Source organism: Bradyrhizobium sp. LTSPM299, from assembly GCF_000938235.1.
Classification (GTDB): Bacteria; Pseudomonadota; Alphaproteobacteria; order Rhizobiales; family Xanthobacteraceae; genus Bradyrhizobium.
Genome location: NZ_JYMU01000005.1, coordinates 1 through 115,343 on the forward strand (window position 1 = coordinate 1; position 115,343 = coordinate 115,343).

Genomic DNA, 115,343 nt, shown 5'->3' on the forward strand with positions numbered 1-115,343 from the left:
AGGAGCGTCATATCCTCGCGATCCAGGATACGACGACCCTGCGCGACGATGGTAAGCAGCGCAGTTTGAACCTGCATCCAATGATTGCGGTAGACGCCCACGATGGCGGCTTGCTCGGACTTGTGGATGCGGTGTTCCTCAATCACGTTGGCGGCAAGAAGCACCTCTGTAAGAAGCGGCCTTTCGCTGAAAAGGAGAGCAGCCGTTGGCTCGACGCGACAAATACAGCGGCCAGCTTGGTCACCTCTGGAGCTGCCTGCGTCACCGTCGTGGCCGACCGGGAAGGAGATATCTACGAGGAATTCGCCTGCCGTCCCACTGAGACCGAGCTGCTGATCCGCGCTCATCATGATCGCGTGCTGGAAGGTGGGGGCACGCTCTATAACTGCATGGAAGGTGTCGCTGAACTGGGCCGCGAGACGATTGATCTGCCGGCCAATCCGGGCCGGCCTGCCCGTCAGGCGGTGCTGGCGCTGCGCGCACGTGAGATCATCCTGAAGCGGCCGAAACGCAACCATCCCGCCGAAGCGGCAAAACTGCCGAAGACGGTCACGCTCACTTTGGTCGAAGCGCGTGAAGTTGATCCGCCGGATGGCATAACGCCGGTGCATTGGCGGTTGCTGACAACGCATAAGGTGGCCACGCTCGCGGATGCGCTCCAGATCACGCACTTCTACCGTCAGCGTTGGACCATCGAGCAGGTGTTCCGAGTGATGAAAACCAAGGGCTTCGATATCGAGGCGGTGCGTATCGCTGAGGATGGGCCGTTCGAGAACCTGACCACCGCGACGCTGATCGCCGCCATCCAAGTGCTGCAAATGGTGCGCGAGCGCGATGGTACGGCTGGGCGGCCGTTGCACGATGCGCTCGACCCCGAGGACCAGCCCGCGCTGGAGGCGATTTGCCAAAGCCTCGAAGGCAAGACCGAGAAACAGAAGAACCCTCATCCCAAAGGATCGCTCGCGTATGCCAGTTGGGTGTGCGCGCGACTTGGTGGATGGACCGGTTACTACGGCAAACCAGGACCAATCGTAATGATGCAAGGGCTGCAAGCTCTCAAGGCCATGCTTCGCGGCTGGAAACTCCGAGCAGATGTGTGAATCTCGTAGGGACAAGCCGGGCGACGACACCTGTTTGATGATCGAAACAGACTCTTACCTGCGTCCCCGTCCGCCGCAGGCCTTCGGTCGCGTAAAACCTATGCCGAATCGTGGTGGACGATTCCTTAATCCACGAGTTTCTCGCAGCTGCAACTTTAGTCATTTACGAAGTAAATCCAACTCTTTGCCTCCATCATTCCGAATCTGGTCGGGTGAACGCATACGGAACTCGTGTCGTGCATCTCTCCGATATTTCGTCAACTCTTGACGTGCTAACGCGGATAGCATTGCTTTCGAAAACATTCGCCACGTTGATCCCGACCTGCATCAACTAGGTCCGAATTGCCATGGTTTACCGTCACACCATCAACTCCACCGCTTACCTCTTCGCTGGCCTGCGCGAGCTGCTAGCCAAGGCGACGCCGTCGCGTTCCGGCGACCGCCTGGCCGGCATCGCGGCCGACAGCGCCGAGCGGATGATCGCGGCGCGGCTCGCGCTTGCCGACGTTCCGCTCAGGCAGTTCCTCAATGAGCCGGTGATCCCTTACGAGGACGACGAGATCACCCGCCTGATCCTCGACAGTCACGATGTCTCCGGATTTGTGCCGATGTCGTCGCTCACCGTTGGCGGGTTCCGCGATTGGCTGCTGTCGGATGCCGCCACCGGCGGTACTTTAAGGAAGATCTCGCGCGGCGTGACGCCGGAAATGGTCGCGGCGGTGTCGAAGCTGATGCGCAACCAGGACCTGATCGTGGTTGCAAGGAAGTGCGAGGTAACGACCCGCTTCCGCAACACCATCGGCCTGCCCGGGCGGATCAGCGCACGGCTGCAGCCCGACCGTCCGCTCGACGACGCGCGCGGCATCGTCGCCTCGATCCTCGACGGGCTCGTACTCGGATCTGGCGACGCGTGCATCAGCGTCAACCCCGCGAGCGACGACCCCCAAATGATCGGGCCGCTGTTGCGAACGCTCGACGACGTCATCACGCGGCTGGAGATTCCGACACAGGCTTGCGTGCTCACGCATGTCACGACCACGCTCGGCCTGATCGGGCAGGGGCTGCCGGTCGACCTCGTGTTCCAGTCGATCGCTGGGACCGAGGCGGCGAACCGCAGCCTCGGTGTCGACCTCTCGATCCTGAGGGAAGCGCGCGAGGCCGCGCTGTCGCTCCGCCGCGGCACGGTCGGCGATCAGCTGATGTATTTCGGGACCGGGCAGGGCTCGGCGCTGGCGGCCAATGCCCATCACCAGGTCGATCAGCAGACCTGCGAGGCGCGTGCCTATGCGGTGGCGCGGGCGTTCGATCCACTGCTCGTCAACAGCGTCATCGGTCCCGACTATCTCGCCGACGGCAAGGAGATCATCCGCGCCGGGCTCGAGGATCACTTCTGCGGCAAGGTGCTTGGCCTGCCGCTCGGCGTCGAGGTCTGCACCACTCATGCCGGGGCCGATCGGGATGACATGGACAACCTCGTCACGTTGCTGGCGGCCGCAGGCGTGACCTTCATGACGGGGGTCCCGGGCGCCGACGACGTGATGTCGAACCGCCAGTCGACCTCGCGCGACACACTCTATGCCCGCGACCTGTTCGGCCTGAAGCGGGCACCCGAATTCGACGATTGGCTGACGCGTGCAGGCCTTACCGGGCAGGATTTCCGCCTTGCCGCGAATGCAGGCCTGCTGCCCGAATTTGCGTCCAGGCTGCAGGCCTGAGGCGAGAAGAGAGTTTTTGGGCAACTATCGCGGCACTACGGCGTTAGCCGACGCCACAATGTTGAAGAATTTCTGGTCCAGCGTTCAATGGCGTGGTTAAATTCGGTGTTGCTTCGCTTGAGGGTATTTGATGAGAGCCGAGCGCGTTGAGACGGTACGGCATATTCTCTGCGTCTTCCCGCGCTATACGTCGGCCTTTGGCACCTTTGAGTATGCCTACCCCCTCACCGACGGCGTCAAGGCATTTATGCCCCCGCAGGGGCTGCTGCTGATCGCAGCCTATCTGCCCGAGAACTGGCCGGTCCGCTTCATCGACGAGAACCTGCGTCCGGCGACCGAGAACGATTTCGAGTGGGCGGATGCCGTGTTCGTCAGCGGCATGCACATCCAGCGCCAGCACATGAACGATATCTGCCACCGCGCGCATGACCACGGCCTGCCGGTCGCGATCGGCGGTCCCTCGGTCAGCGCCTGCCCGGATTACTACCCCTCATTCGACTACCTCCATGTCGGCGAACTCGGCGACGCCACCAACGAGCTGATCAAGCGTCTGGCAGAGGATACCGGGCGTCCGGACGAGCAGGTGGTGCTGAAGACCCTCGATCGCCTGCCGATGACCGAGTTCCCGCTGCCGGCCTATGAACTCGCCGAAATCAAGAAGTACTTTCTCGGCAGCATCCAGTTCTCCTCGGGCTGCCCCTACCAGTGCGAGTTCTGCGACATCCCCGGGCTCTATGGCCGCAATCCGCGGCTGAAATCGCCGCAGCAGATCATTGCCGAGCTCGACAAGCTGCGCGAATGCGGCATGACCGACTCGGTCTACTTCGTCGACGATAATTTTATCGGCAACCGCAAGGCGGCCGTCGATTTGCTGCCCCATCTGATCGAGTGGCAGAAACGGACCGGCTATGTGACGCGGCTCGCCTGCGAGGCGACGCTCAACATCGCCAAGCGCACCGAGATCCTGGAGAAGATGCGCGAAGCTTTCTTCGTCACCATCTTCGTCGGCATCGAGACCCCTGATCCCGAAGCGCTGAAGGCGATGCACAAGGACCAGAACATGATGGTCCCGATCCTGGAAGGCGTGCACACCATCAATTCCTACGGGATGGAGGTCGTCTCCGGCATCATCATGGGGCTCGACACCGACAAGCCCGAGACCGGCAAGGCGCTGCTCTCTTTCGTCGACGAGTCCCGCATTCCGCTCCTGACCATCAACCTGCTGCAGGCGTTGCCGAAGACGCCGCTGTGGGATCGCCTCGAAAAGGCAGGACGGCTGGTCGACGACGACGGCCGCGATTCCAACGTCAAGTTCCTGCTGCCCTATGATGACGTGGTCAGTTCCTGGCGCAAATGCATGGAAGTCGCCTACCAGCCGGAGAAGCTGTTTGAGCGCTACCAGTATCAATGCGACTATACCTATGCCAACCGCCTCAAGGTGCCGGTCAGCCCGGAGCTGAAGACCTGGGCCAACATCCGGCGCGGCCTGATCATGCTGCGCAACATCTTCTGGAAGGTCGGCGTGCTCGGCAGTTACAGGCGCGTGTTCTGGAAGTTCGCGCTGGGGCGGATCAAGCGCGGTGACATCGAGGGCCTGATCTCGGCAACGATGGTGGCGCATCATCTGATTACGTTCGCGCGCGCGGCCTCCTCTGGCCGGCAGAACGCGTCGAATTATTCGATCCGGCTGCGCGAGGCGTCCGTCCCCGCCGAATGACCGCATGACATTGGCCGCCTCCCGCGCCACCGAGGTGTGACAAATCAGATACTTACCGATGGCTTTCGTCAGGTCCGCGCTGATTTGGCATGGTGCTCGCGCTTGCGAGCAAGGGGCCGGGCCTGTAAAACCCCGCGTGATTTCAAGGACTAGCGCCGATCAGACGTTCTGACGAGCCTCATTCGCGCCCGGAACCCAAGCTAGCTAGATTGCGCCGTTTCAGAACTGGACAGGGCATGCTCGAAAAGAACTCCGAAAGTCAGGTCCACGTCGAGCAGGTCGAAGAGCCCCGGACGGGGACCAGCATCGCGTTCGGAATCGAGCGCCTCGGCCTGATCCCGATGCGGGCGCCGATCCTGTCCTGCGTCGTCCTCGTCCTGTTGATGATCGGTGCCCTGTTCGGCATCCATCGGATCAAGATCGACGACTCGCTGTCGCAGCTGTTCCGTTCCAATTCCAAGGACTACAAGCAGTACGAGGCGGTCACCAAGCGCTTCCCCGCGACCGAGTTCGACGTCCTGATCGTGGTCGAGGGCAAGACGCTGCTTGCCCGCGAGAATCTCGAGAAGCTGCGCGACATGGTGACCGACGTGCAACTCGTCGAGGGCGTGCGCGGCGTGGTGTCGCTGTTCTCGGCGCGCCAGGCGCCTGAGCCCGGCAAGCTGCCGGCGGCGCTGTTCCCGAACGAACTCCCGACAGGCGCGGCCTACGACAAGTTCGCCGAGACAATCAAAAGCAACGAGATCATCCGCGGCAAGCTGTTGTCGGAAGACGGCACGCTCGCGCTGGTCGTGCTGTCGCTCGAGCCCGAGGTGGTCGCCAGCAACAAGCTCACCAAGGTCGTCGCCGACATGAGGAAGATCATGGCCGACGACCTCGGCGGCAGCGGGCTCAATGCCCAGCTCTCCGGCGTGCCGGTGATGCAGCTCGAGATCCGCAACGCAGTCGAGCGTGACGGGATTACCTACAACGTCCTCGGCATCCTCGCCGGATGCATCATCGCCATCATCTTCTTCCGCAAGGTGTCGTTCATGGTGGCGGCGGCGTTCCCGCCGATGATCGCGATCCTGCTGGCGCTCGGCGTCCTCGGCTGGGCGAATTTCAATCTCAACATGTTCCTCAACGTGATGACCCCGCTCATCATGGTGATCAGCTTCTCCGACTCGATGCAGCTGACGTTTGCGGCGCGCGACCGGCTGATTGCCGGGCAGGACAAGTTCACCGCGTTCAAGAACGCGGTGCTGGTGGTCGGCCCGGCCTGCGTGCTGACCCACGGCACGGCCGGAATTTCGTTCATCGCGCTGCAATTCTCGGATTCCGACCTGATCCGCAAGTTCGGCGAGGCCGGGCTTGCGGCCACCATCATCGCGCTGGTCGCGGTGTTGTCGCTGGTGCCGGTGTTCGGCATTCTGCTGGTGCGCAACGAGAAGATGTTCGCGGTCAAGTTCCAGGGGGCGGATGCCGGCGTGCAGGCGCTGCGCAATTTCTGCTACTGGATCGCGGTGCGGATGGTCGGGCGTCCCGGGCTGTTCAGCCTGATCGCGCTGATCGTCGTCGGCAGCCTCGGCGTCGTCTATGCCAATCTGCAGCCGCGCTACCGGCTTGCCGACCAAGTTCCCGACAAGCGGCAGGCGGTGGCGGCATCGAGCCGGCTCGACGCCAAGCTGACCGGCGCCAACCCGGTCGACGTGCTGATCGAATTCCCCAAGGGCCAATCGCTCTATTCGCCGGAGACCCTGAAGACCATCGCCGACGTCCATGCGATGGTCGAGGACAGTGCCGGCGTCGGCAACGTCTGGTCGCTGGAAACCTTGCGGCGCTGGCTCGCCGAAAAGGCCGGCAGCAACGATGTCGCGACGCTGAAGGAATATGTCAGCGTGATTCCCGAGCATCTGGTGCGCCGCTTCATCTCGGCGGATCAGAATGCGGTCGTGGTGTCGGGTCGGGTGCCGGATCTGGACTCGAGCCAACTGCTTCCGGTGGTGAACAAACTCGATAACTCGCTGGACAAGGTGCGTGCCGAGCATCCCGGTTACGAGATCGCAGTCACCGGCCTGTCGGTGATCGCCGCGCGCAACAGCGCCAACATGATCGAGAAGCTCAACCACGGCCTCACCATCGAATTCCTGCTGGTCGCGGTCTTCATCGGGCTCGCGTTCCGCTCGGTCGTGGTGCTGTTCTCCTGCATCCTGCCCGGCATCTTCCCGGTGGTGCTGTCGGGCACCGTGCTGTACGCGCTCGGAGAGGGGTTGCAATTCGCCAGCGTGGTGGCGCTCACGGTGTCGTTCGGCCTCGGTCTCAGCGCCACCATCCACTTCCTCAACCGGCTACGACTGGAGCGGAAGCCGGGCGTCAGTGCCGATCTCGCCGTGGAGCGCGCCACCGTGCTGGTCGGCCCGGCGCTGATCCTGACCACGGTGGTGCTGGCTTGCGGCCTGATCGTGACGGTGTTCTCGGACCTGCCGTCGCTGCGCCTGTTCGGCTGGCTCAGTGCGTTCTCGATGGTCGCAGCCCTGGTCGCGGACCTATTCATCCTGCGGCCGACCTCGATGTTCCTGATCAACCTGTCGCAGAAGATCCGCGGCACGGCCGGACAACCGCAGCCGACAGAGAAGACTTGACGACAAAGGGCCCGGTTCCGATTAATCGGAACCGGGCCCCTTAAGAAATTCTCGGGCGAAGCGCCGAGCGCCTTTAGCTCTTCGTCATCGTGATCGTGACGCCTCGGATCTCGCCCTTGGAGTCGATCTGCACGACCTGCTTGGAGCCGTTGGTCTGCAGGTTCAGGTTCGCGGCAAAGCCCGACGCCTCGACGAACACGTCGATCCGTCCGCCGCCAGCGGTGCCCTGCAAATTGCCGAAAATGTTGCGGCTCTTCTCGCTCCAGTTGCCGGAGATGCGATCGCCCTGGCTGGTGACGTCGCTGGAGAGGTCGAACTTGTAGCTGTCGCTGGCGCAATTCAGGCTCTGCTTCAGGTTCATGCCCGTTGCGGCGACCTTGTAGCTAGCCTTGCACCTGATGTGCTCGGTGGTGCCGTCGGACAACGAAACCGTGCCAGAGCCGGTCCATGAGCCGTCAAAGCCGGCGAAAGGCCCGCTGGATTGCGCGTGGCCTGCGGAGACCGACAGCAGGAGTGCTGTGCCGACGCCAGCAGCCCTGAGGGCCTGACCGGAAAGGCTGGAACCAAACAGTGTCATTGTGAATATTCCCGTTGAAATCAGTGCTTCTTTTGCAAGAAACGCCGCGCCGCATCGAAGATTTAGTGTCACCGCAGAATGTTAGGTTCAAATGACAGGCATGGCCGCGCATGAGGCCGTCACATCGCCGGACGGAATCAAAACTTCCGGTGCCATGACCTCTCTCCCTGGTGCGGCGTTGTCCGAGATCGCCGCGCGATGGCAAAAGAGGTGTAAGAATAACTAATGAAAATCAATGGTTTATGCAAGGGTTTACAGCGTCGCAAATTTAGCCGCATTTAGCGGTGCTTGTTGTCAATTCGTTGCTGCGTCACGCGGCGTCCTCCCTGCAAATCCGTCCCGGCCATGCCGAAGCGCTTTCGGGGACGGATTTTCTGCTGTCGGAAATGAAGGAATACGATGCGTAAATTTTTCCTGGCTGTTGCCCTTTTGTCGATCCCGCTTTCATCTGCCGCCTTCGCCCAAGAGCCGGTGCGCGGCGGCACGCCGGATGAGCAGAAGGCCTGCACGCGCGACGTGCAGAAGCACTGCCGCGCCGTGATCGATCAGGGCGACTTCACCATTCTTGCCTGCCTGCAGCAGAACCGCACCAAGATCAGCGCCGCCTGCGACGCCGTGCTGAAGACCCACGGTCAGTAAGGCCGCGTTCAGCCCTCAAGAGACCGCCGCGAAGCCTGCGGCTGGCATCCGTGCCGGCCATAGGATGGGTATGCCGACGGTCACAGATAGCATTGGTTTTGGCAGCGTATTCCCCTATATGGGGCTCGCAATCCCCGGCATGCGCTGACCATTCGCGCCTGCCTTGCCATGACCCGTGTAGCCCAAATTTCCAATGACCACCGCGAGCGACCTGCGATCCGGAAAGACCCACCGCGACGAGAATTTCCCGGTCGCGTCGTGGATCATTCATCCACGGCATCGAGCCCTGATCCTGGCCTTCTATAATTTCGTCCGCACTGCCGACGACATTGCCGATCACGCCACGCTGCCCGCCGAGGAGAAGCTGCGCTATCTCGACCTGATGGAGGCCGAGCTTCTCGGCAACGGCGAGACCCAGAAGGAAGCCGTCAATTTGCGCCGCGCCTTCGCCGAGCGCGCCATGCCGCCGCGGCATGCACGCGACGTGCTGGTGGCGTTCCGCCTGGACGTCACCAAGCTGCGCTACGAGACCTGGGACGACGTGATCGACTATTGCCGCTACTCGGCGATGCCGGTCGGCCGCTTCATGCTCGACGTGCACGGCGAGAGCACCTCGACCTGGGCCGCGTCCGACGCGCTCTGTGCCGGCCTGCAGATCAACAACCATTTGCAGGACTGCGCCAAGGACTACAAAAATCTGAACCGCATCTACCTGCCGCGGGACGCGCTGGCCGCATCGGGCGCGACCGTCGAGATGCTCGGCGAGGCGAAGTCGCCACCGCAATTGCTCAAGTGCCTGCAGGCGCTCGCGGTGCGCACCGAGGCGTTGCTCGACGAGAGCAAGTCGCTTGCCGCCGAGGTGAAGGATTTCAGGCTCGGGCTCGAGATCTCGATAATCCAGGCCTTTGCCGACAAGATCGTCAACATGCTGAAGGTGCGCGATCCGCTCAGCGAACGCGTTCATTTGAGCCCGGTCGAGCTGATGCTGCAGAGCCTCGGCGGCATGGCTGGCGAGACCGCCCGCCGCGCCATCGGGCGGCGTTCGGTCTCCAAGACGGCGGCCGGCGCATGAGCGTTGAGGCGGCGGCCAGCGCAAACTACGGCAGCACCGCGTCCGGCAGCTCGTTCTATGCCGCGATGCGCGTCCTGCCGCGCGCGCAGCGCGAGGCCATGTTCCAGATTTACAGCTTCTGCCGGCAGGTCGACGACATCGCCGACTCCGACGGTCCGCGGCCGGAGCGTCTGGCCGCGCTCCAGCAGTGGCGCGAGGACATCGACGCGCTCTATCAGGGCCATCCGCCCGATCGCCTCAAGGACTACGTCGCCTCGGTGAAGGCCTTCGGGCTCAAGCGCGAAGACTTTCTTGCGATCGTCGATGGCATGGAGATGGACGTGCCGCAGGACATCCGCGCGCCGGACCTTGCGACGCTCGATCTCTACTGCGATCGCGTCGCCAGCGCTGTCGGCCGGCTGTCGGTGCGCGTGTTCGGCCTGCCCGAGGACGACGGCGTCGAACTCGCCCATCACCTCGGCCGCGCGCTTCAGCTCACCAACATCCTGCGCGACATCGACGAGGACGCCGGCCTCGGCCGCCTCTATCTGCCGCGCGAATGGCTGTGGCACGCCGGCATCACCAACGACGATCCGGCCCGCGTCACCGCCGACCGCGCGCTGCCGAAGGTGTGCGCGCCGCTCGCCGAGCGCGCCAAGATGCACTTCCAGAAATCCGACGAGATCATGAAACGCAATTCGCGCCGCGCGGTCCGCGCGCCGCGGATCATGTCGAAATACTACCACGCGATCCTCGATCTCCTGATCGCACGTGGCTTTGCCGCCCCGCGCGAGCCGGTGCGTGTGTCCAAGGCGGCCAAGATCGGCATCCTGCTTCGTTACGCGATCATCTGATGCAAAAAACCGTTCATATCATCGGCGCCGGCATTTCCGGCCTTTCAGCGGCCGTGCGGCTCGCCAACGCCAATTACAAGGTGTGCGTCCACGAGGCGACGCAGCAGGCCGGCGGCCGCTGCCGCTCCTATTTCGACGCTGCCACCAATCTCACGATCGACAACGGCAACCATCTCCTGCTGTCGGGCAACCGCCATGCGGTGAGCTACGCGCGTTCGATCGGCACCGAGGCCGGCCTGATGGGGCCGAAGCGCGCGCAGTTTCCGTTCGTCGACCTCAAGAGCGGCCAGCGCTGGCAGCTCGATCTCGGCGACTCCCGCCTGCCGCTCTGGGTGTTCGACGAGGCGCGCCGCGTCCCTGATACGGGCTTGCGCGATTATCTCGCATTGGCGCCGCTGGCCTGGGCCAGCACCGACGCGCTCGTGGGCAAGACGATCCCCTGCGAGGGCACGCTGTACGATCGCCTGGTGCAACCGCTGTTGCTTGCCGCACTCAACGTCGATCCCCCCGAAGGATCGGCCGGGCTTGCCGGCGCCATCGTGCGCGAGACGCTGCTGGCGGGCGGGCAGGCTTGCCGCCCCCTGATCGCGCGTGACGGCCTGAGTTCGGTCCTGATCGAGCCGGCTGTGAAGCAGTTGCAGGACGGCGGCAATAGCGTCCAGTTCGGTCACGAGCTGCGCGCCTTCACGATGTCCGGCGACAGGGTCGCGCAGCTCGATTTCGGCGGCGACGACAAGGTCGCGCTATCGGCCGACGATGCCGTGGTGCTCGCGGTGCCGCCGCGCGCGGCTGCATCGCTGCTGCCGGGATTGAAGACGCCGACCAAGTTCCGCGCCATCGTCAATGCGCATTTCCGCGTCGATCCGCCACGCGACGCTCCACCGATTCTCGGCGTCGTCGGCGGCCTTGTGGAGTGGCTGTTTGCGTTCCCGCAGCGGCTGTCGGTGACCATCAGCAATGGCGACCGACTGGTCGATATGCCGCGCGAGGAGCTGGCGCAGGCGATCTGGCGGGACGTCTGCAAGGCATCAGGCGTTTCGGGCGAATTGCCGCCCTGGCAAGTTGTGCGCGAGCGCCGCGCCACATTCGAGGCCACGCCGGAGCAGAATGCCTTGCGTCCAGGGCCCGCGACTGCGCAAAAAAACCTGTTCCTTGCCGGCGACTGGACTGCTACCGGGTTGCCGGCAACCATCGAGGGATCGGTGCGGTCGGGTGATCGCGCCGCCGATCTGGTTCTGGCCAGACGCTAGATTCGACCTGTTGAAGCGGCCGTGGCTTTCGTCAGCCGGCCAGCGATGAAGAGGATTTCGAGCGAAATGCTTTCGAGCGATCACAGCGTAACAGTCGACCCCGTCGCGCTGGAGACGAGCATCTCAAGGGCGACCGAAGCCCTGATGGGCTATCGCCAGTCCGACGGTCACTGGGTGTTCGAGCTCGAAGCCGACAGTACGATCCCGGCCGAATATGTCCTGCTGCGCCACTATCTCGCCGAGCCGGTTGACGCCGCGCTCGAAGCCAAGATCGCCAATTATCTGCGCCGCGTGCAGGGCGCCCATGGCGGCTGGCCGCTGGTGCATGACGGCCCGTTCGACATGAGCGCCAGCGTGAAGTCCTATTTCGCGCTGAAGATGATCGGCGATTCCGTCGATGCGCCGCATATGGTGCGGGCGCGCGAGGCGATCCGTTCGCGCGGCGGCGCGGCGGGCAGCAACGTCTTCACGCGCTTCATGCTTGCGCTCTACGGCGTCGTGACCTGGCGTGCGGTGCCGGTGTTGCCGATCGAGATCATGCTGCTGCCGATGTGGTCGCCGTTCCACATCAACAAGATCTCCTACTGGGCGCGCACCACCATCGTTCCACTGATGGTGCTGGCCGCGCTGAAGCCGCGCGCGAAAAATCCGAAGGGCGTCGGCATCGACGAATTGTTCCTGCAGGATCCGAAGTCGATCGGCATGACGCCGAAGGCGCCGCATCAGAGCGCGGGCTGGTTCTATCTGTTCCGTTCGCTCGATGCCGTGCTGCGCGTGGTCGAGCCGATGTTTCCGAAGCGCATGCGCCAGCGCGCGATCGACGCCGCGCTTGCCTTCACCGAGGAACGGCTGAACGGCGAAGACGGCATGGGCGCGATCTATCCGCCGATGGCCAACATCGTCATGATGTATGAGGCGCTCGGCAAGGACGAGACCTATCCGCCGCGTGCTGTCACACGGCGCGGTCTCGACAAACTGCTCGTGATCGCCGAGCACGAGGCCTATTGCCAGCCCTGCGTTTCGCCGGTGTGGGACACCGCGTTGACCTGCCACGCGCTGCAGGAAGTGGGCGGCGACGAGACCTTCGCCAGGATGAAGGAGGGGCTCGACTGGCTGAAGCCGCGCCAGGTGCTCGAGCTGAAGGGCGATTGGGCGGTCAAGGCGCCAAACGTCCGTCCGGGCGGCTGGGCGTTCCAGTATAACAACGACCACTATCCCGACCTCGACGACACCGCCGTGGTCGTCATGGCGATGGATCGCGCGCAGCGTCAGACCGGAAGCAAGGAATACGACGTCGCGATCGCGCGTGGCCGCGAATGGATCGAGGGGCTGCAGAGCCGCGACGGCGGCTGGGCTGCCTTCGACGCCAACAACCTCGAATACTACCTCAACAACATCCCGTTCTCGGACCACGGCGCGTTGCTCGACCCGCCGACCGAGGACGTGACCGCGCGCTGCGTTTCGATGCTGGGCCAGCTCGGGGTGACCGCCGCAACCAGCAAGGTGATGGCCGACGGTATCGCGTATCTGCGCCGCACCCAGCTCGCCGAGGGCTCCTGGTACGGCCGCTGGGGCCTGAACTACGTCTACGGCACCTGGTCGGTGCTCTCTGCGCTAAATGTCGCAGGGGTCGATCACACCGACCCGATGATCCGCAAAGCGGTAGAGTGGCTGCTGTCAGTCCAGAATCGGGACGGCGGCTGGGGCGAGGACGCCGTCAGCTACCGGCTGGATTACAGGGGTTATGAGACCGCGCCATCGACCTCTTCGCAAACGGCATGGGCTTTGCTTGGATTGATGGCGGCCGGAGAGGTCGGAAACCCCGCAGTTTCGCGGGGGGTGGAGTACCTAAAGGCAACACAGTCCGAAAAAGGGCTGTGGGACGAGCAGCGATACACCGCTACGGGGTTTCCGCGGGTGTTTTACTTACGATATCATGGCTACTCGAAGTTCTTTCCGCTCTGGGCGCTGGCGCGGTATCGGAATTTGAGCAGCACCAATAGCAGGGTGGTAGGGGTCGGGATGTGATGTTGGGGGCGGGGGCCGCCGAGACCGTGGGCAATGCGATTGACCCTCGGCCGGTGTTGATTGTGACGGGATTGGTGCAGGAGGCCCGCATTGCGGCCGGCCCAGGCATGATCGTCATCTGCAGTTCCAGCGACCCGCAGCAGCTGCGCGCGCTGCTGGCAACGCTCGATCCTACGACATTTCGCGGCGTGATCTCGTTCGGCGTCGCCGGCGGGCTCGATCCCGCGCTCAAATCGGGCGACGTCGTGGTCGCGACCGAGGTGACGGCCGGTGATGCGCGATTCCTGGCTGCGTCCGCGCTGAACGAGGAGATGATCGCCAGCGCCGCGTTGAAGCGCCGCAGGATCGTTCGCGGCGCGCTCGCTGGCGTTGAGGAGGTCGTCGCGGCAAGGGCCTGCAAGGCCGCGCTGCGCTCGATCACCGGTGCGGCTGCGGTCGACATGGAGAGCCATATTGCAGCGGCCTATGCCGACAAGGCGGGCATTCCGTTCGCGGCGCTGCGCGTGATCAGCGATCCCGCCCATCGGGCGCTGCCGGAGCTTGCCAAGTCCGCGCTGAAACCGAATGGCGATATCGACCTGCGCAAGGTGCTGCGCGGCATCGTGCGCAATCCGCGGACGGTACGGGCGCTGGTGTCGACCGGGATCGACTTCAACCGCGCGCTGCGCTCGCTGCGCGGCTGCCGCGGCTTCCTGCTCGGAAGCGACGTTCTGGTGCCGGTGGAGGCCTGAGCCGCCCGTCCAAGCGGGCTCGGCACCAAATCCTGAGTTCGAAGCAAAAGGCCCGATCGCATAGCGATCGGGCCTTTGTTGTTTGGATGTCTGACGGTGCGGCTTTAGGCGGCGGTGGAAGCTTTTGCCTGCTGCTTGGCCGCGGCAGCGGCGGCCTCGTCGCGGCGAATATCCGAGAGGCGCTTCTGCACCTCGGCCGAGAAGATATACTGCGCCGGACGCTGCTTGGTGAGATCGATCTCGGGCGCCATCGGTCCGGTCGTCCTGACGCCGCGCAGCGCCACCCACATCGCCTTCAGCGGATTGGCCAGTGCGGCGGTGGCTGCGGTCGGCTCGTAGCCGCAATGCGCCATGCAGTCCGCGCACTTCTCGTACTTGCCGGTGCCGTAGGTTTCCCAGTCCGTGGTGTCCATCAGCTCCTTGAAGGTCTTGGTGTAGCCTTCACCGAGCAGATAGCAGGGCTTCTGCCAGCCGAAGATGTTGCGGGCCGGCATGCCCCACGGCGTGCACTCATATTCCTGATTGCCGGCGAGGAAGTCGAGGAACAGGCCGGAATGCATGAAGTTCCACTTCTTGCCCTTGCCGAGCGCAAAGACGTCGCGGAACAGCTTCTTGGTCTTGGTGCGGTTGAGGAAGTGCTCCTGGTCGGGCGCACGCTCATAAGCATAACCCGGCGACATCGACACACCGACGCCGAGCTCGGTGGTGAAGTCCAAGAACTTCGCGATCTCCTCGGCCGGGTGGCCGTCGAAGATCGTGGCGTTGACGTTGACGGTGAAGCCGCGAGCCTTCGCCGCCTTGATCGCGGAGACGGCGCGGTCGAACACGCCCTTCTGCGACACGGCCTTGTCGTGATGATCCTTCAGGCCGTCGAGATGCACCGAGAAGAACAGATAGGGCGACGGCTCGAACAGATCGAGCTTCTTCTCGAGCAGCAGCGCGTTGGTGCAGAGCGAGACGAACTTCTTGCGGGCCACGAGGCCGCGCACGATCTCCCCGATCTCCTTGTGGATCAGCGGTTCGCCGCCGGGGATCGCCACCATCGGCGCGCCGCACTCGTCGGCCGCGTCCCAGCATTCCTGCGCGGACATGCGGCGATTGAGGATCGCATCCGGATAGTCGATCTTGCCGCAACCGACGCAGGCCAGGTTGCAACGGAACAGCGGCTCAAGCATCAGCACGAGCGGATAGCGCTTGCGGCCAAGCAGCTTCTGCTTGATCAGATAACCGCCGATACGCATTTCCTTGAAGAACGGTATAGCCATTGAGAGGTTTTCTTTCTGCACTTAAGGTCAGTGAGTTCGGATCAGCCCGCAGTCAGTTCGGCTGGCAGCCGGAATTCGATGTTCTCTTCCCGTCCCGGAAGCACCGAGACCGTAACCGGTCCGATGCGCCGCAAAGCCTCGATCACATCGTCGACCAAAACTTCGGGCGCCGAGGCTCCCGCCGTGATGCCGACGGCCTTCGCATCCTTCAGCCAATCGGGGTTGAGCGCGCTGCCATCGGCAATGAGATAACTCGCGACGCCAACTTCGGTGCCGATTTCGCGAAGCCTGTTTGAGTTGGAACTATTGGCGGCCCCCACCACCAATATGACGTCCACCAGTTTACTCAGGTCCCTTACCGCAGATTGTCGGTTCTGTGTCGCATAGCAGATATCCCGGATGTCCGGGCCTTGAATATCTGTAAATCTGGCCTGAAGGGCTGCGATTATGTCCTTGGTGTCATCCACGGACAACGTTGTCTGGGTGATATAGGCCACCGGGGTGTCGGTCGGAAGGGTGAGTTCCGCCACCTCAGCCACGCTCTGGACCAGCAGGACGGGCCCGGGAACCTGACCCATGGTTCCCTCGACCTCGGGGTGGCCGGCATGCCCGATCAGGATCAGGGCGCGGCCCTTCGAGATGTAGCGCTTGCCCTGGTTGTGGACCTTGGTGACCAGCGGGCAGGTGGCGTTGAGCACCGGCAGGTCCCGGGCGGCGGCCTCTTCCTCGACGCTCCTGGCCACACCATGGGCGCTGAACACGGTGACGGCCCTGGGCGGCACTTCGGAGAGGTCCTCGACGAAGATCGCGCCCTTCTTCTTAAGGCTTTCGACCACGTATTTGTTGTGAACGATCTCGTGGCGGACATAGACCGGCGGGCCGTATTTTTCGAGCGCACGCTCGACGATCTCGATGGCACGCACGACGCCCGCGCAAAAGCCGCGCGGCTGAGCAAGAAAAACTTCCATGGAACGTCCGTTACGCAAATTGCACCCGTCTCATTCAATGCCCCTGCAATGCCCTGCGGCCCATTGGCGCCGAACTCCACCCGGCCGGACATCCGCAGCGTGTGCTGCAATATCCGCACCATGACAGTTCCCGCGTCAGGTCCACATGCCAAGCGCGTGGAAATACAGGGGTTTGTGTCAAAAAGTAAGCGCCTCGATAAGAGGCACCACGTGTGGGGTGGTCGTTTATGGTAATATGGTAAGCATATTAACCCCCTGCGACCGTCTGCCCCCTCACTTGTTCGTCACTTTCTCGCCCCCTGAGGCGGTTTATACCGTCCACTCGCGGGCCGCTCCTGCTGTTCGGTGCCTCTCGTCGTCGCGTCGAGGGAAGTTACCAAAACAACATTAGATCGGCCCCCGGAACTCCGCTAGAGAGCGGGCGTTTCCGGCCATGCTTCCCCGAGATTGGAAAGATACGAAGTGCTGACAAATATTGTCGTCTCCGTTGTTAGGACGTGTACGCGCTTTGCCCTTCCTGTCGTCATTTTTGCTCTGATCCTTTCGGTCGGGGCGGGTTTTTATACGGCCCGCAACTTCTCCATCAACACCGACATCAACAAGCTGATCTCGCCCGATCTGGACTGGCGCAAGCGCGACAACCAGTTTGATGAGGCCTTTGACCGCGAGCGGCTGATTCTGGCGGTGGTCGAGGCTGCGACCCCTGAATTGACCAGTTCGGCGGCGAAGGCGCTGGCCGAGAAGCTGTCGGCCGACAAGACGAATTTCGAGGCGGTGACGCCGCTCGGCTCCGGCGAGTTTTTCGACAAGAACGGCCTGCTGTTCCTGCCGACCGGGGAGGTCGGCAAGGTCACGGGCCAGCTCGAATCCGCCGCGCCCCTGATCGAGATCATGGCGGGCGATCCCTCGATTCGCGGCCTGACCGGCGCGCTCGAAACCGGCCTTGCCGGCGTCAAGCGCGGGCAGGTCAAGCTCGACAATGCCGCGCCCCCCTTCACCCTGATCGCTCGAACGGTCGAGGATATCCTGACCAAGGGCAGCGCCACCTTCTCCTGGCGCGAGCTCACCAGCGATACGCCGCTGACCGATGCCGACAAGCGCGCCTTCATCGAGATCAAGCCGATCATCGACTATTCGGCGCTGGAGCCGGGCAAGGACGCAACCGACGCGATCCGCCAGGCGGCGATCGACCTGAAATTCCCGACCGAGTACCATGCGCGCGTCCGCCTGACCGGACCCGTGCCGATCGCCAATGAGGAATACGCCACCGTCCAGGACGGCGCGATCACGAACGGCATCGGCACCGTGGTGATCGTGCTGGTCATCCTCTGGCTGGCGCTGCACTCCGCCAAGATCATCTTCGCCGTGTTCGTGAACCTGTTCATCGGCCTTACCCTCACGACGGCCGTCGGCCTGATGATGGTCGGATCGCTCAACCTGCTCTCGATCGCCTTTGCGGTGCTGTTCATCGGCCTCGGCGTCGACTTCGGCATCCAGTTCAGCGTCCGCTACCGTTCCGAGCGGTACAAGAACGACAATCTGACGTTGGCGCTCGAGAACGCGGCGCGACGTTCGGCGGTGCCGTTGTCGCTCGCCGCTATGGCCACCGCGGCCGGCTTCCTCTGCTTCCTGCCGACCGACTACCGGGGCATCTCCGAGCTCGGCAAGATCGCCGGCGCCGGCATGCTGATCGCGTTCATCACCAGCATCACGGTGCTGCCGGCCCTGCTCGATCTGCTCAATCCGCCCGGCGAAAAGGAATCGGTCGGTTATGCCTTCCTCGCGCCCGTCGATCACTTCCTTGAAAAGCACCGCATCCCGATCATCGTCGGCACGATTCTGATCGCGGTCGCGGGCCTGCCGTTGCTGCACTGGATGAAGTTCGACTTCAACCCGATCAATCTGCGCAGCGCGAAGGTGGAATCGATCTCGACCTTCCTCGATCTCAGGAAGGATCCGAACACCGGCGCCAACGCCATCAACGTGATGACGACCTCGGAAGCGGACGCCAAGGCAATCGAGGCGAAGCTCGAGAAGCTGCCGGAGGTGTCGCGCGTGATGTCGCTCGACAGTTTCGTGCCCGACGACCAGCCGGCCAAGCTGAAGCTGATTGCGCAGGCGGCCAAGACGCTCAACCCCGCGCTCAGCCCTGATACGGTCGATGCTGCGCCCTCCGATCAGGAGAACGTCGAGTCGCTGAAGAGCTCGGTCGACAGCTTGCGCAAGACCGCAGGCGACGGCCAGGGACCGGGCGCTGTTGCGGCGCGCCGGCTGGCCGACGCCCTGCAGAAGCTCGCCGATTCGAATCAGACGACCCGCGACAAGGCGCAGCAGATCTTTATCGCGCCGATGAAGATCGTGTTCGATCAGCTCAAGAGCACGCTGCAGGCTCAAACTATCACGCTGCAGACCCTGCCGCCGGAATTCGTCGCGGTATGGAAGACGAAGGACGGCCTGATGCGCGTCCAGGCCGAGCCGAAGGGCGATCCGAACGACAACGACAATCTGCGTCGCTTCGCCGACGCCGTGCTCGCCGCCGAGCCGACCGCGATCGGCGGGCCGGTCTCGATCCTGAAATCCGGCGATGTCGTCGTGGACGCGTTCATCCATGCCGGCATCCTGGCGCTGGTCGGGATCAGCGTGCTGTTGTGGCTGGCGCTGCGGAAGGTGACCGACGTGTTGCTGACACTGGTTCCGCTGCTGGTCGCGGGCATCGTGACGCTGGAAATCTGCGTGCTGATCGGCCTGCCGCTCAACTTCGCCAACATCGTCGCGTTGCCGCTGCTGCTCGGCGTCGGCGTCGCCTTCAAGATTTATTATGTCACGGCATGGCGGCAGGGCAGGACGAACCTGCTGCAGTCGAGCCTGACGCGCGCGATCTTCTTCAGCGCGCTGACGACGGCGACCGCGTTCGGCAGCCTGTGGCTGTCAAGTCATCCCGGCACCGCGAGCATGGGCAAGCTGCTTGCGCTGTCGCTCGTCACCACGCTCGCGGCGGTGTTGCTGTTCCAGCCCGCGCTGATGGGCAAGCCGCGCGAAGTCGGCAAGGACGCACAGATCGGCGACGACGTCACCTGACGGGACGGACGTTACCTGACGGGGGTGACGTCACCTGACGCGTTGCCGACCCGCCGCGCTAACGCGTTGGCATCGGATGCGCGATTTCGGGAAGCAGACAGATATCGCCGATGTCGGCTGACGCATTGGCGTTGGCGGCCTGCTTCTGACCCGGTTTGGTGGCAGGCGCCACCGAGCCTGTGGTTCTTGGAGCCGGCGGCGTTGCCGCCGATTTGGGCGCGCCCGGCTTTGGCGGATTGCCGGCAACGCTCAGCGGGATCGGCGGACTGACGCGGGTCCAGGTCTCGCCGCCGCAGAGGAATCCGAGCACGCAGCCCTGGATCTCGAGCTGGTCGGTGCCAACGGGCTTGATGGTCGAGCTGTAGAGCTGGCCGTCCTTGGCGTTGTAGACCTGACCTTCCCACGCATCGACGCCGGGCTTCCTCTTCATCTCGATCAGAATCGCCATGCCGAGCGTCGGCCGGGTTTGCTTTGCCGGATCGGGATTGTTCTTATCTGTACCGCCGGGGGTTTTTTCCCAGGAGACCGCACCCCACATGTTGCCACTACACTGGGCGACTCGGATGGTGGCAACGCCGTCCGCGACCTTCCAGTCGCCGGTCGGATCTGCGGCCAACGCCGGTGTTACTACGGTGGCCAAAAATAAACCTGAAAGGGCTATTGTGCGCGCGAAGCTTCTTGGGCAGTGCAACATGGTCCAAACCTGTGCTTAAGTGGACGATCCGAGCGGGGGCAAAACGCCGCTGTTCGAGCGTTTTAAGTTGACGAGATGGCCATCAACCGACGTATGTAACGAATGGTAAGTTCCAATTTAGACGTTTCCGAGATTTTTGTGGAGCGGGAAGGGCAGCGCGGTGCCATGCACACGCGTCACCTCAACGAGCAGCTCGTTCGCGTTCTCAAGACAATCGGTTACGATGTCGGCTTTCGCAAGGGGCAGGGTCAATACCTGTTCGATCGTCATGGCGACCGCTACCTCGATCTACTGAGCGGATTTGGCGTTTTTGCGATTGGTCGCAATCATCCGGCGCTGCGCACGGCGCTCAAGAGCGTGCTCGACGCCGATCTGCCAAATCTTGTGCAATTGGATGTCTCCACGCTGGCCGGCGTTCTCGCGGAACGGCTGCTGGAACATGTACCATATCTGGACAAGGTGTTCTTCGCCAATTCCGGCGCCGAAACCGTCGAGGCCGCGATCAAATTCGCGCGCGGCGCGACCGGTCGTCCCGGCATCGTCTACTGCACGCATTCGTTCCATGGCCTGTCCTATGGCGCGCTGTCGCTGACCGACGATACGAATTTCCGCGGTGGTTTTGAGCCGCTGCTGCCGGGCTGCACGGCGATTCCCTACAACGATCTCGAAGCGCTCGAAAAAGCTTTGTCGTCGCGACAGGTCGGCGCGTTCATCGTCGAGCCGATCCAGGGCAAGGGCGTCAACATGCCCACCGACGAGTTCCTGCCCGGCGCGCTGGCGCTGTGCCGCAAATACGGCACGCTGTTCATCGCCGACGAGATCCAGACCGGCATCGGCCGCACCGGAAAATTCCTCGCGGTCGAGCATTGGGGCATCGAGCCCGACATGGTGCTGCTGGCCAAGGCGCTGTCCGGCGGACACGTGCCGATCGGCGCGCTGCTGACGCGCAAGAACATCTTCGACAAGATCTTCAACCAGATGGATCGTGCGGTCGTGCACGGCTCGACCTTTGCGAAGAACGATCTGGCGATGGCCGCCGGCATCGCAACGCTCGACGTCATGAAGGCCGAGAGGCTGGTCGAGCAGGCCGCCAAGCGCGGTGCCGAGCTGCGTCTTGCGCTGACGCGCATGGTGCCGGGCTATGAGCTGATGAAGGAAGTCCGCGGCAAGGGCCTGATGATCGGCGTCGAATTCGGTCCGCCGAAATCGCTGCGGCTGAAGGCGTCGTGGAATCTGCTGGAGACCGCCAACAAGGGCCTGTTCTGCCAGCTCATCACCGTGCCGCTGTTCAAGGACCACAAGATCCTGACGCAAGTCGCCGGCCACGGCAGTCACACCATCAAGCTGCTGCCGCCGCTCGTCATCACCGAGGAAGATTGCAGCTGGATCGAGAAGGCGTTCGACGAGGTGATCGCCGGTAGCCACAAGGTCCCCGGCGCGATCTGGTCGCTCGGCAAGACGCTGGTCGACAACGCGGTGCGCAAGTCGGCGTAAGCATTACATTCGTAGGGCGGGTTGACGTCGCGCAATCCGCCATGGCGTGCAGCAGTATGTCGATCTCCCGTACATTGCGCGTCCTGTTCGCCATTGGTGCGATCTCATTGATCGCCACGACGGTTTCCAACGCCGCGCCGCCCGAGGACAGTGGCTTCGCCATTTACTCCGACGTCTGCTATCATCCTGCGGAGGGCGACCTCCTTGGGACACGCGTTGTTCTGCTTCGATTGAAGGACGCAGACTATGTCGTCTACCAAATGGCCGAAGGGGAACTCGGTAAACCCCAGATTGGAACGGCGACCGTCGATCCGAAAAAGGGGGACATCCTCTTCAAGGTTGCGGCTGGAGATTCCAACGAACCAGTCGCGACGTTTAGGGGAAAGATAGCGGCACAAGCGCTGACCGGCAGTTTCGACAACAGCAACTGGACAAACCGGAAGGGAGAGAAGACCTTCCGCCTGCCCAGGATCGTTGGCCGTCAACAGTCATACCCGGTGTGCGACTAGACGAGCTCCGGATGAAGCTCAGCGAAATCCGAAACGGCCTCGCAAGTTTCGAAAACCCCGGATTACGCTGCGCTCCATCCGGGCTACGAGTTGATCTCACCCCTCCTTGTTCGCCTGCATCGCGGTCTCGAACTTGTCGCCGAATTCCGTGAGCTCGTCGGCGCCGATGTCGCTGACGGCCCAGTAGTTCAGGCCGTGGTCGCTCCAGCGGCGGATGTTGAAGCCCTGCAGCGTCGAGATCTTCGCCGCATGGCGTTCGGTGTTCGCGGTCTGCGCCACGAACAAGTTGATGACGTGCTGGCGCCGCCGGTAGACCACGGCGCCGATCGCGCGCGCATCGACGTAATCGAGCCGGCCGCCGATCAGCGTAAAACCCTGCGCGGTGAGGTCGATCACCGGCGGCGAGACGTCGAGCTTGCCGTTGAACCACGGCTTCACGGTGTGCTGGTCGGTCGAGACCACGTCGATGAGGTGGCCGGCCTGCAGCGAGCGCAGATGCGCCGACACCACCTCGGCTTCGATGCGCTGTGCGTCGTCATTGCGCAGCACGATTGCGACGAGGCCGGTCGCGGCCATCGCCGACACCGCGGAGCCCATCGCGAAGCCGCGGAGCACGGAGCGGCGGCTCGGGGCGGCCTGTGGTTGCGGCAACGCCTTCTCGATCCTGCGGCGCAGCTCGAGCGGCGCCTTGTAGCGCAGGTCGGTCGCGGCCATCGCCTGGCTGATCTCGCGATACTCCTGCATCAGCTCAGCGCAATGCGGGCAACCTTCGATATGAGTTTCTACCTCGCGCGCATGGCCGGCATCGAGTTCGCCGTCGATCAGCGCGTGAAGCAGCACTTCAGCTTCCTCGCATGTCATTTCACTTGCTCCTGTTCCGCAAGCCAGGCCGTTCGCAGCATGGCGCGGGCGCGCGCGAGGCGGGACATCACGGTGCCCACAGGCACGGCGGCGACATCGGCGATCTCGCGATATGAAAGATTCTGGATTTCCCTGAGCACGAAAGTCTCGCGGAACGGCTCGGCGAGTGCGGCGATCAGCTTGCGCACGATGTCGCCGTCGAAACGTCTCAGCATCTGCCGTTCGGGGTTGTCAGGGGTTTCGTGCCACATCGGCGCCTGCTCGGCGCTCTCCGGCACCTCCTCGACGGCGGTGGGGGCGGTCTTGCGCCGCGCAAATTCGGCGCGGCAGACATTGCGCAGGATCGCGAACAGCCACGGTTTCATCGCCGGCCCCCGGTAGCTGTCGAAATGCTTGTAGGCGCGCAAGTAACAGTCCTGCACCGCATCCTCGGCGTCGGCTGCATCGCGCAACAGATAGCGCGCCAGTGTATAGGCATCGTCGAGATAGGGCAGCGCGGCCTCGCGGAAGCGCCGCGCCTTTTCGGGATCGTCTTGCGACGTATTGACGACCATCGTGTCCTGCCCGGCATGTCCTGAGACGGCTGGCGCCCGGCCGGCGGCGGAAGGCCACTGGCCGGGCATGGTTGTGATGATATGGCTGGACACGTTACCCAACCTTGACAGTGCCTGTCATGTGCGGATGCAGCGAACAGAAATACTTGTATTCGCCCGGGTCCGTGAAGGTGAACGAGAAGCTGCCGTCGGTATCCATCGTTTTCGACCGGAACTTGCCCGCGCACACCACGGTATGCGGGATGTCGTCGCGGTTGGTCCAGGTCACGGTGGTGCCGACCTTCACATTGAGCTGGGCCGGCTCGAACACGAAGTTGTCGATATGGACTGCAACGCCATCGGCTTTTGCCGCGGTGTCTTCGGCGCGGGCCATCGAGACAGGCAGGAGCATGGTCGCGACCACGGCAATGCCGAAGTCGCGGCGATTGATCGAACTCATGGCTCAGTCGTCCTTCTCTCAGCCCTGCAGCGGCGTGTCGATGATGGCGAGGCGCTCGGTGCCCTGCTTGAAGTTGATGTGGGCGACGCCGAGCATGCTGCGCAGCTTGGCATCCTCGACCTTCATCGGGCCGGGCGAGGGCGCAGCCCCGGGCGCGGGCTGCGGGAAGGCGGTGGAGCGCGCGGTGTGGAAGGTGACGTTGCCCTCGACCTTCTGCATCACCTGGTGGATGTGGCCGTTGAGCACGGTGACGGAGCCAAAACCCTTGACGTATTCCAGCGCGCGGCCGCCGTCCTCGGTGCCCCAGCCCCATTGCGGATACACCGTCCACAGCGGGATGTGGGCGAACAGCACGATCGGCGTCGATTTCGAGCGGCCCTTGAGGTCGTCCTCGAGCCATTCCAGTTGCTCGTTACCGAGATTGCCGAGGCCGCCGCCCTTGAGGTCGACGACGTTGACGAGGCCGACGAAGTGGACGCCGCCGGCATCGAAGGAATAATAGCCGGCGCCCTTGGTCCCCTTGCCATAGCGCTCCTTGTAGAGCTTGACCTCCTCGTCGATGAAGTCGTGCTCGCCGGGCACATAATGTACGTCGAGCTTGCTCTGCGAGATAATGCGGTCGGCATCGTCGAATTCCTTGGCTTTCGACAGATGCGTGATGTCGCCGGTATGGATCATGAAGGACGGCTTGATCGGCATCGCGCGGACCTGGTTGATGGCCTCTTCCAGCGTGCCGTTGGCGTTCGGATTTGCGGGCTTGTCGAAGCCGACATGGCTGTCGCTGATCTGCATGAACGTCATGCCGGCCGGCTCCGCGGCCGCGGCCGAGCCGACAATGCCGAGCGAATGCGGCACGCCGCCGGTGATTGTCCACAGCACGCCGGTGCCGGCCCAGGTCATGCATTCCAGCACCTTGCGCCGGCTGACGCCTTTGTCCTCATCGTGATGGTCGTGATCGTGTCCGCTCATGGCAAAGTCTCCCGTGGGGCCCAGAGATTGGGGTTTCCGGAGACGTTATTGGCGGGCGTGGGGGTTTATTCCCGCCGGCCGCGGGGAGGGCAGCGCGCGCGATGACGATTTCGTGAGGGGCGTTGCCAAATGAGGCACTCGCCGCTCCTGGCACGTCCCGGATTGCCTCCGGGTCCGACGGTGCCCCTCCGATTATGAACGGCTGCAACAAAGCTGTCGTGCAACCGTCAGCACAGTGTCAGCGGCCCGGCGTAAGGATGCCGGACTTTAATCGCCACACCGGGAGAGCGACATGAGCGACCACGCAGGCGTTGATCATCATCATAAGGCGGCCGAACATCACGAGCATGCTGCCAAGCATCACCGCGAAGCCGCCAAGCACCACGAGGCCGGCGATCACGACAAGGCGGCGCACCACGCCCACAGCGCCCACGGTCATGCCAGCCACGCCGAGCATCACCACACCGAGGCCAGCCGGCACCACGCCGAGCACCACGGTCACCATTGATTCGCTTCAGTACTGCGTGAGTGGCGTGCCGCCGTCCCCGCAAGGGGACGGCGTTTTCTTTGGTGTTCAACCGCCTCCGAAGGCGGCGTTAATCCGCCTGCGTGCTGAATGCCCTGAGCGCCTGTAGCAGGAGTTCCGGCGCCTCCTGCGCGACGCAATGTCCGACACCGTCGAATGTCCATCGGCTGGCGTGCGGCATCAGCGCTGCGGCGCGCGCGGCCATCTCCTGGTAGACCGGCGATGATTGCTCGGCGGTGGCGATGCAGACTGGGCAGTCGATGTCGGACAGCCACGCAAAGGGATTGCCGCGGGTGTCGCAAGTGTAGATCTGCTCCATGGCCTGGAAGATCGGCAGTAGCAGTGCGGACTCGATTTCGGGCGTGCAGTGCAGCCGCACGCGGCCATCGCCAAGCCGCTCAAATCCGTGATGCACATAGGCCCACAGCGATGGCTCGGTCCATGGCGCAAACGCAGGTGCGGTGCGTAGCCGCTGGAACAGGACCTCCGCGCTCTCGAATTCCGCCCGGCGGCGCAGCGCGCCCTGCACCGACGCTTCTGACATAGCGCTCAAGCCCTCGCTGCGCGGCGCGTGTGGATCCATCACCGTTGGCTCCATCACGAACAAGCGCGCAAAGCGTCCGGGCAGCAGCTTCGCCGCCAGCAGCAGGTCGGTGGCGCCGGCGCTGTGGCCGATGCCGTAGATGTCATGAAGATCGAGTTGATCGACAACTCTGCAAAGGTCCTCGGCGAAATCCTGGAAGTGAAAGCGGTCGGCTGATGGTTTGTGGCTCAGGCCATGACCGCGGCGGTCCAGTGCGTACACCGTGTAGTCGACGGCCAGTGCCTCCGCCACCTCGGTCCACACCTCGGCGACGAAGCCTGTGCCGTGCAGCAGTAGTACTGGCGGCCTGCCCGAAGCCGGCTCGCCCCACCGCGCCAAGGCGATCGGTGCACTCGCGTCACCAACGAACAGTCGTGTCGGGGGAGCCATCGGCTTGCTACCGCGCGTCCTGCAAGATCATCGCCGCCGCCTTCTCCGCGATCATCGCGGTCGGCGTGTTGGTGTTGCCCGAGGTGATGGTCGGCATCACAGAGGCATCGGCGATGCGCAGGCCGTCGAGGCCGTAGAAGCGCAGGCGCTCGTCGACCACGGCCATCGGATCGCTCGCGATCCCCATCTTCGCGGTGCCGACGGGGTGGAAGATCGTGGTGCCGATGTCGCCGGCGGCCTTCGCCAGCGACGCATCGTCGTCGCCGACGGAGGGACCGGGCAGGAACTCCTCGGGGTGATATTTTTCCAGCGCCGTCTGCTTCATCAGCCGCCGCGTGGTGCGGATCGCGTCGGCTGCGACCTGGCGGTCGTCGTCGGTAGATAGATAATTCGGCGCGATCGACGGCTTGTCGTCGAGTGCCGCCGAGCGGATCCGCACCGTGCCGCGCGAGGTCGGCTGCAGATTGCAGGCGCTCACCGTGATCGCGGGAAAACGATGCAAGGGATCGCCGAACTTGTCGAGCGACAGCGGCTGCACGTGGAACTGGATGTTGGCGCGCGACCGCGTGGAATCCGAGCGCGTGAAGATACCGAGCTGCGACGGCGCCATGGTCAGCGGACCGCGGCGGCGCAGCGCATAATCGAGGCCCATCAGGCCGCGGCGGATCAGATTGTAATAGGTCTCGTTCAGCGTCCGGACGCCTGACACCTTGTAGATCGCGCGCTGCTGCAGATGGTCCTGCAGATTGTGGCCGATGCCCTGGCGGTCGAGCACGATGTCGATGCCGAGCGGCGACAGCCATTCGGACGGGCCGATGCCGGAGCGGTGCAGCACCTGGGTCGATCCGATCGAACCGGCGCAGAGGATCACTTCACCCTTGGCGCGGGCCTCGATCGTCTCGTTGCCCTGCCGGAACTCGACGCCGGTGGCGCGGCCGCTCTCAATCACCAAGCGGTCGACCAGCACATTGGTCTCGAGCCGCAGATTGGCGCGGTTCAGCACCGGCTTGAGGAAGCCGCGCGCCGACGACCAGCGCCGGCCGCGCTTCTGGTTGACGTGGAAATAGCTGGTGCCTTCGTTGTCGCCGGTGTTGAAATCGCCGATGCGCTTGATGCCCATCTCTTCCGCGGCATCGCCGACCGCGTCGAGGATTTTCCACGACAATCGCGGCGCCTCGATGCGCCAGCCGCCACCGGCACCATGATGCTCGCTTTCGCCAAGGAAGTGGTCCTCCAGCCGCTTGAACGCCGGCAGCACGTCGCTGTAGCTCCAGCCGGTGAGGCCGAGCTGGCGCCAGTGATCGTAATCCGCGGGCTGGCCGCGCATCGAGATCATGGCATTGATCGCCGACGAGCCGCCGATCACCTTACCCCGCGGATAGGCGAGCGCGCGGCCGTTGAGGCCGGGCTCGGCCTCGGTCTTGAACATCCAGTCCGAGCGCGGATTGCCGATCGCGAAGAGATAGCCGACCGGGATGTGAAACCAGATCCAGTTGTCGTTGCCGCCGGCTTCGAGAAGCAGCACGCGCTTCTTCGGATCGGCGGACAGGCGGTTGGCCATGATGCAGCCTGCCGTGCCTGCGCCGACGATAATGTAGTCGAAATCACCCTCGAGCCTTCGCGGCATGGTCGTTTCCCGGCAGTCGTCCTTGTTGGGTCCGTATTAGTCAGACGCGGCCCGCCGGGACAAGCCCGGCGCCAGAGGCAGGGCGGTACCGCTTGGGGGCTGTTGGGTGGACCGGCCCTTGCATGCTAGACAGGCTCTAGCAGTCCAACCCCTGAGGCCAGAATTCCCATGCCCATCGTCAACCGCGTCGCCGATCTGCAACCCGACATCCAGGCCTGGCGCCGCGACATCCATGAAAACCCCGAATTGCTCTACGATGTGCACCGCACTGCATCATTCGTGGCCGATCGTCTGCGGGAGTTCGGCTGCGACGAGGTCGTGACCGGGCTCGGCAAGACCGGGGTGGTCGGCGTCATCAAGGGCAAGAAGCCGGCCGGCAGCGGCGACATCAAGGTGATCGGCCTGCGCGCCGACATGGACGCCCTGCCGATCCATGAAGAGACCAACCTGCCTTACGCCTCCAAGACGCCGGGCAAGATGCACGCCTGCGGCCATGACGGCCACACCGCGATGCTGCTCGGCGCCGCGCGCTATCTCGCCGAGACCCGGAACTTCGCCGGTACCACGGTGGTGATCTTCCAGCCGGCCGAAGAGGGCGGGGCAGGTGCGGCCGCCATGATCAAGGACGGCCTGATGGACCGCTTTGGCATCGAGCAGGTCTACGGCATGCACAACGGCCCGGGGATTCCGATCGGCTCGTTCGCGATCCGCTCCGGCCCGATCATGGCTGCGACCGACGAGGTTAACATCAGCATCGAAGGGCTCGGCGGCCACGCCGCGCGTCCGCACAAATGCATCGATTCCGTGATGGTCGGCGCGCAACTCATCACGGCGCTGCAGTCGGTGGTGTCGCGCAGCGTCGATCCGCTCGACTCCGCCGTGATCTCGATCTGCGAATTCCACGCCGGCAACGCCCGCAACGTGATCCCGCAGACCGCGGAATTGCGCGGCACCGTGCGGACGCTGACCCCGGAAGTCCGGCAACTGATCGAGAAGCGCGTCGGCGAAGTGGTCAAGGGCGTAGCCCTGCTGACCGGCGCCAGGATCGATCTCACCTACAAGCGCGGCTATCCCGTCACCGTCAACCACCGCTCGCAGACCGAATTCGCGACCCGCATCGCCAAGGACGTCGCCGGCGAGGCCAATGTGCACGAAATGCCGCCGCTGATGGGCGGCGAGGATTTTTCCTACATGCTGGAAGCGCGGCCCGGCGCCTTCATCTTCTGCGGCAACGGCGACAGCGCCGGCCTGCATCACCCCGCCTACAATTTCAACGACGAGGCGATCGTTTACGGCAGCTCCTACTTCGTCAAGATCGTGGAGAACGCGCTGGCGGCGTGAGGCCGGCACTACGGCCTGACCGCAAGCTGACACGTCTCATCTCGTGATCAGGCCGTTGATCTTCTGTAGCGCAGCCACATTGTCCTCGGAGCAGGGGATGTTTGAATTGGCGCTCAGCGCGTCATGGATGAACTGGCGCGCCATTCCCGAGAGCGCCCAGTCCATCGGGGGCTCGAAGGGCTTGCCGTCCACCTTGCCGTTGCACAGCATGACCGCGATAAATTCGTGGGGGACGTCCGCCGGAAGCGGTGGGGTTTTCTTGAACACCTCCATGATGTGAGCCTCATGTGCCGTTCGGCTGGCGAACAGCCCTTCCAACGGCGCGATCACCTCGTTGAGGAACGGCGCGCCTTGGCTCCTTTGTTTGGGTTGCTCTGGCGTCCGCGCCGATGTGGCTGCCGGCTTTGCCGGCGCGCCCGCGGCTGGAACGCTACCCGTGACGGGTTGCTGGGCCAGCGGACGGGCGTCGGCGGTGGCCTCCTCATAGCCGATGAACACGAAGATGAAGTGGAGCTTGTCGTCCCTGGCGTCCGGCAGCGCCACGATCGCCTGTGCAAGTTCTGAAAGGGTGGCGACACCGGCGGCGTCGAAATAGCCGCCGTCGAGCAGATGTTCCTGGAGCAGATCTTCCTGAGGGACGCTCTTGGCATGCGGCAGCGTGCCGGCCGGGCTGATCCATGGGAATCGGGCTCCATTGCTGATGGCCGTGGACATCTCGATATCGTGCCCGAAGATCGTGTGGAAATCGTCCGCGTCGACGGCCTTTTCGAGATCGACCGTGCTGGTCAGGATGCGCCGGCCGGTCTCTTGGCTCGCGCCGTTGACGATCAGGATCGGACGCCACGGTTGGTCCGCCTGAGGGCGGAGCGTGAGGAACGGCTGCTGCAGCAGATCTTTGCAGTTCGCTGTTTTGGCAGGACAGGAGTTGTTCCATCCGACCTCCCAGGCGCGTTCGAGCGCTTCGGCGCGATCCGGCAGGAACGCGCGCGGCAGGAAGCGTTGCAACAGGTCGGGGAACAACGTGCCGGCGAGTGTCGGGCTCAGCGCGTCCTGGCTGGTGAAGGTGGGCAATGTCTTTGCCAGCGTGGCGGATGTGACGGCCGGCTCGACATGCAGCATCGCCGAGTAGCCGACGGTGCCGACGCTGCCGCCCGACACCGAGCTGATGGCGAACAGGTGGGTTGCGAACTTGCCGTCGCTCTGCGCATGCAGCGCACTCAGCACCTCGGCAGTCCAGTCGCCGGCGCGCGATGCGCCGCCTTCGGATGCGACCAGCACCATCGGGCGCTTGCCGTCTTTCGCAACGGGCTGTCCCGATTTCCAGAGTGCATAGGCGTCCGCGAGGTTAAGACGCTGAGCGACGGCGAGCGGCCCCGGTCCACGCTCGAAGGCGCGCCCGCCGACCTCGTGATTGTCCATCCAGAGGCTGAACAAGGCCGCCGCCAGCAGGAAGCTGCCCACGATCGGCAGACGAAGTCCGGTTCCGCTCTGGATTGCGATGATCATCGGCGGGATGATCAGGCCGAGCCCGACAAAGACGACCGCAGGCGCGCCGAGTGCATGGCCGAACGCCACGGGTGCGAGACTGACGACCGCCATCAGCACCGCCGCAAGGGCCAGGCAGACGATCACCCACCAGCGCGCGAAGCTGATCCGTCCCGCAACGCGCATTTTCTTGGTCCAGTCCTCGCGCTTGATCAGCAGGATCAGGAAGATCGCGGCGACGACGACCAGAATGATCGGCAGGCCTGGCTTGAACTGCGGATTCCGATAGAGCGCGATGAAGATCAGGACGAAGGGAGCAATGCCAAGGACGCGCGGTCCCCATTCCAAAAGCCGCCTTGGACGCCAGGTGCTGCGGTCGGTTCCATAGTTGAAGTCGATCAACAGTCTTGGCCAGAGCCAGGATTGAATGCCGAGGAACAGTAGTCCGAGAACGAACGCGAAGAGCTGGCTTGTCGACGCATCATGAAGCGTATCGTCGCCGACCGAGCGGACCAGGTCGACGCCTTGCGGCAGCAAGGCCAGGATCAGGCAGGCGCCGGGCACGAGGATCGCCAGCGTGCCGACGCCTCGCGTCATGTCGAAGGTGCGATGGATCAGCCGCCAGCGCCCGGTGAGCCCCTTGAACGCATCGGGATCGGCGTCGGCCTGGCTCGGCGCGATGCCGCCGCGGTCGGCGGTGACGCTGACGGAGCCTGAGTTGTTGCCATAGAGATCGTCGCGGTCGTTCGCGAACAGGATGAGGTTGCCGGATGTCGCAAGAGTGTGGGTGCAGCCGCGCCCGATCGCAAACCGTTCGCCGGTGCCCTCGACCTCGCCACACAGGCAGAACCAGTTCTCGTCGGCAAAGCGCGGCCGGATCCGGATGATATCGGCGAAGAAGTTGCGATATCCGTCCGGGCCGCAACTGATCCACCAGTCCTTCCAGCGGCCGGTGGCGCTGAACGAGATCACGTCGCCGGTCTGGACCGGCGTGAGCGGCGTGCTCTTGCTTTCAGCGGGGACATCGATGGTGATGGGCCATCCGGCTGGCGCTGGAGGCTGGGGGGCAAGGGGCTGAATTGGAGCCTGAACGGGGATCGTCATGAAATCATCCCGGCGCAACAATGAACGGCATTTGCAAAATATGACCCTGAAAAAGCCGGCGCTGCCGCGAGACAGGGCCGTGGGTCGGGCCGCATTATAGATCAATGTCGGCGAAAATACAATCTTAGGATGTGTTGCGTCCCCGCCGTCTGCAATGGTCGATCGGCGCGGTTGGCAGGGCGGCGAGGAGCTGCGCTACCCGACAAGTAAAAAAGGCCCGCACCTGACGTGCGGGCCTTTCCGTTTGGTGCTGCGGCGCCGAAAGCGTCAGCGTTAGAACAGGTGGTAGAACACGAAGTACAGCGAGCCCGAGAGGATCATCGCGGCCGGCAGGGTCAGCACCCAGGCCATCGCGATGTTGCGGATCGTCGACCATTGCAGCCCTGAGCCGTTGGCGGCCATGGTGCCGGCGATGCCGGACGAGAGCACGTGCGTGGTCGAGACCGGCATTCCGAAACCGTCGGCCGCCGCAATCGTCGCGGCCGCTGTGATCTCCGCGCAGGCGCCCTGCGCGTAGGTCAGGTGGGTCTTGCCGATCTTCTCGCCGACGGTGACGACGATGCGCTTCCAGCCGACCATGGTGCCGAGGCCGAGCGCAATGGCGACGGCGAACTTCACCCAGCTCGGGATGAACTTCGTCGCAGCATCGAGCGAGCCCTTGTACTCGTTCAGCGTGGTGACGTCGGCGGTGGAGAGCTCGGATTCCTTGTCCTTCATCAGGATGCGGATCGCCTCGGAGGCCAGGTACATGTCGTTGCGGGTGTTGCCGACCGTGTCAGCCGGGAACTTGGCCAGCGAGCCATACTGGGTGACCTGCTGTCCGATGTCGCGAACCAGCACCGCCAGCGACGGATAGGTGCCTTCGTTGATCTGGTGCTGCGAGACATAGTTGGTCACGGCCGGGCGTGGGTTGCCGAGCACGTTGTAGCCGGCGGCCTTGCCTTCAATGACCTTGCTGGCCGAGGTCGAATGCGTGGTGAACGCTGCGATCGCGCTGTCGGGCAGCGCGCGGTTGAGCGCATAGGCGGTCGGTACGGTGCCGATCAGGATCAGCATGATCAGGCCCATGCCCTTCTGGCCGTCATTGGAGCCGTGGAAGAAGCTGACCAGCGTGCAGGTGAGGATCAGGATGCCCCGGATCCACCAAGGCGGCGGCTGGTCGCCGACCGGCTCGCCGAACAGAGCGGGCGTTGCGCGCGCCAGCACGGCCTTGAGGATGTAGAGCAGGCCCGCGGCCAGCACGAAGCCGAACAGCGGCGAGAGCAGCAGCGCCTTGGCGATACCGGCCGCCTGGGTCCAGTCCACGCCGGAGGTGCCGTCACGGCCGCGCAGCAGCGCGTTGGCGATGCCGACACCCATGATCGATCCGATCAGGGTGTGCGAGCTCGAGGCCGGCAGCCCGAGCCACCAGGTGCCGAGGTTCCAGATGATGGCGGCGATCAACAGCGCGAACACCATCGCGAAGCCCGCGCTCGAGCCAACCTGCAGGATCAGTTCGACCGGAAGCAGCGAGACGATGCCGAACGCGACCGCGCCAGAGGAGAGCAGCACGCCGAACAGGTTGAACATGCCCGACCAGACCACGGCGATGTGTGCCGGCAGCGAGCGGGTGTAGATCACGGTGGCGACCGCATTGGCGGTGTCGTGGAAGCCGTTGACGAATTCGAAGCCGAGCGCGATCAGCAGGGCAACGAACAGCATGAGATAGGGCAGCAACGACGTGACGCGCGTGCCGGTGGCATCGACGTCGGCATAAATGCTGTAGGCGACGAACAACAGGGCGGCCGCGACCACTCCCAAATAGATTACGCCGGTCAATGGATGAAAGCCCTTGTCGAGCTCCGGGCCTTTTTTCAAGGCGGGCTCGATCGAGCCGGGTAACGCCATATCGCTCATGGTAAACTCCTGTCCCAATGGCCCCGACTTTGATCGATGCATGTGACAGGCAATTGAAATCCGGCCGGTAAAAGCGATCCGTCCCCAGTTTGCGACCCGTTTTTGTGCAGTGCAGCTGAATGGCCGGCCCTTGGAGGCTCCGGACGGCAATCGTCAGCAACGAACGCTGCCGATCTCTGGGAATTTGAGTTGGAGGGCCGCCAGGTCGAGGTCGCGCGCCGCACGATTGGGGCTAGTCGAATCGTGCAGCGCGCCGACCTCAGGGAACGTCATGGCGTGAACATGACGCCCAATGCCTGCGGAACACGTGACCGTACCACAGATCAATTCAAGGTTGTAGGTGTTTATCAACTGTTTCAATGCATTTCACATCAACGTGTTGCTGGAATTCCAGTGACGTGTTGCCGTAGTCCCACAGGCTTGCGGGAACTCAGGCGGCGTGTGCCGAGCGGCGCAACAAGGAGCCTGCGATTTTCAGGTCGTCGACAAATCGCTGGTATTCCCGTGCCTTGGCATCTTCGTCCGGCAACCGCAGCAGATAGGATGGATGCACGGTGACCAGCACCTTGGTGCCGTCGTGATCGATCAGGCGGCCACGGTTCTTGTTCACCGGTGTGATCTTGCCGAACACGCTTTGGGCGGCGGTGGCGCCGAGCGCCACCACGAGTTCCGGCTGGATCGCGGCAAGTTCACGCTCGTACCATTGCCGGCAGGCGCGGATTTCGGGTGTGTTCGGCTTCTGGTGCAGCCGGATCTTGCCGCGCGGCACGAATTTGAAATGCTTCACCGCGTTGGTGACGTAGACCTTGGCCCGCGCGATCCCGGCGTCCGCCAGCGCGCGATCGAGCATCTCGCCGGCCGGGCCGACGAACGGCCTGCCGGCCAAATCTTCCTTGTCGCCGGGCTGCTCGCCGACCAGCATGACCGAGGCGGTTTGCGGACCTTCGCCGAACACGGTCCGGGTGGCGTCCTTCCAGAGCGGGCAGGCGCGGCAGCCGGCGGCCTGTTCGCGCAACGCCGCGATCGTGTCGTGAGCATCTCCGCGGACCATCGGCGTGTCCTGCTGTCGCTCGGGTGTGTGCGGTTCGCTCGCCACGTTCTTGATGAAGCCACCCGTCATCCGCATTGCGTCTTCGAGTAAAGGCCTAATGATCGAGTCCTCGGGCAGGTTCCTCCAATAGGAGTGCTGTGCCTCCATCACCTTCAGCCGCGCCGGATTGAAGATGCCGGTGTAATGACGTCGCCACGTTTCCTCGAGCCGGTCCTCCGCCGGCACCTCGGATTTGTCGATGCCTGACGTGATCGAGATCGCGTGGCCATCCCAATGCGCTGACACGTCGGGGGTCAGGATCGACCACGGCATGTCGGCGAAGCGGCTGGCGAAGAAGGGCGCGGCGGCCTCGACGATGCGATGCTCGGGCTCGAACCAGGCGACGTAACGCGCCTTCTGCTCGCGGCCGATTTCACGGAAGCGGAGATGCGCGTGCATCCGGTCGATGTCGCGATAGACCGCGCGCGCCATCGCATTGACCTCGGCGACATCAAGGTCGGTCGTGGTGCCGAGCAGATCGTGATGGCTGCGCAGCCGCCATAACAGGCGATAAAGCAGGGCGAAACGGTCGCCATTGCGATGCAGGATCGCGGTCCTTGCCAGCTTGACGAATGTGGCTGACACGTTGAAGGCCGCATGCGGCGCATCGGGCAGGTCGTTCGCGCTGAATCCGTTCACGCTGGATGCCGCGAATAGTTCGGCCGCATTGCGCACCGTCCACGTGACATCAGCCGGCTTCACGTCATTCAATGCCAATCGCCGCGCGGCTTTGCGCCAGCCGTCGAAATCGGTGTCGTTGTCGAGCATCATGATGTGCATGCGATTTGCTCCGTTTCCGTCATGCCGCCGCTATTTCAGGGTTCACGCGCCTGGTGAGGCGTGGAAGCGGCGGGCGGGGCAGCGCCCCGTTCCTGACCGTTCCTGAATCCCCTTGATTCCACTGATGAATCGGAGAGCCCACCAATCCGATTGACTCTGCCGGTTCTGTTAGCTTTATATTAGAACATATCATGAACAAATGAGCCAGCGTGGTTCTCTGTTCAGAACCAGTGACGGCTTCAAATTTTGGTTGGGAAGGAGCGGCGCATATGAACGGCGCACGCACGGGTACGCTTGCGTCCTTGCGCGGCAGCATCGCGCGCATCGAGGCGCCATCGGATGCGACGATGCCGAACCGCGTCGCGCTCGGACACACGAGCGTGGATGCGATGCTGCGCGGCGGGCTTGCGTCAGCCGTGCTGCATGAGGTGTTCGCAAGCGGCCATCAAAGCGGTGCCGCGACCGGCTTCGTTGCAGGGCTTGCCGGACGGCTGTCGCCGCGCAAACCGCTGGTCTGGATGCGGCAGGATTTTTCCGACCGCGAAAGTGGCGCGCTGTCGATGAGCGGGCTCGCCGAACTCGGCCTCGATCCGCGGCTGCTGGTCACGGTGCGCGCCGCCGATGTCGACAGCGGCTTGCGCACCGCCGCCGACGCGCTGGCCTGCGACGCGCTGGGCGCGGTGGTGCTGGAGGTCTGGGGCGATGCGCGCCAGCTCGATCTCGTCGCCAGCCGCAAATTGACATTGGCCGCGCAAGCCTCCGGCGTCACCGCGCTGGTGCTGCGGATTGCGGCGACGCCAATTCCCTCGACCGCGGAGACGCGCTGGATCGTGCGCGCGGCGCATTCACCGCCGGGCTCGGCCGCGAGTGCCTCAATGCCTGCGGCGCCCTGGGGCGCGCCGCGGTTCGATGCCGAGCTGGTGCGCAATCGTCATGGCCCGGTCGGGCGATGGATCATGGAATGGAAATGTGATGAGTGCCAATTCAGTGAACCGTCGGCGCATCCTCAGCCTATGGCTGCCACGCCTGCCCATCGACCGCATCACGCGCAGGTTGGCGCAGAGCAGCGTCTCGCGAGCTGATGCGCGGGAGGTGTTAGGGCTCCCTCTCCCGCTTGCGGGGGAGGGTTGGGGTGGGGGTTTCTCCACGAGTCACACTCTTCGTGAGGAGAGAGCCCCCACCCGGATCGCATCTGGCGATGCGATCCGGCCTCCCCCGCAAGCGGGAGAGGCGAAACAAGAAATCCCCAGCGTCGTCGTCGCAAAGGACCACAACGCCATCCTGCTGCAGTCTATCGACGAGGCCGCGGTGCGTGCGGGGCTCTCGATCGGGCTGCCGCTCGCCAATGCGCGCGCGATCTGTCCGGAGCTGACGGTTTACGACGCCGATCCCGCCGCCGATGCGAAGACGCTGAACGACATCGCCGACTGGTGCGACCGCTTCACGCCGCTGGTGGCGCTGGATCCCCCTTATGGGTTGTTCCTCGACATTACCGGCTGCGCGCATCTGTTCGGCGGCGAGCGCGCGCTGCTGCAGATCGCGACGAACGCGCTGAGCCAGCGCGGTTTTGCGGTCAGCGCCGCAATCGCTGGCACCTCGATCGCGGCGCGCACGCTGACGCGGCACACCTCGGGCAAGATCGTCACCGCCGGCGAGGAAGCCCACGCCATCGGCCCGCTGCTGGTCGCAGCGCTCGGCGCCGGCGAGGCTGTTACCACCGGGCTTCGCCGCGCCGGGTTGAAAACCATCGGCGATGTCGCCGCGCGCGCGCCGCACGAGATCTCGGCGCGGTTCGGCGCAGCCTTCACGACGCTGCTCAGCCACGCGCTCGGGCAGGGCGATGCCCCGATCAGTCCGCGCAAGCCGCTGCCCGATTACATCGTGGAGAAACGTTTCGCCGAGCCCGTCACCACCGACAGCGTGATCACGCTGACGCTGCAAAACCTCGCCCGCACGCTGGTGACGGCGATGGACAGACAGGGCAAGGGCGCGCGGCAACTGGAGGCGAGCTTCTTCCGCACCGACGGCGCGGTACGCAGCATCGCGGTCGAGGCCGGGCGTCCGGTCACCAGGCCCGAGATGATCGACCGCCTGTTCCGCGAACGGCTCGAAAGCTTAAACGATCCCCTCGATCCCGGCTTCGGCTTCGATCTTATTCGCCTCGCCGCAGGGCGTACCGAGATCGTGGTGCAGCAGCAGCGCGATCTCGACGCGTCAGTGCATGACAATGACGAGATATCCGCGCTGATCGACCGCATCGCCGCCCGCATCGGCGGAAAACGCGTGGTCGTGCATCTGCCGCTGCAGAGCCACATCCCCGAACGATCAGCGCTCGCCGTCCCGGCGCAGCATCATCTTGCCGCCGCCGCGCAAGCCGCCTGGCCGGAGCGGATCGCGGGCGAGCCGCCGCTGCGTCCCTTGCGGCTGTTCGACCGGCCGGAGCTGATCAATGTGCCATTCGCGACCGTACCCGACGGTCCGCCGCATCAATTCACCTGGCGGCGCGCGCAGCATGAGGTTGTCAGGGTCGAAGGCCCCGAGCGCATCGCGATGGAATGGTGGAAGCAGGACGGTCAATCGCTGACACGGGATTATTTCCGCGTCGAGGACGCCGCGGGCCAGCGCTTCTGGATCTTTCGCGATGGCCTTTATGAGAGCGAGCTGAGAGACGAGGCGGGCAAGCCCGTTCCGGCCAAATGGTATGTGCACGGGTTGTTCGCATGAGCATGCCAGGAATTCAGCTGATGCCCGACTATGCCGAGATCGGCATCACCAGCAATTTCTCCTTCCTGCGCGGCGGCTCCGATCCGCGCGCCTATGTGCATGAGGCGAGCCGGCTTCGTATTCCCGTGATCGGGATCGCCGATCACAACACGCTGGCCGGTGTGGTGCGCGCCTGGAAGGAGCTCGACAATTCCGAGGTCGAGCATCCGCCAAAACTCCTGATCGGTACCCGCATCGTCTTCATCGACGATACGCCCGACATCCTGGTCTATCCGCGCGACCGCGCCGCTTACGGCCGGCTGTGCCAGTTGCTCACCCGCGGCAAGCGCGGTGATGACATCACGCGCATCGAGAAGGGCGACTGCCGTCTCGCACTGTCCGATCTCATCGACCACGCCGAGGGCCAGCTTCTCGTGCTGACGCTGCCGCATCGCTTTGATGCGGCTGTTGCGCTCGATGTTCTTACGCACCTGAAGGAGAGCTCTGCCTGTGGCGTCTGGCTTGCCGCAAGCCTGCTCTATCGCGGCGACGACAAGCGCCGCCTCGCGCGGCTGCATGCACTCGCCGCCAAGGCCAGTGTGCCGCTGCTCGCGACCAACGAGGTGCTCTATCACCATCCGGCGCGGCGTCCACTGCAGGATGTGCTGACCTGTATTCGCGAAAAGACCACGATCGAGGCGGTCGGCCGCAGGCTCGAGGCCAATGCCGAACGCCATCTCAAGCCCGCCCATGAAATGATCAGGCTGTTCCGCGACTGGCCCGCGGCTGTTACCGAGACCATGCGCTTTGCCGGCCGCATCAATTTCTCGCTGGACCAACTCAAATACCAGTATCCCGACGAACCGGTGCCGCCGGGCAAGACCGCGCAGCAGCATCTGGAGGACCTGACCTGGGCCGGCGTCGACACATATTTCGATGGCGAGATCGACGACAAGCTCCGCACCACCCTCAACAAGGAGCTCGCGCTGATCGCCGAGCTGAAATACGCGCATTACTTCCTCACCGTGCACGACATCGTGCATTACGCGCGCAGCCAGAACATTTTGTGCCAGGGGCGGGGATCGGCGGCGAACTCGGCCGTCTGCTACGTGCTCGGCATCACCTCGGTCGATCCGACCAAGGTCGACCTGCTGTTCGAGCGCTTCATCTCCAAGGAGCGGCTGGAGCCGCCCGACATCGACGTCGATTTCGAGCATTCGCGACGCGAGGAGGTGATGCAATATGTCTACCGCCGCTACGGCCGCCATCGCGCGGCGATCATTGCCACCATCATCCATTATCGCCCGCGCAGCGCGATCCGCGACGTCGGTAAGGCGCTCGGTCTGACGGAGGACGTCACCGCGGCGCTCGCCGATACCGTGTGGGGAAGCTGGGGCAAGGGCCTCAACGACATGCAGGTGCGGCAGGCCGGGCTCGACCCGAAAAACGCGATGATCAATCTTGCGGTCGAGCTCGCCACCGAGCTGATCGAGTTTCCACGTCATCTGTCGCAGCATGTCGGCGGCTACGTGCTGACCCAGGACCGGCTCGACACCTATGTGCCGATCGGCAACGCCGCGATGGACGACCGCACCTTCATCGAATGGGACAAGGACGACGTCGACGCGCTCAACATGATGAAGGTCGATGTGCTGGCGCTGGGCATGCTGACCTGCATCCGCAAATGTTTTGATTTGATCGACGACCACAAGAACCAGCGCTGGGCGCTCGCCACCGTCCCGCAGGACGACGAGCGCGTCTACGACATGCTGTGCCGTGGGGAATCGCTCGGCGTGTTTCAGGTCGAGAGCCGCGCCCAGATGAACATGCTGCCGCGGCTGAAGCCGCGCGAGTTCTACGATCTCGTCATCGAGGTCGCGATCGTGCGTCCCGGGCCTATTCAGGGCGACATGGTGCATCCCTATCTGCGGCGGCGGAACGGCCAGGAAAAGGTCAGCTATCCCGCACCGTCACCCGAGCATGGTGACAAGGATGAGCTCTACAATGTCCTGCACAAAACGCTCGGCGTGCCTCTGTTCCAGGAGCAGGCGATGCGGATCGCGATCGAGGCAGCGCATTTCACGTCCGAGGAAGCCAACGGCCTGCGCCGCTCGATGGCCACCTTCCGCAATGTCGGTACCATCGGCCAGTATGAGGCAAAGCTGGTCGGTAACATGGTCGCGCGCGGCTACTCACCCGAATTCGCCGCAAGCTGTTTTGACCAGATCAAGGGCTTTGGCAGTTACGGCTTCCCGGAAAGCCATGCCGCCAGCTTCGCCCAGCTCGTCTACATCTCCTCATGGCTGAAGCATTATCATCCCGACGCCTTCTGCTGCGGCCTGCTCAACTCGCAGCCGATGGGCTTCTATGCCCCGGCGCAGATCGTCGGTGACGCCCGCACCAACGGCGTCACGGTGCGCGAGATCGATGTCTCCCACAGCTTTGCGCAGAACACGCTGGAGGAAAGGGGTGGAAACTATTGCGCGGTGCGCCTCGGTTTTCGTCAGATCGATGGCTTTCACTGGCTGGATGAGGACGAGGAGAGGTTGAAGGAAGTTCAGTCGTCATTCCGGGGCGCGCGTAGCGTGAACCCGGAATCCATTCCTCAACATGGATGCGGCCCAATGGATTCCGGGCTCTCGCTACGCGAGCCCCGGAATGACGGGGAGAGAAACGCGACCAACCTCGAAGGGACTGCGCTCCCTCTCCCGCTTGCGGGGGAGGGTTGGGGTGGGGGTGTCTCCACGCGCGACACTCTTCGTGAGGAGAGAGCCCCCACCCGGATCGCATCCGACGATGCGATCCGACCTCCCCCGCAAGCGGGAGAGGTGCAGCGAACCAGGGGACAAGTTGTTGCAGAACCCAAAGACTGGGCCGACCGCATCGTCGCCGCACGCAACCGGAGACCCTTCACCTCGCTGGAAGATTTCGCCCGCGACACCGCCTTGCCGAAACGCGCGCTGATCCTGCTCGCTGATGCCGATGCGTTCCGCTCGCTCGGGCTCGACCGCCGCGAGGCGCTGTGGGCGGTGCGGCGGCTGCCTGACGACGTGCCGCTGCCGCTGTTCGAGGCGGTAGTCGCCCGTGAGCAGCCGGATGAAAACGCAAAACCGCTGCCGGAGATGCCGCGCCCCGAGCAGGTGGTCGCCGACTATCAGACCATTCGCCTGTCGCTGAAGGGCCATCCGATGGAGTTCTTGCGCGAGATGTTCACGAAAGAGCGCGTCGTCGCCTGCACGGAGATCAACAAGGGCAACGATCGCCGCCGCGTGCGCTGCGCCGGCGTGGTGCTGGTGCGGCAGCGGCCGGGCAGCGCCAAGGGCGTCGTGTTCATGACGCTGGAGGACGAAACCGGCATCGCCAACATCGTGGTGTGGCCGAAGGTGATGGAGCAGTACCGCAAGGAGGTGATGGGCGCGCACCTGATCCTGGTCGAGGGATATATCCAGAGCAGCCCCGAGGGCGTGACGCATCTGGTGGCGCAGCGCATGATCGACCGCTCCCACGACCTGATCGGCCTCGCCAACGATTCCCTCACCCGCAAGCCCCCGGTGCCGGCGGGACCTGCACTGATCGAGCCGCTCAACGACGATCGCCGCGATCACGCCGATGCGCCGGCGCAGAAAATCCGCCACCCGCGCAACGTCCGCATCCTGCCGCCGTCACGGGATTTTCATTGAAATGCAAAGCTCAGACAATTCATGTCGCAAGAATGCGTGGGTATGACCCACCAGCGGCGCCAAACATTCGGTGTCTTCCCGGCGCAGGCCGGGACCCATAACCACCGAAGGTCATTGTCGCGCGAGGTCGGAACGACGAGTCCCCTTACAACAGCCGCTGCGGCGTATGGGCTTTCGCCGGGACGACGGATGAATAAGCGGCCACATATTATTCACTCCACCGATGCCCCGACCGGCGGGCCACCTGGAGGCCGGTGCAAAAACGTGATCGATGCGTAGGCACCGACCCACGAGCCCGCGGCGGCGAAGGCGACGTAGATCCAGTTCTCGGTATAGCTGATCACGGCGTAGGACGAGAGCAGATACCAGATGCTGCTCCAGCTCGCCGCCGGCACGCGCTTGCGGGCGACGACCGCCGAGGTGAACATGACATAGACCGCGTCGGTGGCCGCGGTCGCGACGAAAACGCCGCCGGCGGTAAGGGGATCGATGGCAGCCATGGTAACTCCTGTTTCAACCGGGCAGAGCCTTGAGCATGATCCGGGACCTAAGCATGACGGACAAAACCGGGCACCGCTTTTCTGTCATCATGCTCGGGCATAGAATCATCCGGTCGAGGAATCTCCATGCAGGACATCAGTGAAATCCTTGCCGATATCTGGATCGCGGCCGGCGGCGCGCCGTCCGCGCTCGATGCGGTCAGGCTGACCGGCAGCGAACCGCAACTGCCGTCGTCATTTCGCGTCGCCGCGGCGGCGCAGGCCTCGATCGCAGCCGCCGGCCTCGCGGCCGCAGAGATCTGGACAGCACGCAGCGGCGAGAGGCAGGACGTCGCGGTCGACATGCGCCACGCGGTGGTCGAATGCCGCAGCGAGCGATACTTGCGCGTCGACGATAAGCCGCCGCCGCCGGCCTGGGACAAGATCGCCGGCGTCTACCGCGTCCGCGACGGGCGCTCTGTCCGCCTCCACACCAATTTCCCGCATCATCGCGACGCGGTCTGCAAGGTGCTGGACTGCCCGGCGGAGCGCGACGACGTGCAGGCCGCGCTGCTGCAATGGGACGGCGAGGCGTTCGAGACCGCGGCCTATGCGGCCGGCGGTGTCGTCGCGCTGATGCGCTCGCATGATGAATGGTCGGCGACCCCGCATGCGAAAGCGCTCGCGACATTGCCGCTGATCGAAATCGAGAAGATCGGCGACGCCGCGCCAAAGCCGTGGCCCGCGGGTGACCGGCCGCTGGCCGGCATCCGTGTCCTCGATCTGTCGCGCGTCATCGCGGGCCCCGTCGCCGGCCGCACGCTCGCCGCCCATGGCGCCGACGTGCTGCTGATTTCCGGTCCCGATCTGCCTGTCATCCCGTGGCTGACCATCGACACCGGCCGCGGCAAGCTCACGAGCTTCGTCGAGCTGACGAGTGATGAGGGGCGGGCCGTGATGCGCCGCCTGGTGGCGCAGGCCGATATTTTTTCGCAGGGCTATCGCCCGCAGGCGATCGCGCGCCTCGGCTTCTCGGCGGAGGAGGCGGCGCGCATCAATCCGGGCATCGTCTATGTGACGCTGTCGGCCTATGGCCATGCCGGTCCCTGGGCGGAGCGCCGCGGCTTCGATTCGCTGGTGCAGACCACGACCGGCTTCAATCACGCCGAGGGGCAGGCGGCCGGGGTCGACGGGCCGAAGGAGCTGCCGGCGCAGATGCTCGACCATGCCACCGGATACTTCATGGCGTTCGGCGCCATGATGGCGAAGGCGCGCCAGGCGCGCGAGGGCGGCAGCTGGCACGTCCGGGTGTCGCTCGCGCAGACCGGGCGCTGGTTATGGAATCTCGGCCGCGTCGCCGGCGGGCTGGCAACCGCGGATCTCAAGGCCGACGCGGTGACGCCCTTCATCGAGCAGCTTCCGTCCGGCTTTGGCACCTTGAGCTCGGTCAGGCACGCCGCGGTGCCGTCCAAAACCCCGGCCTATTGGGCCTGTCCGGCGATGCCGCTCGGCAGCCATACCCCGGAGTTTCCCGCCCCGGAGTTTCCCGGATAATGCATTCAGTCGCCGTTCAGGCTAGCCAATCTTTAACCCCAGTCGCTGCCGAACCACGATTTTTAGGTTGTTTGCAACACCAAATCGGCACTATTAGCGCACCGCTGGGGCCGTCCCGCCGGAAGCTGAAACGATCGACCTCCGGACCGCATGTTTAGAGACCTTACCCAACGAATGCAGAAGCTTAGCCGCCCGCGCCTGATGGCGGCCGTGGCGTTGCTGGCGGTCGCCATTGCCGGCGCCTACGGCTATACGCGGTTCAGCACGGCAAAGCAGACCTCCTCGGATGTCTCGAGCCAATCCCGCAAGGGGGCTTCGCGTTACACGCCGACGGCGGCCGAATGGGCCAGTCTCACGTTCCAGCCCGTCACCGAGCATACGTTCCGCTCCGAGCTCGTCACCGAAGGCAAGATCGGCATCGACGAGGATCGTTCCACGCCGGTGTACTCGCCCTATACCGGCCGCGTCACCCGCCTGCTGGTGCGGCCGGGCGAGACCGTGACCAAGGGACAGGCGCTGTTCGTGATCGAAGCTGCCGACACGGTGCAGGCCCAGAACGACTATGTCGCGGCGATGACCGGCCTGAACAAGGCGCAGTCGGCGCTCGATCTCGCGCAAATCCAGGAGACGCGCGCCAAGGATTTGTCCGATGGCAAGGCGATTCCGCTGAAGGACTATCAGCAGGCCCAGGCGACGCTGGTGCAGGCGCAGAACGATGCCCGCTCGGCACAGACCCTGCTGGAGGCCGCGCAGAACAAGCTGCACATCCTCGGCTTCGGCGACGAGGCCATCACGACGCTGCAGCAGAGGGGCCGCCTCAATCCGGAGACGACGGTGTTCGCGCCGATCGCCGGCACCATCGTGCAGCGCAAGGCCGGCCCTGGCCAGTATGTCTCGACCGGCGCCAGCGATCCGGTCTACGTGATCGGCGATCTCACCACCGTCTGGCTGATCGCCTTCGTGCGGGAATCCGATGCCGACAATGTCGCGGTCGGGCAGGACGTCAGCTTCAGCGTGATGGCACTGCCGGGCAAGGTGCTGACCGCCCGGATCAACTATGTGGCGGCCGCGATCGATCCGACGTCGCGCCGCCTTCTTGTTCGCGCCACGATCGACAACAAGGACAACCGGCTGAAGCCGGAGATGTTCGCCAATGTGACGCTGTTTTCGGCCGGCGATCACCCGGGGGTCGGCGTGCCGAAGCAGGCGCTGATCTACGAGGGCGACCAGGTGCGGGTCTGGGTCGCCCGTGCCGACGACAAGACGATCGAGCTGCGCCAGATCAAGCCCGGCCTGATCAATGGCGACCTCGTCGAGGTTGCCGGCAATCTGAAGCCGGGCGAGCAGATCGTGACCAAGGGCAGCCTGTTCATCGACCGCGCCGCGTCCGGCACGTAAAGCATGATCCGGAAAAGTGGAAAGCGGCTTTCGCTTGCGACCAACGCGGACCGCGTTGGCGCGGAGATCATGCTCAATCAAAGTTCTTCCAGCCTGAAAGCTTCGATCTGAATGGATCGTCTTGTCGCCCTTGCCGTCAACCGCCGCTACTTGATGGTGGCCTTGTTCGCCGTCGTTTTCATCGGCGGTCTGCTCGCGTTCCAGCAGCTCAACATCGAGGCCTATCCCGATCCGACTCCGCCGATGGTCGACATCGTGACGCAGAGCCCGGGCCTCTCGGCCGAAGAGATCGAGCGCTATATCACGATCCCGATCGAGACCCAGGTCGCCGGCATCAAGAACCTCAAGACCATCCGCACCATCTCGCTGTACGGCCTGTCCGACGTCAAGCTGCAGTTCTCCTTCGACTACACCTATGACGAGGCGCTGCAGCAGGTCTTGAACCGCCTGTCGCAGCTTGCACCGTTGCCGGGCAATGTGCAGCCCGGCATCTCGCCGGTCAGCCCGATCGGTGAAATCTTCCGTTATCGGCTCAAGGGCCCGCCGAACTACAGCGTGCTGGATCTGAAGACGCTGCAGGACTGGATTCTGCAGCGCCGCTTCCGGTCGGTGCCCGGCGTGATCGACGTCACCGGCTGGGGTGGCAAGACCAAGACTTATGAGATTCAGGTCGACTTCAACAAGCTGGTCGCCAACGGCCTGACATTGCCGCAGGTGCTGCAAGCCATTTCCAACGCCAACATCAATGTCGGCGGCAACACCGTGAACATCGGCTCGCAATCGGCCGTGGTGCGCGGCGTCGGCCTGATCCGTTCGATCGATGATCTCGCCAACACCATGGTCTCGCAGTCTGGCGGCAATCCGGTGCTGGTCAGGGATGTCGGCACTGTGACCATCGGCGAGAAGCCGCGGCTCGGCATCGCCGGCATCGACAATGACGACGACATCGTGCAGGGCATCGTGCTGATGCGCCGTGGCGAGCAAAGCTCGCCGACGATCTCCCGCGTCGAGCAGCTCGTCAACCAGATCAACAATTCCACGATCCTGCCGCCGGGCGTCAAGATCGAACGCATCTACGACCGCAAGGACCTGATCGAGCTCACCACCCACACCGTGTTGCACAACATGGTGGTCGGCATCCTCCTGATCGTGCTGTTGCAGTGGATCTTCCTCGGCGACCTCAGAAGCGCGCTGATCGTCGGCGCGACGATACCGTTCGCGCTGTTCTTCGCCGTGATCATCCTGGTGCTACGCGGCGAATCCGCCAATTTACTGTCGGTCGGCGCGATCGATTTCGGACTGATCGTCGACGCCACCGTGATCATGGTGGAAGCGATCTTCCGCCGGCTGTCGCAGACCACGGCGCTGTCGGAAGATGAGCGGAGCCACATCTCCCAGGAAACCGTGATGGGGATGAAGAGCCATGCGATCCTGTCGGCGGCGGCGGACGTCTCGCGCTCGATCTTCTTTGCCGCCACCATCATCGTCGCCGCGTTCCTGCCGCTGTTCACGCTGGGCGGCGTCGAGGGCAACATCTTCGGCCCGATGGCGCGAACCTATGCCTATGCATTGGCGGGCGGACTGCTGGCGACGTTCACGATCACCCCGGCGCTGAGCGCGATCATCCTGCCGGCGCACATGCACGAAACCGAGACCTGGATCGTCAGGAAGCTCGATGCGATCTACCTGCCGGTGCTGAACTGGGCGATTACCAACCGCAAGATCGTGATGGCCGGCGCCGCCGGCCTCGTGGTCATGACCGTCATCTGCGTGCGGTTCCTTGGCCTCGAATTCCTGCCCAAACTGGAAGAGGGCAATCTGTGGATCCGCGCCACGCTGCCGCCGACGATCTCGCTGCAGGAAGGCAATGCCTACGTCAACGAGATGAGGCGGGTGATCCGCAGCCGTCCCGAAGTGGAGGCCGTGGTGTCGCAGCATGGCCGGCCCGATGACGGCACCGACGCCGCAGGATTCTTCAATGCCGAGTTCTTCGCACCTCTGAAGCCAGCCGGCGAATGGCCCGGAACCCACGACAAGGAAGAACTGACAGCGCAATTGCTTGCGCAATTGCAGGACAAATTCCCCGGCGTCGAATTCAACTTCTCGCAGTACCTGCAGGACAACGTCTCGGAGGCGGTGTCGGGCGTGAAGGGCGAGAACTCGATCAAGCTCTATGGCAGCGACCTGCAGGCGCTGACCGACACCGCCAACAAGATCAAGTCGGTGCTGTCGACGGTGCAGGGCGTTACCGACCTTGCGGTGTTCACCTCGCTCGGCCAGCCGACCATTCAGATCGACGTCGACCGTGCGCGGGCAGCGCGCTACGGGCTGGCGCCCGGCGACATCAACGCCACAATCAAGGTCGCGGTCGGCGGCGACACTGCCGGCGATCTCTACGAGCCCGGCAGCGACCGGCATTTTCCGATCATCGTCCGGCTTGCGCCGGAATATCGCAAGAGTGCCGAAGCGATCCAGAACCTGCGGATCGGGGTCGCGAATCCCAATGGCGGCACCACCCAGATCCCGCTCAGCGAAGTCGCCTCGATCAAGCTGGTCTCGGGCGCCGCCTATATCTACCGCGAGCAGCAGGAGCGCTACCTTCCGATCAAGTTCTCGGTGCGCGACCGCGATCTCGGCAGCGCGATCCTCGAAGCACAGCAGAAGGTCAATGAGCAGGTTCAGCTGCCGCCCGGCTCGCGCCTCGAATGGGTCGGCGAGTTCGGCAATTTGCAGGATGCGATCAAGCGGCTGTCGATCGTGGTGCCGATCAGCCTGGTGCTGATCGCGGTGCTGCTGTTCTTCAATTTCGGCTCGATGGTCGACACCATGCTCGCGATGAGCGTGATCCCGATGGCGATCTTCGGTGGCGTGCTCGGGCTCCTGATCTCGGGCATCCCGTTCAGCGTGTCGGCGGCGATCGGCTTCATCGCGCTGTTCGGCATCGCCGTGATGGACGGCATCATCATCCTGTCGCAGTTCAACCAGCTGATCGATGAGGGCTACGACCGAATGCGCGCGGTGATCCGCACCGGCGAGCTGCAGCTCCGCCCGGTGCTGATGACCTGCGTTGTCGCCGGCGTCGGCCTGCTGCCGGCGGCGATCTCGGGGGGCATCGGCTCGCAGGTGCAGAAGCCGCTCGCGATCGTTGTCGTCACCGGCATGATGCTGGCGCCGCTGGTGATCCTGATCACGCTGCCGGTGTTGATCTCGTATTTCTCGCGCCGGCCGCGCGACCGCTGAGCATGATCCGGAAAAGTGTGCCGCGGTTTTCCGAACAGATCATGCTCAAACAAAAGTCAATCAGGTGAAACCATAGAGCCGCGCAGGATTGTCGACCAGGATCGTCTTGCGGACCGCGGCATCCGGCGCCCAGACCGGAAGCTGGTTGAGGAGGCGGCCGTCGTCGATCTGGTACAGCGGCGTGACGTCGGTGACCTTCTTGTCCGATGGCGTCACCGAATTCGGATGCGGCCAGTCGGTGCCCCAGACGATGCGCTCGGCATTCGCCGCGATCAGCGCCTGCGCCAGCGGCGCCGCGTCAGGATAGTCGGGCGCGAGCCTGGAGGCGCGGTAGGCGCCGGAGATCTTGACATAGGCCCTGCCGGATTTGACCAATTCAAGCAGGTCGGCAAATCCCGGCTGCCCTGTGCCGAGCGCGGCCTCGGCGCCGCCGAAATGGTCGAACACGACGGGAACCGGCGAGGTGGCGACCAGGTCCTTGATCGCGGTGATCATGGCGAGGCTGGTGAACAGCTGGACGTGCCAGCCGCGCGCCATCATCCGCTCGACCGCGGCCGAGAAACGCTGCCGGCCGACATTGGGATCGTTGACGCCGCCGGTCGCAAGGTTGAGGCGGATGCCGCGGAAGCCTGTCTTGTGCATGCCGTCGAGGTCGCTCTCGCTGGTCTTGTCGTCGATCACGGCGACGGCGCGCGCCGTCGCGCCGCGGGCCATCATGCCGAACAGCGTCGACGAATTGTCGGGGCCGTAGACGCTCGGCGTCACGATCACCACGCGCTCGATATTCAGCGCCTTGTGCAGGGCGCTCATTTCCTCCGGCGAGGCCGGTTCCGGCGTGTAGACGCGGCCTGCGAAGAACGGGAATTTCTCGGGGTCCCCATGGATATGGGTGTGGCAGTCGCACGCGCCGGCCGGCACGTCGAAGTTCACCGCCGTCGATGGCTGCGAGGCCTTGGAAAATGCGTTGCTGCTGGTCATGGTCACTCCCGCCGCGATGGAAGCAAGCATCATACTGCGTCGCGTCAGCATTGGACGTCTCCCTGCGTGCTCGGCTGTTATGCGCGCTATGCGCGCGCCGGCGTTATCGGTCGCCGGTGGGCAGGGAGGTTATCGGGGGACGGTGCGGGCGGGAAGGGGTGGACATTCGCCATGCAGACGGTTCCGCGTCGCGGCCTATTGTCCGGACGGCGTCCGCAGGCCCTGCCAGGCGTCGCGGACCTGATGGTAGTGGACTTCGGGCAGATAGTCCGGCGTGTTGAGAGCGAGCGTCTTGACGTCGAGACGCCCGATCGCGCTGAGCAGCGTATAGGAGGCGATCACGCGGTCTCGCTGCGCGCCGATCAGCCGCGCCTTGGCGAGGATCAGGTCCTGCTGCGAGTTCAGCACGTCGACCGTGGTGCGCTGGCCGCCCGCGGCCTCCTTCTGCACGCCGGCCAATGCAACGGTTGCGGCCTTCACCTCGGATTCGGAGGCCGATACCGCGATCTTGGCGCCCTCATTGGCGACCCACGCGCTGACCGCGGCGGTCTTGGCCTGATTGCGGACCTGGTCGAGCACCAGCCGGCTCTGCGCCGCCACTTCCTTGGCCTGCCGGGTCTGCGACGACGCCGTGCCGCCGTCATAAATCGGTTGCGTGACCTGGCCGATCACGGAGGCCTGGTCCGTCCCGAAAGTGCCGAGGGTGGAGTCGCTGTCGCGGCTGCGGCTGACACTGCCTTGCACGCTGACCTGCGGCAGCAGGCTGCTCTCGGCAACGCGGATCGAGGTCGAGGCGACGTCGACATCGTAGCCTGCCGCCATCACGGCCGGATGCTCGCGGAAGGCAAACCCGACCGCGTCTTCGCGGCTGCGCGGCAGCAGCCGGTCGACGGCGTCCGCGGAGCGCAACTGCGACGGCGGGTTGCCGATCAGCTGCGCATAGGTGGCCTGGCTGATCGCGAGGTTGACCTCCGCAGCATTGAGGTCGGACAGGCCGCGGCTGAGCCTGGCCTCGGCCTGGGCGGTGTCGGTCGGCGTGACGTCGCCAGCGTTGAGGCGCCGCTGCGTGATCGCCTGGGTCTCCTTCAGGAAGGCGACGTTGGAGCGTTGCGCCTCGACCAGCGTCTGGTTGGCCAGCACGTTGGTATAGGCGGTGACGGCGTCGAGCAGCACGCCCTGACCGACGTTGCGCAGCGCCTCGCGGCCGGACTGCACCTGCAGTTCGGCCACGCGGACGCTGTTGGCGGTCTTGAAGCCGTTGAACAAGGTCTGGGTCACCGTCACGCCGATCTGCCACGGCTTCAGCGTCGCGGTCTGGATGACGTTGCCGGGCAACTGGTCGCGCACCGCCTGCAGGCCGGCCGAAAGACCCGCGATGATTTGGGGCCGATATGCGGCCAGCGCCTGCGGCACGTTCTCATCGGTCGCGCGCTGGCGCGCCCGCTCGGCATTGAGCTGCGGATTGGTCTGGTACGCCTTGGCCAGCGCTTCGGACAGGCCTTCGGCACGGACAGCAGGCGCAGACAACACACAAGCCAGTGCGCCAAGGCGGATGCCCGACAAAAGCACGCGCCTCTTGACGTCACCGACCCTCGCGGCACGCTCAACCATGTGATCCCGCAAACCAAACCCCAGCCGTCCGCCCCCGCCGACGGCTTCGACACATCTACCTGTTTAGGGGGCGGCACCGCCACAGGCAAACCGCCACGCGACATCTGCACACCGATTCAATTGTTGTCTGTTGCCGCTTCGTCACAGGCGAACGTGAATGTCATATGGAGTATAGATTTCAGCCGCCGGCCGTCGATTCAGGATGCCGGTTGTCCACAGCCCCGCCGGGTCCATTCCTGATGCCGCAAATCTTCTCTGATCCCGAGGCCATCGCGGAACATATCATTCGCGACGTCGGAACTGATCTGGTGGTCGGACTGCCGCTCGGCCTCGGCAAGGCCAACCACATCATCAACGCGCTGTATGCACGCGCCATCGCCGACCGCTCCATCAACCTGACGCTGTTCTCGGCACTTACGCTGGAAAAGCCGAAGCCGAAAAACCTGCTCGAACGGCGCTTCATCGGCCCGGTGATCGATCGGCTGTTCGGCCTCTATCCGGATCTCGCTTACGCTGACGCGTTGCATGCCGGGGCATTGCCGTCCAACATCAAGGTGATCGAGTTCTTCTTCCTCGCAGGGCAGTGGCTCCATTCACCGATCGCGCAACAGAATTACATCTCGGCGAACTACACCCATGCTGCGTCGTATCTGTTGTCGCGCGGGTTGAATGTGGTCCCCCAGCTCGTCGCCAAACGCGTGGTCGACGGCGTGGCGCGCTACAGCCTGAGCTGCAACACCGATACGACGCTCGACATCTTGCGCGCCCGCAAGCAGGGCCGCGCGTCGTTCAAGCTGATCGCCCAGGTTAATTCCGAGCTGCCGTTCATGCCCGGCGCCGGCGACCTGCCGGCGGATGAATTTGCCGCGGTGCTCGACAGCCCCGACACCGACTTCCCATTGTTCGCACCGCCATCCGAGCCGATCAGCGACACCAAATACGCGATCGGGCTGCATGCCGCGGGTCTGGTGCGCGACGGCGGTACGCTGCAGATCGGCATCGGCCAGGTCGGCGACGCGCTGGCGCAAGGCCTTATCGTCCGGCACCGCGACAACGCGCAATTTCATGGCATCATGAAGCGGCTCGCGCCTGAGACCGAGCAACTCGCCACGGTCGAAACCGGGCCGTTCGAGAAGGGCCTCTATGGCGTCAGCGAGATGCTGTTCGAGGCGTTTCTCGGCCTGATCGACGCCGGCATCCTCAAGCGTGATGTCGACGGCACGATCCTGCACGGCGCGTTCTTCCTCGGGCCAAAATCGTTCTATCGGGCGCTGCGCGAGATGACGCCGGAGCAACTGGCCCGGATCCAGATGATGCCGGTGTCCTTTACCAACGAGATCTTCGGCGACGAGGAGGCCAAGCGCCGCGCGCGCGTCGATGCGCGCTTCGTCAACAATGCGATGATGGCGACGCTATTGGGCGCTGCGATCTCGGACGGCCTCGAGAATGGTCAGGTCGTGAGCGGCGTCGGCGGCCAGTACAATTTCGTGGCGCAGGCGTTCGCACTGGAAGGCGCGCGCTCGGTGCTGGCGCTGGAGGCGACCCATCAAGCCGGCAAACGAATGCAGTCGAACATTCGCTGGTCCTACGGGCATGAGACCATTCCCCGGCATCTGCGCGACATCTTCGTCACCGAGTATGGCGTCGCCGATGTGCGCGGGAAATCCGATGCCGACGTCGTCGCGGCAATGCTGCAGGTCTCGGATTCCCGCTTTCAGAGCGAACTGATGCGGCAGGCCAAGGACGCCGGCAAGCTGCCGCGCAATTATGAGATTCCCGCCGCTCACCGCGAAAACCATCCCGAGCGCATCCGCGACGCGCTGAAGCCCGCACGTGACGCAGGCCTGTTGCCGTCGTTCCCGTTCGGCAGCGATTTCACCGACGTCGAGCAGCGTTTGATCCCGGCCTTGCAAATATTGCAGGACGCGCAGCGCACGCCGCTGCAACTGCCCGGCTTGCTGTGGCAAGGGATGAGGCATCCGCCTGATGCTGCCGACCGCGACTGCCTGGCGCGGCTCGGCCTAGACAAGCCCACGTACTTTGCCGAGCGCGCCTATCGCGCGCTGGTCAGCGCGGCGCTGGCGCGGAGCAGGGGAGGCTAGTTCTTTGTTTTGAGCATGATCTTTTCGGAAAACCGCTTCGCACTTTTCCGGATCATGCTCTAACGATTCTTGTTGACCGGCTTGCGCTTCTCGATAAATGCCGCCATGCCTTCGGCGCGATCTTCCAGCGCGAAGGTCGAGTGGAACAGGTTGCGCTCGACGCTCATGCCTTCCGACAGCGGCGTTTCGAACGCGCGGTTGATGGCTTCCTTGGCCATTGCCGCCGCCGGGCGCGACATCGAGGCGATCTTCTCGGCCGCGGCGAACGCCTCTTCCATCAGCTTGTCGGCGGGAACGATCCGCGACACCAGGCCTGAGCGCTCGGCCTCGGCGGCGTCCATCATCCGCCCGGTGAGACAGAGATCCATCGCCTTGGACTTGCCGATCGCGCGCGTCAGGCGTTGCGTGCCGCCAATGCCCGGGATGGTGCCGAGTGTGATCTCCGGCTGGCCGAATTTCGCGGTGTCGGCGGCGATGATGATGTCGCACATCATCGCGAGCTCGCAGCCGCCGCCCAGCGCATATCCGGCCACCGCCGCAATCGTCGGCTTGCGGCACCGCGCGACGCGATCGCCGCCGACCGCGGCGAAGTCGCTGGTGAACATGTCGATGAAGCCCTTCGGCTGCATCTCCTTGATATCGGCGCCGGCCGCAAAGGCCTTTTCACTGCCGGTGATCAGGATACAGCCGATCTTGTCGTCGGCCTCGAGATCGTCGACGGCAGCTGCGATTTCGCGGAACACGCCGAACGACAGTGCGTTTAGCATCTTCGGGCGGTTGAGCGTGATGACGCCGACCGGTCCCTTGCTCTCGACAATGATGAATTCGAACGTAGCCATTGACGCAAACCCCGTGCCTGATTTGCCGGGCAATGTGCCCGCTGGCGGGATGCGCATCAAGTGGCCGAACGGAGGTGCCGGGCCGCCGCGGTGCGGCGCTACCCGCAGGCGCTACCCGCAGCCCGCGCCGGCGAACGTGGCTCGGCTACGCCATGAACATGCGCGCGGCGGAAGCCACCGTGAGCAGGGCCCCGAAGCCGATGAAAATCTTTCCGATCAGCGACGTCTGGTCCCAGGTCGAGCTATCGCCGCTTGCCAGAACCGGGGCCGGCTTGTCCGGGGCCATCGCGACGGTCTGCGGCGGGGCCGGCGGGGTCTCCTGCTGTGCTGCTTGCTGCTGAACCGGTTGCGGCTGCTCGGCCGGCTGAGCCTGTTGCAAGGCACGATCGACATCGTTGAGCTGGTCGGATGCGACCACGCTGGTGTCGGAGGCCGGCCTGTCGGCCGCGGCCAGCATCGGGCCGGCCTTGGGAACTGCGTTCGTGTCGTTGGAGGTCAGCTCCGCATTGGCGTTGGCGACCGAGGCCGGGATCCCCGCCGCCGTCACGCTGCCGGCGTCGCTAACGTCCTTCTTGCTGTCCGACTTGTCGGCGGTCCTGTCGGACTTGCGGTGCGCATAGCGCTTGCCGTGCCGCGAGCTCTGCCGGACGGATTTACCGGCCGTGGCACTGTCGGATGTCGACGCAGCGGTGTCCGAACCAGCCGCGCTTGCCGGCAACGGACCGGCGATACACACAAAGAGCCCTGTCGCAATGATCAAGGCCAAGCGCCCGCTGGCTTTGATTTTCATTTGATGATCTCCCCATTCACCCGTCCCAGCGCCGAAATGAGACCTCGCTGCGTGTCCACACCGGGGCAGAAAAAGGGAATCTTCGGGCCACAGCGGGCAAAAGCTGGGCAATTTTTCTGCTGGGAGCGGAGATGGCGAAGGGCCAACGATGCCTCGTGTTCGGATCGATGTTATGAGCAGGGGCTTGAGGAGCCTGCCGCGGCGATTCTCCGTAGCCGGATGCCGATACCATCGCGGCGGTGCTTATGATCACGAGATCGTGATCGCGGCACGCCCGGTGTAACAAATTGAAAGATCGGTCGAATTGCAGTCTAGGAGCGCGCGTGCGCGAACGTGAAGACGAGTGGACCGGCCTGATGCGGTCGGCCATTTCAGGCGACAGTGCGGCGTATCATCGCCTGCTTAAGGCCGTCACGCCGGTGCTCCGCGCAGCGGCGCGCCGCGGTCTGGCGCGCGCGGGACAACCGGTCGACCAGTCCGAGGACATCGTGCAGGACATTTTGTTGGCGGTGCATTTGAAACGGCACACCTGGGACACCAGCGCTCCTTTCGCGCCCTGGCTGTTCGCGATCGCGCGCAACAAGCTGATCGACGCTCTGCGACGCCGCGGCAGGCGCATCTTCGTCAACGTCGACGACTTCGCCGAGATCCTGCCGGGGGAGGTGGCCGAGCCGACCGCGTCGGCGAGTGAAGTGGCCGCCCAGTTGCAGGCCTTGCCTGCACGGCAGCGCGACGTGCTGCAGTCCATTGCGGTCGACAGCGCTTCAATCAAGGACACGGCAGCCAAACTATCGATGACCGAGGGCGCGGTGCGGGTGGCGCTGCATCGCGGCCTGGCGAGCCTGACGGCGAAATTGCGGGAACAATGAGCATGGATACCGATCAACTCATTCAGACGCTGGCCACCGACAATGAGAACCGTGCGCGCCCGGTTGGTTTTGCGCTGATGCTGGCGCTGCTCGCCGCGGCCCCGGTCTCGCTGTTGATCTTCTTCGCCGAACTTGGCGTGCGTCCGGACGTCATGACTGCGATGCATAATCCGTTCTTCGACCTGAAGTTTGCGGTGACGCTGGCGCTGGCGATCTCGGCAACAGCCGTCAGCCTGCATCTGTCGCGGCCGGAAACCTCGCTGCGCGGCTTTGGCTGGTGGCTGTTGATCCCGGCCGGCATCCTCGTTGCCGGCATCAGCGGCGAGATGATGATGCCGCAGCGGGCGCCGATGATGACGCGACTGGTCGGTAGTAATTCGAAGGCCTGCATGGCCGCGATCCCCGCGATCTCGCTGCCGCTGCTGGCAGGTGCGCTGTACGGGCTGCGGCAGGGGGCACCGGCGCGGCCGGCGATCGCCGGCGCGGTCGCCGGCATGATGTCGGCGGGATTGGCCGCGACGCTCTACGCGTCGCATTGCACCGATGATTCACCGCTGTTCGTGGCGACCTGGTACACGATCGCGACCGCGCTGGTCACGGCGATCGGCGCGCTCGTGGGAGCGCGGATGCTTCGATATTAAATTGCAGATCGTGGCCCGGATGTTATGCCGCGGGCGCGGATTGCTGCATGCGGTGGAAGCGCAAGACCTGTTGCGCGGTCGAGGGCCGCAGACGCTCATAGGTCTCCTTGCAAGCCTGCAAGTCGGTCGGTTCGGCGCCAGAAATCTCGTCGCGCAGATCGATGATGGCCCGCACGGTCGACCATGACAGGCCCGACACCTTGGCAAGGATCATCACGCCCTCGGCGCGGGTTTCGATCATCATGTTCTCGGCGATGCCCACTGTGACACTGGCGAGCGCGGCGAGCGAGGCGTTGGTCTCGTCGAACTTGCCGGCCTCGGCAAACGCCGCGAGCTGGAATTCGTCGAGCCGGCCGTCGTCATAGAGCGACTTGACCAAGGCATGCGCGATCGCGGTGTCGGGGGCAACAGCGCCGGGACCTGAGCGCGCGCGTCGTGTCGCTTCCTTCACCGCAATCGGGATTTCCTTGGCCTGCTGCGGTATGGCGGCCTCGAGCCGTTGCCGTACGGTGTCGGAGGCCTTCGCAACCAGCTTGAGATAGAGATGCCGCGGAATGTTCGGGCGCAGGCCGACGCAGGTCGACAGATTGTCATCACCCTCGGCGCGGCTGACCAGGCGGGTGAAGCCGCGTTCGGTGAACTCCGCGCCGGGATTGTTGACCGTGCTCTGGATTACCTCGTCATTGCCGCGCAGGACCAGCACGTCGGTGACGGCGCCGCTCAGTGCCTTTCTGGTCGAAATGGCCAAAAGGTGCGCCTGGCTCTTGCTGCGCGCCGTCTCGATCAGGGCATCGTCGTCGAGCCGGGCCGACCGTGCGAGCACGGGGCCGGCAACCTCGATCAGGTCGTCGAAGGCCAGCGTACGGATCGTCCGCGGCGGCGCGCTGTCGATCGGCGCGAGCCGGTTGGCGAGCAGCGCCTTCGCCGAGCTTTCGATGTGTTCGAGCAGACACTGGAAAACGTCGTCGAACAGGCCGACCTGCTCGTCCGAATAGTCCACCGAGCCGTTGATGAAGAGATCGGTCACACGGCGCAGCGTCTCGACGCGACGCGCCACTGTGCCGTGGGCGAGCGTGGTCTGCAATTCGTCGAGCAGACTTTCAGGGGCGGTCGCGTACTTCGAACTCATGACTCTATCCTGGAGCGTCAAATAAAGGCGGCGACGGTTTCTCCGGCGCCGGATATGGAAATGGGGTGGTCAGGCGCCGGCGATGCGATTGCGTCCCCGGGCCTTGGCTGTGTAGAGCGCGCGGTCGGCGCGGGCGAGCAATGTATCGGAGGTCTCGTTCTGACGCAGCGTTGCGACGCCTGCGGAGATCGTCACCTGCATACCGGGCGAGAACGCGCTCCAGTCGAGATCGGCAATGATCGCGCGGAGCCGCTCGAGCGCGCGCGTGGCGTCGTCCTGGGACAGGTCGGGCAGCACCAGAAGGAATTCCTCGCCGCCGTAGCGGCCAAAGCGGTCGATGCTGCGGATATTGGCGAACATGCTGATGGCGAAGGTTCGCAGCGCCTCGTCGCCGATCGGATGGCCGTAGAGGTCGTTGATGCGCTTGAAATGGTCGAGGTCGATCAGCGCGATCGCGCAGGAGCTGCCGTTGCGCGCGCAGCGCGTGATCTCTTCCTCGAGCATGCGCATGATGCAGCGGCGATTGAAGGCGCCGGTCAGGTCGTCGAGTTCAGCGAGTTCCTCGATGCGCCGGTAGGCTTCCTTCAGCTTCACCCCGCTCTGATAGAGCGATTGCTGCATCGAGCTCGAGAAGATGCCGAGGAACATGCAGCGTCCGATGGTCAGTGCGAACACCAGCATGGTGGCAAAGCGGTCGATCATCGTGCCGGTCGGCATTCCGATCGGCTTGTCGGTCCACAGAAACAGCGCTGCGAGGCCAAGCACCATCACGGTCCAGATGATAGAGGTCTGGCGCGCCGAGGTGCGGAGCGCGCCGAAGCCGAACACCACGAACAAATTGCAGAGAAACAATATCCCGACTTCCGGCGCGAGATAGGCGAACACGAGGAGGTTTACCATGTTGACGGCGGATTGCGCTGCGACCAGGTAGTGGTCGCGGAAGCGCTCGTGGAAGCCAAACTCGGAGAGCAGCACGTAGACCGCCACCAGAGTGAGGCCGGCCAGGGCATAGCCGGTCGCGACTGAAACCGACGTGGTGCCGACATGGGCGTAGATCAGCAGCACGACGGCATCGAGCACGAAGCAACTGCCGATCATCGACTGGATCTGGCGGCGCTGCTTGGCGCGGCGCGCCAGGCGCTCGGCCGTCAGTTTGGGACGGCCGCCTTCCAATGCGCCCGCGATCGGGCCGAGAAATGACGATGCAGCGCTGCCCATGGTCTTCGCCATTGGTGGAACCGGGCAAAAATCTACGTGGGAAAGCCTTTAGGTTTGGTATCTTTTGGAACCGAATCTGCTCCGTTAAAATCCGGTCAGCACCCTTGTTTCTTAAGGGAAATCCGTTAGTCCGAGGTGCCCGGGGGCGGGTGTGCCAACGCATTGCGTGGCGCGGGTTCAACACGTGGGTACTGGCTTGCCGGTGAAGCCTTGCTATGGTCGCACCGCATTGCGCGGCATCAGAGAAAGTGTTCATTACCATGATACCGTTTTCTGGGCCTCGATCGTCTCCGTGGGTTGCTCCGCGGCCTGGTGATCGACTGTGGCCTAGATCACACATGCGGTCAGGACATTGCCGTAATGTGAAGAATCTTGCCTCTCGCGTCGAACCGCGCGCCATCCCCCTCCGACCAACCTTGCGAGACGGCCATTGAGCGCGACACAGGCGGCTTCAGACGACGTTCTGATCGCTCGGATCGCTCAAGGCGACCGGCTTGCCATGCAGGTGCTGTACGGACGGCACCATGTCAGGGTGTTTCGTTTCGGGCTTCGGCTCGTGCGCGATGAGCAGGTCGCGGAAGACCTTATCAGTGAAGTCTTCCTCGATGTGTGGCGTCAGGCGGGCAAGTTCGAGGGACGATCCGCCGTTTCGACCTGGCTTTTGGCGATTACCCGTTTCAAGGCGTTGTCTGCGCTGCGGCGCAGGAAGGATGCCGAACTGGATGATGAGGCCGCGAACGCGATCGAGGATACGTCCGACGATCCGGAAACGGTGGTGCAGAAGAAGGATACCGGTGAAGCGCTGCGTAAGTGCCTGACGGCGCTATCGGCGGACCATCGGGAAATCGTCGATCTTGTCTACTATCACGAGAAATCCGTGGAAGAAGTTGCTGAGATCGTCGGCATCCCGGAGAACACCGTGAAGACGCGCCTGTTCTACGCACGCAAGAAACTTGCCGAGCTGCTGAAGGTAGCTGGCATCGAGCGAGGTTGGCCATGATGGCAGCGAACAAGAAAATGCTGGATCAAGAGCCCAGCGAGATCGAGATGCTGTTGCCGTGGCACGCGGCTGGCACGCTGAACGCGCGCGACGCGCGCCGTGTCGAGGACGCGCTCGCACGCGATCCGGAACTGGCGAAGCAGTTTGCCGTCATCCGCGAGGAATTAGGCGAGACCATTCATCTCAACGAGAGCCTGGGTGCACCCTCGGCGCGCGCCATGCAGAAGCTATTCGCGGCGATCGATGCCGAACCCGAACGCAAGCCGGCGATGTCGGCGCGCATCTGGAGCGGAATCTCGGAGTTTTTCGCAAAGTTGTCGCCGCGCACGCTGGCCTGGTCGGCCAGTCTTGGCGCGATCGTGCTGCTGTTGCAGGCGGGCGTGATCGGCGCGGTGCTGATGGGGAGCCAGCCGGCCTCGTTCCAGACCGCCTCGCTCGATACGGCCGATCGCAACACGCCGCTGACCCGTGATCTCGGTGGCACGGCTGCCGCGCCACCGCGCATGCTGGTGCGCTTTGCGCCGGACGCCAGGATCGCCGACATTACCGCGCTGCTCGACACCTATCAGGCCTCGATCGTCGATGGCGCCAAGGGCGGCCTGTTCCGGCTGCAGTTCGGCAGCCGCGCGATGGGCAAGAACGACGTCGCAGCGTTGATCGCCAGATTGCAGAAAGAGAAGATCGTCAGCCTCGCGGTCGAAACGCCGTAAGCTGCGGTTGGCGGTTCTGCGTCGCGTTGAGGACACGATGAACCGTGGTCACCTGAGCTGGAAGAGCACCGCGGTGGCCGTCGCCATTGCGGTGTTGCCGTTGGTATGTCTGGCCGATTCAGCGGCGGATGCGCAAAGCTTCATGCGCTCGCCGACGCTGCGTGTCGAGCCGCGCGTCTCGATCGGGCCGCGGATCAATCCGAACATCGCGGGTAGGGCGGGCGCCAACGCGGCCGGCAGGGCCGGCGCCAATGTTGCGGGTAGTGTGAACGCCAACGCTGTGGGCAGGGTGGGCGGCACCATTGCCGCACGCACGACGCCATCGGCTCCCCCCGTCACGACCATATCGAGGATCGCCGCCTCGCGGCTGGCCACCGGCTCCGCGCTGTCCTATGCGCGCTATTCGCCCAATCTCTATCCCGCCTGCGACTATGCCTATCGTGGCCGCGACGGCGAATGCACCGACGACCCGGTCGCCCTGGTCGACGGCGGCAGTGGCAAGGGCGCTGCAGGGAAGGCCGTGACCGGTACTGGCGGCGGCGCGCGGGCCGCGCTCGACCGGCGAGCTGTGCCGAACGAACTCGTGGCCGAAATCGACGGCGCATTGACGGATGCTCAGGCTGACGAGCTCGCGCAGCGCCACGGCCTGATCCGGATCGCGTCGCAGAATTTTTCGCTGCTCGGCGCGACGATCGGCCTGTTCCGCGTTGCCGGCAATCGGCCGGTGGACGTGGTGAGCCGCGAGTTCGCCGGCGACGGCAGCGTCCGCTCGGTGCAGCCGAACTATCGCTACCTGCTGCAGGATCAGCAGGCGGTTCCAAGCGAGGGCGATCCGGCGCAATACGCGCTCGCACAGCTGCGCTTGCCGCAGGCGCACACGCTGGCGCACGGGATGAACGTGACGATCGCGGTCATCGACTCCGGCATCGACGCCAGCCATCCGGAACTGGCCAACACGATCTCGGATACGTTCGACGCGCTTGGCAGCAAGGAAGGGCCGCATCTTCATGGCACCGGTATCGCGGGCGCGATCGCGGCGCATGCCAAGCTGATGGGGAGCGCGCCGGAGGTCCGGATCCTGGCGATCCGTGCGTTCGGTGCAGTTGCGAGCGGCGCCCAGAGCACGTCTTTTGTGATCCTCAGGAGTCTCGACTACGCGGCGTTGCACGGCGCGCAGATCGTGAACATGAGTTTTGCCGGACCGAAGGACGCGCTGATCGCGCGCGGTGTTGCCGCGGCCGCGGCCAGGGGCATCGTGCTGATCGCTGCCGCCGGCAATGCGGGTGCGAAATCCCCGCCGCTCTATCCGGCAGCCAATCCGGATGTGATCGCGGTCAGCGGCACCGACGCCAGGGACAAACTGTTCACGGCGTCGAACCGCGGTGACTACATTGCGTTGGCGGCGCCAGGCGTCGACATCCTGCTGCCCGCGCCCGACGGCAAATATCAGATGGCGTCGGGCACTTCTTTCTCCGCGGCCTTCATCAGCGGCATTGCCGCCCTGGTGCTGGAACGCAATCCGGCGGCGAAGCCGAGCGAGGTACGCGCAATCCTGACGAGCACCGCCCGTGACCTCGGCGCGCCCGGCCGCGACAATCTGTTCGGAGCGGGCGAGGCGGATGCCTTCGCCGCCGTCACGGCAGCGATCAAGGTGCCCGCCGTTCCGGTTGCGACCGTCTCGGACAAACCGTCGCAGCCGCCGAAGGCGCCCGACAGCAATAACACTTCCGTGAGCCGCGCCTTGATCGATGCGGCGCCGTCGATGGCGTCAGACAAATCCGCGGCAAACGACGCAAATCGCCCCGCTGCGCAGTGATTTTCGTCGGCGGACGCCCGCCAATGGCGCAGCGAAACCGGGGTCGGAAAAGTTAAAAAAATCGCTGGGAGTTTGAACGTCCGCAGCCCTTGTCACGACTTATGTGTGTGGGAGCGGTTTACCCTCCCCGACGGCTATATTCGGCGCGAGCGCCCATCCACCCCAAGCGCCCATATGGCTTAGACCCGTCCGGTTGTCCCCCCGGGCGGGTCTTTCATTTTTGGACGAGCCTTGTGTGACGGCTGGGCCCGGTGTGGCGTGCAATCCCCCATCGGCGCGGCGCCGGTCGGGACGCACGCCGCTGGACAGGCCCAACGGTGGATCATTCGGGAGCACTCGTCGGGAAGCGCGATGCATCGCCACCAAGCAAGTGGACGGCTTGACTGTGGATATCGTGAGAAACCCCGTATTGAAGCGGGTTTTCTTCACCGCCCGTCGCCAATTAAGAATTTAGTTAGACTTTATTTACCTTTTCCACAGAATATCTCTGTCACGTCGAGTTGATTCGGTTCGGTTGCGTCTGCGTCCGTCTCTTTCCCTGCGGGCAGTTAAATGACACATCGGACCGACGTGGCCAGAGGCCAGGAGATCGTTGCGCGCTGGTGCAACCTTGCCGAGCAACGGCTGGAACATCTCACCGAGCTGTTCGAAACCGGCCGTTGGCGCCGCTATCACAGCGAAGAAGCCTTTCTCGAAAACATCAGGGAAGCCACGGCGGCGGTCGACACCTGGCGCGAACTGCTGTCGCGCGAAGCCTCGCTCGACAATTCACCGATCGATTTGTCCTGGCTCGGTCGCGGGCGGTCGAAACTGTCGCCATGCGAAGTCTCGCCGGTGCGCGAGCGCCAGCCGGAGGCGGCGGCGTTGGCTCAATCCACCATGATGGCCATGACGGCAGCGCTGGAGACGGCCGCCGCCGTGCTCGAGGAAACGCCCGCTGTGACCGATGCGCCTCCGCTGGAGATGCTCGCGACGCCGGTGCTCGATCTCAGCGCGATACAGGCGCGCTATCCGCTGCTGCGCAACACGCTGTAAACAGTCAGCGCCGCACGGCGTTCGCGCCGATCATCAGCTGCGCAAATTGCTGGGCGCCGCCGGCCGAGAGGTCGGTGGTGACAGGGCGGGCGTGATCGAGCCCGACCACCGCCCCGCGCGGGGTCTCCGAGATCATGTTGTTGCTGATCAGCGCGGTTCCGGCGCCCGGCACCACCGAGACGCCGATGCCGACGAAGGCGTTGCGGATCACGTTTCCCGATATCGCGACGTCACGCAGATACTTGCCCCATCCGGCGACGATGCCGAATGACGGGGCGTTCTCGATCACATTGCCGGTGACGGCCGTATCAGCCTCGACATAGATGCCGATTCCGGCATCGTCGTCAGGCGCGGTGCCGATCGGGCGCTTCGGGATCAGGTTGCGGATGATATTGCCCTGGACCACCGCGATGCGACCGCCTTCGTTGAAGTTGCACACGGAGACGCCGACCGCAGCGCCGTCGACCGTGTTGTTGGCGATGACCGCAGCCTCGAAGGCGAACTCCGAATAGAGCGCGACCTCGCGGACATTGCTGACGCTGTTATCCGTGATGTGGATGTTGGAGGCGGAATTGCCGCGCACTGCCGAATAGTCGCAATTCCTGATGCGGTTGCCGCGCACGATGACGTTGCCGGCGCGGAAGGCGTTGATGGCGTTGCCGTACTGCCCGGAGCCGCCGGGGCCGGCCTTGATATCCTCGATGCGGTTGTCGGCCATGATGGTGCCGTCGTCGCCAACAGCGGTGCGCAGGATCTCGATGCCGTTGTCGTTGGTGCCCTTGATGGTGTTGCGCGAGACGATCAGGCCCAGCGCGTCGAACGACACCAGCGCGGTGGCCGCGATGTCGTTGAAGATGTTGTTGCTGACGTCGCCGGACACCTGCTCGAACCAGATGCCGCTGCCGCCGCTACCGGTGAACTCGCAATCGGTGATGCGGATGTCGCGGCCGGACAGGCAATGCACCAGGCCGCGCCGCGTTGGCAGCGGGATGTTGCCGCCATCGAGCGTGAGGCCGGTAAGCTCGATGCCGCCGGCACCTTCGCCCGACAGCATCGACAAACCGCCGTTGAACGCGAGTTTGCTCGCGCCGCGCACGCCGATCAGCTGGCTGCCGGGGGCAAGACGAAGCAGCCCGGTGCGGTAGATTCCGGGCGGGAACACCAGCGGCACCTGCGCGCGGGCAGCCTCGTCGATCGCGCGCTGCAAATTCCTTGTTTGATCGTCAGGGCTGCCGGCGCGAACGCCATATTGCGTGACGTCGCGTCCGAGCGACCCGACCGATGGCGCCGCGCGCGCAACCTCGGGCGACATCGCCAGCGCGCCGGCGACGCCGACGGCGGATGCTCCGATCAGATGGCGGCGGTTGACGTCCATGGCATAGCCCTCGCTGAAGGCGCGAGCGGTGACCTTCGTATCCGCTAGGTAACGCGAAATGCGGCGCTGCTTGGTGAACACGCCGGCGAAGCCGGGCGTTTGTTGGCGGTAGGGTTAATCTTGGGTACAGCAGGTCAGCGCGCGTCGTTTACGAGAGGGTGGCCTGCCTCGTAACGGCGGGTGATGGTGACGGAACTCCCGGCCGCGGGCGCGCGCCGCCAAAATATTGAAAACAACCCCATGCAAAGTAGCGGACGGCTGCCGGCGTTCGACAAGGCAACTTGACACGTCGGGCAACTCAGGGATATTCTTCCAATATTCCGAAATCGTGTCCCTTCCTCGCCCCGCACTAAAACGGCGCTCCAGGCCGCGCGTGGAGGTTCCGCTATGCGGTGACGAGGATGCGCAGCTTGTCGCTCACTTCAGCATTTCCGCGATCTGTTCGGCGGCGACCGCGGGCGAGACGCGGCCGTCGGCGACCTCGGCTTCCATCTTCTTCACCTTGGCGCGGATCGCGGCATCGGCGCGCAGCCGCGCCATCATCCGTTGCTCCAGCATCGACCACATCCACTTCACCTGCTGCTCGCGGCGGCGGCTCGCGAACTCGCCGGAGGCGTTCATCGCGGTGCGGTGGTCGAGGATTTTCTGCCAGATCCTGTCGAGCCCAATGCCCACCAGCGCCGAATAGGTCTCGACCGGCGGATGCCAGTGCTCGGAGCGGGGCGACAGGATATGCAGCGCGCTGCGATAATCGGCCGCCGCGAGATTGGCGCGCTTGATGTTGTCGCCGTCAGCCTTGTTGATCGCGATCATGTCGGCGAGCTCGACCAGACCCTTCTTGATGCCCTGCAACTCGTCGCCGGCGCCCGGCAGCATCAGCGCCAGGAAGAAATCGGTCATGTCGCAGACGGCGGTTTCGGACTGGCCGATGCCGACGGTCTCGACCAGCACCACGTCGAAGCCGGCCGCCTCGCACAACAGCATCGCCTCGCGGGTTTTCGCCGCGACGCCGCCGAGCGTGCCTGACGATGGCGAGGGACGGATAAAGGCGCGATCGGAGACCGCCAGCCGCGCCATCCGCGTCTTGTCGCCGAGGATCGAACCGCCGGTGCGCGCCGAGGAGGGATCGACCGCCAGCACCGCGACCCTGTGGCCGCGCGCGATCAGGAACATGCCGAGCACATCGATGGTGGTCGACTTGCCGACGCCGGGAGAGCCGGTGATGCCGACCCGCACCGCCTTGCCGGTGTCGGGCAGCAGTTCCTGCACCAGCTCGCGCGCCGCCGCCTGGTGGTCGCCACGCCGGCTCTCGACCAGCGTGATCGCCCGCGCCAGCGCCGCGCGGCCGCCGGTGCGGAGCTCCTGGGCGAGGGCGTGGATATCGATAGGCTTCGGCAGGTTCATGCCTTGACTTACTATGGTCGCATGCCCGGGGCGAGGGGAGGTTGCCTAGGGTTGCGTCAATTTGCGGCTCACAAAGGCCTTTAGCGCTGGCAGGTCGATACGGACAATGTCCCAGACGATATCGACCCTGGTCGCGTGATATGCGTGCCGCAATACATTGCCAAAGTCGATCATCTTTCGCCAGTCGATGCCGACGTCGGGATCCTTGACGCTGTCCGGAATTCTTCGCGACGCTTCGCAGACGATCTCAAGCAAACGTTCGGTCGCCAGACGGCGCACTTTGTCAGTGGAAAATTGTTCAAAGTTGCTACCGGCGACAATGCCCTCAATTTCGGTGATGGCTTCCAGAATATCCCTCAGCCGATCCTCTACGGTAGGCGGCATTCAGAAGACCTCGATCAGATCATCGGAAATTCGTTCCGCGACGCGCGGCTTGAGCAGTTCGCGCATCGATAGCTGTACCTGAAGGCCCGTTGCGTCTTCGATCAGGTGCATGGCCTTGAAGAAGTCAAACCGAGGCAATTCACCACGAGCCGTGGTCTCGACGAGTACATCGAGATCGCTATCAGGACGCGCGTCATCACGGGTTCGCGACCCAAACAGGGTCAGTCGCGTGACGCCCTCGGCTCTCAGCGCGGGAGCGATGTCACGCAATCGGCCGATGACGGTTTCGAGAGGAATGTCCGCGACTTCAGTCATGGAGCGATATTAGCACATCCGCGGCGGGCCGCACAGCATCCGGGCGGGAATGCCTGCCGTCCGATGGCCCAATGGAGCGATTATTGCTAGTCCGCGTCAGCCTTCGGCTGCGCGCCGCCGAAGATCTTCGTGCCTTCCGGCGTCAGATACGGTTTCAGCGTCTTCCACGGTACGAAAGCGACATACTGGCCTTCGGCATAGGGGCCGACGGCATAGGGCGGATAGTGGAAGGTCAGGCCGGAGCTCTTGCCCGCTTCCGTCGACGGCGTCAGCGTGACGGCGCCGATCTTGAGCAGAGTCGGCTTCAGGTCCTTGTACCACTCCGCCGTTGCAGTCTCGCCGGCGTCGCGCTCCTTCTTCTCGGCGTTCAGCGAGGTGATGACGGCCTGCAACATCGCCTTCATGGTCGGACCGTCGTCGGCGGTCTCCGTGAAGAAGGGTCGGATGCTGATGCGCTTCTTCTCGGTCGCATCCCACAGGATGGTGTTGACGTCGGAGTTCGGATGCGCGCCGCGGTTGTCCATGTCGTCGTCGCGCCGGATACTGACGTAGCGGCCGTCGACGACCGAGTGGACGGCGTATCTGCGTTCGAACGACCAGCCGCCATCCTTGAAGGACTGCGGATCTTCTTTGCGCGAGGCCGCGGCCTCGGCGGCGTTCTTGTCGATCCACTTCTTGCCTTCGGCCAGACAATCGGCGGCCAAGGCGGCATCCGCCTTGACCTTGTCGTCGAGATAGACGTTGGCCTCGACGCTCTTGTTCTTGATCGATGCATCCGGCTTAGGATCGGCCGCAAGCGCAGGCAGGCCGAGGCAAGCAAGTATGCCGGCAAGGCCCAAGATGCGGGCAGGCGTTCGGAAGCGAGCGGCGCGCATAGAAAAATTCCTTTTGAGTGGGAAGACGGCGAACGCGGCGACGCTACTCCGCCGCCTCGCTGTGGCCGAGCCGGGCGTTGAGCTTGTGGATCAGCTCCTCGGCGGCATCTGATATCACTGTGCCCGGAGGGAAGATAGCTTCGGCGCCGGCGGCGTAGAGCGCATCGTAATCCTGTGGCGGCACCACGCCGCCGATGATGATCATGATGTCCTCGCGGCCGTGCTTCTTCAGCGCGGCCTTTAGCTCGGGCACCGCGGTGAGATGCGCGGCGGCGAGCGAGGAGACACCGAGGATGTGCACGTCGTTCTCGGCCGCCTGGCGGGCGGCTTCGTCCGCGGTCGCAAACAGCGGTCCGATATCGACGTCGAAGCCGACATCGGCGAACGCGGATGCGATCACCTTCTGGCCGCGGTCGTGGCCGTCCTGGCCGATCTTGGCGACCAGGATGCGGGGGCGGCGGCCCTCGGCTTCCTCGAAAGCGTCGATCAACTCCTGTACCTTTTCGACCCGGTTGGACATGGTCGCTGCCTCTCGCTTGTAGACGCCGGTGATCGACTTGATCTCGGCGCGGTGCCGGCCGAACACCTTTTCCATCGCGTCCGAAATCTCGCCGACGGTCGCTTTCGCCCGTGCGGCGTCGATCGCCAGCGCCAGCAGATTGCCGCTGCCTTCGCCCGCGCTTCGGGTGATCGCCGCCAGCGCCGCGTCGACGTCCTTCTGGTTGCGGTCTTTCCTGAGTCGCGCCAGTTTGTCGATCTGCAGCCGCCGCACGGTGGAATTCTCCACCTTCAGCACGTCGATCGGCTTCTCGTTCTCCGGCTTGTATTTGTTGACACCGATCACGGCCTGGCGGCCGGCATCGATGCGGGCCTGGGTCTTGGCCGATGCTTCCTCGATCCGCAGCTTCGGCACGCCGGCCTCGATCGCCTTGGCCATACCGCCGAGTTCCTCGACCTCCTGGATATGACCCCAGGCCTTGGCCGCGAGGTCGCGGGTCAGCCGCTCGACATAGTAGGAGCCGCCCCAGGGATCGATGATGCGGTTGGTGCCGCTCTCCTGCTGCAGGAACAATTGGGTGTTGCGGGCGATGCGCGCGGAGAAGTCGGTCGGCAACGCCAGCGCCTCGTCGAGCGCGTTGGTGTGCAGCGACTGGGTGTGGCCTTGCGTTGCCGCCATCGCCTCGATGGTGGTGCGCATCACATTGTTGAAGACGTCCTGCGCGGTCAGCGACCAGCCCGAGGTCTGGCAATGCGTGCGCAGCGACAGCGAGCGCGGATCCTTCGGGTTGAACGGCTTGAGCAGCTTGGCCCAGAGCAGCCGCGCGGCGCGCAACTTGGCGACTTCCATGAAGAAGTTCATGCCAACAGCCCAGAAGAACGACAGCCGCGGCGCGAAGCGGTCGACGTCGAGGCCTGCAGCGAGCCCGGCGCGCAGATATTCGACGCCGTCGGCCAGCGTATAGGCGAGCTCGAGGTCCTGCGTCGCGCCGGCCTCCTGCATGTGATAGCCGGAAATGGAAATCGAGTTGTACTTCGGCATCTTCTGCGAGGTGTAGGCGAAGATGTCGGAGATGATCCGCATCGAGGGCGAGGGCGGATAGATATAGGTGTTGCGCACCATGAACTCTTTCAGAATGTCGTTCTGAATGGTGCCCGACAGTTTCTCCGGCGGCACGCCCTGTTCCTCGGCGGCCGTGACGAACAGCGCGAGGATCGGCAGCACCGCGCCGTTCATGGTCATCGACACGCTCATCTGGTCGAGCGGAATGCCTGAGAACAGCGTGCGCATGTCGTAGATCGAGTCGATCGCAACGCCGGCCATGCCGACGTCGCCGGTGACGCGCGGATGGTCCGAGTCATAGCCGCGGTGGGTGGCGAGATCGAACGCGACCGAGAGACCCTTCTGTCCCGCCGCGAGGTTGCGGCGATAGAAGGCGTTGGAATCCTCCGCCGTGGAGAAGCCGGCATATTGCCTGATGGTCCAGGGCTGGTTGACATACATGGTCGGGTAGGGGCCGCGCAGATAGGGCGCGATGCCCGGCCAGGTCTCGAGGAAGTCGATGCCTTCGAGGTCGGCTTCGCTGTAGGCGGATTTGACCGGAATGCCCTCGGGCGTCAGCCATGGCTCGGCGCTTCCGGCCAGGGCGCCACCGCTGATTTTCTCAAACGCGATATCGGCGAAGTTCGGTATGCGGCTCATGTTGTCCATCATAGCACGGGCGACCGTCTTCCGGCGCCATTCAGTCGTGATCGGGATGCTGGTGGCTGGCGATGGTCGCCATCTTCTCCGGGCCGTAATTCTGCATCGTGGTCTGGCTCGGCAAATTGGGTATGCCGACCACCCAGCCGAGCCGGGACTCGGTTCCATATTGCCGCGTCGGCACCATCCGGTCGGGCCGGTCGAAGGTACCGGTCATGATTTCGATCCGCGGCCCATCGATCCGGCGGAAGCTCAGAGGCGTGCCGCAGGCGGCGCAGAAATCGCGCTCGGCGATCGAGGACGATTTGAACGCGGCGGGCTGGCCGCGGGTCCAGGCGAAATCGGTCTTCTCGATGTCGGCAAACGATGCGAACGGCGAGCCGGAAGCCTTCTGGCACATCCGGCAGTGACAGACGCTGATCTTGGCCGGTGCGCCCGAGACCGCAAAGCGGATGGCGCCGCATTGGCAGCCGCCGGTCAGAACCGGTTTTGATGGTGTCTCAGCCGTCATGCTTGCTCCATTCGCCGATAGGCGTCGCGCAATGTTGCCAGCGCATCGCCGCCGGCGAAGACGAAGTCACCGATGCCTGCCGCCCGCAGCGCCGCTTCCTGGTCGCCGGGCCGCCCTGCCAGATAGATATGCCTGGCTCCCGCGCCGTGAAGGGCCCTGGCGGCCTCAGTGGCGCTGATGGCATAGACCTTGTCCGAGGAGCAGATGCAGGCCATCGCCGCACCGAAGGCCTTGAAGGCGGCCGCGAGCGCCGTAGCATCGGCAAAGCCTTCGCTGTCGACGGCCTCGATGCCGCCGGTCTCGAAGAAGCTCTTGGCGAATGTGGCCCGCGCGGTGAAATCCGCCGCCGTGCCGAGATTGGCGAGGAAGATCTTTGGCCGTGCGCCGCCTGTCTTCAGCGCTGCATCCGACTTGTCGCGCAACGCCTCGAATGGTTCGGCCAGGCGCATCGGCGCAAGCGCGTCGAACTTGATCTTGGCATCTCCGAAGGTCGCGGGTCGTGCCGGACTCACATCCAGCACCGCGAAATCGGCCTCATGCAGGTTGGGGAATTCGCTGGCGCCGGTCAGAACGTCGCGGCGCTTCGCCACATTGGTCTCGCGAAGGGTACGCGTCGCGGCGACCTTGTTCTGGATCAGGCCGTGCTCGAGCGCAGCGAAGATGCCGCCGGCCTTCTCGATCTCCTGAAACAACGTCCATGCCGCCTCGCACAGCTGCGAGGTCAGCGTCTCGATGCTGCCGGACCCTGCCGCCGGATCGGAAACCTTTGCGAGATTGGATTCCTCGAGCAGCACGAGCTGGGTGTTGCGCGCAATGCGGCGGGCCAGATCGTCTGGCAGGCCCAACGCAAGCGTGTGCGGCAGCACCGTGATCGCGTTGGCGCCGCCGAGGCCGGCGGCGAACGTCGCCATGGTCGCACGCAGCATGTTCACATTGGCATCACGCTGGGTCAGCATGCGCCAGGCGGTCTGCGCGTTGACGAAGATCGGTTTTGGCGCGAGGCCACAGGCCTGCTCGACCCGCGCCCACAGCAGCCGCAGCGCCCGGAACTTCGCCATCGTCAAAAACTGGTCGGCGTCGGCGCTGAGCCGGAATGAGATTCCCGCGCGGGCAGCGTCGAGGTCGATGCCGGCGGCTTCGAGCATCCGCAGATAGGCCAGCGCGACTGCGAGCGTAAACGCGAGTTCCTGCACGTCGGATCCACCGGCATCGTGGATCGGCCTGCCATCGGCCAGCACGAACGGTCCCTTGAAGCCGCGCTTGATCAGGCCGGTGACCACCTTGCCGAAGGGTTTTTCGTAGTCGGCCCAGGCGGCGGACGCGGCGCCACGCACGGCCACCGTGCTGAGCGCCTGATAGTTGAAATGAAGGTCGAGCGTGGCCGGATCTAGCTTGCGGGCCTCGACCATGTCGGCAAAAGTTTCGCCAGCGTTCTCGCGTCCGAGCACCGGGTTGAGCGCGATCATGATGCCAGCATCGAGATGGACACCGCCGCAGGCCCGCGCCAATGTCTTCTTGCTGGCATCGGCAAGACCGAAGCCGCGCGTGCCGGGACCGCCGGCGAACTCGAATTCCAGGCCGGTTGCCCCGTTTTCGAGATCTTGCAGCGCCTGCGCATTGGCTTGCGCGGCGTCGGGATGGTCGACCCTCTGCAGGATCTGCCAGGGCGCGGCGGCGGCGCGGCCGGCGATCGGGCTCAAGTTGGTGGCGCGGCGGTAGATCGGATCGATCTTCAACCCGTCATAGGTCTTGCCGAGCAGCTTCTCGAATGGGGCCCCCTTCAGCACGCCGTCGACCAGCTTGCGCCAGTCGTCATAGGCCGCGGGTGCAAAGTCCGCTGCGAGAGGCAAATCGTCAGTCGTGGTCGTCATCCGCCCAAAATGTCCTTCGTCGGCCCGGTGGGCCCCGCTTGATTTGGCCGGAAATTGCCACGGGCGGGCGGCCAAGCCAAACAGTTGTTTGGGGGCTGTGTGGCCTCAATCGAGGTCCGGCAGACGGAATATACCGTCGGCCGAGACTCCCGCCAGGGCGTCGGCGACACGCCGCCCGGCGATGACGCGGTCCGGCACGATCTCGGCCAGCGGCGCCAGCACGAAGGCGCGCTCGAACAGGCGTGGGTGCGGCAGGGTCAGTTCCGGCTTGTCGAGCGTGACGTCGTCATAGGCGATCAGGTCAAGGTCGAGGGTGCGCGGACCCCAGCGCCGTTCATTGGCGCGGTCGCGGCCGAACTTGGTCTCGATCTTGTGCAGCGTGAACAGCAGCGCGTGTGGGTCGAGGCTGGTCTCGATCTCGATGCAGGCATTGATGAAGTTGTCCTGCTGCTCCTCGCCCCAGGGCGGCGTCGAATAATCCGACGAGCGTGCCAGCAGCGCGGCCTGCGTCATGCCGCAGATATTGGCGATGGCCTTGCGGAACGTAGTGCGGACGTCGCCGACATTACCGCCGAGTGCGATCAGGACCTCAGCCATCGCCGTTTAACCTTGGGGCGGTAGATGCCGTGAGCGCGTCAGCACCACGCCGACATCGTCGAAGATCGCGGCGATCGGTGCGTGCGGCTTGTGGACGGTCACCTTGACGGCTCGGACGCGCGGGAATGTGCTCAGGATATCGTCGGCCACCGCACCGGCGGCGCGCTCCAGCAGCTTGTAATTGGTGGTCTTGAAGGCCGAGGTCGCGGTCGCGACCACATTGGAATAGGAGACGGTGTCGGAGAGCCGGTCGGTGCGTGAGGACTCCGAAAGGTCGGTATATAATTCGAGATCGATGACGAAGCGTTGCCCGACTTCGGTCTCATGTTCCATCACGCCATGACGGGCATGGATGACGACCCCGGTGATGAAGATCGTGTCGGTCATTGCTGTCCCTTGATTGCTGCGGCCACAAGCAGCGCCTGAACGGTTTCCGCGACGTCATGGGCGCGGATGATGCGTGCACCATTCTGTGCCGCGATCAGATGCGCCGCGAGCGAGCCGCCGATGCGATTCTGCGGCTCCGAGGGCACGACCGTGCTGATGAAGCGCTTGCGCGACGCGCCGACCAGCACGGGCAGGCGGAAAGTGTCAAGCTCGGAGAGCCGCGCCAGCACCATCATGCTCTGCTCCGGGACCTTGCCGAAGCCAATGCCGGGATCGAGCACGATCCTGCCGGACGATATGCCCGCCTTGGCTGCAATCTCGAGCGAACGGGTAAAGAAGGTTGCGATATCCTTCATGATGTCGACCGTAGGATCGGCGCGCTCGCGATTGTGCATGATGATCACGGGCACGCCACGCGCCGCGACGATATCGGCCATGCTAGGATCGCGCTGCAGGCCCCAGACGTCATTGGCGATCGCAGCGCCCTGGTCGAGCGCCCAGGCCACGACCTCGGACTTCATGCTGTCGATCGAGACGGGCACGCCGAGGGCTATGATGTCGGCCAGCACCGGCTTCAGCCGCTTCAACTCGTCGTCTGCGGAGACCGGCTGCGAGCCGTAGGGTCGGGTGGATTCCGCGCCGATATCGATGATGTCGGCGCCGTCAGCGATCAGCTTGCGGGCTTGCGCCAGCGCCAGCTCGGGGGCGATGAACTGTCCGCCATCGGAAAATGAATCCGGCGTCACGTTCAGGATGCCCATTACCGCCGGAGTGGGCTTCGACAGCAACGCCGGCAGCATCGCGAGTCCGGCCGGGCCGGCGAATGCTGCCGATATGGGCTTGGTCGCCATCATGCAGTGGCTTTGCGCTGACAGCGTTGGCAAGTCAAGATGTTGCGGAGGTGGCTGGCGCCGGACGCGACTGGAAGCCGCTACAGCGGCTAATAGGTGAGTCTAATAGGTGATTTTGGGAGGCAGCTTGCGTGCCTGTTCGATCAGCAGCTCGACCGATTTCTCCGACGGCATGAGGCGGACAAGCTTTCGCTTGACGTTGGCGTCCTTCATGCTCTGCGCCAGCCGCGACGGGTTGCGGTGTGCGAGTTCGCGTACCGTGGTGACGCCGGCGGCGCGCATCAGGCCGACCTTGGCCTTGCCCATGCCGGGAATCCGCATGTAGTCGGAGAAGTTGGCCCATTCGAGCAATTGTTGTTCGCTGATTCCGGTCTTCGCCGCGAGCGCCTTGCGTCCCTTGACGGTGCGGGCGGTTTCAAGCAGCGCTTCGGTCGTGCGGATACCCTGCGATTTCAGTTTGTTGGCGTAATAGGCGGACAGGCCTTCGATCTCGGAGAGGGGGTATGTCATGATACTCGTATGCGGTAGAGGGAGCGTGTGGCCGAGGACTCGTCGATGGCAGTTCTAGGCAAACTGGCTGAGGCCCGGCGTCCCCGAGATGATCTCGCCCATTTGATCCGCTCCGAGTTTGTCGCGGCCGAACCTAAAAAGTTCACGCGCGACGTTCTGAATCTCGCTGATGCTCAAACCAAGCGCCATCAGCCGGGTGCCGACGGCCATCAGCCCGCCACCCATCAACCTCGATAGACCACCGCTGTTGCTGGAGGCCGCGATTGCCGCTTCGGCGCCGGGGATTTGGTCGATCAGAGCCTGGACCTTGTCGGAAGGGCCCTCGTTACGGAGGAAACCCAGCACGATGCCGACGGTTTTTTCAGCGACAGCACCATCAATGCCGGCCACGGAAGCCAGCCGTCCAACCAGTTCGTCCATGTTGCCCCGCCTCGACCGGTCTTGCCGGGATAATTTCTTGAGGATTGATCTTGAGCGCGTGTGCCGTGAAATACAAGCGATCCGCGCATTTCGATTCGGTTTCTTTTTCGATCGCGCTGTGAGTGTTGCACCGATGCAAGAGTGAGCGGCGGATTCACGCTATCTTGTCGCAATGCGCAATCCCTTTCTTCACATGGCATGGAAGAAAGCACTTGGCATGGAAGAAAGTATCAGGAACTCCTAAGACCTGTTGGGGCGACACTGTACGTCGGCGTCCGCTGATGGTTTCAATCGACCTGCAAGATGCAATATGATGGCATGGGTTCGAAGTGTCGAACCGGGGTTCGAGGTATCGAACCGGGTTCGAAGCGTCGAACCGGGTTCGAGGTATCGAGCCGATCTAATCTGCGAAGAGGCGAAGCGATGGCGACCTCAGACGACAAGCTGGCCGATACCGACGAGACAATTTTTATCGGCAAGGGTGAGGAGACGGCTTGGCTGACGCTCGCGCTGGCCAACCGGCACGGCCTTGTGACCGGTGCGACCGGAACTGGCAAGACCGTCTCGCTGCAAGTCATGGCGGAAGGGTTCGCACGCGCCGGCGTCTCGGTGTTCGCGGCCGATATCAAGGGTGATCTGTCCGGTATCTCCGAAGTCGGGGAAGCCAAGGACTTTATTGTCAAGCGCGCCAAGGAGATGGGGCTGACGTTCCAGCCGGATCAGTTCTCGACCGTTTTCTGGGATGTGTTCGGCGAGCAGGGTCATCCGGTGCGCGCCACCGTCACCGAAATGGGGCCGCTGCTGCTGGCGCGGATGCTCGATCTCAACGACGTGCAGGAAGGCGTGCTCAATGTTGCCTTCCGCGTAGCCGACGAGAACGGCCTGGCGCTGATCGACATGAAGGACCTGCGCGCCTTGCTCGATGCGATCGCCCCTGACGGGAGCAAGAAGGCTGGTGACGACGAGGATCCGCTGGCGTCGATCCGCAAGGCCGCGCAAGGCTATGGCAACGTCTCCAGGGCGACGGTCGGGACCATTCAACGCCAGCTCCTGGTGCTCGAGAACCAGGGCGGCGCCAAGTTCTTCGGCGAGCCGGCGCTGACGCTGAAGGATTTCATGAAGACCGACCGCGACGGCCGCGGCGTGGTTAACATCCTCGTTGCCGACAAGCTGATGCAGAGCCCGCGGCTTTACGCCACCTTCCTGCTCTGGATGCTCTCGGAATTGTTCGAGGAACTGCCCGAGGCCGGCGACCTGCCGAAGCCGAAGCTGGTGTTCTTTTTCGACGAGGCGCATCTGTTGTTCAACGACGCGCCGAAGGCCTTGATGGACAAGATCGAGCAGGTGGTGCGGCTGATCCGCTCCAAGGGGGTCGGCGTCTATTTCGTCACCCAAAACCCGATCGACGTACCGGACAAGGTGCTGGCGCAGCTCGGCAACCGTGTCCAGCATGCGCTGCGCGCGTTCACACCGCGCGACCAGAAGGCCGTCGCCGCGGCCGCGCAGACCTTCCGGCCCAATCCGAAGCTCGACACCGCGCGCGTGATCATGGAGCTCGGCAAGGGCGAAGCGCTGGTGTCGTTCCTCGAGGGCGCCGGCACACCGGCGATGGTCGAGCGCATCATGGTGCGGCCACCGTCGGCGCGGATCGGGCCGATCACGCCGGAAGAACGCAAGGCGATCATGGATGCCAGCCCCTACAAGGGCAAGTACGACACCGCGATCGATGCCGAATCCGCCTACGAGATCATCCAGAAGCGTCTTGCGGGGGCGGCGGCGCCGGCGGACGGTGCTGGCGCTGGCGGTGGCATCCTCGGCCATCTCGGCGCCATTGCGGCTGCGATCTTCGGCACCAATGTCAGGCACGGCCGGCTGTCAACCGGGCAGGTGATCGCACGCAATGTGACGCGTTCGGTCACCGACAAGGTGGTCGGTGGCGTGGTCGCCGATCTCGGCAAGTCGGTCGGTGGCTCCGTCGGAGGATCGATCGGCCGCGCCTTGGTCCGCGGCACGCTTGGCGGATTGCTGCGGAGATAGCTCGTCACGCCCACCGCTCCGTCGGGCAGGAGGCGGGCGCTTTGCCTGCTACGGCCGGCGGGCTACAAATTGCGACAAGCCCAACAGCCAGGGAAACCAGCGATGTCCAACGCCAAGCTCCAGCCGGTCCTCGATCACATCGATGCCGATTTCGACAACAGCCTCGCGCGGCTGTTCACGCTGCTCCGCATCAAGTCGATTTCGTCGGAGGCGGAGTTCGCCGACGACTGCAAGGCGGCGGCCGACCATCTGGCCAAGGACATCGCGACGCTGGGCTTCACGGCAGAGGTGCGACCGACCGCGGGCCATCCGGCGATCGTCGCCAAGGCTATTGGCAGCAGCGACGGCCGCCCGCATGTGCTGTTCTACGGTCACTACGATGTGCAGCCGGTCGATCCGCTCAATCTCTGGCACCGTCCGCCGTTCGAGCCCGTCGTCACCGACCACGCCGACGGCCGCAAGATCATCGTCGCGCGCGGCGCCGAGGACGACAAGGGCCAGCTGATGACTTTCGTCGAGGCCTGCCGCGCCTGGAAGAAGGTGACGGGATCGCTGCCGGTCGACATCACCATCCTCATCGAGGGTGAGGAGGAGATCGGGTCGAAGAACTTCGTACCGTTCCTCGAAGCGAACAAGGCTGATCTCAAGGCCGACTTCGCACTGGTCTGCGATACCGGCATGTGGGACCAGAACACGCCGGCGATCACGACGTCGTTGCGCGGGCTGGTCTACGAAGAGGTCAAGATCAAGGCCGCCAATCGCGACCTGCATTCCGGCGTGTTCGGCGGCGGTGCGCAGAATCCGATCCGCGTTTTGACGCGGATCCTCGGCGGCCTGCATGACGACAACGGCCACATTACGATCCCCGGTTTCTATGATGGCGTGAAGGATCTGCCGCCGGATATCCTGGCGCAGTGGAAGAAGCTGAACCTGACGGCTGAATCCTTCCTCAAGCCGATCGGACTTTCGCTGCCGGCCGGCGAGAAGGACCGGCTCCTGATCGAGCAGGTGTCTTCGCGGCCGACCTGCGACATCAACGGCATTATCGGCGGCTATACCGGCGAGGGCTCCAAGACGGTGATTCCGGCGGAGGCATCGGCGAAGGTTTCATTCCGCCTGGTCGAGGGACAAGACCCCGAGAAGATCCGGCAGGCATTCCAGGACTATGTCAAGGCGCGGGTACCGGCGGACTGCAAGGCCGAGTTCATCGACCACTCCAGCGCGCCGGCGATCGCGCTCGACTGGAACATGAAGCCGCTGGCGGCGGCCCGGCGCGCGCTGACCGACGAATGGGGCAAGGAGGCGCTCTTGATCGGCTCCGGCGCCTCGATCCCGATCGTCGCCGACTTCAAACGAACGCTGGGGCTCGACTCCGTGCTGGTCGGCTTCGGCCTCGACGACGACAACATCCATTCGCCGAACGAGAAGTACGACCTCAAGAGCTTCCACAAGGGCATCCGCTCCTGGGCCCGGATCCTCGCGGCATTCGCGGAAGCCAAGTAAGATCTGCTGCAGGCCGAACGTAAAAACGCCGCCCGGAATTGGGCGGCGTTTTGATTGGGTCGCGTAGAGGGTGTTGCCGGCGAGCATACCCGAAGATTGTGAAAATTCAACTCCGGTAGCCGGGGTTGACCCGGTCGAGCTTGCGCAGCAGTGGCGGCCAGACGAGCTGCGTCGAGCGCAGCTCGGCGCGGTCCGGGTTGGACAGGAGTTCGGAGTTCTTGTCGATCGCGTGCTGGTCGACCGGATAGGCGGTTCCGCCGAGCGCTCGGGTGGCCACCTGCATCGAGCAGGCCCGCTCCAGATGGTACATGCGTTCGAAGGCTGAGGCGACCGAGCGGCCGACCGTCAACGTGCCGTGATTGCGCAGCAGCATGTGGTTCCTGGCTCCGAGGTCGCGTTGCAGGCGCGGGCGCTCGTCGTGATCGAGCGCAATACCCTCGTAGTCGTGATAGGCGAGGTCGTGGGTGACGAGCTGCGCGGTCTGGTTCAGCGGCAGCAGCCCGTCGGGGCCGCTGGAGACTGCGGTGCCGTCGACCGTGTGCAGATGGAGCACGCAACCGGCATCCTCGCGCACCTCGTGGATCGCGGAATGGATGGTGAAGCCGGCCGGATTGATGCTGTAGTCGCTCTTGGTGAGCTGGTTACCCTCGAGATCGACCTTGACCAGGCTCGAGGCGGTGATTTCGTCGAACATCAGCCCGTAGGGATTGATCAGGAAGTGATGTTCCGGTCCGGGCACCCGCGCCGAGATGTGGGTGTCGACCAGGTCGTCCCAGCCGTAGAGCGCGACCAGGCGATAGCAGGCAGCGAGGTTGACCCGCTGTTCCCATTCCGCCGCGCTCATATCCGACGGCACTTCCTTCAGGCGCGCTTCTGCTGGCGACATGGCCGATTTGCTCCGTTGATGGCTGCTGCTCGACACGAGCCTAGCGCCGCTGCCCTGCCGCAGCAAGGCAGCGTGCCGGCGTGACAGTTATGCCGTCAGGGAACGGCTAGGCATGACCCGGACAGATCATGCTCCAACATTGCGCAGAGCGGCGATCAATTACTCAGGGGCCGTCGCGCCTTACGGCGCCGGAATCGCGAGCAGGCTCGAGATGCTGCGGCCGCGGATATCGTAGACACGGGCGAACACGACGTCATCGCGCTTGATCTCGACCATCACGGGCGCGGCAAGGCCCTTGCAGTAGAACTCGCCGAGCGTCATCGCGAAGTCGGCGGCGTGGCTGTCCCAGCCGATCGTGAAATCGGAACCGAGCGCGACCTGGGCCGGACGTTGCGGCCCGCAGACTGCAACTTTCCACTTGCGGTCATGCGGCGGGGCTTCCTGCCGCTCGGCCAGCTGCTCACGCAGTTCGTCGGATGCCTGCTTCAACGCCAGCCCCCAATAGTCCAGCATGAAGTAGTTGTCGGCGGTGCGCACCGTGCCGGCGATGTGGTTGAAGTGCGTGTACTGGTAGGGATGCAGCCGGATCATCTCGCTGAGCGGCAGCAACAGGCCGAACGCGAACACCGCGACTGCGGCTGGCTGCCAGGCGCGGCGGTTATCGCCAAGCCAGTTCATGCCGCGCCCGAATGCGACGCCGGCCAATACGGTCATCGGCGGGATCACGAAGATGAAATGACGGATGCCGTTGTAGAGCGCCGGCCGCTTCACCATTGCGATGACGAGCGGCAGCGTCGCCGCCAGCGTCAGCATCAGCATGACGGTCTTGCGCCGCGCCGGCACGTCCTTGCGTGACAACGACATCAGGGTGACGACGACCGCGGCGGCGAGCAGGATCAGCAGCACCTCCGGGAGCTGCAGCGCGAACAGGGTCGGCAGATAGGACCACGGCATGTCCGGCACCGACACCAGCGCGCCGTCGAACATCTCCTTCCACGGCTTCTCGAAGAAGTGCGAGAAGTAGGTCACCGCCTCGAACGGATGCCCGGGCTCCATGATCGACCAGGGCCAGATCAGGCCCATCACCAGATAGCCGAATGCGAGGCCCGGCAGCAGCACGTAGACCACATGCGCAAAACGATGTGCCGCCTCGCGCGGGCCCTGCTTGCGGAATTCCTCGATCCACAACGGAGTGAAGCCGATCACCGCGTAGATCAGCGCGAGCCCGCCAAGCACGCGGCAGCCGATCGACAGGCCGGCGCCGAATCCGACGAGCAGGACTGTACGCGGCGAGGGCGACGGATATTCTTCGGCGAGGCGGACGAGGCCCATGATCAGGATCACCATTGCCACGGCAAATGGCGCATCCTTGGGGTTCATGAACATGTGGCCGTAGAACGTCGGGCACAGCGCCAGCAGCAGGAGCGCGGCAAGCCCGGCCAGCGGGCCGCCGACGCGCCGCGCCAACCGCCAGGTGACTGCAAGCCCGATCACACCGACGATCGCGCCAAGCAGGCGGCGGGTCTCGAACAGTTCGAGCGGAATGACCTTGTGCAGCAGCGCTGCCGCCATGTCGAAGCCGCCGCCATACATATAGAGGTTGGCGAACGACAGCGCGCCGGTGTCCTTGAAACCGGAACCGTACATGCGCAGCAACAAATCGGCATATTCGGCGTGGGTGTAATCATCCCAGCCTAATCCGTAGTCGCGAAATGTGAGACCGGCGATCAAAGCAACCACGCCGAGAGCGAGGAGGGCGAGATCGTCGCAGGTCTTCTCCACCGAGCGCCGCGCAGGCGTATCGATGGCAGACGTCGTGATAGATGACATGGCTAGCGGTACCGGCGTCCCTGTGGCCCAGTTGGCGCTTTAGGGCCTCATTCCCCGGCGTCCATATAGCGCAGTTCCACGTCCAAGTAATTGGCAATTGTGGCGTAATTCCCCCGGTGCGTTGCAATAAATTGGCAGCAATTCGTCGTCAGTAGATTTACGGGAATGACTGCTCGGAAGACCGGAATCGATCGCGGTGGCGGGCCGACAATGCCGCGCGGAACCAGATTTTCGGGAACTCTGTCCACAATTGGCGGTTGGCGATGTGGATAATATGACGGTATCGTGGCGTTGGCGGCTGCGCCGATTTCAGGCGGGTCGTCCGGGGGTTAGTTCGATGATGGTTGCTCTGTTGGTCGCCGGCGCTGGCCTGGTTTTGGCGGGCTTGGTGGCGATCGTCCTTGGAATTCCTTTCAAGGAGTTCAGCGTCGGCAGCACGTTGATCATAACGGGCGTCTCGGGCGTGGGCTCCGGTGCGATCGTCTTGGCGCTGGCCGCGGCCGTCCGGGAACTCCAGCAGATTGCTAGCCGGCTCGGCCCGGCTGCCGCCGGCGCACGACCCGAGTTCCCGCGGCCGGCGGCCGGCGCTGCAACTTCCCCGCGCAATGCTCCGCCCGGCGAGGGCGGCTCTCTGTTTCCTCGGGACCCGCACGATGCCGAACCTCCGCCGATCGCGCCGCCCGCGGCCCCCTGGCACGAGGAGGCGACCCAGCGCGGTGTATCGAGCGAGGTGCAGCCACCCGTGCCCGCGGCAGCTCAGCCAGAGGCGCCAACCAAGCGGCGTAACCTGCTGTTCTCTTCCAGCTCGCGGAAGGAGCGCGAGCGGGCCCAGGCGCGTGGCGCCGAGCCGCTATCTCCTGACCTGTTGTCGCCCGAGTTGCGCCCTAACCCGGCGGCGGCGGGTGAGCCCGCCCCCGTCAGCTTCGACGATGCCTGGCCGAAAGCGGAACGGCCGAGGTCGGTCGACGTCGCTCCGCGCCGAACTGCACGCACGCCATCGACCTTCAGCGAGGCCCAAGGGGCCCAACAAGGGGGGCAGGGTGCCGCGCCTTCGCCCGGCCATCCGCCGGCACCGCAGGAGCAGCCTCCGGTGACCGTGCTCAAATCGGGCATCGTGGATGGCATGGCCTATTCGCTGTATTCGGACGGGTCGATCGAAGCGCAGATGCCCGAGGGCATGATGCGCTTTGCCTCCATCGACGAACTCAGGTCACATCTGGAGCAGCGCCCCTAGAGCGTTTTCAAGCGAAGTGGATACCGGTTCGCGTGAAGAAGACGCGTTAAAACAACATTCTGGGCGATACTTGCGGCGCTCTTGTCTTAAAAATAGAGCACTGCCGTTGTTGTCAGATGTGCTGTAATCCACTCATATTCGCGAAGTAGTGCGGGATTCTGCCGGTGTATTGTCGCGGTCGGATACTGTCCGGTCGGCGCACCATGTTGCGCCCTTCGATACCACGGGAAGGTTGAGCCATGTCCGATACCTCAGGCAAGAGCCCGGTCGAGCTGACCGCCAGCATCGTGTCGGCCTATCTCAGCAACAACCCGACGCCGGCCTCGGACATTCCCAACCTGATCAGCCAGGTCCACGCCGCGCTGATGCGCGTTTCGACCGGCCGCACTGATGCGCCGCTCGAGCCGGCGAAGCCTGCGGTATCCACCAAGAAGTCGATCACGCCGGAATATCTGGTGTGTCTCGAAGACGGCAAGCGCTTCAAGTCACTCAAGCGACATTTGCGCACGCAGTACAATATGACGCCTGAGCAATATCGCGACAAATGGGGCCTGCCGGCCGACTATCCGATGGTGGCGCCGAACTATGCCGTGGCGCGTTCGCAGCTCGCCAAGAAGATGGGGCTGGGCCAGCAGGCACGGAAGAAGAAGTAGTTCTAGCCGCATCATTCGGGGGCGATGCGTTTAACATCGAACTATGGTGCGCAATTGCGCACCTGAGAATCTCGAGGTTTCCCGATGCGCAATTGCGCATCTGAGGTTCGCTTCGCGCCCCGGAACGACGCGTCCTAACTTTGCCGCCGACGAGGCTTTCTTCTCTTCGGAAAACCGCTACGCACTTTTCCGGATCATGCTTGCGCCAACGCCTCACGCGCATCGGTGCGGATGCGCTCGACCATCGACCGCAGGCCGTTGGAGCGCTGCGGGGTCAGATGGTCGCGGAAGCCGAACTCGTCGAACAGCGCGAGCGCGTCCTTCGACAAGATCTCTTGCGGCGTGTGGCCTGAATAGAGCGTCAGCACAATCGCGACCAGCCCACGTACGATATGGGCGTCGCTGTCGCCGAGGTAGTTCAGCCGCGGCTGGCCATTGGCATCGCGATCGATCCGCTTCGACAGCCAGACCTGGCTGACGCAGCCCTGTACCTTGTTTTCGGTTGAGTGTTCGGCCTCGGGCAAGGGGTCGAGCGTGCGGCCGAGCTCGATCACGTAACGATAGCGGTCGTCCCACTCGTCGAGCAGCGTAAAATTGTCCCTGATTTCGTCGATCGTCGTCATCTCGGCCCGCATCCCATTCTCACGGGCTTATATAGGAAGCCGAGCCGCCAAAGCGACGAAAATGGAACCGGTTCCGCGCTTAATTTGAGGTCACGGCGTCGGCGGTTGGCGGAATTCGATCGCCTGATCGTCCGCTGTCAGCGTGTCACGGGACCCGGCAAGTGCAGACGATGCGTCTGTATCGTCTCTACTGATCGAGCCGGTGTGGTCGGGCGCCTTCTTGTCGGTGATGATCTTGTAGAGCTTGCGCGCACCGTCGGTCGCACGCTGGCCGATTGCCGTGGCGGCCTGGCCGCCAACCTCGCAGGCGGCGGGTTGACGTTTGCAGAACTGCCCCATGTCGCCAACGGCCGCGGTGGCGGCCGACACCGCTTCCGACGCGCTGATCTGCGGCGTCTTGTCCGATTCAGGTGTTTTGTCCCTCGGCAGCAGCACGAGCACAAGCCCGAGCCAGAATGCCATACGGAGCAGGAAAAACATGGCGCGATCCCGGTCGTCTATCTTGTCTTTTGCTTCATAGCGGTCGATGCCGCAGTTGGCTCAGGAGTAGCATCGGTCGATAAATCGGAAGTATCTGCATTGAGGTAAACTCGGCGAAAAATCGCTGAAAATGCGCCTGATTTGATTCGGCGTAAATTTTCGATTGATGGCGTTCCGGCGGCCCGGATCTGCGGCGTGCGCCACGTCCACCATTTCGAAACCATAGATCATCACATCCGGAAACCTGTCGTTCACCATCCCCGACAAATGGCCGGCCGACAACGCGCAAAAGTCTGGCGAATGCACGGTGTTTGGTGGCGGGCGGCCGGCCCTTAGCGTTCGCTTAAGTTCGCTCTGACACGTTGGCCCGTAATCACCAAGGAGGCGTTCCGGCGCGTCTGTCCGACGATCAAGCCGAGGCGCGAGTGCTGTGAGTGTTTTGAGTCTGATCCGCGACTGCCTCGATGCGCTGCTGCACCCGTCGGCACGCTATGATGTGCTGACACGTGCACGCCATCGCGCCTTCATGGCGCCGCGGCTGCTCGGCAGCCTGGCTGCGTTCGCGGCCTTCCCGGCCTATCTTGCGATGCGCGGCGCGCCGTCGGCGATCGAGGCCGCGGCGTTCGCCTGGCTGATCGCACCGATCCTGCTGTCATGGTTCCTGTCGCGCACCGGCCGTTATGACGGCGCGCATCTGCTGTCGTCGCTGGCGCTCGCCGGTCTGGTGATGACCATCGCGGCCACGACCGGCGGAATAGCTTCGTTTGCGGCCGTTTGGCTCGTGGTGATTCCGATCGAGGCGGCGCTGTCGGCCTCCAGGCGCGTGGTGGCGCTTGCGTTCGCACTGGCGATGATCTGCGCCGCGCTGCTGACCGTGCTCGGATTCTACCACGTCCTGCCGGCGGCCGATCCCGGCGTCGCGGCGAACGGGATGCTGGCCGGCTTCGGCGTGGTGTCGGCGACATTCTATGCGGCCGGGCTCGCCTTTGGCGCCGAGTCGCTGGCGCGCACCAGCGTGGCGCTGCTCTATGTCGAGGAAGAGCGCTATCGCCTGCTCGCGCACAATATGAGCGACGTGTTGTCGCGGCACAGCCGCAACGGTGCGGTGTGTTTCATTTCGCCGGCTGCCGAGATCATGCTCGGTGCATCGGCATCGCGGCTGCTGGGCCACGGCCTGTTCGATCGCGTTCACGTCGCCGATCGGCCGGCCTACCTCACCGCGCTGTCGGATGCCGCACGCGGCGGCGAGTCGCGCAGCGTCGAATTCCGCCTGCGCCGCGATACCCCGCGGGGCCAGACCGTCGCGGCCGAGTTCATCTGGGCCGAGATGCGCTGCCGTCCGCTCGATCAGACCCAAGGCGAAGCCGAGGTCGTCGCCGTGATCCGTGATGTCACCGATCGCAAGGTGCAGGAGCAGGCGCTCGAACTGGCACGAACGGCCGCCGAACAGGCGGATGCGTCGAAGACGCGCTTCCTGGCCACCATGAGCCACGAATTGCGGACGCCGCTCAATGCCATCATCGGCTTCTCGGAGATGATCACGCAGGAGGACGTCCTCGGGCTCGATGCCGCGCGCCGCAAGGAGTATGCACAACTCATCAACGACTCCGGGCAGCATTTGCTGTCCGTGGTCAACGGCATCCTCGACATGTCGAAGATGGAGTCCGGCAATTTCGAGATTTCCGCGGAACCGTTCGCGCCGCGGCCGGCGCTGCTCAATTGCTGCAACTTGCTGGCGCTCAAGGCGCGCGAGAACGGCGTCGATCTGGTAACCCGCGTCCCCGATGAGCTGCCGGTTCTGAACGGCGATCCGCGCGCGTTCAAGCAGATCCTGCTCAATCTCGTCTCCAACGCGATCAAGTTCACCGAGCGCGGTGGGAAGGTGACCGTATCGGCGGCGGTCGAGGGATCGCGGCTGTTGCTGCGTGTCTCGGACACCGGGGTTGGCATTGCGGCTGATGACCTCAAGCGGATCGGCGATCCGTTCTTCCAGGCCGGCAAGACGTACCAGCGCCGGCATGAGGGCACAGGTCTCGGCCTCTCGATCGTGAAGGGGCTGGTCGGTCTCCACCATGGCGAGCTGAACGTGGAGAGCAAGGTCGGCGAGGGCACCACCGTGTCGGTCGCGCTGCCGCTGGCGTTCACGCCGCAGGCAGAGGCCGAACCGTCCAGCAATGTCTCGACCCTGAAGCCGGCGTTGCGGTCCGGACTACAAGAGCAAGCCCATCAGGTGAAGAAAAGTGCCTAGACAGACTTTGGATGATGATGAAACGCCACGGCGTCGCCGCGGCGCCAAGGCGGTGGCGATCGAGGCCGAGGCAGAACGCGGCCTCGCCCTGCGCGTGTTGTTGCACAGCCCGAAGGACATGGTCGCGGGTGTTCTTGCAGCGGCTGCCGTTGTCGCCATCCTGACCAACGCGCTGTTCCTGCAAGCGGGCCGCCATCCGTCGCCGATGTTCGGCGGTTCCGTCGTCACACTGCCTCCGCCGGCTCCGGTCGCGGCCGTCGCCAGCCCCATCCCGCGTCCGCGGCCGGTCGAAGCCGCACGGCCGGTCGAGCCTGTAGTCACCGAGCAGCCTAAGCCGATTGAGACCAAACCGGTCGAGATGAAGCCGGCCGAGGCCAAACCGGTGGAAGCCAAATCGTCCGACACCAAGCCTTCCGATCCGATGACCAGTCTGGTGATGAAATCGACCAGCGCGGCGCCCGTTGCCGCGCCGTCCAACGTTTTGCGTCCGCCGGCACCGATCCCAACCTCGAATTTGAACGCGGCCGGAAAGAAGATCGCGGCGGTCCAGCGCGCGCTGACCGAATACGGTTATGGTCAGCTCAAGCCGACCGGCGCGATCGGAGCGGATACCCAGGCCGCAATCGCCAAGTTCGAGCGTGCGCGCAAGCTGCCGGTGACCGGACAGATGTCCGACCGCCTTGTCCACGAGCTCACCGTGATGATCGGTCATCCGATCGACTAAGTCGGGCCTCAGGCGATCTCGCCGAGCAGCACCTCTCTGACGTCGTCGGAGAACATCTTCTTGCGCCCCGCGATCAGGATCCATTCCGGATCGTCGTGATCCGGGATGGCGCGGGGCATACCGTGGTGGAGCAGGGCTTGCGCGCAGCCGGCCCAATCTCCGCCGTCGATCGGCTCGTTGCATGACGCCCATGAGAGACTGCCGGATGCGTTGTCGCCGAAGCCGTGCTGCTCGGTCCACTGCGCGCCGTGCTCAAGCAGGAATCGCGTCAATCCGGCATCGCCACGAAACACGGCATGATTGAGCGCGGATGCATCCCAGTCGCCGCCGCGCGCCGTGATGGGCCAGCCGAGCCGGACCATCAGCCGCACGCCGGCATCATCACCTGCCGCGGCGAGCTCAGGAAGCAGGCGCAACTGCTGAGCTGAGAGCGCGCCCGGAAGGTCGGGCCGTTCGGCCTGGATGCGGCGCGCTTCGGCCTCGTTGCCACTGGCGCAGGCGGCGACGAAGCGCTCGTCGTCGGGAAGCGCCTCGGCACCAGTTCGCTGACGCAGCAGGTCGGCGACGTCGGTTAGCCCGAATTGCAGCGCGAACCTGTAGGCGGTGAGGCCGTTGGGCGTCGTGATGGAGGGATCTGCTCCGGCGTCAAGCAACGTCGCGATGCAACGGCGCGACAGTCGCCGCCGGATCGCCCACATCAGGGGCGAGCCGCATTCGGTCAGCGGCGCGTTGCCGGCGGGCTCATTCGGATCGCCGCCGTGCCGCAGCAGCAATTCAAGCGCGGCGATGTTCTCGCTGTCGAGCACCTTGTACATCGCATTGGTGCCCGCGATACGCGCTCCATGCTCGAGCAGAACGCCTGTGGTCACGGAGGCTTCCAGCGAATGATACAGAGATTCATTGTCGTTTGGATCCGCACCCGCCTCGAGCAGCAGCTTCGTCAGTTCCAGATCGTGGTTGCGCCCGGCGGCGCCATAAAGCGCCGACAGCGGATTGCTATCGTCGGGCTCGCCCAGTGAGCCCGGCGGCCAGCGGCTGCTGATGTATTGATTGGGATCGGCGCCGACCCGCAGCAGGAGGCGCGCACAGCGATGCAGGCGCGTGCGGAATTCCGGAACCTGCAGCAGGCTGGAATGCGTGACAGCCACCAGCGGCGGCAGTTTTAGCGGGCCGCCCGGCCGATTGACCCAACCGGGATCGCTCGCTGCCGCACGTCGCACCGCATCTTCGTCGCCAATCGCACAGGCGAGATAGGGATCATCAGCGGCGAGATCGGGATATTTGGCGAGCATCCGCGCGGCAACCCGTGGATTGGCGCGATTGACAGTGCCGTCGATGTCGCCGGCGTAGACCACCTGGAGCCATCGCAACGCGCGATCGGCTTTGCTCTTGCCGGGCGGCGATTGCGCTTCGACATAGCGGCGTAAGTCCCGCCACGAGGCGAAACCAAGATCGCGCGCCACGCAGGACTGTGCGTCGTGGAGCCGAAGATTGAGCGCGGCGATCTCGGTGTCGCTGCGTCCGGCCGCCACTGGCAGCGTATGCCGGAAACGGGCAAGGGCCTCCGGGGCCTGTCGCCGGTAAAGGCGAATAAGCTCCTTGGCCTGCTTCTTCAGATGTTCGAGATTCAATCGCGCGGGCGACCGGTCCATGGAAAACCTCCGTGCATGGATCGCCGATGGTCCACAAAACCGGCTGCACAAAGGCTCGATTAGCCGCTCAGTCGCTGCAAGTGGGTTCGACCCTTCCCGTGGACCCGGGCGCGGCTTGTACCGCGACATCAAGGATACGAGTGACTGACGTGGCGGTCAATTGGCGAGGTTGCCGTCGACGATTGGACGGGGCTGTGCTGCTGGCCTATAGGATCGGCGCATGCGATTGAAATCGAGCATTTGGGTGGCTGCCTATCTGCGCCGCTGCCAGACTGAAGGTGTCTTCGGCGCCGTCTCCAGGAGGGGCGCGGAGGAGGCCGGTGCCGTGTTCGTCAAGGTGGCGCTGATGGACGGCAACGCGATGCTCTATGCACCCGCACCACAGACCGTCTATGACGATAGCCGACCGGCTGAGCGGCTGTTTTTACCGATCGCACCGCAGCCGGCGCCCGAGCGATCCATCGACGAACGCTTGGCCAAGGAAGTCCGCTTCGATCCGGACGCGTGGATCGTCGAGACCGAGGACCGCGCCGGGCGGCATTTTCTCGATCTCGCGAAAAGCTAGTTTCTAGGATTTATGGGTGCGAATAGCAGGCGCGCTGCCGGGTTGCACCGCCGGGCGCGTCTGCGCTGCGGCCGCGCGCACGCGCTGACGCTCGTCATCGTAAAGCGAGGAGCGGTATTTGGCGCGCGCCACCGCCATGGTCGAGCCGCGCCATGCCGCCAGTATCACGAGCGCCGAGCGCTCACTTAGGCGATCGTAGAGCCGCGACAGCCGATAGACATAGTTGACCGATGCCCCGGCTTCCGGATTGAGAAACATCAGGATGCGCTGGAATGCGGAGCCGGACATTTCGAGCGCGCGCATCGCGCAGGCGAGCGGTTCGCCGCCGGCATCGTCCACGACCTGTGCTGCGATCCGCGTTGGCAGGATCAGCGCATCGCCGAGTTCGAGCGTGAAGTTCTCGACGTCCTCGGCAAACGCGGCCATCTCCAGGATATGGATTGCGCGTGCGGCGCGGGCGGAAGGAATCCGTGCGGCGGCCTTCAGCGGCGTCTCCTGCAGATTGTGCAGAATCTGCGCGCGCTCGCTGGCGCTAGCCGCGAAGAACATGTCGGAGATTTCGGCGGCATCGTTCGGCCGCATCGCCAGGCTCGCTGCCATCCGCAGCTCCGCCTCCGTTGGTATCTTGACCGACGGGGTAGGAGACGCGGGAGCAGGTATCGGTGAGGCCGCCGGCATCGGGTGGTGCGGATCGGCGCGCCTCAGCCCGAACTTATCCAGGATTTGGACCGGTGTTGCCGGATAGATCGACAGCCGCGCGCGCACCGCGGCGCGGGTTGCATCATCGACCTCGTCGATCAGGCGGGATGTCAGCTCGACGAATTGTCGCTCTTCGTCGGCGGAGTGGGCGCTTGCCTGCACATAGAGGTCGGTCAGCACGCGCAGCAGCGTAGGGCGGATGTCGACGCCCTCGCGGCGCGAGAGCGTCAACAACCCATCGAGACCTGGAAATGGTGGAGCAGCGCTCATCTGAGGCGTGTACGCGACTTGGATATGGATTCGAGTTTGAAAACCTTGTGGAAGCGAGCCTACGCAGGCTGCTTTAAGAGCTGGTTAAGGAAAATAAGCCGTGAAGGCGAACGCTGCAATTTGCGCGTGTCAAATAGGGCACAGCGCCACATCCGTAACCGCCCGTGTCAGCGGTTTAAGATGTCATTAACCATACGCGTTCTTAACTCAGGCCGTCGCAGGGCAAATCATGTCCCGTGCGCCAGAGAGAACGGAACATGGGCACCATCATTGAATTTCCGGCGGATGCGGCTACGCGGCGGCCGAGCATGATGGAGGTCGCCGGCGAAAGCATGGCGACCGTGCTGATCCTTCCCGTCGTCCGGATCGAGCGCACCACTGAGGAAACCGGCGGTGGTCGCGGACCGGAAGAGGGGACAGCACCCGGACGCCGTCGCCGCCGGCGCTCCTGATGCGGATCACTGATCGGCGGCCATTCCCGGCGCTGATACTGCTGTTGGCAGGCGCCGCGCTTGGCGGCTGCAGCGGTGGCGATTTCGGCCGCACCCGTAGCGATCTTCGCAACGACGATATGCATCGCTGGCTCGGCGCCGAGGCGACCGGCAGCGTCGGCATGAAGGCCTCGCAGTTCCAGCTCACCGACAATGAACGCCAGCTGCGCGATCTCGCCTACCAGTTCATCGAGCCGCCGCTGTCGCGCCCGGCATGGAAGAGTGTGTTCGGCGATTACCAGACGCTGCCGTCGCCGTGGCGCCAGAAGGTGGTGTTCGACCGCACGGCCTATGGCCGCAACCTGATCGACGAGCCGCATCGCTCGTTTGCCTCGCGTTACTCGCTCCTGATCGATCACGTCCGCGACGACATCACCCGCTTCGAGCCGTTCTTCGCCACGGCGATCCGGGTGATCGAACTCGACCGCAAGCGCAATGCCAGCCTCACCATGATCTCGGACCTGTCGCCGCGCGAGCGCACTGATGCGACCGCGCGCATGGAAGAGAACACGCTGATCGTGCAGTGGGTCCAGGAAAGCCTGGAGCGGCGGATCTCGTCCTATCGCTGGGCGCTGGAGCGGCTGGTGATCCAGGCGCCGGACAGCATGGCGGCGGATGCTGACCGCCAGATCGGCGAACTCGCCCGGCTTACGGCCAATCCGCCAGTTGCCGCTGCGCCCGTCGCAGGCCGCGCGGTGGTGTCGAAGGGCTAGGCTCGCTTCGCTTTCAACGCCGCTGGTCTCACTTTCGCCTGCTGCTGCGGCAGGCTCGCGATGAACTCCTTGAGCGCGTCGGAGGGCGGGCGGGCCGAGGGATAGGCGAGGCCGACCTGGCGCGTCACATCGATCTCGATCGCGCGCACCACGACATCGGGATTGCCGCGCGCCACGCCTTCGGGGACGATCGCCACTCCGACTCCGGCCGCAACCAGCGCCATCGCCCACTCCTCCGATTCCGCGATCGCCACCGGCTTGCGCGGCGGCGCGGCGCGCCGGAAGAACTCCTGCTGCTCGCAGTGGCAGCGATCGATCATCGGCACGCCGGCGAAGTCGGAGGTCCGCAGCTTGTCCTTGAGCGTGAGCGGATGTGCCGGCGGCAGCGCCGCCACGTAACGCTCGGTCCACAGCGGGATGAAATGCTCGCCGGCGCCGACGATGGTCTTCGAGACGATCCGCGCATCGGCCTTCTCGTTGGCCCCGACCAGCCGCAGCGCGAGATCGGGTTTGGCGGTCAGCGGCTTCAGCAGTGCGATCGTTCGTGCCTGATCGAGCGTGCGCATCAGGCCGAGCGTCAGCGCGCATTGGGTTGTGGGTTTGCGGAACAGGTTCCGGGCGGCGTCCGCCTCGTCGATGATGCGGCGTGCGACGCTGTGGAACTGTTCGGCGGATTCGGTCGGCGCCATGCCCTTCTTGTGGCGGATGAACAGCGTGGTGCCGAGCTCGGCTTCGAGATGGGTGATCGCAGCCGAGATTGACGGCTGCGAGATGAAGCAGCGCTTGGCTGCGGCGGTCAGGTTACGCTCCCTGTACACCGCCGCGAAATAGCGGAGTTCGCGGATATCCATAGGCCTATCCTATCGAGGAGATAGTTAGACAATATTTTACCTATGATACGGCGGATGGCAAGCCAAGCGCTGATCTCAGCAGAAGGCTTTGTCATGCGCATCCACCATCTCAACACCGGCACGATGTGCCCGATCGGACAGCGGCTCGTGAACGGGACCGGCAGTATCTTCCGGCGAGCACGGATGGTCTGTCATTGCCTGCTGGTCGAGAGCAATGACGGCCTCGTGCTCGTCGATACCGGCATCGGCCTCGGCGATATCGCCGATCCGCCGCGGCTGGGGCGCAAATGGGTGCGCCAGACCACGCCGCGGCTTGATCCGGCCGAGACCGCGGTCCAGCAGGTCAAGGCGCTCGGTTTTTCTCCGAACGACGTGCGTCATTTGCTGCTGACGCATCTCGATCGGGATCATGCGGGCGGCGTGCCGGACTTTCCGAAGGCCAAGGTCCACGTCCAGCGCAAGGAATACGACATGGCGGTCACGCATCAGATTGCGCCGCCGGACGGCCGCTACATCACGGCGCAGTGGCAGCACGGGCCGGACTGGGCGTTCTATGGCCAAGGCGGCGAGAACTGGTTCGGCTTCCAGGGCGTGCGTGCGCTCGGCGACCGCGAAAGCGACATCCTGATGATCCCGCTGCCGGGGCATACGCTCGGCCATTGCGGGATCGCGGTGCGCGACAAGGGCAAATGGCTGCTGCATGCCGGCGATGCCTATTTCTATCATGCGCAGATCGCGGCAAAGCCGCGGATCCCGTTCGTGCTCGGCATCTTCCAGCGCCGCGCTGATATGGATCGCGCGACCCGTGTCCAGAACCAGGAGCGGCTGCGGGCGTTGAAGGCGGCGCATGGCGACACCGTCACGATCGTCAACAGCCATGATCCCGTCGATTATGAAAATTGCCGCTGCGGACGTCACGCGGCGGCCGCCGCCTAGCGCTTGCGCGCCGGAGGCGGCGGTGGCGCCGGGGCCGGTTGGGGCGGCGGCTCCTGCTTGGCCGCCACAGGCTCGGCCTGCACCTTGCAGCGCGAGGCCGCGAGCGAGGCCTGCGCCTGCGGCATCAGGCCGGGTTCCGCCGCCAGCGCCTTCAGCAGGATCAGTCCGGTGGCGGTCGGCGAGTCGATGATCAGCCGGTCGGCGGCGGTAACGTCCTCGTCTTCCGGCAACTCGTCGTGCTGCGCTTCCGTCATCAGGTCGAGCTCGATCACCTTCTTGCCGGCGGAGCGGTCGTTGATGGCGTAATAGGCCACCTCGTTGCGGGTGTAGAACGACACCGAGGTATAGGCCTGGCTCACCGGCACGGTCAGCTTGATCGGTCCGGTCGACAGATCGTAGCGGCAGATCGCCACCGCGAACGCCGGGTCCATCAGCGGCATCGGCGAATTGCTCGGATCGGCCAGCGGCAGCTGCGTCACCTCGTTGAGTTTGGTCATCGGCGTCAGCCGCGAATAGGCGTCCTGCGAGGCGATCCGCGGCAGTGCCAGCACGCTGACCAGATGCACCACGCCACCAAGCAGCACGCCCGCCAGGATCGTGAACACGATGCGGATCATGGGCAGCCCACCGTCGATATCGCGGGCATCGGCGCATCACGCTGGGTGCGGGTCGCAACCCCGACCGGCGTGTCGTAGAGCCGCAGCATCAGCGCGTAGCGCTCGATGCCACCGGTCGGCAACCAGTTGCCGGCGCGCGAGCGCGAGGCGATGTGGATCTCGAAGGTGCCGTCGGAGGCGCGGATGATCTCCTGGCTGGTGAAGCCGTAGCGCTGCAGCGCGTTCGCGACCAGATGGCCCTTGCGGTCGAACAGCGTCAGCGTCCAGAACCGCGCCGCCGGCGTCACGCCGCTGACGACGACGTCGCAGCGGCCGTCGAGCGGCTTGTTCTTCTCATCGGTGGTCGCCGAGAATGCGATGCCGTCGCCGGTGCCGATCGGCAGCTCGCCGCTGCGGGCGATCGTTGCGCGCGAATACGGGTCGACGTCGGAGGTGCCGTTCTTCGGCCGCGCGGTCCATGCGCCGATCTTCAACGTGCCGAGATCGGTGCCGCGCGTCGCCGTCGCGTAGGTCAGGCCCAGCCCGACTGCGGTGGCGATAACAAGCGCCATCAAGGTGGTGAGGATCAGCCGCACGTCAGTTCTTGCGTGGCACGGAAGCTGTCGTGCCGTTGGGGCCGGCCGCGGCAACATAGTTTTCTGGGAAGGCCAACGCGCTCGAGGATTCCGGCTTGCCGGTCTTGGCCGGTTCGTTCAGCGTGGCCTTGCCGGTGGTCTTTTCATTCGTCTTGGCGGCGTCGTCGAGCAGCTTTTCGACCCGCACCAGGATGTCAGCGCCGCGCTTGGTCAGCACCGGCGGCGGACCAGGTTTGGTCTCCAGCACCCTTGGCGCAGTATTCGCCACGACATTGGCCTGCGGTAGCTTCTGGCCCATGCCGACACCTGACAACTCCTTGACCTCCACGCCCTGATGCGCGGTGATCATGATGTCGTGCCAGGTCTGCGCCGGCAATGAGCCGCCGGTCATGCGGTTGGTCGGCGAATAGTCATCATTGCCGTACCAGACAGCGCAAGTGAAGTTGCCGGTGTAGCCGACGAACCATGCGTCGCGGTAGGCATTGGTGGTACCGGTCTTGCCCGCGGTCGGAATACCGTCGAGCGCGGCGCGGCGCGCAGTGCCTTCGCTCACCACGTGGCTCATCATGCCCGCCATGTCGGCCGCGATATTCGCCGGAATGGCTTGCCGCGGCTTGGGGCCGTCGCGGTCCCAGCGCCAGACCAGATCGCCGGCGCCGGTGCGCACTTCGAGCACTGCATGCGGCGTCACCGCCTTGCCCCTGTTCGGGAACGTCGCATACGCCACCGCGTGTTCGATCACGGTGACTTCGTCGGAGCCGATCGGCATCGACGGCGTATCGGGCAGCGGCGCGGTGAGGCCGAAGCGGCGCGCGACCTCGACGATCTTGGCACGGCCGATCTTCGCCGGATTGGGTGCCTTCGGCTGTTCCCTTTGGCCGATGGCGATCGACAGCTTCACCGGGATGACATTGATCGAGTTCGTGATCGCCTGCGTCAGTGTAATCAAGCCGGAATACGAGTGGCCATAGTTCTGCGGGCACCAATTGCCGATACAGATTGGACCATCGACGATCTTCGACGTCGGCGTGAAGCCGTTCAGCAGCGCCGTGGTGTAGACGTAGGGCTTGAACGACGAGCCGGGCTGGCGATAGGCGTCGACGGCGCGGTTGAACTGGCTTGCGCCATAGTCGCGTCCGCCGACCATGGCGCGGATGCCGCCGTCGAGATCGGACACCACGGTCGCCGCCTGGGTCGCGTGATAATCGCGCCCGAACTGGCGGAGCTGGTTCTCGATGGCGTCCTCGGCGGCGTGCTGCACGTTCATGTCGATCGAGGTGCGGACCACGAAGACGCGCTCGTTATAGGATTTCGGGAAGGTGTCGACGAGCTTGCGCATCTCGTCGAAGGCATAATCGAGATAGTAGTTCGGCGAGTTCTCGTCGCGCCGGTCGACCGCGACTGCGGGATTGCGGCGGGCGCCGAACACCTGGCCCTCGGTCATGAAGCCGGCATCGACCAGATTGTCGAGCACGACGTTGGCGCGGGCGCGTGCGGCGGGCAGGTTGATGTGCGGGGCGTATTTGGTCGGCGCCTTGAACAGGCCGGCGAGCATCGCGGCCTCGGAGAGGTTCACGTCGCGGACCGACTTGTTGAAGTAGAAATGCGCCGCGCCGTCGACGCCGAAGGTGCCGCCGCCCATATAGGCGCGGTCGAGATAGAGCTTGAGGATCTCGTTCTTGGTGAGGCGCGTCTCCAGCCAGATCGCGAGGAAGGCTTCCTTCACCTTGCGTTCGATGGTGCGCTCGTTGTTGAGGAACAGGTTCTTGGCGAGCTGCTGGGTGATCGACGAACCACCCTGGCGGACGCCGCCGGCCTGCGCATTGGTGACGAGCGCGCGCGCCAGGCCGGGAAAGTCGATGCCGAAATGGTCGTAGAAGCGGCGGTCTTCGGTCGCGAGCGTCGCCTTGATCAGATTGTCCGGAAAGTCCTCCAGCGGGATCGAGTCATTATGCTTGATGCCGCGGCTGCCGATCGGGGTGCCGTAACGGTCGAGGAAAGTCACCGCGAGATCGGACTTCTTCAGCCAGTCTTCGTCGGCGGTCTCGCGGAAGGCGGGGATCGCGAGCGTCAGCATCAGGATCATGCCGCCGAGCCCGATGGTGGCGGCTTCCGACAGCGGCTCGATGAAAACCCAGCGCATCCAGCGGCCGACATAGAAGCGGTCCATGAAGGTGGAATAGCGCTCGTAGAGCTCGCGCAGGCCCTTGCCCGACGAGAACAGCGTCGAGTCGATACGCGCATCGAGGTCCAGAAAGAAGTTCCGGACCTTCTGCGTCCAATGCGGCGGTAGGATCTGGCGCACTTGGGGACTTACCTGGGCCCTTGATCAGTTCGACAGTGCTGCAGGCGCCCTAACGGGCACCAGCCAGCGCCTTGCTCGGATGTTGCAGCAAACCCAAGGCGCTTTTGCGTCATGGGGGACTCGGGTCGCTGTTCTATCCGAGCGGCAGCCATAAACCAATGGCGCGGCTTGTGAATTTAATGAAAGGACTAATTTCGCCCACGGCCTTTTTCGGCCCCGCAAAACCATCCCCTTGCGCGGCCTCCCACGGCATCCCAAGAAGAACCACATCGTTGTTTTTAAGGGAATCATGACCGTACCGCCCAAGCGCCCGTCGGACCAGGAGGGTTTCTTCTGGAAAACCAAGACGTTGGAGGAGATGTCCAGCGCCGAATGGGAGAGCCTGTGTGACGGCTGCGCACGCTGCTGCCTAGAGAAGCTCGAGGACGAGGACACCGGCAAGATCTACTTCACCCATATTTCCTGCAAACTGCTCGATTCCGGCCTGTGCGCCTGCAAGGACTATCCGAACCGCTCCGACAAGGTTCCGGATTGCGTCCGCCTGACGCCCGAGAACGTCCGCACCCTGAACTGGCTGCCGCCGAGCTGTGGCTATCGCCTGGTGGCCGAGGGGCGGGACCTCTATTGGTGGCACCCCCTGATCTCCGGCGACCCCAACACCGTTCATGAAGCCGGGGTGTCGGTGCGCGGCCGGGTGCAGGGCACCGAGCTCGACGTCAACGATGCCGATCTCGAGGATCACATCGTGCGCTGGCCGGCGCTGCTGCCAAAGCAGGCACAGCTGAAGAAGCGGCCCAAGGTGACCAAGAAGATCTCCGGGACGTGACGCCGAAAGGCCTGTTGTCGCGGCTTTCTTGGCGCCTGTCTCGATCACGTCATCGCGAGAATATCCCGGTGGGATGCACCCATGCGCCGAGGGGCCTGCCTCAGCATCGTGTTGCTGTCTAAATTGCAAAACAGAGAATGATTCCATCGCGGGATCAGCCCGCGCAGCAGCATTTCGCCTCAAATGAACAAGTATGAACGGCAGAGCCGTTTTCCTGCCGACCAACAGACATTGCCTGACGACATTGCCGACGAGTTGAACCGTCTGCCGAGCGAGGTGATCGAAGTCGGCGATGCGCCGTCGATCGCGCCGCCGGTGTCGCTCAATCACGACGAAGTCCGCACCATCGTGATCAGCCTGATGCTGACGATGTTCCTGGCGGCGCTCGACCAGACCATCGTCGCAACCGCGCTGCCGACCATCGGCCGCCAGTTCCACGACGTCACCAACCTCTCCTGGGTGATCACGGCCTATCTCCTGGCGTCCACCGCCGTGGCGCCGGTGTTCGGCACGCTGAGCGACATCTATGGCCGCCGTGTCATGATCATCACCTCGCTCAGCCTGTTCGTGGTCGGCTCGGTGCTGTGCGCGATCGCGCCCAGCATGACCATGCTGATCCTGGCCCGCGGCCTGCAGGGGCTTGGCGGCGGCGGCATCATGCCCGTCGTCCAGACCGTAATCTCCGACGTAGTCAGCCCACGCGAACGCGGCCGCTACCAGGCCTATTTCTCCAGCGTCTGGATGGCCGGCGGTATCCTCGGGCCGGTGATCGGTGGCGTGTTCGCCGAGCATCTGCATTGGTCGATGATCTTCTGGATCAACCTGCCGCTCACGGCCGCGGCGCTTGCGCTGCTGCTGCCGAAGATGAAGAAGATCCCGGTGTTCCACTGCAAGCGCAATGTCGACTGGCTCGGCGGCGTGCTGCTGATGGCCTCCGCCGTCGTGTTCATGCTGGTGCTGACCTGGGGCGGCTCGCGCTATCCCTGGCTGTCGCCGACCGTGCTGTCGATGATTGGCGCGGCTGTCGTACTCGCGGTCACTTTCGTTTGGCACGCGCGCCGCGCCGATGAGCCGTTCCTGCCGCTGAAGCTGCTGACGGGATCGGTTGCGCCGTTCGCGCTGACGGCTGGCGGCTGCGGGCTCGGTGCGATCACCGGCCTCACCGTGCAGCTCCCGCTTTATTACGAGTCGGTCTATCACCTCAGCGCCAGCGAGGCGGGGCTGGCATTGATCCCGCTCGCGGCGGTCTCGACCTGCGGCGCGGCGATTGCCGGCCGCACCATGGCGCGCGCCAAGCACTACAAGCGCGTCGCCATCATCGGCACGTCCTGGGCCGCGTTGTGTGCGCTGGGTCTCACGCTCACCACGCTGCCGCTGTGGGGCCTGCTGACACTGATGGCCGCGTTCGCACTCGGGCTCGGCACGACCTTCCCGGTCTGCGTGGTTTCGCTGCAGAATTCGGTTGCCCGGCCGCAGGTCGGCACCATCACCGGCGCGATGAATTTCTTCCGCTCGCTGATGTCCTCGTTCACCGTCGCAGCGTTCGCGGCGATACTGCTGATCGCGCTGGGCGTCGACGTTCCGCTCGCCGGCGAGCATCACGGCGCCGGTGCAGTCCCCATGATCCCAGCCGACGACATGCGGCACGCATTCCGCTACGTCTTCGGCGCCGCCACCGCGCTGATGACCACCGCAGCACTCTGCCTGATCGCGATGGAGGAGCGGCCACTGGCTGGTCCCTCCGTTACGGCGCAGGTGGAGATGGCGGAGTAGGGTACTGCTGTCGTCCCGGCGAAGGCCGGGACCCATACTCCGCAGCAGTTGTTGTGAACGGGATTGCGGCCCCAGCATCGCGCAACAATACTCATTCAGGGCAATGGCTCCCGGCCTTCGCCGGGACGACGGCGAATTTTGTTGCGCCGCCTGTGACTGATGCTTTCGCATTCTCGCGACATGATTTGTCCGAGTCTTGCATTTCGTTTGCCCCTCTTCTTGAGTAGGGCGCAGGGAAAGCCGGTGCCGCGGGAGGGCTTGCGCCGTCGGGCAACTCAGTGATTGAGAATTTTGGCAAGGAAGCGTGAAGCAAAATTGAATTGCCCGACGGGTCGGGCCCACCTGCCTATAACAGGTGCAATTGTTAATCCCGCGAACGCCGATCCACTACTTTAGTTGCCTCCTCGCATGGCGCTCTGCGCGCGGTTTCACTTGCTGCGCGTTTTGTCGCGGCTATAGTCGCCGCGCAAGAGCTCGAAGCAGCCGACAAACGAGGAGTGAAACAAAGTGAAAAGATCATCCCGCGTGCCTTTTCATGCGATGCAGCATCTTGCCGGAGTCGCAGCCCTGGGGCTGGTCGCGGCAGCTCCGACCGGAGCGCTGGCCGCTGATACCCTCAAGATCGGCGTGATCGCCGAGGCGCAGGCGATTGCCGGTGCGTCGATCCCGCAGGCGGCTCAGATGGCCGCCGACGAGATCAACGCCAAGGGCGGCATCGACGGCCGCAAGATCGAGATCGTCTCTTACGACAATCACTCGTCCTCGGCCGATTCGGTGCGCGCGTTTCAGCGCGCGGTCAACGAAGACAAGGTCAACATCGTCATCGCAAGCTACATCAGCGAGGTGGTGCTGGCGCTCGAGCCCTGGGCCTCGCGGCTGAAGACGCCGTTTGTCACACCGGGTGCTGCCTCCAACGAGATCAGCAAGAGCGTCCACGCCGACTATGACAAGAACAAGTACACCTTCCACGGCTATCTGACCTCGGCAGCACTGGCGCTGTCGGTCTGCGACGCCGCCAAAGACCTGCTGGTCGATCAGAAGCACATGACGTCAGCGGTCGTCATGAGCGAGGACGCCGCCTGGACCAAGCCGCTCGACGTCGGCTACGAGGAGTGCCTGCCCAAGATCGGCCTCATGATGCTCGATCACATCCGCTTCTCGCCCGATACCACCGACTTCACGCCGATCTTCAACAAGATCGAGGGCACCAAGCCTGACGTCATCATCACCGGCATTTCGCATGTCGGCGTGCAGCCGACGGTGCAGTGGAAGAACCAGCAGGTGCCGATCCCGATGTTCGGCATCTCCTCGCAGGCGACCAACGAGACCTTCGGCAAGGACACCAACGACGCAGCGGAAGGCGTGCTCTATCAGGGCGTGTCGGGTCCGAACGTCGCGGTGACGCCGAAGTCGGTGCCGTTCGCCGAAGACTTCAAGAAGCGCTACGGCAACTATCCGTCTTATGCCGGCTATACCTCCTATGACGAGGTCTATTACATCGCCGATGCGGTGAAGCGTGCCGGCTCTGTCGACGCCGACAAGCTGGTCGACGCGCTGGAGAAGACCGATTGGGAAGGCACCATCGGGCGCATCCAGTTCTACGGCAAGGACGATCCATTCACCCATTCGATCAAGTACGGCAAGGGCCTGATCACCGGGCTGATGCTGCAGTGGCAGGGTGGCAAGCAGGTCGCGGTCTGGCCCAAGGAGGTCGCCAAGAGCGAGCTCAAGTTCCCCGCCTTCGTCAAGGTCACCTCGAACTAGCTGACGAAAATGCTCCCGGGCTTCTCCCGGGAGCATTTTTCTTCACTGCGATGTCCTCCCCAACAGGCAGCCCTGCTGCCGCGGCCAGTCATACATGCTTGCGTTACAAATCCTGATCGATGGCTTCGCCATCAGCGCGCTCTACGCCCTCGGCGCCACCGGCTTCACCCTGATCTTCGGTGTCTCCGGTGTCCTCAATCTCTCCCACGGTGCCATCATGGTGGCCGCAGCGGTCGCGGCCTGGGCCGCAGCCAGCGTGCTGCATCTCGACACCTATTCCGGCGCGCTGGTCGGCGTCGCCGTCGCGCTGATCATGGCATTCGCGACCTATTTCGCGGTCGTGAAGCCGATCCAGAATTCGCGGCGGATCCCCAACGAGGAGAAGGAAATCTTCGTTCTCACCGGCACCTTGCTGTGGGGGATCATGATCCAGGAACTGATCGCCTATTTCTTCACCAACAATGCCAAGACGGTGCTGCCGATCGTCGAAGGCGTCATCAATATCGTGGGCGTTCGCACGCCGCGGAACGAGATCTTCACCGCGATCGTGTGCTGCCTCGTCATTGGCCTGCTGTGGCTGCTGGTGAACCGCACCCGCACCGGCAAGGCGGTGCTGGCGGCCTCGATGAACCCGCGCGGCGTCACGCTGCTCGGGCTCGAGCTCAACCGCATCTATGTCGTGGTGTGGGGGATCTACGGCACCCTTGCCGGTATCGCCGGCGTGCTGCTCGGCATGTTCCTGGGCGTCAGCTCTTACAGCGTCGGCCCACTGACGGCGAGCGCGTTCTCGATCGTGGTGCTCGGCGGTCTCGGCAGTGTCTCCGGCTCGCTGATCGCGGCCTTCGTCGTCGGCTATCTCGAAACCTTGACGGCGTACCTGGTCTCGCCGGCCTACCGCACCATTCCGGCGCTGCTGCTGCTGGTCATCGTGATGTATATCCGGCCTCAAGGCCTGCTGGGGAGGCGCTGAGATGGCCCATTTCTTCACGTCGCGGTTGTTCTTCATTTCGCTGGCCTGCGTGGTCATTGCCGCAACGCTGCCGTTGTACGTCTCGGGCTATATCCTGGGGCTTCTGACCGTTGCCTTTTACTTCGGCGTGTTCGCGATGGCTTGGGACCTGCTGTTCGGATTCGCCGGCGAGGTCAATTTCGGGCCGACCTTCCTGATCGGGGTCGGCGCCTATACGGCCGGCATCCTCAACGCCCAATTCGGCTGGTCGGTGTATCTCTGCATCGTGCTCGGCGCGCTGGCCTCTGTTGTCGCGGGTTTCGTGCTGGCGCTGCCGGCGCTGCGGGTGAGGGGCCCTTATTTCGGCCTGACCACGCTGGTCGCGGTGCTGATGCTGCAGAACTTCATCGTGGTGTTCGCCGATCTCACCGGCGGCGAGATCGGCCTCACCATTCCCGATGTCATCACCATCAACGCCGGCGCGAATTACTGGATTGCGCTCGGCTTCATGACCATTAGCGCCGCCATCCTGTACGGCCTGTCGCAATCGCCGGTCGGTCTCGTGCTGCAGGCCAGTGGGCAGGACCCGGTGCAGGCCGGCGCACTCGGCTTCAACATCGTCAAGCACAAGCTCGCGGCCTTCGTCGTCAGCGCGTTCTTCTCCGGGCTCTCAGGCGCGCTCTTGGTGTTCTACTTCGGCACCGCGTCTGTCGGCACTGTGGTCGACGTCGCGGTCGGCGTGAACGTCATCGTCGCAGCGGTGCTCGGCGGCCGGCGCACCGTGCTGGGGGCTGCGCTCGGCGCGATCTTCCTGATCGTGGCCGGTGAATTCCTGCGCCCGACCGGCGAACTCGCGACCTTCATCGTCTCGGCCGTCGCGCTGCTCGTCGTGCTGTTCTTCCCCGGCGGTTTCCTCGGAGCGGCCTTGTCACGCGAGGCGCGCTCGTAATGGATCAGACTGTCACCACCACTCCCGTTCTCAGGGTTCGCGGACTCACGAAAAGATTCGGCGGCCTGACCGCCGTGAAGAACTTGAGCTTCGAGGTGCGCCCCGGCGAGATCCTCGGCCTGATCGGGCCGAACGGATCGGGCAAGTCGACCGCAATGAAGAGCGTGATGGGCATCGAGCGCCCGACCTCAGGTGAGGTGATCTTCGAGGGCGAGAACGTCGCCGGCCTGCCAGCGCACAAGATCGCGCGCAAGGGTTTTGGCATGGTGTTCCAGCACTCGCGGCCGCTGAACCGGCAGACCGTGCTCGAGAACATCATGGTCGCGTTGTTGCCTGACAGCCTGTTCATGCTGTTTCCCGACAAGGCGCTGACCGAACGCGCCAAGTGGATCGCCGATCGCGTCGGCCTGGGCGCCGTGATGGACCGCCGTCCGCCGACGCTTCCGTTCGCCGATTTGCGGCGGCTGGAATTGGCCAAAGCAATCGCGCGCGATCCCAAGGTCGTGCTGGTCGACGAGCCGTTTGCCGGCTTGACCAGCGGCGAAGTCGGCGGCTTCTCCGCGCTGATCCGCAGCTTCCGCGACGAGGGACGCGCGGTGATGCTGGTCGACCACAACGTCAAGAGCGTCGCCGCATTGGTCGACCGCGTGCTCGCGATGTATCTCGGCGAGGAGATCACGACCGGCCGGGCCGAAGACGTGATGAAGAATGAGACCGTGCGGCGGGTCTATCTCGGCGGCGCGATCGAGACCCATGCGCGGCCCGAAACCAGCTTCAAGGACAAGGTGCCGCTGTTGCAGGTCGAGAATGTCAGCGTGCATTACGGCAAGGCGCAGGCGCTCGAGAATGTCTCGATCCACGTCCATGAGGGCGAGTTCATCTCCATCGTCGGCCTCAACGGCGCCGGCAAGACCACGCTGTTCAACACCATCTCGGGCTTCCTGCCCTACACCGGCAATATCATCCGCGGGGGCGAGAAGCTTCGCGGCATCGGTCCGGCGAAGATCGCGCGCTCAGGCCTCGTGCAGTGCCCGGAATCGCGCGAATTGTTCGGCGAGATGTCGGTGCGCGAGAATCTCGACCTCGGCGGCCAGCATCTGACCGACGAGGCGCGGGCCAAGCAACTCGCCTGGCTGTTCGAGCTGTTTCCGATCCTCAAAGAGCGCCAGGGCCAGATGGCGCAGACGCTGTCCGGCGGCGAGCAGCAGATGCTGGCAATCGGCCGCGCGCTGATGATGCAGCCGCAGATCCTGATCCTGGACGAGCCGACGCTGGGACTGGCGCCCGTCATCCTCGAACTGCTGTCAAAGGCGCTGGAGCGATTGCGCCAGACCACCAAGATCACGGTACTGCTCGGCGAACAGAACGTGACCTTCGCGCTTCCCCATGCCGACCGCGTCTATGTGCTGGAGCACGCGCGGATCGTCTGGGAGGGCGATCCCGGCCGGTTCGCCGCGGAGGCCGGCGCTGACTTCCTGTAGGAGTTCTTATTTGACGCCTTAAACGCCGCTTCGCACTTCGCTCGAAAACGCTATGCTGACAATAACAAAGCCAAGAAAGGGAGATCATCATGTCACGCATTTCTACTGCCACTCGTGTTGGCGCTCTGTTGCCGCTCGCTTCAGCGCTCGCGCTCTGCCTTGCGGCGCCGGCCTATGCGCAGTCCAACGATCCGATCAAGATCGGTGTCATCGCCGAGGTGCAGTCGATCGCCGGTGCCGCGACGCCGGGCGGCGCGCAGATCGCGGCCGACGAGATCAACGCCAAGGGCGGCATTAACGGCCGCAAGATCGAGATCGTCAGCTACGACAACAAGTCTTCGTCAGCGGATTCGGTGCGCGCGTTCCAGCGCGCGGTCAGCGAGGACAAGGTGTCCGCCGTGATCGCGAGCTATATCAGCGAAGTGGTGCTGGCGCTCGAGCCATGGGCGGCGCGGCTCAAGATGCCGCTGATCACGCCCGGTGCGGCCTCGAACGAGATCACCAAGGCGATCCACAACGACTATGAGAAGAACAAGTACACCTTCCACGGCTATTTGACCTCGGCGGCCCAAGCGCAGATCGTCTGCGACGCCGCCAAGGACCTGCTGGTCGACCAGCTCCACTTCAAGACCGCGGCAATCATGAGCGAGGACGCGGCCTGGACCAAGCCGCTCGACATCGGCTACGAGGCCTGCCTGCCCAAGGCCGGGTTGAAGGTGGTCGAGCACGTGCGCTTCTCGCCCGATACCACCGACTTCACGCCGATCTTCAACAACATGGAGAGCAAGAAGCCCGACGTGATCGTCACCGGCATCTCGCATGTGGGGGTGCAGCCGACGGTGCAGTGGAAGAACCAGCAGGTGCCGATCCCGATGTTCGGCATCAGTGCGCAGGCGCTGAGCCCGACGTTCTGGGGCGACACCAACGGCGCGGCCGATGGCGTGCCCTCGCTCGCGGTGGCGACGCCCGATGTCGCGGTGACGCCGAAGACCAAGCCGTTCGCGGCGGCCTTCAAGGCCAAGTTCGGCACGCCGCCGGCCTACACCGGCTACACCGCCTATGACGAGGTCTACATCATCGCGGAAGCGATCCAGCGCGCCGGCTCGACCGATCCGGACAAGATGGTCGCCGAGCTCGAGAAGACCGACTTCGAAGGCACGATCGGCAAGATCCAGTTCTACGGCAAGGACGACGAGTTCACCCACGGCATCAAGTCCGGCCCCGGCAGCGTGACCGGCCTCGTGTTCCAGTGGCAGAACGGCAAGCAGATCACGGTCTGGCCGAAGGCGATCGCCGAGGGCAAGCTGAAGTTTCCGGATTTTGTGAAGCTGTCGCAGTAAGCAGGACGTCGCGGCCGTCATTGCGAGCGAAGCGAAGCAATCCATTTCTCAGCTTGCGGAGGCATGGATTGTTTCGTCGCTTCGCTCCTCGCAATGACGACGGAGAGGTCCATCGTGGTCGCCCCCACTACGCGCGCGTCTTTGGCGCCATCTGGATCGTGGGCGCGGCCGCGGCAAAGAGCTCGGCGCGATCGCCGCTGCGCGGCGGATAGATGCGCTCACGATTGATGGTCTGCTTGGTGAGCTTTGCGGCCGCGCCGGTGGTTCGGACCTCGCGGTCCCAGCCGGTGGTATAGAGCGCTCCCGAGGCGCCGAGATCGAGCACCGTCACATACCAGTCGATGGTGAGCGGCAGCAGCGGCTCGTCGAAGATATCAGCAATCACGTTATGTCCGGCGAACCGCCCCATCGGCCGGGCGAACTGGCAGGACATCACGGTCGCATGCTGGCCGTCGATCAGGCAGGAGGCGACGTCGCCGGCGGCAAACACGCCCGCGAGGCCGTCGGCGCGCATGAAGTGGTCGACCGTCAGGCGGCCGAGGCTATCGCGTGCGATCGGCAGATTCGCAGCGAGCGGGCTGGCACGCATGCCGGCGCACCAGACCACGGTCCGCGTCGGAATGATTTCGCCGGAGCTCAGCGTGATGCCGGTTGCATCGACGGCACTCACCCGGGCGTTCAGCCGGGTCGCGACGCCGATCGCAGACAGCGCCTCGTTGATAACAGGACGTCCATGCGCGCCAAAGGTCGCGCCGACCACCGGATTGGGATCGACGAGAATGATGCGGCGGTCACCGGTGATGCCGGCCCGTGCGAGCTTGTCTGGCATCTCGGTCGCAACCTCGATCCCGGTGAAGCCGGCGCCCACGACGATCACCGTCGCGCGGGCTTCTGACGGTTGCTGCTTGCCGAGCGCGGCGAGATGCGTGTCGAGCTTGATTGCCGCGTCATAGGTGTCGACGTCGAAGCCATGGGCGGCAAGGCCGGGGATTGCGGGGCGGACCAATTCGCTGCCCGTCGTCAGCACCAGCCGCTCGTAGCCCAGGACTTCCTTGCCGGCGCCTGTCCCGACCTTGACCTGCCGCTTCGCGGGATCGATCGCCTCGATGTCAGCGACCATGTGCCTGACGCCGACCGGATCGAGCAGGCCATCGAGCGGAAGCGCGACGTCGCTGAGGTCGACCTCGTAATTGCGAACCCGGATGTTGTGATAGGCGTTGCGGTCGACGACGAGAATGTCGGTGTCATCAGCCCGTGTGCCGATCTCGTCGCGCTTGCGCGCCGCGCCGAGTGCGGCCCACAGCCCGGCAAAGCCGGCACCCAGCACAAGGACACGCGCCATCTCTCCCTCCGGCTTTCGTTGGAGGCAGCTTGCGCGCTCACGCGAGGTCAAATCAAGTGGGTGAGGGCAGGGCTGTCAGCTGCGTAACCCCTCAGGTGCCCGGCCGCGAGACTTCGGTCTCCTTGCTAGTGATGAATTCCAGCAGCACCGGCACGCCTTCCCTGGTCTTCTGGATGCCGCGCTTGATGGCGGGGATGATGTCTTCCGGCTTGGTCACCCGTTCGCCATAACCGCCGAAGGCGCGGGCCATCGCGGCGTAGTCGCCGGAGATGTCGGTCGAGCGGTATTTCTCGGTCGAGATCGGCATCACCTTCAATTCGATCGCCATCGAAAAATTATTCAGCAGGATCGACATGATCGGAATCCGCTCGCGCACCGCGGTCTCGAAATCCATCCCCGTGAAGCCGATCGCGGCATCGCCCCAGACATTGATGCAGAGCTTGTCGGGTTTTGCCAGCTTGGCGCCCATCGCAAGCCCAAGGCCGTAGCCGAGCTGCGTGGTCTTGCCCCAACCGATATAGGACAACGGCTCGACCGATTTCCAGAACGGCGAGAGCTGATCGCGCGGGCTGCCGGCATCATGGGTGATGATGGTGTTGCTGACGTCGACGGTGTGCTGGAGGTCCCACAGCACGCGATAGGGATTGAGCGGCGCGTCATTGTGCGTCAGCTTCGGCATCCACTTCGCGAGCCACTCCTTGTGGGAGGCGGCGATCTCTTCGGTGACCGCGCTGGCGTTGCGGTCCGACGTCACGGTCTTGCCGATCTCCTCCAAGAGCGCGTCGAGCACCAGGCCGGCATCGCCGATCAGGCCGATCTCGACCTCGACATCCTTATTGATGTGGTTGGGGTCGAGCGTCGAATGGATGATGGTCTTGCCCTTCGGCATCGCAATGCCGAACGAGGTCTCGGTGAAGGAGCAGCCGATGCCGAAGATGACGTCGGCCTCGCCCAAAAATTTCGGCACCGCGCGCGGGACCGCAAGGCCGCCGGAGCCGAGCGACAGCGGATGGGTCTCGGGGAAGGATGACTTGCCGCCGAGGCTCGTGGTGACGGGGATCGCGAGCCGCTCGGCGAGGCGCTTCAGCTGCGGCCAGGCTTTTGCATAATGCACGCCCTGGCCGGCATAGATCACCGGCCGTTTTGCATTCACGAGCAGGGCGGCGGCCTCCTTGACGTGAACGGGGTCGGCGCCGTAGCGGGTGCGCAGCACCGGCGTGTAGTTCAAGGGCTCCGCGACTTCCTCGTTCCACATGTCGGCGGGGATTTCGACGATGACAGGGCCGCCGCGGCCGTTCTTCAGTTTTGTAAAGGCACGCCGAAAGATGTTGCAGACCTCGGCTGCGATATTGATCGGCTCCGAGGATTTCGAGAACGCTTTCATCGCCTGGCTGGAATTGAAGTTCGGCTCGATATTGGCGAGCCGTCGCGCATAGCCCATCGGCAGCACCAAAACGGGCACCGACTCGCCATAGCACTGCGCGACGCCGCCCATCGCGTTCTCGGCGCCCGGGCCGTGCTGCATGCAGAACGCGCCGATGGTTTGGCCCGAGGTGACGCGGGAGATCGCATCCGCCATGTGGATGCCGATCCGCTCCTGGCGCACCATCACCGGGCGGATGTCGGCATTGGCGGCGTATTCGATCAGGTGGTTGACCGGATAGCCACAGAGGATCTCGATGCCCTCGCGCTTCATGATTTCCGCGATCGCGGTGCCGAGCTTCATGGCGGTCTCTCCCCTTGGGTTTGGCCGGTTTGGTCCAGCCTCGTTGTCGTCCCGGGGGTAGAGGAACAGGATTTGAGAGGGCGGTAAAGCGCACCTGCGCCCGGATCAGGTAGTCCTGATATGCGTTTGCGGGCAAGAGAGGGCCAGCCGGCCGGCGAGGGGCGGCATGACGCCGGTCCAAAATAGGCTGCGAATCCCGTACAACCTTTAAGCGACCGTTCATCGTGTCCGTCAATGCGTCGTCAACCAATGTGTCCTAGTTTTGCTGGCGTAATTTCACGGCGCGGGAGAGTATCTGCGGGCGTCGACAGGAGCTTTCAATGCGTTCGTTGCTGGCAAGATTTTTCCGCGATGAATCCGGGACAACGGCTCTCGAATACGCCATCATCGGCGGCGGGCTCAGCATTATCATCGTTTATGCCGTCGGCGGTATCGGCACCAATCTCAGCGCGCGCTTCGCGTCCGTCAGCACCTCGCTGAAGTAGCGCCGCCCTTAGCTTTCTCCGCCATCGCCGTTAAGCGCGCGCAGCATCGCGATCCGCGCAAACATCAGCCAGCCACCGCCGGTTTCCGCCGCGTTGATCAGGTGCTCGACCGCGACCTGCCAGCGCTGCTCCTGCTGGGTCTTATCAGGCAATGTCATGATGTAGTCGGCGGCCTGCTGCAGCGTCACCAGCTGGCCACTGCGGCGGAGTGCGATCGGTTCGTCGAAGGGCGTCGACCAGGCATCTCAGATACGGCTGATCGGGAGCATCGGTATCAGCAGCCGCAAGCGCCCAATCAGCCGGCCTTCTTGGCCCGCCCGGTGGCCTGCGCGCGCGCCGGCTTTTCGGCCTTCTTCGGCTCCGGCCGGGCTGCTTCCTTGGGCTCGCGCTTGCCGCTGCCCGAGATCGGCAGCAGCATCTCGCGCTGGCCCTCGATGCGCTTCTTCGGCTTCTTGCCTTTCGCTTTGGCGATAGGCGGCGCCTGCTTCTCGTTGGCGAGGCTCTTCTTCAGCGCGTCCATCAAATTGATGACGTTGCCGCTCGCCTTCGCCGCCGGTTTGGCGACCTTGATGCCGTTGCGCTTCTGGTTGATCAGGTCGATCAGCGCCTGCTCGTAGCGATCCTCGAAGTCCTCTGGATCGAACTCGGCGGATTTCTGCTCGACGATATGCTTGGCGAGATCCAGCATGTCCTTGGTGATCTTCACGTCCTGGATGTCGTCGAAATAGTCCTTCTCGCTGCGCACCTCGTAGGGGTAGCGCAGCAGCGTGCCCATCAGCCCGTTGTCGAGCGGCTCGAGCGCAATGATGTGCTCGCGGTTGGTGAGCACCACGCGGCCGATCGCGACCTTGTCGAGGCTGCGGATGGTTTCGCGGATCACCGCGAAGGCGTCATGGCCGACCTTGCCGTCGGGCACGAGATAATAGGGGCGGATCAGATAGCGGCTGTCGATATCGGACCGGGGGACGAATTCGTCGATCTCGATGGTGCGCGTTGAATCCAGCGCGATGTCGTCGAGTTCGTCCTTGGTGACCTCGATATAGGTGTCGGTGTCGACCTTGTAGCCCTTCATGATGTCCTCGGTGGACACCTCTTCACCGGTCTCTGCGTCGACCTTGGCGTATTTGATCCGGTGGCCGGTCTTGCGGTTGATCTGGTTGAAGGAGACCTTTTCGGTATCCGACGTCGCCGGGTACAGGGCAACCGGGCAGGTCACAAGCGAAAGGCGCAGAAAGCCTTTCCAGTTGGCGCGGGGGGCCATGGCAAACTCCGATTACACAACCGACGGAACAGGCAAGAGTACCACCCGGGACCCCGGTTTGAAACATCGCGCCCCGCGGAATCTCGCAACGGCGTTAACCGTGGTTTTGGCCTGCGCTTGTTTGACGCGGGTGGCAGGCCGTGCACGCGGACGCTGCGGGCTCGGAACATCGCTCAGCATCATGCGTTGGCCTCTCGCAGCGGACGGCAATTGCCGGAAATTACAGGCACTTAAGCAGAGAGGTCGCGATGGCAACGGAACGACATGGTCAGATCGTCGAAACCCCGACCGAAGCGCGCCAGGCCGAGCCGGGCCCCTCGGTCCTCGCACTTCTCACGGCCTCGACGGGGCTCGCGGTCCTGATCCTCGGCGTCCTCTGGTTTGCGTTCTTCCGGGTGTAACGCCAGTCATTCGGCCTGCAAGAGTGCCCCGGCCGCGGCCGAGACCTGCGACGGACGGCAGAGCCGAGCGCTACCACCAAGCCCTGCCGCAAAAGAGACGCCCTCGTTAAAAAGAAAGGCATGTGAACCAGATTTCATCCTTTGCGCGAGTGACCTGCTAGGTTCGCGCCGTGGTGATGTGCTCGTTTGAGCGAAAGAGGGAGAGCGAAATGCGATCCATGGCCTTGGTTCTTGCGCTTCCGATTGTGCTCGGTTCCGCCGCCGCTGCTCTTGCGGGGACGGCAACGATGACGGGCGAGGCCTCCGCGCCCAAGACGATATCGGGGGTCACGTCCGGCTTGGTGTGCGATGATTATTCGATCGCCGCCTTCGACGTGCCGAGCTGCGCGGCGGGTGCGCTGTGCGCCAACCTCGGAAACAAGATCACATCGGCGGAGCTTTCTGGAAAACTAATCGAGCGGCAAGTGCTCCTATACGCTCAGCGTTCCGGAAAATAAGAAGTTTCTGATTTCTTTCGAGGGATCCAGGCACACGCCCAATTGTTCAGGAGCGTCGAGCGGCACGGTCCTTCTGTTCAACGTCACAAAAGGACCAAAGGGCCCGATCGACACGTCAGGCTTGCCGAGCGGCGTCGACCTCAGCGCGAATTACACGTTCGCCGCGCAATGCGTCGCGCCGCCGAAATGAATGGGCGGTGCGGTTCGGCTCTCGGACCTGCCAGTTCGACGTTGCGAACCTCCGAATAGGCGTGCTTCAAGCTCCCGAACCGGAGCCTCGAATGAGACCCGCAGCCTGATCGTGCGATGCTGATGCGGTTCAGGCGCGCCGAACATTGTAGAACAGCGGGAAGCCCTTCAGCATGCCGGTCAGATTGGTCCGATAGGCCGTGGGCTGGTAGAAGACGCCGAGCGGCAGATAGGGCAGCTCCTGGAAAGCCTGACGTTGCATCTGCCGGCAGATCTCCTGTCGCGAGGTCTCGTCCGGCGCGGCGAACCACTGGCTGCGCAGATCTTCGAGGCTCTGGCTCGATGGCCAGCCGAACGTCGCTGTCCGCCCCGTGCCCCGCAAATAAGTGTGAGCAGCGGGGTTCACGGCGCTGACGCCGGTCGAATAGTTGCACCAAATGTTCCAGCCGCCTTTGTCGATCGGCTGCTGCGAGGCGACGCGCTGGAGCACCGTGGCCCAGTCGAGCGCCTGATAGTCAAGATTGATGCCGGCTCGTCTGAGCATGTCGCCGGCGACCTCGCTCATGGCGTTGAGCGCGGGAAAGTCGGTCGGAACCGGAAAGACGATGCGCTCGCCGGCATATCCCGCCGCCTTCAGCGCCGCCTTCACCTTGTCGAAGTCCTTGGCGGCGGGCAGGGCGTCCATGCCGACATCGTTCGCCATCGGCGAGCCCGGCGTGAAGAAGCCGACGCCATCTTTCCAGTAGCGCCGGTCCTCTCCGGCGACCGCGACCATGTACTCGTCCTGACGGAGCGCGCCGAGCAACGCGCGCCGCATCTCCGGCCTGTCGAACGGCGGCAGCAGATGGTTGAAGCGGATCATCGGGATCGCGCCGAAGCGGTCGAGCACCTCGACCTTGAGGTCCTTGTTGGCGGCGAACACCGGCAGCAGATCGGGGATCGGCTGCTCCCACCAGTCGACCTCGCCGGTCTGGAGCGCCGCTGCGGCCGTGGATGCGTCCGGTATCGTCCGCCATTCGACGCGGTCGAAATAGGCGACCTTGGGGCCGGACATGAAGCTCGTCTCACCGTTCGGCGTCGGACGGTAGCCGGCGAACTTCTCATAGGCGTTCAGCGATCCCGGCACCCGGTCGGCCGCGATGTAGCGATAAGGCCCGCTGCCCACCATTTCGGTGATGCGCTGCATCGGATCGGTCAGGGCGAGGCGCTCCGGCATGATGACGCAGACATTGGTGCCGGGCTTTCCGAGCACGTCTGATAACAGCGGGAACGGCCGCTTCAACCGGAAGTGCAGCTCGCTGTCGGAGTGTGCGGTCAATTCGTCCACCGCGGCCATCAGCGACTGTCCGTAGAGGTCGCGCACGCCCCAGCGCTTGATGCTGGCGACGACGTCGCGCGCGAGGACCTTCTGCCCGTCATGGAACTGGAGGCCGTCGCGCAGAGTGATCCGCCACAGCAGGCCGTCATTCTCGACGACATGCCCTTCGGCCATCTGCGGATGCGACCGAAGCTGTTCGTCGACCCCGTAGAGCGTGTCGAAAATCAGCAGCGCGTGATGCCGGATCACGAGGCCGGTGGACTGGATCGGATCGAGCAGCGCGAGATCCGCTTGCGGAACGAACTTCAGCACGCGGCTTGCCTGCGCCGCCGCCAGGCGCGGCGCGGCAATAGCACCGGCGGCGAGGCCGGCGGCAGACGCAATCAATTTGCGACGCGTGATCATGCTGCACCCTTTTTGTTTTCGGTCGACAGCGATGGCCGGTGCTGCCGCCAGGGACGCGCCTGCTCGAACGCGGCCGACGCCTGCAGGACGCCGAGGTCGTCGAAGCGGCGGCCGACGATCTGCAGGCCGACCGGCAGCCCCTCGTCATTGAAGCCGCAGGGCGCGCTCGCGGCCGGGTTGCCGGAGAAATTGAACGGATAGGAAAACTGCGCCCACATCAGCCAATCCCAGGGATGCTGTGGCCACGATGGCGGCTGCAGCAGATGCGCGGGAAATGCCGCCGTGCTGACCGCAGGCGTCAGCAGCAGATCCCAGTCCTCGAAGAAGCGATGGATCGCCTCGCAATAGGCGAGCTTGCGGGCCCGCATCAGATGATACAGCTCGGCGCTGAAGCTCTGGCCCTCGCGCATCATCGCGACCAGGCCGGGATCCATTCTGTCATGCCAGTCGGGAAGGTAGGTGGCGGCGCGGGCGAGATAGCCCGCCGGCCAGAAGAAATGCGCCAGATCGCGGCCAAGCGGCCCCCAGTCCGGCGTCACCAGTTCGACGGTGGCACCGAGCTCCGCGAAGGCGTCGACGGCCTTGGCAACCAGTGCAGCAACGTCGGCATCGACCCGGGCATGACCGAGATCGGGACTGAACGCGATGCGCTTGCCCTTCAGGTCGCCGCCGAGAAGCCGTGAATAGGGCTGCGGTTGCGCCTCACAGGACGTGTGATCCCATGGATGGGGACCGGCCATCGCTTCCAGCATCAGCGCGCTGTCGGCCACCGTGCGCGTCAGCGTGCCCATATGGGTCGCGTAGTCGTTGTTGGGCACCGGCCAATACGGGATGCGGCCGTAGGTCGGCTTCAAGCCGTAAATGCCGGAAAAGTGGGCGGGCATGCGCACCGATCCGCCGCCATCGGAGCCGAGATGGAGGGGGCCGAAGCCGGCAGCGGCGCCGACCGCGGCTCCCGCCGAGGAGGCTCCGGCGTTATAGCCGCGCTTCCACGGATTATGGGTGATGCCGGTCAGCGGGCTCTGGCTGACGCCTTTCCAGCCGAACTCGGGCACCGCGGTCTTGCCCACGGTCATGCTGCCGGCGGCATGAAGACGGGTGATGCAGGGCGCATCGACGTCGGGAATCCAGTCGGCCGATGCGTAGGAGCCCTGCGCGGTGGTGAGCCCCGCCGTCGGGTGCATGTCCTTCAGTGTCACCGGGATGCCTTCGAGCAGGCGCGGCTCGCGTTTGCCGAAATAGGCCGCCTCGGCCTCCTGCGCCGCCTTGAGCGCCAGCTCCGGCGTCAGCATGGTCATCGCGTTGAGGGCCGGGTCG

General features: G+C 64.2%; 97 protein-coding genes (1 of these 97 running past the window's edge). 47 read left to right on the forward strand and 50 right to left on the reverse strand.

The genetic code is table 11. The features are described 5' to 3' along the window. The 4 genes from UP10_RS00195 to UP10_RS00210 all read left to right on the forward strand — a co-directional run. On the forward strand, positions 1-1,100 hold a 1,100-nt coding region (locus tag UP10_RS00195), incomplete at its 5' end, for an IS4 family transposase (RefSeq protein WP_044585443.1). A gap of 347 nt (positions 1,101-1,447) precedes the next feature. After that, a complete protein-coding gene (locus tag UP10_RS00200; RefSeq protein WP_044585444.1) occupies positions 1,448-2,815 on the forward strand; it encodes an ethanolamine ammonia-lyase subunit EutB in 1,368 nt (455 codons plus the stop codon). Between the two features lie 130 nt (positions 2,816-2,945). Next, positions 2,946-4,532: a B12-binding domain-containing radical SAM protein gene (locus UP10_RS00205; RefSeq protein WP_044585445.1), complete on the forward strand. Its 1,587-nt coding sequence runs from the start codon at positions 2,946-2,948 to the stop codon at positions 4,530-4,532. A gap of 236 nt (positions 4,533-4,768) precedes the next feature. Next, positions 4,769-7,153 (forward strand): efflux RND transporter permease subunit, encoded by a 2,385-nt coding sequence (locus UP10_RS00210; protein WP_044585446.1) that lies wholly within the window; start codon positions 4,769-4,771, stop codon positions 7,151-7,153. A 73-nt stretch (positions 7,154-7,226) separates the two neighbouring features. Here the strand turns inward: UP10_RS00210 and UP10_RS00215 are convergent, their stop codons facing one another. Continuing rightward, entirely contained in the window at positions 7,227-7,730 is a 504-nt protein-coding gene (locus UP10_RS00215) for a hypothetical protein (RefSeq protein WP_044585447.1), read from the reverse strand. Between the two features lie 399 nt (positions 7,731-8,129). Here UP10_RS00215 and UP10_RS00220 point away from each other — a divergent pair, with 399 nt between their 5' ends. The 6 genes from UP10_RS00220 to UP10_RS00245 all read left to right on the forward strand — a co-directional run bounded on the left by UP10_RS00220 (position 8,130) and on the right by UP10_RS00245 (position 14,283). Beyond that, on the forward strand, positions 8,130-8,369 hold the full coding sequence (locus tag UP10_RS00220) for a cysteine rich repeat-containing protein (protein WP_044585448.1): 240 nt from the start codon (positions 8,130-8,132) through the stop codon (positions 8,367-8,369). Positions 8,370-8,562: 193 nt separating this feature from the next. Continuing rightward, on the forward strand, positions 8,563-9,441 hold the full coding sequence (hpnC, locus tag UP10_RS00225) for a squalene synthase HpnC (protein ID WP_044585449.1): 879 nt from the start codon (positions 8,563-8,565) through the stop codon (positions 9,439-9,441). Then, entirely contained in the window at positions 9,438-10,274 is an 837-nt protein-coding gene (gene hpnD / locus UP10_RS00230) for a presqualene diphosphate synthase HpnD (protein ID WP_044585450.1), read from the forward strand. Before hpnC ends, hpnD begins: the two co-directional genes overlap by 4 nt. Then, on the forward strand, positions 10,274-11,524 hold the full coding sequence (gene hpnE / locus UP10_RS00235; RefSeq protein ID WP_044585451.1) for a hydroxysqualene dehydroxylase HpnE: 1,251 nt from the start codon (positions 10,274-10,276) through the stop codon (positions 11,522-11,524). The genes hpnD and hpnE overlap by 1 nt, the downstream gene beginning before the upstream one ends. Positions 11,525-11,590: 66 nt before the next feature. Next, positions 11,591-13,552: a squalene--hopene cyclase gene (shc, locus tag UP10_RS00240; RefSeq protein ID WP_044585452.1), complete on the forward strand. Its 1,962-nt coding sequence runs from the start codon at positions 11,591-11,593 to the stop codon at positions 13,550-13,552. Further along, positions 13,549-14,283, forward strand: coding sequence for a phosphorylase (locus UP10_RS00245; RefSeq protein ID WP_044585453.1), 735 nt, complete (start codon positions 13,549-13,551; stop codon positions 14,281-14,283). Before shc ends, UP10_RS00245 begins: the two co-directional genes overlap by 4 nt. Positions 14,284-14,387: 104 nt before the next feature. On the opposite strand, the gene hpnH is transcribed toward UP10_RS00245, so the two are convergent. Further along, positions 14,388-15,548, reverse strand: coding sequence for an adenosyl-hopene transferase HpnH (hpnH, locus tag UP10_RS00250; protein WP_044537275.1), 1,161 nt, complete (start codon positions 15,546-15,548; stop codon positions 14,388-14,390). A gap of 41 nt (positions 15,549-15,589) precedes the next feature. Next, complete coding sequence (gene ispH, locus UP10_RS00255) at positions 15,590-16,516, reverse strand: 4-hydroxy-3-methylbut-2-enyl diphosphate reductase (RefSeq protein WP_044585454.1); 927 nt, start codon at positions 16,514-16,516, stop codon at positions 15,590-15,592. 462 nt (positions 16,517-16,978) lie between these two features. Here ispH and hpnN point away from each other — a divergent pair, with 462 nt between their 5' ends. Beyond that, positions 16,979-19,594, forward strand: a complete 2,616-nt coding sequence (hpnN, locus tag UP10_RS00260) for a hopanoid transporter HpnN (RefSeq protein WP_044585455.1) — start codon at positions 16,979-16,981, stop codon at positions 19,592-19,594. A gap of 58 nt (positions 19,595-19,652) precedes the next feature. On the opposite strand, the gene UP10_RS00265 is transcribed toward hpnN, so the two are convergent. Beyond that, entirely contained in the window at positions 19,653-20,288 is a 636-nt protein-coding gene (locus UP10_RS00265) for a DUF2147 domain-containing protein (protein ID WP_044585456.1), read from the reverse strand. A 102-nt stretch (positions 20,289-20,390) separates the two neighbouring features. On the opposite strand from UP10_RS00265, the gene hpnO reads away from it, so the two are divergent. Both hpnO and UP10_RS00275 read left to right on the forward strand, forming a co-directional pair. After that, entirely contained in the window at positions 20,391-21,782 is a 1,392-nt protein-coding gene (gene hpnO / locus UP10_RS00270) for an aminobacteriohopanetriol synthase HpnO (protein ID WP_044585457.1), read from the forward strand. A gap of 56 nt (positions 21,783-21,838) precedes the next feature. Further along, a complete protein-coding gene (locus UP10_RS00275; RefSeq protein WP_156179579.1) occupies positions 21,839-22,291 on the forward strand; it encodes a hypothetical protein in 453 nt (150 codons plus the stop codon). 96 nt (positions 22,292-22,387) lie between these two features. Here UP10_RS00275 and UP10_RS00280 read toward each other — a convergent pair whose 3' ends face one another. The 7 genes from UP10_RS00280 to UP10_RS00310 all read right to left on the reverse strand — a co-directional run bounded on the left by UP10_RS00280 (position 22,388) and on the right by UP10_RS00310 (position 28,240). Then, complete coding sequence (locus tag UP10_RS00280) at positions 22,388-23,152, reverse strand: anti-sigma factor family protein (protein WP_044585459.1); 765 nt, start codon at positions 23,150-23,152, stop codon at positions 22,388-22,390. Further along, a complete protein-coding gene (locus UP10_RS00285) occupies positions 23,149-23,706 on the reverse strand; it encodes a sigma-70 family RNA polymerase sigma factor (RefSeq protein WP_044585574.1) in 558 nt (185 codons plus the stop codon). Before UP10_RS00285 ends, UP10_RS00280 begins: the two co-directional genes overlap by 4 nt. A gap of 94 nt (positions 23,707-23,800) precedes the next feature. Then, a complete protein-coding gene (locus tag UP10_RS00290; RefSeq protein ID WP_044585460.1) occupies positions 23,801-24,145 on the reverse strand; it encodes a cupredoxin domain-containing protein in 345 nt (114 codons plus the stop codon). A gap of 18 nt (positions 24,146-24,163) precedes the next feature. Beyond that, positions 24,164-25,114 (reverse strand): metallophosphoesterase family protein, encoded by a 951-nt coding sequence (locus UP10_RS00295; RefSeq protein ID WP_044537283.1) that lies wholly within the window; start codon positions 25,112-25,114, stop codon positions 24,164-24,166. A gap of 238 nt (positions 25,115-25,352) precedes the next feature. After that, a complete protein-coding gene (locus tag UP10_RS43850) occupies positions 25,353-25,619 on the reverse strand; it encodes a hypothetical protein (RefSeq protein ID WP_044585461.1) in 267 nt (88 codons plus the stop codon). A 91-nt stretch (positions 25,620-25,710) separates the two neighbouring features. Next, the gene (locus UP10_RS00305) at positions 25,711-26,613 is read right to left on the reverse strand and encodes an alpha/beta fold hydrolase (RefSeq protein WP_044585462.1); all 903 of its coding nucleotides are present in this window, start codon (positions 26,611-26,613) and stop codon (positions 25,711-25,713) included. Between the two features lie 7 nt (positions 26,614-26,620). Further along, the gene (locus tag UP10_RS00310) at positions 26,621-28,240 is read right to left on the reverse strand and encodes a GMC family oxidoreductase (protein WP_044585463.1); all 1,620 of its coding nucleotides are present in this window, start codon (positions 28,238-28,240) and stop codon (positions 26,621-26,623) included. Between the two features lie 168 nt (positions 28,241-28,408). On the opposite strand from UP10_RS00310, the gene UP10_RS00315 reads away from it, so the two are divergent. Further along, on the forward strand, positions 28,409-29,581 hold the full coding sequence (locus UP10_RS00315) for a M20 aminoacylase family protein (RefSeq protein ID WP_044585464.1): 1,173 nt from the start codon (positions 28,409-28,411) through the stop codon (positions 29,579-29,581). A gap of 36 nt (positions 29,582-29,617) precedes the next feature. Here the strand turns inward: UP10_RS00315 and UP10_RS00320 are convergent, their stop codons facing one another. From UP10_RS00320 to UP10_RS00330, 3 genes are all read right to left on the reverse strand, one after another. Beyond that, the gene (locus UP10_RS00320) at positions 29,618-32,170 is read right to left on the reverse strand and encodes a hypothetical protein (protein WP_044585465.1); all 2,553 of its coding nucleotides are present in this window, start codon (positions 32,168-32,170) and stop codon (positions 29,618-29,620) included. 273 nt (positions 32,171-32,443) lie between these two features. Beyond that, on the reverse strand, positions 32,444-34,066 hold the full coding sequence (locus tag UP10_RS00325; protein WP_044585466.1) for an inorganic phosphate transporter: 1,623 nt from the start codon (positions 34,064-34,066) through the stop codon (positions 32,444-32,446). 430 nt (positions 34,067-34,496) lie between these two features. Continuing rightward, positions 34,497-35,936, reverse strand: coding sequence for a UdgX family uracil-DNA binding protein (locus tag UP10_RS00330; protein WP_044585467.1), 1,440 nt, complete (start codon positions 35,934-35,936; stop codon positions 34,497-34,499). A gap of 269 nt (positions 35,937-36,205) precedes the next feature. Here UP10_RS00330 and UP10_RS00335 point away from each other — a divergent pair, with 269 nt between their 5' ends. From UP10_RS00335 to UP10_RS00345, 3 genes are read left to right on the forward strand one after another with little or no spacing between them, the layout of a single operon-like run. Then, positions 36,206-37,018, forward strand: a complete 813-nt coding sequence (locus tag UP10_RS00335) for an ImuA family protein (protein WP_044585468.1) — start codon at positions 36,206-36,208, stop codon at positions 37,016-37,018. Next, a complete protein-coding gene (locus UP10_RS00340; RefSeq protein ID WP_502692145.1) occupies positions 36,909-38,660 on the forward strand; it encodes a Y-family DNA polymerase in 1,752 nt (583 codons plus the stop codon). The genes UP10_RS00335 and UP10_RS00340 overlap by 110 nt, the downstream gene beginning before the upstream one ends. Before the next feature lie 20 nt (positions 38,661-38,680). Next, positions 38,681-42,319: an error-prone DNA polymerase gene (locus tag UP10_RS00345; RefSeq protein WP_156179580.1), complete on the forward strand. Its 3,639-nt coding sequence runs from the start codon at positions 38,681-38,683 to the stop codon at positions 42,317-42,319. Between the two features lie 212 nt (positions 42,320-42,531). On the opposite strand, the gene UP10_RS00350 is transcribed toward UP10_RS00345, so the two are convergent. Beyond that, positions 42,532-42,819, reverse strand: coding sequence for a hypothetical protein (locus UP10_RS00350; RefSeq protein WP_044537411.1), 288 nt, complete (start codon positions 42,817-42,819; stop codon positions 42,532-42,534). A gap of 126 nt (positions 42,820-42,945) precedes the next feature. Here UP10_RS00350 and UP10_RS00355 point away from each other — a divergent pair, with 126 nt between their 5' ends. The 3 genes from UP10_RS00355 (at position 42,946) to UP10_RS00365 (ending at position 48,990) form a co-directional block, all read left to right on the forward strand. After that, positions 42,946-44,352, forward strand: coding sequence for a CoA transferase (locus tag UP10_RS00355; protein WP_044585470.1), 1,407 nt, complete (start codon positions 42,946-42,948; stop codon positions 44,350-44,352). A gap of 150 nt (positions 44,353-44,502) precedes the next feature. Beyond that, a complete protein-coding gene (locus tag UP10_RS00360) occupies positions 44,503-45,750 on the forward strand; it encodes an efflux RND transporter periplasmic adaptor subunit (protein ID WP_044585471.1) in 1,248 nt (415 codons plus the stop codon). Between the two features lie 111 nt (positions 45,751-45,861). Continuing rightward, positions 45,862-48,990, forward strand: a complete 3,129-nt coding sequence (locus UP10_RS00365; protein WP_044585472.1) for an efflux RND transporter permease subunit — start codon at positions 45,862-45,864, stop codon at positions 48,988-48,990. A gap of 60 nt (positions 48,991-49,050) precedes the next feature. Here UP10_RS00365 and UP10_RS00370 read toward each other — a convergent pair whose 3' ends face one another. Both UP10_RS00370 and UP10_RS00375 read right to left on the reverse strand, forming a co-directional pair. After that, a complete protein-coding gene (locus UP10_RS00370; protein WP_044585473.1) occupies positions 49,051-50,019 on the reverse strand; it encodes an amidohydrolase family protein in 969 nt (322 codons plus the stop codon). 144 nt (positions 50,020-50,163) lie between these two features. Further along, complete coding sequence (locus UP10_RS00375) at positions 50,164-51,579, reverse strand: TolC family outer membrane protein (protein ID WP_044585474.1); 1,416 nt, start codon at positions 51,577-51,579, stop codon at positions 50,164-50,166. Between the two features lie 239 nt (positions 51,580-51,818). Between UP10_RS00375 and UP10_RS00380 the strand changes: the two genes are divergently transcribed. Continuing rightward, positions 51,819-53,681 carry an acetyl-CoA hydrolase/transferase C-terminal domain-containing protein gene (locus tag UP10_RS00380; protein ID WP_044585475.1) on the forward strand — a complete coding sequence of 621 codons (1,863 nt, stop codon included), beginning with the start codon at positions 51,819-51,821 and terminating at the stop codon, positions 53,679-53,681. Between the two features lie 59 nt (positions 53,682-53,740). Here the strand turns inward: UP10_RS00380 and UP10_RS00385 are convergent, their stop codons facing one another. Both UP10_RS00385 and UP10_RS00390 read right to left on the reverse strand, forming a co-directional pair. Then, positions 53,741-54,520 carry an enoyl-CoA hydratase gene (locus UP10_RS00385; protein ID WP_044585476.1) on the reverse strand — a complete coding sequence of 260 codons (780 nt, stop codon included), beginning with the start codon at positions 54,518-54,520 and terminating at the stop codon, positions 53,741-53,743. Positions 54,521-54,665: 145 nt separating this feature from the next. Continuing rightward, the gene (locus UP10_RS00390; protein WP_044585477.1) at positions 54,666-55,310 is read right to left on the reverse strand and encodes a hypothetical protein; all 645 of its coding nucleotides are present in this window, start codon (positions 55,308-55,310) and stop codon (positions 54,666-54,668) included. 323 nt (positions 55,311-55,633) lie between these two features. Between UP10_RS00390 and UP10_RS00395 the strand changes: the two genes are divergently transcribed. Continuing rightward, positions 55,634-56,179, forward strand: a complete 546-nt coding sequence (locus UP10_RS00395) for a sigma-70 family RNA polymerase sigma factor (RefSeq protein WP_044537301.1) — start codon at positions 55,634-55,636, stop codon at positions 56,177-56,179. A gap of 2 nt (positions 56,180-56,181) precedes the next feature. Then, positions 56,182-56,820, forward strand: coding sequence for an NrsF family protein (locus UP10_RS00400; RefSeq protein WP_044585478.1), 639 nt, complete (start codon positions 56,182-56,184; stop codon positions 56,818-56,820). Positions 56,821-56,842: 22 nt separating this feature from the next. Here UP10_RS00400 and UP10_RS00405 read toward each other — a convergent pair whose 3' ends face one another. Both UP10_RS00405 and UP10_RS00410 read right to left on the reverse strand, forming a co-directional pair. Continuing rightward, entirely contained in the window at positions 56,843-57,949 is a 1,107-nt protein-coding gene (locus UP10_RS00405; RefSeq protein ID WP_044585479.1) for a DUF2336 domain-containing protein, read from the reverse strand. Positions 57,950-58,018: 69 nt separating this feature from the next. Beyond that, complete coding sequence (locus UP10_RS00410) at positions 58,019-59,167, reverse strand: GGDEF domain-containing protein (protein ID WP_044585576.1); 1,149 nt, start codon at positions 59,165-59,167, stop codon at positions 58,019-58,021. A gap of 430 nt (positions 59,168-59,597) precedes the next feature. Between UP10_RS00410 and UP10_RS00415 the strand changes: the two genes are divergently transcribed. From UP10_RS00415 to UP10_RS00430, 4 genes are all read left to right on the forward strand, one after another. Continuing rightward, on the forward strand, positions 59,598-60,167 hold the full coding sequence (locus UP10_RS00415) for a sigma-70 family RNA polymerase sigma factor (protein ID WP_044585480.1): 570 nt from the start codon (positions 59,598-59,600) through the stop codon (positions 60,165-60,167). Continuing rightward, positions 60,164-60,877 (forward strand): hypothetical protein, encoded by a 714-nt coding sequence (locus UP10_RS00420; protein WP_044585481.1) that lies wholly within the window; start codon positions 60,164-60,166, stop codon positions 60,875-60,877. Before UP10_RS00415 ends, UP10_RS00420 begins: the two co-directional genes overlap by 4 nt. Before the next feature lie 37 nt (positions 60,878-60,914). Then, on the forward strand, positions 60,915-62,693 hold the full coding sequence (locus UP10_RS00425; RefSeq protein ID WP_044585577.1) for a S8 family serine peptidase: 1,779 nt from the start codon (positions 60,915-60,917) through the stop codon (positions 62,691-62,693). A gap of 552 nt (positions 62,694-63,245) precedes the next feature. Next, on the forward strand, positions 63,246-63,728 hold the full coding sequence (locus UP10_RS00430; protein WP_044585482.1) for a TIGR03809 family protein: 483 nt from the start codon (positions 63,246-63,248) through the stop codon (positions 63,726-63,728). A gap of 4 nt (positions 63,729-63,732) precedes the next feature. Here UP10_RS00430 and UP10_RS00435 read toward each other — a convergent pair whose 3' ends face one another. From UP10_RS00435 to UP10_RS00495, 13 genes are all read right to left on the reverse strand, one after another. Continuing rightward, entirely contained in the window at positions 63,733-65,103 is a 1,371-nt protein-coding gene (locus tag UP10_RS00435) for a TIGR03808 family TAT-translocated repetitive protein (RefSeq protein ID WP_044585578.1), read from the reverse strand. 417 nt (positions 65,104-65,520) lie between these two features. Then, positions 65,521-66,507: a methylmalonyl Co-A mutase-associated GTPase MeaB gene (meaB, locus tag UP10_RS00440; protein WP_044585483.1), complete on the reverse strand. Its 987-nt coding sequence runs from the start codon at positions 66,505-66,507 to the stop codon at positions 65,521-65,523. Between the two features lie 45 nt (positions 66,508-66,552). Beyond that, on the reverse strand, positions 66,553-66,891 hold the full coding sequence (locus tag UP10_RS00445) for a HepT-like ribonuclease domain-containing protein (protein WP_044585484.1): 339 nt from the start codon (positions 66,889-66,891) through the stop codon (positions 66,553-66,555). After that, positions 66,892-67,206, reverse strand: a complete 315-nt coding sequence (locus tag UP10_RS00450) for a nucleotidyltransferase family protein (protein ID WP_044585485.1) — start codon at positions 67,204-67,206, stop codon at positions 66,892-66,894. 86 nt (positions 67,207-67,292) lie between these two features. After that, a complete protein-coding gene (locus tag UP10_RS00455) occupies positions 67,293-68,081 on the reverse strand; it encodes an RsiV family protein (protein WP_044585486.1) in 789 nt (262 codons plus the stop codon). 43 nt (positions 68,082-68,124) lie between these two features. Beyond that, positions 68,125-70,281, reverse strand: a complete 2,157-nt coding sequence (gene scpA / locus UP10_RS00460) for a methylmalonyl-CoA mutase (protein WP_044585579.1) — start codon at positions 70,279-70,281, stop codon at positions 68,125-68,127. A 40-nt stretch (positions 70,282-70,321) separates the two neighbouring features. After that, positions 70,322-70,792: a GFA family protein gene (locus UP10_RS00465; protein ID WP_044585487.1), complete on the reverse strand. Its 471-nt coding sequence runs from the start codon at positions 70,790-70,792 to the stop codon at positions 70,322-70,324. Further along, positions 70,789-72,663 (reverse strand): methylmalonyl-CoA mutase family protein, encoded by a 1,875-nt coding sequence (locus UP10_RS00470; protein ID WP_044585488.1) that lies wholly within the window; start codon positions 72,661-72,663, stop codon positions 70,789-70,791. The genes UP10_RS00465 and UP10_RS00470 overlap by 4 nt, the downstream gene beginning before the upstream one ends. A gap of 105 nt (positions 72,664-72,768) precedes the next feature. Continuing rightward, the gene (gene folK, locus UP10_RS00475; protein WP_044585489.1) at positions 72,769-73,260 is read right to left on the reverse strand and encodes a 2-amino-4-hydroxy-6-hydroxymethyldihydropteridine diphosphokinase; all 492 of its coding nucleotides are present in this window, start codon (positions 73,258-73,260) and stop codon (positions 72,769-72,771) included. A gap of 6 nt (positions 73,261-73,266) precedes the next feature. Then, the gene (gene folB, locus UP10_RS00480; RefSeq protein ID WP_044585490.1) at positions 73,267-73,647 is read right to left on the reverse strand and encodes a dihydroneopterin aldolase; all 381 of its coding nucleotides are present in this window, start codon (positions 73,645-73,647) and stop codon (positions 73,267-73,269) included. After that, on the reverse strand, positions 73,644-74,501 hold the full coding sequence (folP, locus tag UP10_RS00485; RefSeq protein WP_044585491.1) for a dihydropteroate synthase: 858 nt from the start codon (positions 74,499-74,501) through the stop codon (positions 73,644-73,646). The genes folB and folP overlap by 4 nt, the downstream gene beginning before the upstream one ends. A 99-nt stretch (positions 74,502-74,600) precedes the next feature. Further along, the gene (locus UP10_RS00490) at positions 74,601-75,008 is read right to left on the reverse strand and encodes a DUF4332 domain-containing protein (RefSeq protein WP_044585492.1); all 408 of its coding nucleotides are present in this window, start codon (positions 75,006-75,008) and stop codon (positions 74,601-74,603) included. Between the two features lie 54 nt (positions 75,009-75,062). Further along, positions 75,063-75,428, reverse strand: coding sequence for a hypothetical protein (locus tag UP10_RS00495; protein WP_044585493.1), 366 nt, complete (start codon positions 75,426-75,428; stop codon positions 75,063-75,065). A 423-nt stretch (positions 75,429-75,851) separates the two neighbouring features. On the opposite strand from UP10_RS00495, the gene UP10_RS00500 reads away from it, so the two are divergent. Both UP10_RS00500 and UP10_RS00505 read left to right on the forward strand, forming a co-directional pair. After that, entirely contained in the window at positions 75,852-77,465 is a 1,614-nt protein-coding gene (locus UP10_RS00500; protein ID WP_044585494.1) for a helicase HerA-like domain-containing protein, read from the forward strand. Positions 77,466-77,567: 102 nt separating this feature from the next. Further along, a complete protein-coding gene (locus UP10_RS00505) occupies positions 77,568-78,968 on the forward strand; it encodes a M20/M25/M40 family metallo-hydrolase (protein ID WP_044585495.1) in 1,401 nt (466 codons plus the stop codon). 106 nt (positions 78,969-79,074) lie between these two features. On the opposite strand, the gene UP10_RS00510 is transcribed toward UP10_RS00505, so the two are convergent. Further along, on the reverse strand, positions 79,075-79,854 hold the full coding sequence (locus tag UP10_RS00510; RefSeq protein WP_044585496.1) for a class II aldolase/adducin family protein: 780 nt from the start codon (positions 79,852-79,854) through the stop codon (positions 79,075-79,077). Between the two features lie 180 nt (positions 79,855-80,034). Beyond that, complete coding sequence (locus UP10_RS00515) at positions 80,035-81,684, reverse strand: glycosyltransferase family 39 protein (protein ID WP_044585497.1); 1,650 nt, start codon at positions 81,682-81,684, stop codon at positions 80,035-80,037. Positions 81,685-82,021: 337 nt separating this feature from the next. On the opposite strand from UP10_RS00515, the gene UP10_RS00520 reads away from it, so the two are divergent. Together UP10_RS00520 and UP10_RS00525 are read left to right on the forward strand one after the other, a co-directional pair. Continuing rightward, positions 82,022-82,918: a hypothetical protein gene (locus UP10_RS00520; RefSeq protein WP_044585498.1), complete on the forward strand. Its 897-nt coding sequence runs from the start codon at positions 82,022-82,024 to the stop codon at positions 82,916-82,918. A gap of 239 nt (positions 82,919-83,157) precedes the next feature. Continuing rightward, the gene (locus tag UP10_RS00525; protein ID WP_044537320.1) at positions 83,158-83,571 is read left to right on the forward strand and encodes a Ros/MucR family transcriptional regulator; all 414 of its coding nucleotides are present in this window, start codon (positions 83,158-83,160) and stop codon (positions 83,569-83,571) included. A 194-nt stretch (positions 83,572-83,765) separates the two neighbouring features. On the opposite strand, the gene UP10_RS00530 is transcribed toward UP10_RS00525, so the two are convergent. After that, positions 83,766-84,194, reverse strand: coding sequence for a SufE family protein (locus UP10_RS00530; protein ID WP_044585580.1), 429 nt, complete (start codon positions 84,192-84,194; stop codon positions 83,766-83,768). A gap of 90 nt (positions 84,195-84,284) precedes the next feature. After that, on the reverse strand, positions 84,285-84,674 hold the full coding sequence (locus UP10_RS00535; RefSeq protein WP_044585499.1) for a DUF5330 domain-containing protein: 390 nt from the start codon (positions 84,672-84,674) through the stop codon (positions 84,285-84,287). Between the two features lie 430 nt (positions 84,675-85,104). Between UP10_RS00535 and UP10_RS00540 the strand changes: the two genes are divergently transcribed. Further along, a complete protein-coding gene (locus UP10_RS00540) occupies positions 85,105-86,922 on the forward strand; it encodes a sensor histidine kinase (protein WP_044585500.1) in 1,818 nt (605 codons plus the stop codon). Continuing rightward, positions 86,915-87,646: a peptidoglycan-binding domain-containing protein gene (locus UP10_RS00545; RefSeq protein WP_044585501.1), complete on the forward strand. Its 732-nt coding sequence runs from the start codon at positions 86,915-86,917 to the stop codon at positions 87,644-87,646. The genes UP10_RS00540 and UP10_RS00545 overlap by 8 nt, the downstream gene beginning before the upstream one ends. 8 nt (positions 87,647-87,654) lie before the next feature. Here UP10_RS00545 and UP10_RS00550 read toward each other — a convergent pair whose 3' ends face one another. Then, positions 87,655-89,298: an ankyrin repeat domain-containing protein gene (locus UP10_RS00550; RefSeq protein WP_044585502.1), complete on the reverse strand. Its 1,644-nt coding sequence runs from the start codon at positions 89,296-89,298 to the stop codon at positions 87,655-87,657. Positions 89,299-89,518: 220 nt separating this feature from the next. Here UP10_RS00550 and UP10_RS00555 point away from each other — a divergent pair, with 220 nt between their 5' ends. After that, entirely contained in the window at positions 89,519-89,863 is a 345-nt protein-coding gene (locus UP10_RS00555) for a DUF1491 family protein (RefSeq protein ID WP_044585503.1), read from the forward strand. 3 nt (positions 89,864-89,866) lie between these two features. Here UP10_RS00555 and UP10_RS00560 read toward each other — a convergent pair whose 3' ends face one another. After that, positions 89,867-90,832, reverse strand: a complete 966-nt coding sequence (locus UP10_RS00560; protein WP_044585504.1) for a DUF2336 domain-containing protein — start codon at positions 90,830-90,832, stop codon at positions 89,867-89,869. A gap of 257 nt (positions 90,833-91,089) precedes the next feature. On the opposite strand from UP10_RS00560, the gene UP10_RS00565 reads away from it, so the two are divergent. Beyond that, positions 91,090-91,284: a hypothetical protein gene (locus tag UP10_RS00565; protein WP_044585505.1), complete on the forward strand. Its 195-nt coding sequence runs from the start codon at positions 91,090-91,092 to the stop codon at positions 91,282-91,284. After that, positions 91,284-92,036, forward strand: coding sequence for a hypothetical protein (locus UP10_RS00570; RefSeq protein WP_044585506.1), 753 nt, complete (start codon positions 91,284-91,286; stop codon positions 92,034-92,036). Before UP10_RS00565 ends, UP10_RS00570 begins: the two co-directional genes overlap by 1 nt. Here the strand turns inward: UP10_RS00570 and UP10_RS00575 are convergent. Continuing rightward, positions 92,033-92,887 carry a LysR family transcriptional regulator gene (locus tag UP10_RS00575; protein ID WP_044585507.1) on the reverse strand — a complete coding sequence of 285 codons (855 nt, stop codon included), beginning with the start codon at positions 92,885-92,887 and terminating at the stop codon, positions 92,033-92,035. The two genes, UP10_RS00570 and UP10_RS00575, sit on opposite strands and share 4 nt — an antisense overlap. Before the next feature lie 93 nt (positions 92,888-92,980). Here UP10_RS00575 and UP10_RS00580 point away from each other — a divergent pair, with 93 nt between their 5' ends. Beyond that, a complete protein-coding gene (locus UP10_RS00580; protein WP_044585581.1) occupies positions 92,981-93,823 on the forward strand; it encodes an MBL fold metallo-hydrolase in 843 nt (280 codons plus the stop codon). On the opposite strand, the gene UP10_RS00585 is transcribed toward UP10_RS00580, so the two are convergent. The 3 genes from UP10_RS00585 to UP10_RS00595 are packed head-to-tail and all read right to left on the reverse strand — an operon-like array spanning position 93,820 to position 97,320. After that, positions 93,820-94,440 (reverse strand): DUF1254 domain-containing protein, encoded by a 621-nt coding sequence (locus tag UP10_RS00585; protein WP_044585508.1) that lies wholly within the window; start codon positions 94,438-94,440, stop codon positions 93,820-93,822. The two genes, UP10_RS00580 and UP10_RS00585, sit on opposite strands and share 4 nt — an antisense overlap. Further along, positions 94,437-95,015, reverse strand: coding sequence for a DUF1214 domain-containing protein (locus UP10_RS00590; protein ID WP_044537332.1), 579 nt, complete (start codon positions 95,013-95,015; stop codon positions 94,437-94,439). The genes UP10_RS00585 and UP10_RS00590 overlap by 4 nt, the downstream gene beginning before the upstream one ends. A 1-nt stretch (position 95,016) precedes the next feature. Continuing rightward, a complete protein-coding gene (locus UP10_RS00595; RefSeq protein ID WP_044585509.1) occupies positions 95,017-97,320 on the reverse strand; it encodes a transglycosylase domain-containing protein in 2,304 nt (767 codons plus the stop codon). Between the two features lie 289 nt (positions 97,321-97,609). On the opposite strand from UP10_RS00595, the gene UP10_RS00600 reads away from it, so the two are divergent. The 7 genes from UP10_RS00600 (at position 97,610) to UP10_RS00630 (ending at position 106,402) form a co-directional block, all read left to right on the forward strand. Next, positions 97,610-98,146, forward strand: coding sequence for a YcgN family cysteine cluster protein (locus tag UP10_RS00600; RefSeq protein WP_044585510.1), 537 nt, complete (start codon positions 97,610-97,612; stop codon positions 98,144-98,146). Positions 98,147-98,329: 183 nt separating this feature from the next. After that, positions 98,330-99,919 carry an MDR family MFS transporter gene (locus tag UP10_RS00605; protein WP_044585511.1) on the forward strand — a complete coding sequence of 530 codons (1,590 nt, stop codon included), beginning with the start codon at positions 98,330-98,332 and terminating at the stop codon, positions 99,917-99,919. 540 nt (positions 99,920-100,459) lie between these two features. Continuing rightward, complete coding sequence (locus tag UP10_RS00610; protein ID WP_044585512.1) at positions 100,460-101,683, forward strand: ABC transporter substrate-binding protein; 1,224 nt, start codon at positions 100,460-100,462, stop codon at positions 101,681-101,683. Positions 101,684-101,777: 94 nt separating this feature from the next. Further along, positions 101,778-102,653: a branched-chain amino acid ABC transporter permease gene (locus UP10_RS00615; protein ID WP_044585513.1), complete on the forward strand. Its 876-nt coding sequence runs from the start codon at positions 101,778-101,780 to the stop codon at positions 102,651-102,653. 1 nt (position 102,654) lies between these two features. Further along, positions 102,655-103,581 (forward strand): branched-chain amino acid ABC transporter permease, encoded by a 927-nt coding sequence (locus tag UP10_RS00620; protein ID WP_044585514.1) that lies wholly within the window; start codon positions 102,655-102,657, stop codon positions 103,579-103,581. Beyond that, positions 103,581-105,062, forward strand: coding sequence for an ATP-binding cassette domain-containing protein (locus UP10_RS00625; protein WP_044585515.1), 1,482 nt, complete (start codon positions 103,581-103,583; stop codon positions 105,060-105,062). The genes UP10_RS00620 and UP10_RS00625 overlap by 1 nt, the downstream gene beginning before the upstream one ends. A gap of 89 nt (positions 105,063-105,151) precedes the next feature. Beyond that, positions 105,152-106,402 (forward strand): ABC transporter substrate-binding protein, encoded by a 1,251-nt coding sequence (locus UP10_RS00630; protein ID WP_044585516.1) that lies wholly within the window; start codon positions 105,152-105,154, stop codon positions 106,400-106,402. Between the two features lie 127 nt (positions 106,403-106,529). On the opposite strand, the gene UP10_RS00635 is transcribed toward UP10_RS00630, so the two are convergent. Beyond that, entirely contained in the window at positions 106,530-107,744 is a 1,215-nt protein-coding gene (locus UP10_RS00635) for an NAD(P)/FAD-dependent oxidoreductase (RefSeq protein WP_044585517.1), read from the reverse strand. A gap of 91 nt (positions 107,745-107,835) precedes the next feature. Further along, positions 107,836-109,542 (reverse strand): thiamine pyrophosphate-requiring protein, encoded by a 1,707-nt coding sequence (locus UP10_RS00640; RefSeq protein WP_349643950.1) that lies wholly within the window; start codon positions 109,540-109,542, stop codon positions 107,836-107,838. Positions 109,543-109,790: 248 nt separating this feature from the next. Between UP10_RS00640 and UP10_RS00645 the strand changes: the two genes are divergently transcribed. Further along, positions 109,791-109,955, forward strand: a complete 165-nt coding sequence (locus tag UP10_RS00645; protein WP_044537342.1) for a Flp family type IVb pilin — start codon at positions 109,791-109,793, stop codon at positions 109,953-109,955. An 8-nt stretch (positions 109,956-109,963) separates the two neighbouring features. Here UP10_RS00645 and UP10_RS00650 read toward each other — a convergent pair whose 3' ends face one another. Both UP10_RS00650 and ku read right to left on the reverse strand, forming a co-directional pair. Beyond that, complete coding sequence (locus tag UP10_RS00650) at positions 109,964-110,170, reverse strand: forkhead box protein (RefSeq protein WP_044585519.1); 207 nt, start codon at positions 110,168-110,170, stop codon at positions 109,964-109,966. Between the two features lie 80 nt (positions 110,171-110,250). Continuing rightward, a complete protein-coding gene (gene ku, locus UP10_RS00655; RefSeq protein WP_044585520.1) occupies positions 110,251-111,216 on the reverse strand; it encodes a non-homologous end joining protein Ku in 966 nt (321 codons plus the stop codon). A 248-nt stretch (positions 111,217-111,464) separates the two neighbouring features. Here ku and UP10_RS45065 point away from each other — a divergent pair, with 248 nt between their 5' ends. Then, positions 111,465-111,617: a hypothetical protein gene (locus tag UP10_RS45065; RefSeq protein WP_197086699.1), complete on the forward strand. Its 153-nt coding sequence runs from the start codon at positions 111,465-111,467 to the stop codon at positions 111,615-111,617. Positions 111,618-111,826: 209 nt separating this feature from the next. Next, entirely contained in the window at positions 111,827-112,114 is a 288-nt protein-coding gene (locus UP10_RS00660) for a hypothetical protein (protein ID WP_156179582.1), read from the forward strand. Between the two features lie 319 nt (positions 112,115-112,433). On the opposite strand, the gene UP10_RS00665 is transcribed toward UP10_RS00660, so the two are convergent. Continuing rightward, positions 112,434-114,026 carry an ABC transporter substrate-binding protein gene (locus UP10_RS00665; protein ID WP_044585522.1) on the reverse strand — a complete coding sequence of 531 codons (1,593 nt, stop codon included), beginning with the start codon at positions 114,024-114,026 and terminating at the stop codon, positions 112,434-112,436. Then, positions 114,023-115,343 carry the 3' portion of an amidase family protein gene (locus tag UP10_RS00670; protein WP_044585523.1) on the reverse strand. It continues 116 nt past the right edge of the window, so only the last 1,321 of its 1,437 coding nucleotides appear in the window; its start codon lies beyond the right edge, outside the window; its stop codon occupies positions 114,023-114,025. The genes UP10_RS00665 and UP10_RS00670 overlap by 4 nt, the downstream gene beginning before the upstream one ends.

Coding starts and splice junctions, on each gene's coding strand:
- UP10_RS00280 (WP_044585459.1), bottom strand. CDS start 23,152: ATGACATGCGAGGAAGCTGAAGTGCTGCTTCACGCGCTGATCGACGGC.
- UP10_RS00380 (WP_044585475.1), top strand. CDS start 51,819: ATGCCGCAAATCTTCTCTGATCCCGAGGCCATCGCGGAACATATCATT.
- UP10_RS00430 (WP_044585482.1), top strand. CDS start 63,246: ATGACACATCGGACCGACGTGGCCAGAGGCCAGGAGATCGTTGCGCGC.
- UP10_RS00525 (WP_044537320.1), top strand. CDS start 83,158: ATGTCCGATACCTCAGGCAAGAGCCCGGTCGAGCTGACCGCCAGCATC.
- UP10_RS00555 (WP_044585503.1), top strand. CDS start 89,519: ATGCGATTGAAATCGAGCATTTGGGTGGCTGCCTATCTGCGCCGCTGC.
- UP10_RS00530 (WP_044585580.1), bottom strand. CDS start 84,194: ATGACGACGATCGACGAAATCAGGGACAATTTTACGCTGCTCGACGAG.
- UP10_RS00325 (WP_044585466.1), bottom strand. CDS start 34,066: ATGAGCGATATGGCGTTACCCGGCTCGATCGAGCCCGCCTTGAAAAAA.
- UP10_RS00385 (WP_044585476.1), bottom strand. CDS start 54,520: ATGGCTACGTTCGAATTCATCATTGTCGAGAGCAAGGGACCGGTCGGC.
- UP10_RS00320 (WP_044585465.1), bottom strand. CDS start 32,170: ATGACGATCCCCGTTCAGGCTCCAATTCAGCCCCTTGCCCCCCAGCCT.
- UP10_RS00455 (WP_044585486.1), bottom strand. CDS start 68,081: ATGCGCGCCGCTCGCTTCCGAACGCCTGCCCGCATCTTGGGCCTTGCC.
- UP10_RS00610 (WP_044585512.1), top strand. CDS start 100,460: ATGCAGCATCTTGCCGGAGTCGCAGCCCTGGGGCTGGTCGCGGCAGCT.
- UP10_RS00495 (WP_044585493.1), bottom strand. CDS start 75,428: ATGGACGAACTGGTTGGACGGCTGGCTTCCGTGGCCGGCATTGATGGT.
- UP10_RS00625 (WP_044585515.1), top strand. CDS start 103,581: ATGGATCAGACTGTCACCACCACTCCCGTTCTCAGGGTTCGCGGACTC.
- UP10_RS45065 (WP_197086699.1), top strand. CDS start 111,465: ATGGCAACGGAACGACATGGTCAGATCGTCGAAACCCCGACCGAAGCG.
- UP10_RS00660 (WP_156179582.1), top strand. CDS start 111,827: ATGCGATCCATGGCCTTGGTTCTTGCGCTTCCGATTGTGCTCGGTTCC.
- UP10_RS00420 (WP_044585481.1), top strand. CDS start 60,164: ATGATGGCAGCGAACAAGAAAATGCTGGATCAAGAGCCCAGCGAGATC.
- UP10_RS00205 (WP_044585445.1), top strand. CDS start 2,946: ATGAGAGCCGAGCGCGTTGAGACGGTACGGCATATTCTCTGCGTCTTC.
- UP10_RS00335 (WP_044585468.1), top strand. CDS start 36,206: ATGAACGGCGCACGCACGGGTACGCTTGCGTCCTTGCGCGGCAGCATC.
- UP10_RS00645 (WP_044537342.1), top strand. CDS start 109,791: ATGCGTTCGTTGCTGGCAAGATTTTTCCGCGATGAATCCGGGACAACG.
- folK (WP_044585489.1), bottom strand. CDS start 73,260: ATGGCTGAGGTCCTGATCGCACTCGGCGGTAATGTCGGCGACGTCCGC.
- hpnH (WP_044537275.1), bottom strand. CDS start 15,548: ATGGCTATACCGTTCTTCAAGGAAATGCGTATCGGCGGTTATCTGATC.
- UP10_RS00635 (WP_044585517.1), bottom strand. CDS start 107,744: ATGGCGCGTGTCCTTGTGCTGGGTGCCGGCTTTGCCGGGCTGTGGGCC.
- UP10_RS00570 (WP_044585506.1), top strand. CDS start 91,284: ATGCGGATCACTGATCGGCGGCCATTCCCGGCGCTGATACTGCTGTTG.
- UP10_RS00470 (WP_044585488.1), bottom strand. CDS start 72,663: ATGACGACCACGACTGACGATTTGCCTCTCGCAGCGGACTTTGCACCC.
- UP10_RS00585 (WP_044585508.1), bottom strand. CDS start 94,440: ATGATCCGCATCGTGTTCACGATCCTGGCGGGCGTGCTGCTTGGTGGC.
- UP10_RS00605 (WP_044585511.1), top strand. CDS start 98,330: ATGAACAAGTATGAACGGCAGAGCCGTTTTCCTGCCGACCAACAGACA.
- UP10_RS00630 (WP_044585516.1), top strand. CDS start 105,152: ATGTCACGCATTTCTACTGCCACTCGTGTTGGCGCTCTGTTGCCGCTC.
- UP10_RS00350 (WP_044537411.1), bottom strand. CDS start 42,819: ATGGCTGCCATCGATCCCCTTACCGCCGGCGGCGTTTTCGTCGCGACC.
- UP10_RS00435 (WP_044585578.1), bottom strand. CDS start 65,103: ATGGACGTCAACCGCCGCCATCTGATCGGAGCATCCGCCGTCGGCGTC.
- UP10_RS00315 (WP_044585464.1), top strand. CDS start 28,409: ATGCCCATCGTCAACCGCGTCGCCGATCTGCAACCCGACATCCAGGCC.
- UP10_RS00600 (WP_044585510.1), top strand. CDS start 97,610: ATGACCGTACCGCCCAAGCGCCCGTCGGACCAGGAGGGTTTCTTCTGG.
- UP10_RS00265 (WP_044585456.1), bottom strand. CDS start 20,288: ATGTTGCACTGCCCAAGAAGCTTCGCGCGCACAATAGCCCTTTCAGGT.
- UP10_RS00490 (WP_044585492.1), bottom strand. CDS start 75,008: ATGACATACCCCCTCTCCGAGATCGAAGGCCTGTCCGCCTATTACGCC.
- ku (WP_044585520.1), bottom strand. CDS start 111,216: ATGGCCCCCCGCGCCAACTGGAAAGGCTTTCTGCGCCTTTCGCTTGTG.
- UP10_RS00340 (WP_502692145.1), top strand. CDS start 36,909: ATGAGTGCCAATTCAGTGAACCGTCGGCGCATCCTCAGCCTATGGCTG.
- folP (WP_044585491.1), bottom strand. CDS start 74,501: ATGATGGCGACCAAGCCCATATCGGCAGCATTCGCCGGCCCGGCCGGA.
- UP10_RS00535 (WP_044585499.1), bottom strand. CDS start 84,674: ATGTTTTTCCTGCTCCGTATGGCATTCTGGCTCGGGCTTGTGCTCGTG.
- meaB (WP_044585483.1), bottom strand. CDS start 66,507: ATGAACCTGCCGAAGCCTATCGATATCCACGCCCTCGCCCAGGAGCTC.
- UP10_RS00565 (WP_044585505.1), top strand. CDS start 91,090: ATGGGCACCATCATTGAATTTCCGGCGGATGCGGCTACGCGGCGGCCG.
- UP10_RS00220 (WP_044585448.1), top strand. CDS start 8,130: ATGCGTAAATTTTTCCTGGCTGTTGCCCTTTTGTCGATCCCGCTTTCA.
- UP10_RS43850 (WP_044585461.1), bottom strand. CDS start 25,619: ATGGTGACCGTGGTGCTCGGCGTGGTGCCGGCTGGCCTCGGTGTGGTG.
- UP10_RS00305 (WP_044585462.1), bottom strand. CDS start 26,613: ATGGCTCCCCCGACACGACTGTTCGTTGGTGACGCGAGTGCACCGATC.
- UP10_RS00290 (WP_044585460.1), bottom strand. CDS start 24,145: ATGAGTTCGATCAATCGCCGCGACTTCGGCATTGCCGTGGTCGCGACC.
- UP10_RS00500 (WP_044585494.1), top strand. CDS start 75,852: ATGGCGACCTCAGACGACAAGCTGGCCGATACCGACGAGACAATTTTT.
- UP10_RS00345 (WP_156179580.1), top strand. CDS start 38,681: ATGCCCGACTATGCCGAGATCGGCATCACCAGCAATTTCTCCTTCCTG.
- UP10_RS00550 (WP_044585502.1), bottom strand. CDS start 89,298: ATGGACCGGTCGCCCGCGCGATTGAATCTCGAACATCTGAAGAAGCAG.
- UP10_RS00365 (WP_044585472.1), top strand. CDS start 45,862: ATGGATCGTCTTGTCGCCCTTGCCGTCAACCGCCGCTACTTGATGGTG.
- folB (WP_044585490.1), bottom strand. CDS start 73,647: ATGACCGACACGATCTTCATCACCGGGGTCGTCATCCATGCCCGTCAT.
- UP10_RS00210 (WP_044585446.1), top strand. CDS start 4,769: ATGCTCGAAAAGAACTCCGAAAGTCAGGTCCACGTCGAGCAGGTCGAA.
- UP10_RS00310 (WP_044585463.1), bottom strand. CDS start 28,240: ATGCCGCGAAGGCTCGAGGGTGATTTCGACTACATTATCGTCGGCGCA.
- shc (WP_044585452.1), top strand. CDS start 11,591: ATGCTTTCGAGCGATCACAGCGTAACAGTCGACCCCGTCGCGCTGGAG.
- UP10_RS00405 (WP_044585479.1), bottom strand. CDS start 57,949: ATGAGTTCGAAGTACGCGACCGCCCCTGAAAGTCTGCTCGACGAATTG.
- UP10_RS00445 (WP_044585484.1), bottom strand. CDS start 66,891: ATGCCGCCTACCGTAGAGGATCGGCTGAGGGATATTCTGGAAGCCATC.
- UP10_RS00355 (WP_044585470.1), top strand. CDS start 42,946: ATGCAGGACATCAGTGAAATCCTTGCCGATATCTGGATCGCGGCCGGC.
- UP10_RS00505 (WP_044585495.1), top strand. CDS start 77,568: ATGTCCAACGCCAAGCTCCAGCCGGTCCTCGATCACATCGATGCCGAT.
- UP10_RS00665 (WP_044585522.1), bottom strand. CDS start 114,026: ATGATCACGCGTCGCAAATTGATTGCGTCTGCCGCCGGCCTCGCCGCC.
- UP10_RS00450 (WP_044585485.1), bottom strand. CDS start 67,206: ATGACTGAAGTCGCGGACATTCCTCTCGAAACCGTCATCGGCCGATTG.
- UP10_RS00410 (WP_044585576.1), bottom strand. CDS start 59,167: ATGGGCAGCGCTGCATCGTCATTTCTCGGCCCGATCGCGGGCGCATTG.
- hpnD (WP_044585450.1), top strand. CDS start 9,438: ATGAGCGTTGAGGCGGCGGCCAGCGCAAACTACGGCAGCACCGCGTCC.
- UP10_RS00520 (WP_044585498.1), top strand. CDS start 82,022: ATGATGGTTGCTCTGTTGGTCGCCGGCGCTGGCCTGGTTTTGGCGGGC.
- UP10_RS00330 (WP_044585467.1), bottom strand. CDS start 35,936: ATGCACATCATGATGCTCGACAACGACACCGATTTCGACGGCTGGCGC.
- UP10_RS00370 (WP_044585473.1), bottom strand. CDS start 50,019: ATGCTGACGCGACGCAGTATGATGCTTGCTTCCATCGCGGCGGGAGTG.
- UP10_RS00285 (WP_044585574.1), bottom strand. CDS start 23,706: ATGGTCGTCAATACGTCGCAAGACGATCCCGAAAAGGCGCGGCGCTTC.
- UP10_RS00615 (WP_044585513.1), top strand. CDS start 101,778: ATGCTTGCGTTACAAATCCTGATCGATGGCTTCGCCATCAGCGCGCTC.
- UP10_RS00575 (WP_044585507.1), bottom strand. CDS start 92,887: ATGGATATCCGCGAACTCCGCTATTTCGCGGCGGTGTACAGGGAGCGT.
- UP10_RS00465 (WP_044585487.1), bottom strand. CDS start 70,792: ATGACGGCTGAGACACCATCAAAACCGGTTCTGACCGGCGGCTGCCAA.
- hpnE (WP_044585451.1), top strand. CDS start 10,274: ATGCAAAAAACCGTTCATATCATCGGCGCCGGCATTTCCGGCCTTTCA.
- UP10_RS00275 (WP_156179579.1), top strand. CDS start 21,839: ATGTCGATCTCCCGTACATTGCGCGTCCTGTTCGCCATTGGTGCGATC.
- UP10_RS00295 (WP_044537283.1), bottom strand. CDS start 25,114: ATGAGCGGACACGATCACGACCATCACGATGAGGACAAAGGCGTCAGC.
- UP10_RS00620 (WP_044585514.1), top strand. CDS start 102,655: ATGGCCCATTTCTTCACGTCGCGGTTGTTCTTCATTTCGCTGGCCTGC.
- scpA (WP_044585579.1), bottom strand. CDS start 70,281: ATGAGCCGCATACCGAACTTCGCCGATATCGCGTTTGAGAAAATCAGC.
- UP10_RS00215 (WP_044585447.1), bottom strand. CDS start 7,730: ATGACACTGTTTGGTTCCAGCCTTTCCGGTCAGGCCCTCAGGGCTGCT.
- ispH (WP_044585454.1), bottom strand. CDS start 16,516: ATGGAAGTTTTTCTTGCTCAGCCGCGCGGCTTTTGCGCGGGCGTCGTG.
- UP10_RS00360 (WP_044585471.1), top strand. CDS start 44,503: ATGTTTAGAGACCTTACCCAACGAATGCAGAAGCTTAGCCGCCCGCGC.
- UP10_RS00200 (WP_044585444.1), top strand. CDS start 1,448: ATGGTTTACCGTCACACCATCAACTCCACCGCTTACCTCTTCGCTGGC.
- hpnO (WP_044585457.1), top strand. CDS start 20,391: ATGGTAAGTTCCAATTTAGACGTTTCCGAGATTTTTGTGGAGCGGGAA.
- UP10_RS00560 (WP_044585504.1), bottom strand. CDS start 90,832: ATGAGCGCTGCTCCACCATTTCCAGGTCTCGATGGGTTGTTGACGCTC.
- UP10_RS00425 (WP_044585577.1), top strand. CDS start 60,915: ATGAACCGTGGTCACCTGAGCTGGAAGAGCACCGCGGTGGCCGTCGCC.
- UP10_RS00510 (WP_044585496.1), bottom strand. CDS start 79,854: ATGTCGCCAGCAGAAGCGCGCCTGAAGGAAGTGCCGTCGGATATGAGC.
- UP10_RS00400 (WP_044585478.1), top strand. CDS start 56,182: ATGGATACCGATCAACTCATTCAGACGCTGGCCACCGACAATGAGAAC.
- hpnC (WP_044585449.1), top strand. CDS start 8,563: ATGACCACCGCGAGCGACCTGCGATCCGGAAAGACCCACCGCGACGAG.
- UP10_RS00390 (WP_044585477.1), bottom strand. CDS start 55,310: ATGAAAATCAAAGCCAGCGGGCGCTTGGCCTTGATCATTGCGACAGGG.
- UP10_RS00515 (WP_044585497.1), bottom strand. CDS start 81,684: ATGTCATCTATCACGACGTCTGCCATCGATACGCCTGCGCGGCGCTCG.
- UP10_RS00580 (WP_044585581.1), top strand. CDS start 92,981: ATGCGCATCCACCATCTCAACACCGGCACGATGTGCCCGATCGGACAG.
- UP10_RS00375 (WP_044585474.1), bottom strand. CDS start 51,579: ATGGTTGAGCGTGCCGCGAGGGTCGGTGACGTCAAGAGGCGCGTGCTT.